Annotated in this window: 96 protein-coding genes, 1 pseudogene and 2 riboswitches (2 of these 99 running past the window's edge); of the genes and pseudogenes, 45 read left to right on the top strand and 52 right to left on the bottom strand. The window is 65.8% G+C overall.

What is annotated here, in order from left to right:
• From KR541_RS32120 to KR541_RS32105, 4 genes are all read left to right on the top strand, one after another.
• A protein-coding gene (locus tag KR541_RS32120; protein ID WP_124592795.1) for a MaoC family dehydratase crosses the window boundary here: on the top strand, positions 1–340 show its 3' portion. The gene continues 119 nt to the left of window position 1, outside the view; only the last 340 of its 459 coding nucleotides appear in the window; the start codon falls outside the window, past its left edge; its stop codon occupies positions 338–340.
• The gene (locus KR541_RS32115; RefSeq protein WP_050015382.1) at positions 340–1,563 is read left to right on the top strand and encodes a CaiB/BaiF CoA transferase family protein; all 1,224 of its coding nucleotides are present in this window, start codon (positions 340–342) and stop codon (positions 1,561–1,563) included. The genes KR541_RS32120 and KR541_RS32115 overlap by 1 nt, the downstream gene beginning before the upstream one ends.
• A complete protein-coding gene (gene aroE, locus KR541_RS32110; protein WP_050015384.1) occupies positions 1,560–2,393 on the top strand; it encodes a shikimate dehydrogenase in 834 nt (277 codons plus the stop codon). Before KR541_RS32115 ends, aroE begins: the two co-directional genes overlap by 4 nt.
• Before the next feature lie 173 nt (positions 2,394–2,566).
• Complete coding sequence (locus KR541_RS32105) at positions 2,567–3,799, top strand: MFS transporter (protein ID WP_050015386.1); 1,233 nt, start codon at positions 2,567–2,569, stop codon at positions 3,797–3,799.
• Between the two features lie 207 nt (positions 3,800–4,006).
• Here the strand turns inward: KR541_RS32105 and KR541_RS32100 are convergent, their stop codons facing one another.
• Positions 4,007–4,264, bottom strand: a complete 258-nt coding sequence (locus tag KR541_RS32100) for a thioredoxin domain-containing protein (RefSeq protein ID WP_204384786.1) — start codon at positions 4,262–4,264, stop codon at positions 4,007–4,009.
• A complete protein-coding gene (locus KR541_RS32095) occupies positions 4,261–4,878 on the bottom strand; it encodes an FMN-dependent NADH-azoreductase (RefSeq protein WP_176015903.1) in 618 nt (205 codons plus the stop codon). The genes KR541_RS32100 and KR541_RS32095 overlap by 4 nt, the downstream gene beginning before the upstream one ends.
• A 109-nt stretch (positions 4,879–4,987) precedes the next feature.
• Here KR541_RS32095 and KR541_RS32090 point away from each other — a divergent pair, with 109 nt between their 5' ends.
• Positions 4,988–5,422, top strand: a complete 435-nt coding sequence (locus tag KR541_RS32090; RefSeq protein WP_050015389.1) for a winged helix-turn-helix transcriptional regulator — start codon at positions 4,988–4,990, stop codon at positions 5,420–5,422.
• A gap of 373 nt (positions 5,423–5,795) precedes the next feature.
• On the opposite strand, the gene KR541_RS32085 is transcribed toward KR541_RS32090, so the two are convergent.
• Positions 5,796–6,662: an NmrA family NAD(P)-binding protein gene (locus KR541_RS32085; RefSeq protein WP_050015391.1), complete on the bottom strand. Its 867-nt coding sequence runs from the start codon at positions 6,660–6,662 to the stop codon at positions 5,796–5,798.
• 210 nt (positions 6,663–6,872) lie between these two features.
• Here KR541_RS32085 and KR541_RS32080 point away from each other — a divergent pair, with 210 nt between their 5' ends.
• On the top strand, positions 6,873–7,805 hold the full coding sequence (locus KR541_RS32080; RefSeq protein WP_216090218.1) for a LysR family transcriptional regulator: 933 nt from the start codon (positions 6,873–6,875) through the stop codon (positions 7,803–7,805).
• 154 nt (positions 7,806–7,959) lie between these two features.
• Here the strand turns inward: KR541_RS32080 and KR541_RS32075 are convergent, their stop codons facing one another.
• Complete coding sequence (locus KR541_RS32075; protein ID WP_089490057.1) at positions 7,960–8,724, bottom strand: SDR family NAD(P)-dependent oxidoreductase; 765 nt, start codon at positions 8,722–8,724, stop codon at positions 7,960–7,962.
• 139 nt (positions 8,725–8,863) lie between these two features.
• Here KR541_RS32075 and KR541_RS32070 point away from each other — a divergent pair, with 139 nt between their 5' ends.
• Positions 8,864–9,781 (top strand): LysR family transcriptional regulator, encoded by a 918-nt coding sequence (locus KR541_RS32070; RefSeq protein ID WP_089490058.1) that lies wholly within the window; start codon positions 8,864–8,866, stop codon positions 9,779–9,781.
• A gap of 122 nt (positions 9,782–9,903) precedes the next feature.
• Here KR541_RS32070 and KR541_RS32065 read toward each other — a convergent pair whose 3' ends face one another.
• From KR541_RS32065 to KR541_RS32035, 7 genes are all read right to left on the bottom strand, one after another.
• Positions 9,904–10,641: a transporter substrate-binding domain-containing protein gene (locus tag KR541_RS32065; RefSeq protein ID WP_089490059.1), complete on the bottom strand. Its 738-nt coding sequence runs from the start codon at positions 10,639–10,641 to the stop codon at positions 9,904–9,906.
• A gap of 208 nt (positions 10,642–10,849) precedes the next feature.
• Entirely contained in the window at positions 10,850–11,761 is a 912-nt protein-coding gene (locus KR541_RS32060; RefSeq protein ID WP_050015400.1) for an ABC transporter ATP-binding protein, read from the bottom strand.
• A 45-nt stretch (positions 11,762–11,806) separates the two neighbouring features.
• Positions 11,807–12,781 carry an ABC transporter permease gene (locus tag KR541_RS32055; RefSeq protein ID WP_050015417.1) on the bottom strand — a complete coding sequence of 325 codons (975 nt, stop codon included), beginning with the start codon at positions 12,779–12,781 and terminating at the stop codon, positions 11,807–11,809.
• 64 nt (positions 12,782–12,845) lie between these two features.
• Positions 12,846–14,717 carry an allophanate hydrolase gene (atzF, locus tag KR541_RS32050; RefSeq protein WP_124630110.1) on the bottom strand — a complete coding sequence of 624 codons (1,872 nt, stop codon included), beginning with the start codon at positions 14,715–14,717 and terminating at the stop codon, positions 12,846–12,848.
• Complete coding sequence (uca, locus tag KR541_RS32045; RefSeq protein ID WP_216090063.1) at positions 14,714–18,328, bottom strand: urea carboxylase; 3,615 nt, start codon at positions 18,326–18,328, stop codon at positions 14,714–14,716. The genes atzF and uca overlap by 4 nt, the downstream gene beginning before the upstream one ends.
• Positions 18,329–18,610: 282 nt before the next feature.
• Positions 18,611–19,267 (bottom strand): urea amidolyase associated protein UAAP2, encoded by a 657-nt coding sequence (locus KR541_RS32040; protein ID WP_050015406.1) that lies wholly within the window; start codon positions 19,265–19,267, stop codon positions 18,611–18,613.
• Positions 19,268–19,278: 11 nt separating this feature from the next.
• Positions 19,279–20,034 carry an urea amidolyase associated protein UAAP1 gene (locus KR541_RS32035; RefSeq protein ID WP_050015407.1) on the bottom strand — a complete coding sequence of 252 codons (756 nt, stop codon included), beginning with the start codon at positions 20,032–20,034 and terminating at the stop codon, positions 19,279–19,281.
• 57 nt (positions 20,035–20,091) lie between these two features.
• Positions 20,092–20,223: riboswitch (guanidine-I (ykkC/yxkD leader) on the bottom strand.
• A gap of 432 nt (positions 20,224–20,655) precedes the next feature.
• A riboswitch (guanidine-I (ykkC/yxkD leader) is annotated at positions 20,656–20,777 on the top strand.
• 140 nt (positions 20,778–20,917) lie between these two features.
• On the opposite strand from KR541_RS32035, the gene KR541_RS32030 reads away from it, so the two are divergent.
• The 8 genes from KR541_RS32030 to KR541_RS31995 all read left to right on the top strand — a co-directional run bounded on the left by KR541_RS32030 (position 20,918) and on the right by KR541_RS31995 (position 29,252).
• A complete protein-coding gene (locus KR541_RS32030) occupies positions 20,918–21,940 on the top strand; it encodes an ABC transporter substrate-binding protein (protein WP_089490062.1) in 1,023 nt (340 codons plus the stop codon).
• Between the two features lie 540 nt (positions 21,941–22,480).
• Positions 22,481–23,221 carry a phytanoyl-CoA dioxygenase family protein gene (locus KR541_RS32025; RefSeq protein ID WP_124637501.1) on the top strand — a complete coding sequence of 247 codons (741 nt, stop codon included), beginning with the start codon at positions 22,481–22,483 and terminating at the stop codon, positions 23,219–23,221.
• Positions 23,218–24,798, top strand: a complete 1,581-nt coding sequence (locus KR541_RS32020; RefSeq protein ID WP_124630107.1) for a B12-binding domain-containing radical SAM protein — start codon at positions 23,218–23,220, stop codon at positions 24,796–24,798. The genes KR541_RS32025 and KR541_RS32020 overlap by 4 nt, the downstream gene beginning before the upstream one ends.
• Positions 24,764–26,173, top strand: coding sequence for a phosphoenolpyruvate mutase (aepX, locus tag KR541_RS32015; RefSeq protein ID WP_124630106.1), 1,410 nt, complete (start codon positions 24,764–24,766; stop codon positions 26,171–26,173). The genes KR541_RS32020 and aepX overlap by 35 nt, the downstream gene beginning before the upstream one ends.
• Before the next feature lie 14 nt (positions 26,174–26,187).
• Positions 26,188–27,294 carry a phosphonoacetaldehyde reductase gene (locus KR541_RS32010; RefSeq protein WP_185722562.1) on the top strand — a complete coding sequence of 369 codons (1,107 nt, stop codon included), beginning with the start codon at positions 26,188–26,190 and terminating at the stop codon, positions 27,292–27,294.
• 107 nt (positions 27,295–27,401) lie between these two features.
• Positions 27,402–27,707, top strand: a complete 306-nt coding sequence (locus KR541_RS32005) for a hypothetical protein (protein WP_124630104.1) — start codon at positions 27,402–27,404, stop codon at positions 27,705–27,707.
• 50 nt (positions 27,708–27,757) lie between these two features.
• Positions 27,758–28,480, top strand: coding sequence for a CDP-alcohol phosphatidyltransferase family protein (locus KR541_RS32000; protein ID WP_124630103.1), 723 nt, complete (start codon positions 27,758–27,760; stop codon positions 28,478–28,480).
• Positions 28,481–28,544: 64 nt separating this feature from the next.
• Positions 28,545–29,252 (top strand): glycosyltransferase family 2 protein, encoded by a 708-nt coding sequence (locus KR541_RS31995; protein ID WP_185722560.1) that lies wholly within the window; start codon positions 28,545–28,547, stop codon positions 29,250–29,252.
• A 36-nt stretch (positions 29,253–29,288) separates the two neighbouring features.
• Here the strand turns inward: KR541_RS31995 and KR541_RS31990 are convergent, their stop codons facing one another.
• Genes KR541_RS31990 through KR541_RS31975 form a run of 4 tightly spaced genes read right to left on the bottom strand, consistent with a single transcriptional unit; the run spans position 29,289 to position 32,203 of the window.
• On the bottom strand, positions 29,289–30,476 hold the full coding sequence (locus KR541_RS31990; protein WP_204384783.1) for an aminotransferase class III-fold pyridoxal phosphate-dependent enzyme: 1,188 nt from the start codon (positions 30,474–30,476) through the stop codon (positions 29,289–29,291).
• A 25-nt stretch (positions 30,477–30,501) separates the two neighbouring features.
• Positions 30,502–31,326, bottom strand: coding sequence for a radical SAM protein (locus KR541_RS31985; protein ID WP_185722558.1), 825 nt, complete (start codon positions 31,324–31,326; stop codon positions 30,502–30,504).
• A gap of 32 nt (positions 31,327–31,358) precedes the next feature.
• Complete coding sequence (locus KR541_RS31980; protein ID WP_185722556.1) at positions 31,359–31,838, bottom strand: NlpC/P60 family protein; 480 nt, start codon at positions 31,836–31,838, stop codon at positions 31,359–31,361.
• The gene (locus tag KR541_RS31975) at positions 31,835–32,203 is read right to left on the bottom strand and encodes a hypothetical protein (RefSeq protein WP_204384782.1); all 369 of its coding nucleotides are present in this window, start codon (positions 32,201–32,203) and stop codon (positions 31,835–31,837) included. The genes KR541_RS31980 and KR541_RS31975 overlap by 4 nt, the downstream gene beginning before the upstream one ends.
• Before the next feature lie 206 nt (positions 32,204–32,409).
• Here KR541_RS31975 and KR541_RS31970 point away from each other — a divergent pair, with 206 nt between their 5' ends.
• Complete coding sequence (locus KR541_RS31970) at positions 32,410–33,276, top strand: hypothetical protein (RefSeq protein ID WP_124630098.1); 867 nt, start codon at positions 32,410–32,412, stop codon at positions 33,274–33,276.
• A gap of 313 nt (positions 33,277–33,589) precedes the next feature.
• On the opposite strand, the gene KR541_RS31965 is transcribed toward KR541_RS31970, so the two are convergent.
• The gene (locus KR541_RS31965) at positions 33,590–34,714 is read right to left on the bottom strand and encodes a sensor histidine kinase (protein ID WP_216090062.1); all 1,125 of its coding nucleotides are present in this window, start codon (positions 34,712–34,714) and stop codon (positions 33,590–33,592) included.
• A gap of 284 nt (positions 34,715–34,998) precedes the next feature.
• Between KR541_RS31965 and KR541_RS31960 the strand changes: the two genes are divergently transcribed.
• Complete coding sequence (locus KR541_RS31960; protein WP_216090061.1) at positions 34,999–36,105, top strand: extracellular catalytic domain type 1 short-chain-length polyhydroxyalkanoate depolymerase; 1,107 nt, start codon at positions 34,999–35,001, stop codon at positions 36,103–36,105.
• Positions 36,106–36,138: 33 nt separating this feature from the next.
• Here KR541_RS31960 and KR541_RS31955 read toward each other — a convergent pair whose 3' ends face one another.
• The 6 genes and pseudogenes from KR541_RS31955 to KR541_RS31930 all read right to left on the bottom strand — a co-directional run bounded on the left by KR541_RS31955 (position 36,139) and on the right by KR541_RS31930 (position 42,543).
• Complete coding sequence (locus KR541_RS31955; protein ID WP_216090217.1) at positions 36,139–37,908, bottom strand: histidine kinase; 1,770 nt, start codon at positions 37,906–37,908, stop codon at positions 36,139–36,141.
• A gap of 83 nt (positions 37,909–37,991) precedes the next feature.
• On the bottom strand, positions 37,992–39,404 hold the full coding sequence (gene nosR, locus KR541_RS31950) for a response regulator c-di-GMP phosphodiesterase, NosR family (RefSeq protein WP_216090060.1): 1,413 nt from the start codon (positions 39,402–39,404) through the stop codon (positions 37,992–37,994).
• Positions 39,405–39,525: 121 nt separating this feature from the next.
• A pseudogene (locus tag KR541_RS31945) lies at positions 39,526–39,741 on the bottom strand (GNAT family N-acetyltransferase); the annotation flags it as partial.
• Between the two features lie 343 nt (positions 39,742–40,084).
• Positions 40,085–40,489, bottom strand: a complete 405-nt coding sequence (locus KR541_RS31940) for a hypothetical protein (protein WP_216090059.1) — start codon at positions 40,487–40,489, stop codon at positions 40,085–40,087.
• Between the two features lie 169 nt (positions 40,490–40,658).
• Positions 40,659–41,897: a dicarboxylate/amino acid:cation symporter gene (locus KR541_RS31935; protein ID WP_216090058.1), complete on the bottom strand. Its 1,239-nt coding sequence runs from the start codon at positions 41,895–41,897 to the stop codon at positions 40,659–40,661.
• Positions 41,881–42,543, bottom strand: coding sequence for a GntR family transcriptional regulator (locus KR541_RS31930; protein WP_050013504.1), 663 nt, complete (start codon positions 42,541–42,543; stop codon positions 41,881–41,883). Before KR541_RS31930 ends, KR541_RS31935 begins: the two co-directional genes overlap by 17 nt.
• 149 nt (positions 42,544–42,692) lie before the next feature.
• Here KR541_RS31930 and KR541_RS31925 point away from each other — a divergent pair, with 149 nt between their 5' ends.
• The gene (locus KR541_RS31925) at positions 42,693–43,157 is read left to right on the top strand and encodes a GNAT family N-acetyltransferase (protein WP_050013505.1); all 465 of its coding nucleotides are present in this window, start codon (positions 42,693–42,695) and stop codon (positions 43,155–43,157) included.
• A 738-nt stretch (positions 43,158–43,895) separates the two neighbouring features.
• On the top strand, positions 43,896–45,062 hold the full coding sequence (locus KR541_RS31920) for a porin (protein WP_050013642.1): 1,167 nt from the start codon (positions 43,896–43,898) through the stop codon (positions 45,060–45,062).
• Between the two features lie 73 nt (positions 45,063–45,135).
• Here the strand turns inward: KR541_RS31920 and gcvA are convergent, their stop codons facing one another.
• Complete coding sequence (gene gcvA / locus KR541_RS31915) at positions 45,136–46,068, bottom strand: transcriptional regulator GcvA (RefSeq protein ID WP_050013506.1); 933 nt, start codon at positions 46,066–46,068, stop codon at positions 45,136–45,138.
• Positions 46,069–46,206: 138 nt separating this feature from the next.
• On the opposite strand from gcvA, the gene KR541_RS31910 reads away from it, so the two are divergent.
• The 3 genes from KR541_RS31910 (at position 46,207) to KR541_RS31900 (ending at position 49,820) form a co-directional block, all read left to right on the top strand.
• Entirely contained in the window at positions 46,207–47,436 is a 1,230-nt protein-coding gene (locus KR541_RS31910) for an MFS transporter (RefSeq protein ID WP_216090057.1), read from the top strand.
• Positions 47,423–48,319, top strand: coding sequence for an oxidoreductase (locus KR541_RS31905; protein ID WP_089490065.1), 897 nt, complete (start codon positions 47,423–47,425; stop codon positions 48,317–48,319). Before KR541_RS31910 ends, KR541_RS31905 begins: the two co-directional genes overlap by 14 nt.
• A 343-nt stretch (positions 48,320–48,662) precedes the next feature.
• Positions 48,663–49,820: a DUF4382 domain-containing protein gene (locus KR541_RS31900; RefSeq protein ID WP_050013509.1), complete on the top strand. Its 1,158-nt coding sequence runs from the start codon at positions 48,663–48,665 to the stop codon at positions 49,818–49,820.
• A gap of 281 nt (positions 49,821–50,101) precedes the next feature.
• Here the strand turns inward: KR541_RS31900 and KR541_RS31895 are convergent, their stop codons facing one another.
• From KR541_RS31895 to KR541_RS31885, 3 genes are read right to left on the bottom strand one after another with little or no spacing between them, the layout of a single operon-like run.
• Positions 50,102–50,563 (bottom strand): chromate resistance protein ChrB domain-containing protein, encoded by a 462-nt coding sequence (locus KR541_RS31895; protein WP_216090216.1) that lies wholly within the window; start codon positions 50,561–50,563, stop codon positions 50,102–50,104.
• A gap of 14 nt (positions 50,564–50,577) precedes the next feature.
• Entirely contained in the window at positions 50,578–51,750 is a 1,173-nt protein-coding gene (locus tag KR541_RS31890; protein WP_050013511.1) for a chromate transporter, read from the bottom strand.
• Between the two features lie 19 nt (positions 51,751–51,769).
• Entirely contained in the window at positions 51,770–52,732 is a 963-nt protein-coding gene (locus KR541_RS31885) for a chromate resistance protein ChrB domain-containing protein (protein ID WP_089490070.1), read from the bottom strand.
• A gap of 297 nt (positions 52,733–53,029) precedes the next feature.
• On the opposite strand from KR541_RS31885, the gene KR541_RS31880 reads away from it, so the two are divergent.
• From KR541_RS31880 to KR541_RS31850, 7 genes are all read left to right on the top strand, one after another.
• Entirely contained in the window at positions 53,030–53,314 is a 285-nt protein-coding gene (locus tag KR541_RS31880) for a hypothetical protein (RefSeq protein WP_185731846.1), read from the top strand.
• Positions 53,315–53,573: 259 nt separating this feature from the next.
• The gene (locus KR541_RS31875; protein WP_050013644.1) at positions 53,574–53,858 is read left to right on the top strand and encodes a hypothetical protein; all 285 of its coding nucleotides are present in this window, start codon (positions 53,574–53,576) and stop codon (positions 53,856–53,858) included.
• 46 nt (positions 53,859–53,904) lie between these two features.
• Positions 53,905–54,114 carry a hypothetical protein gene (locus KR541_RS31870; RefSeq protein ID WP_050013513.1) on the top strand — a complete coding sequence of 70 codons (210 nt, stop codon included), beginning with the start codon at positions 53,905–53,907 and terminating at the stop codon, positions 54,112–54,114.
• Positions 54,115–54,149: 35 nt separating this feature from the next.
• Positions 54,150–54,362 (top strand): 30S ribosomal protein S21, encoded by a 213-nt coding sequence (rpsU, locus tag KR541_RS31865; RefSeq protein WP_050013514.1) that lies wholly within the window; start codon positions 54,150–54,152, stop codon positions 54,360–54,362.
• 285 nt (positions 54,363–54,647) lie between these two features.
• Complete coding sequence (locus KR541_RS31860) at positions 54,648–55,382, top strand: ABC transporter substrate-binding protein (RefSeq protein WP_124630086.1); 735 nt, start codon at positions 54,648–54,650, stop codon at positions 55,380–55,382.
• Between the two features lie 403 nt (positions 55,383–55,785).
• Positions 55,786–57,093 (top strand): dicarboxylate/amino acid:cation symporter, encoded by a 1,308-nt coding sequence (locus tag KR541_RS31855; protein ID WP_050013516.1) that lies wholly within the window; start codon positions 55,786–55,788, stop codon positions 57,091–57,093.
• 13 nt (positions 57,094–57,106) lie between these two features.
• Positions 57,107–58,048: an amino acid ABC transporter substrate-binding protein gene (locus KR541_RS31850; RefSeq protein WP_209924242.1), complete on the top strand. Its 942-nt coding sequence runs from the start codon at positions 57,107–57,109 to the stop codon at positions 58,046–58,048.
• Positions 58,049–58,137: 89 nt separating this feature from the next.
• Here the strand turns inward: KR541_RS31850 and uvrA are convergent, their stop codons facing one another.
• Positions 58,138–64,032 (bottom strand): excinuclease ABC subunit UvrA, encoded by a 5,895-nt coding sequence (gene uvrA / locus KR541_RS31845; RefSeq protein WP_216090056.1) that lies wholly within the window; start codon positions 64,030–64,032, stop codon positions 58,138–58,140.
• A gap of 449 nt (positions 64,033–64,481) precedes the next feature.
• Between uvrA and KR541_RS31840 the strand changes: the two genes are divergently transcribed.
• The 4 genes from KR541_RS31840 to KR541_RS31825 all read left to right on the top strand — a co-directional run bounded on the left by KR541_RS31840 (position 64,482) and on the right by KR541_RS31825 (position 71,741).
• On the top strand, positions 64,482–65,231 hold the full coding sequence (locus tag KR541_RS31840; protein ID WP_216090055.1) for a response regulator transcription factor: 750 nt from the start codon (positions 64,482–64,484) through the stop codon (positions 65,229–65,231).
• Positions 65,232–66,227: 996 nt separating this feature from the next.
• Positions 66,228–69,752 (top strand): YadA-like family protein, encoded by a 3,525-nt coding sequence (locus KR541_RS31835; protein WP_216090054.1) that lies wholly within the window; start codon positions 66,228–66,230, stop codon positions 69,750–69,752.
• A 107-nt stretch (positions 69,753–69,859) separates the two neighbouring features.
• Positions 69,860–70,654 carry an OmpA family protein gene (locus KR541_RS31830; RefSeq protein WP_124630200.1) on the top strand — a complete coding sequence of 265 codons (795 nt, stop codon included), beginning with the start codon at positions 69,860–69,862 and terminating at the stop codon, positions 70,652–70,654.
• A 277-nt stretch (positions 70,655–70,931) separates the two neighbouring features.
• The gene (locus KR541_RS31825; protein ID WP_160300510.1) at positions 70,932–71,741 is read left to right on the top strand and encodes a LabA-like NYN domain-containing protein; all 810 of its coding nucleotides are present in this window, start codon (positions 70,932–70,934) and stop codon (positions 71,739–71,741) included.
• 37 nt (positions 71,742–71,778) lie between these two features.
• Here KR541_RS31825 and KR541_RS31820 read toward each other — a convergent pair whose 3' ends face one another.
• On the bottom strand, positions 71,779–73,917 hold the full coding sequence (locus tag KR541_RS31820) for a sensor histidine kinase (RefSeq protein ID WP_252996703.1): 2,139 nt from the start codon (positions 73,915–73,917) through the stop codon (positions 71,779–71,781).
• A 664-nt stretch (positions 73,918–74,581) separates the two neighbouring features.
• On the opposite strand from KR541_RS31820, the gene KR541_RS31815 reads away from it, so the two are divergent.
• Entirely contained in the window at positions 74,582–75,382 is an 801-nt protein-coding gene (locus tag KR541_RS31815) for an EAL domain-containing protein (RefSeq protein ID WP_209924239.1), read from the top strand.
• A gap of 322 nt (positions 75,383–75,704) precedes the next feature.
• Here the strand turns inward: KR541_RS31815 and KR541_RS31810 are convergent, their stop codons facing one another.
• The 5 genes from KR541_RS31810 to KR541_RS31790 all read right to left on the bottom strand — a co-directional run bounded on the left by KR541_RS31810 (position 75,705) and on the right by KR541_RS31790 (position 83,196).
• Positions 75,705–76,697 carry a beta-ketoacyl-ACP synthase III gene (locus KR541_RS31810; protein ID WP_089490075.1) on the bottom strand — a complete coding sequence of 331 codons (993 nt, stop codon included), beginning with the start codon at positions 76,695–76,697 and terminating at the stop codon, positions 75,705–75,707.
• A 66-nt stretch (positions 76,698–76,763) separates the two neighbouring features.
• On the bottom strand, positions 76,764–77,093 hold the full coding sequence (locus tag KR541_RS31805) for an acyl carrier protein (protein WP_050013525.1): 330 nt from the start codon (positions 77,091–77,093) through the stop codon (positions 76,764–76,766).
• Positions 77,094–77,174: 81 nt separating this feature from the next.
• On the bottom strand, positions 77,175–81,053 hold the full coding sequence (locus KR541_RS31800; protein ID WP_216090053.1) for a type I polyketide synthase: 3,879 nt from the start codon (positions 81,051–81,053) through the stop codon (positions 77,175–77,177).
• Between the two features lie 32 nt (positions 81,054–81,085).
• Positions 81,086–82,363, bottom strand: coding sequence for a crotonyl-CoA carboxylase/reductase (ccrA, locus tag KR541_RS31795; RefSeq protein ID WP_050013527.1), 1,278 nt, complete (start codon positions 82,361–82,363; stop codon positions 81,086–81,088).
• Positions 82,364–82,437: 74 nt separating this feature from the next.
• Positions 82,438–83,196, bottom strand: a complete 759-nt coding sequence (locus KR541_RS31790; protein WP_176015979.1) for an SDR family NAD(P)-dependent oxidoreductase — start codon at positions 83,194–83,196, stop codon at positions 82,438–82,440.
• A 253-nt stretch (positions 83,197–83,449) separates the two neighbouring features.
• On the opposite strand from KR541_RS31790, the gene KR541_RS31785 reads away from it, so the two are divergent.
• Both KR541_RS31785 and KR541_RS31780 read left to right on the top strand, forming a co-directional pair.
• Positions 83,450–84,541 (top strand): carboxymuconolactone decarboxylase family protein, encoded by a 1,092-nt coding sequence (locus KR541_RS31785; RefSeq protein ID WP_216090052.1) that lies wholly within the window; start codon positions 83,450–83,452, stop codon positions 84,539–84,541.
• A 58-nt stretch (positions 84,542–84,599) separates the two neighbouring features.
• Positions 84,600–85,070 (top strand): MaoC family dehydratase, encoded by a 471-nt coding sequence (locus KR541_RS31780; protein ID WP_050013530.1) that lies wholly within the window; start codon positions 84,600–84,602, stop codon positions 85,068–85,070.
• 252 nt (positions 85,071–85,322) lie between these two features.
• Here the strand turns inward: KR541_RS31780 and KR541_RS31775 are convergent, their stop codons facing one another.
• The 9 genes from KR541_RS31775 to KR541_RS31735 all read right to left on the bottom strand — a co-directional run bounded on the left by KR541_RS31775 (position 85,323) and on the right by KR541_RS31735 (position 92,001).
• Entirely contained in the window at positions 85,323–85,643 is a 321-nt protein-coding gene (locus KR541_RS31775; RefSeq protein WP_050013646.1) for a high-potential iron-sulfur protein, read from the bottom strand.
• Positions 85,644–85,699: 56 nt separating this feature from the next.
• The gene (locus KR541_RS31770) at positions 85,700–86,041 is read right to left on the bottom strand and encodes a cytochrome C oxidase subunit IV family protein (protein WP_050013531.1); all 342 of its coding nucleotides are present in this window, start codon (positions 86,039–86,041) and stop codon (positions 85,700–85,702) included.
• Between the two features lie 8 nt (positions 86,042–86,049).
• Positions 86,050–86,769, bottom strand: coding sequence for a heme-copper oxidase subunit III family protein (locus tag KR541_RS31765; protein ID WP_050013532.1), 720 nt, complete (start codon positions 86,767–86,769; stop codon positions 86,050–86,052).
• On the bottom strand, positions 86,766–87,377 hold the full coding sequence (locus KR541_RS31760; RefSeq protein WP_124637479.1) for a cytochrome c oxidase subunit 3: 612 nt from the start codon (positions 87,375–87,377) through the stop codon (positions 86,766–86,768). Before KR541_RS31760 ends, KR541_RS31765 begins: the two co-directional genes overlap by 4 nt.
• Positions 87,374–89,128, bottom strand: coding sequence for a cytochrome c oxidase subunit I (gene ctaD / locus KR541_RS31755; protein WP_216090051.1), 1,755 nt, complete (start codon positions 89,126–89,128; stop codon positions 87,374–87,376). Before ctaD ends, KR541_RS31760 begins: the two co-directional genes overlap by 4 nt.
• 13 nt (positions 89,129–89,141) lie before the next feature.
• Positions 89,142–90,293: a c-type cytochrome gene (locus KR541_RS31750; RefSeq protein ID WP_050013535.1), complete on the bottom strand. Its 1,152-nt coding sequence runs from the start codon at positions 90,291–90,293 to the stop codon at positions 89,142–89,144.
• A 104-nt stretch (positions 90,294–90,397) separates the two neighbouring features.
• Positions 90,398–90,913 carry a hypothetical protein gene (locus KR541_RS31745; RefSeq protein ID WP_089490082.1) on the bottom strand — a complete coding sequence of 172 codons (516 nt, stop codon included), beginning with the start codon at positions 90,911–90,913 and terminating at the stop codon, positions 90,398–90,400.
• Positions 90,914–91,127: 214 nt separating this feature from the next.
• Positions 91,128–91,637: a hypothetical protein gene (locus KR541_RS31740; protein ID WP_050013537.1), complete on the bottom strand. Its 510-nt coding sequence runs from the start codon at positions 91,635–91,637 to the stop codon at positions 91,128–91,130.
• 148 nt (positions 91,638–91,785) lie between these two features.
• Complete coding sequence (locus KR541_RS31735) at positions 91,786–92,001, bottom strand: DUF3820 family protein (protein WP_050013538.1); 216 nt, start codon at positions 91,999–92,001, stop codon at positions 91,786–91,788.
• A 311-nt stretch (positions 92,002–92,312) separates the two neighbouring features.
• On the opposite strand from KR541_RS31735, the gene KR541_RS31730 reads away from it, so the two are divergent.
• Positions 92,313–92,501 carry a hypothetical protein gene (locus KR541_RS31730; protein WP_050013539.1) on the top strand — a complete coding sequence of 63 codons (189 nt, stop codon included), beginning with the start codon at positions 92,313–92,315 and terminating at the stop codon, positions 92,499–92,501.
• Positions 92,502–92,767: 266 nt separating this feature from the next.
• Here KR541_RS31730 and KR541_RS31725 read toward each other — a convergent pair whose 3' ends face one another.
• The 4 genes from KR541_RS31725 to KR541_RS31710 form a co-directional block, all read right to left on the bottom strand.
• Positions 92,768–93,085 carry a hypothetical protein gene (locus KR541_RS31725; RefSeq protein ID WP_204384759.1) on the bottom strand — a complete coding sequence of 106 codons (318 nt, stop codon included), beginning with the start codon at positions 93,083–93,085 and terminating at the stop codon, positions 92,768–92,770.
• A 316-nt stretch (positions 93,086–93,401) separates the two neighbouring features.
• A complete protein-coding gene (locus KR541_RS31720; protein ID WP_050013647.1) occupies positions 93,402–94,064 on the bottom strand; it encodes an OmpA family protein in 663 nt (220 codons plus the stop codon).
• Between the two features lie 131 nt (positions 94,065–94,195).
• Positions 94,196–98,422 (bottom strand): YadA-like family protein, encoded by a 4,227-nt coding sequence (locus KR541_RS31715; RefSeq protein WP_216090050.1) that lies wholly within the window; start codon positions 98,420–98,422, stop codon positions 94,196–94,198.
• Between the two features lie 410 nt (positions 98,423–98,832).
• A complete protein-coding gene (locus KR541_RS31710; RefSeq protein ID WP_160300511.1) occupies positions 98,833–99,288 on the bottom strand; it encodes a hypothetical protein in 456 nt (151 codons plus the stop codon).
• A gap of 603 nt (positions 99,289–99,891) precedes the next feature.
• On the opposite strand from KR541_RS31710, the gene KR541_RS31705 reads away from it, so the two are divergent.
• Together KR541_RS31705 and KR541_RS31700 are read left to right on the top strand one after the other, a co-directional pair.
• A complete protein-coding gene (locus KR541_RS31705) occupies positions 99,892–100,725 on the top strand; it encodes a response regulator transcription factor (protein WP_050013542.1) in 834 nt (277 codons plus the stop codon).
• Complete coding sequence (locus tag KR541_RS31700) at positions 100,718–103,069, top strand: sensor histidine kinase (protein ID WP_204384755.1); 2,352 nt, start codon at positions 100,718–100,720, stop codon at positions 103,067–103,069. The genes KR541_RS31705 and KR541_RS31700 overlap by 8 nt, the downstream gene beginning before the upstream one ends.
• Positions 103,070–103,103: 34 nt before the next feature.
• Here KR541_RS31700 and KR541_RS31695 read toward each other — a convergent pair whose 3' ends face one another.
• Genes KR541_RS31695 through KR541_RS31675 form a run of 5 tightly spaced genes read right to left on the bottom strand, consistent with a single transcriptional unit; the run spans position 103,104 to position 108,087 of the window.
• Positions 103,104–103,409: a hypothetical protein gene (locus KR541_RS31695; protein WP_235356196.1), complete on the bottom strand. Its 306-nt coding sequence runs from the start codon at positions 103,407–103,409 to the stop codon at positions 103,104–103,106.
• A 15-nt stretch (positions 103,410–103,424) separates the two neighbouring features.
• Complete coding sequence (gene yjfF, locus KR541_RS31690) at positions 103,425–104,513, bottom strand: galactofuranose ABC transporter, permease protein YjfF (RefSeq protein WP_050013544.1); 1,089 nt, start codon at positions 104,511–104,513, stop codon at positions 103,425–103,427.
• Entirely contained in the window at positions 104,510–105,553 is a 1,044-nt protein-coding gene (locus KR541_RS31685) for an ABC transporter permease (protein ID WP_050013545.1), read from the bottom strand. Before KR541_RS31685 ends, yjfF begins: the two co-directional genes overlap by 4 nt.
• Positions 105,550–107,064 carry a sugar ABC transporter ATP-binding protein gene (locus KR541_RS31680; RefSeq protein WP_089490087.1) on the bottom strand — a complete coding sequence of 505 codons (1,515 nt, stop codon included), beginning with the start codon at positions 107,062–107,064 and terminating at the stop codon, positions 105,550–105,552. Before KR541_RS31680 ends, KR541_RS31685 begins: the two co-directional genes overlap by 4 nt.
• 60 nt (positions 107,065–107,124) lie before the next feature.
• Positions 107,125–108,087 (bottom strand): ABC transporter substrate-binding protein, encoded by a 963-nt coding sequence (locus KR541_RS31675; RefSeq protein WP_006481192.1) that lies wholly within the window; start codon positions 108,085–108,087, stop codon positions 107,125–107,127.
• Positions 108,088–108,460: 373 nt separating this feature from the next.
• On the opposite strand from KR541_RS31675, the gene KR541_RS31670 reads away from it, so the two are divergent.
• Both KR541_RS31670 and proP read left to right on the top strand, forming a co-directional pair.
• Positions 108,461–109,489: a DNA topoisomerase IB gene (locus KR541_RS31670; RefSeq protein ID WP_089490088.1), complete on the top strand. Its 1,029-nt coding sequence runs from the start codon at positions 108,461–108,463 to the stop codon at positions 109,487–109,489.
• 277 nt (positions 109,490–109,766) lie between these two features.
• On the top strand, positions 109,767–111,236 hold the full coding sequence (gene proP / locus KR541_RS31665; RefSeq protein ID WP_216090049.1) for a glycine betaine/L-proline transporter ProP: 1,470 nt from the start codon (positions 109,767–109,769) through the stop codon (positions 111,234–111,236).
• A gap of 148 nt (positions 111,237–111,384) precedes the next feature.
• Here the strand turns inward: proP and KR541_RS31660 are convergent, their stop codons facing one another.
• On the bottom strand, positions 111,385–111,618 hold the full coding sequence (locus KR541_RS31660; RefSeq protein ID WP_050013549.1) for a flagellar transcriptional regulator FlhD: 234 nt from the start codon (positions 111,616–111,618) through the stop codon (positions 111,385–111,387).
• Positions 111,619–111,985: 367 nt separating this feature from the next.
• On the opposite strand from KR541_RS31660, the gene galU reads away from it, so the two are divergent.
• The 4 genes from galU to KR541_RS31640 form a co-directional block, all read left to right on the top strand.
• A complete protein-coding gene (gene galU, locus KR541_RS31655; protein WP_050013550.1) occupies positions 111,986–112,870 on the top strand; it encodes a UTP--glucose-1-phosphate uridylyltransferase GalU in 885 nt (294 codons plus the stop codon).
• Positions 112,871–112,893: 23 nt separating this feature from the next.
• Positions 112,894–113,481: a phosphatase PAP2 family protein gene (locus KR541_RS31650; RefSeq protein ID WP_050013551.1), complete on the top strand. Its 588-nt coding sequence runs from the start codon at positions 112,894–112,896 to the stop codon at positions 113,479–113,481.
• A gap of 325 nt (positions 113,482–113,806) precedes the next feature.
• Positions 113,807–115,000: a hypothetical protein gene (locus KR541_RS31645; RefSeq protein WP_089490090.1), complete on the top strand. Its 1,194-nt coding sequence runs from the start codon at positions 113,807–113,809 to the stop codon at positions 114,998–115,000.
• A gap of 62 nt (positions 115,001–115,062) precedes the next feature.
• A protein-coding gene (locus KR541_RS31640; RefSeq protein ID WP_252996723.1) for a sialidase family protein crosses the window boundary here: on the top strand, positions 115,063–115,343 show its 5' end (the start). 856 nt of this gene lie beyond the right edge of the window; the window shows 281 of its 1,137 coding nt (coding positions 1–281); its start codon is at positions 115,063–115,065; the stop codon falls past the right edge of the window.

Here is a 115,343-nt window from a genome sequence, read left to right as displayed (position 1 = left end):
GCCCGTTCACGTGGACGAGGCATACGCGAACGCCAGCCATTTCGGCTGCCTCGTCGCGCACGGGCTGTTCGGCCTGTCCGTGGCCGACGGCCTGAAGACGCAGAGCGACTATCGCTTCCTGCCGGGCATGTCGCTCGGCTGGACCTGGGATTTCCTGCTGCCGATCAAGGTCGGCGACGTGCTGCACGTGACGTTCCGCGTCGGGTCGATGCGGGCCAGCAAGAGCCGTCCGGACTGGGGCATCGTCGTGCTGCCGTCGGAACTGATCAATCAGGACGGGCAGGTCGTTCAACGCGGCGAACATCGACTGATGGTGCCGCGCCGTCCGGAGGCACTGTGATGCAGGCTCGTCCCCTCGAAGGCATTCGCGTCGTCGACTACAGCCATTTCCTCGCCGGCCCGTATGTCGGGCGCTGTCTCGCGGCGCTCGGCGCCGAAGTCATCAAGGTCGAGCGTCCCGGCGCCGGCGACGCCGGACGCCAGCACGCGACCGTGCTCGACGACCAGCAAAGCGGCTATTTCCTGCAGCTCAACATGGGCAAGCGCGGCGTGAGCGTCAACATGAAGGACCCGCGCGGCAAGGCGTTCATGCAGCGGCTGTGCGACTCCGCCGACGTCTTCATCGAGAACTATCGGCCGGGCGCACTGGACAAGCTCGGGCTCGGCTATGAAGCACTGTCGGCGCGCAATCCGGGCCTCGTCTATTGCTCGATTTCGGCGTACGGTCACACCGGCCCCGATGCGCATCGCGCAGGTTTCGGGCTGATCGCCGAAGCGAAGAGCGGGATCATGCAGATGGTCGGCACGCCGGGCGAGCGCCCGCCGCTGCTGCGCATTTCGCTCGGCGACATGTACACGGGCATTCATGCGGTCGCGGCGATCAACGCCGCGCTGCTGGGACGCGTGAAGAGCGGTCGCGGGCAGCACGTCGACATGGCGCTGTACGACACGCTGGTATCGATGCACGAATACGCGGTGCAGTGCTACACGCTGAAGGGCGTGCTGCCCGAGCAGACCGGGCACGACATGCCGACGTCGACGCTCTATGGCGTGTTCCGCGCCGCGGACGGCGATCTTGTGATCGCCGCGCAGGTGGACGACGCGTGGAAGCGCTTCGCCGCGCTGATCGCGGCACACGGTGGCCCGGCGGGTTTCGGCGCCGACACGCGGTTTCACGACAGCACCGGACGCAACGCGCACCGTACGGAGATTCTGTCGGTGGTCGAGCCGTGGGTGGCCGCGCGTTCCGTCGCGTCGGTACTGGACCTGCTGGACGGCATCGACGTTCCGTGCGCGAAGGTGCAGCGCATCGACGAAGTGTTGAACGATCCGCAGATCCAGGCCAGAGGCATGGTCGTCGAGCAGCAGCATCCGCGCTACGGCACGCTGCGCCTGCCCAACCTGCCGTTCCGGTTCTCCGATTGCGATACGACGATTCGCGACGTCGCGCCCGATCTCGGGCAGCACAACGCGGAAGTCGCCCGTTCTCTCGGGTTCGATTCGGCCGAAATCGATGCGATGCAGGCCGACGGTGTCCTCTACTCGAAAGCGAGCCAACGATGACTGATCAATACGCGGTGATCGGCAATCCGATCGGACATACGAAATCCCCGCTGATTCACGGCCTCTTCGCGCAAGAGACGAAGCAGGACCTCCGCTATACGGCGATCGAGGGCCCGCTCGAGCCGGCAGGCGCTTTCGCTGCCGCGGTGCGCGCGTTTTTCGATGGCGGCGGCAAGGGCATCAACGTCACCGCGCCGTTCAAGCTCGACGCGTTCGCGATGTCGGATGAACGCAGCGAGCGTGCGCAACTCGCGGGCGCGGCCAACGCACTCAAGTTCGACGGCGGCCGCATCCTGGCGGACAACTTCGACGGCATCGGGCTGGTTCGCGATATCGAGGCGAACCTCCATCTGCCGATGGCCGGCAAGCGTGTGCTGGTGCTCGGTGCGGGCGGCGCGGCACGCGGCGCGCTGTTGCCGTTCCTCGAAGCCGGCCCGGCGGAACTCGTGATCGCGAATCGCGACGTCGACAAGGCGCGCGCACTGGCCGCGCAGGTCGCCGGGCGCGGCCCGCTCGTGGCCGGCAGCTACGCGGACCTCGCGCGGATGGGACGTTTCGACCTGGTCGTCAACGCGACGTCGGCCAGTTTGACCGGCGACCTGCCGCCTGTCCCGCCGAGCGTGTTCAGTCCGAAGGGAACTGCTTACGAGCTCGCCTATGGCAAGCGACTCACGCCGTTTCTCCGGCTCGCGAAAAATGCCGGCGTGCACGGGATCGCGGATGGCGTCGGCATGCTGGTCGAGCAGGCGGCCGAGGCGTTCGCATGGTGGCGCGGTGTGCGCCCCGCGACCAGTTCGGTGATCGATCGGCTGGCCGTGCCGTTCGACTGAACACGCGATGGGGATCGGCATGCAGGCGATCCCGATGCGCGATGCCATCGATCGCGACAGAGGCGGCAGGCGCGATCGGGTAGACTCGGCGCGTCCATACGAACGCGCTGCACCGAGCAACGCTGCCTTGCCGCGGCCCTCCTCCCACGCCCGAGACCGTGCCGAACACCGTCATGCCGGACACCACGCGCCCCGCTCGCCTGAACTTCGCGCTCATGTTGCCGCTGCTGCTGGCGGCCCAGCCGGTGGCGACCGACAGTTACCTGCCGGCACTGCCCGAAATCGCCGCGACGCTGGGCTCCGCCAGCGTCAGCCTCACGGTTTTCGCACTGATATTCGGTATCGGACAGTTGCCGATGGGCAGTCTTTCCGACCGATTCGGCCGTCGTCCCGTCTTGCTGACCGGCCTTGCGCTCTATGCGCTGAGTGCATTGGCGGCGGCGATCGCGTCGACCGCCGCGATGCTGGTGGCCGCGCGTGCGATGCAGGGCTTTGCCATGGCCGCGATCCTGGTATGCGCCCGTGCGACGGTGCGCGACCGGTATTCGGCGGGCGACGGCCCGTACGTGATGGCGCGCGGTTTCATGGGAATGGGAATGATGGCGTTCCTCGCCCCGCTTGTCGGTGCGTATGTCACGCAGCACGCCGGCTGGCGATGGGTACTCGCGGGGATGAGCCTGTATGCGTTCGGCTTGCTCGTCATGTGCTGGTACGGCTTCGAGGAAAGCGCCGCCAGAATCGCGCCGCGTAGGAACTCGACCGGGGACGTGCGCGAGATATTCGGCAATGCCCCGTTCAGGGTATGGACGCTGCTGGCCGCGTCGACGTACACCGGCATGTTCTGTTTTCTGCTGCTTTCTCCGACGATCTACATCCGGCAGTTCGGCATCTCGCCGCAGCGATACGGCTGGATCCCCGCGAGCGGGACGCTCGTCTATGTGCTGAGTACCTTTGGCTGCCGGCAGTTGCTGCGACGTCAAAGCATGCTGCGAACGGTACGCCAAGGGGCGACGTTGAGCCTCTCCGGTGCCGTGATCCAGGCATTGGGGTGCGCGCTGCTTCCCGGCAGCATCTGGCCGCTGCTCGTCGGGCATGGCGTGTATTGCCTCGGCCACGGGATCCATCAGCCGTGCGGGCAGGCAGGCGCGGTCAGCGGGCTGCCTCATCTTGCCGGCCGCGCGGTCTCGTGGTCCGGCTTCATCATGATGTTCTTCGCTTTCAGCGTGGGGCAGACGGCGGCGGCTTTCACCGATCCGCGCTATCCGTCCGGCGCGTGGCCGATGGTGGTGCCGATGCTTGGCGTGGGCGTCACGCTGGTTACGATTGCGTTTGCGTGGTTGCCGAGAATGGGTGGCGCGAATTTGGGGGTGGCAGTCGTTCCCGCGCGGGCGGGGAATGGTCGGTGAGTTGCGGCGGGAAATCGGTGGGAGAAGGCGGTATGGGTTTTCAGCGCGTCGTCAGCTGTCGACCCATTGCGATCGGTCGTAAGATCACGGTCCCTTCGTCGCTTCTTGAAGTACTTCGGTCATCCGACGGCCGGTCTTTTGGTCGGGCATCGGCCAACACGGTCGACACCTCCGCAGAACCTTATCGGGCGTACGCCGACTTCCGAGTCATTGGATTTGAGGAAGCCGCGTCAGAGAGCGATCGCGCCGGAAGCTGCTTGTATTGCCAGCAATCTCGTCTTCGCTGCGCCCCTCATTGATGGCAATGCTTTCCCCAAAGACAAAATGAGGAACCGAACGCACACCGGCATTGGCCGACTTGAACGCTTCCGCTTCGACGCGATGGTGCCGTTCAGGATCAAGAGCGATGGCACGCGCCTGATCGCGGTTAAAACCGTAGTCGGCGGCAATGTCAGCCAGCGTCACGCAGCCTTCGCCAACAAGGCTTTGATAGCCGTTTCGGTGTGGGCGATTGCGGCCTTCGCCGCATCGGGGCCGAAAACCGTGCCTTCGACACGCACCACTTCAACGTCGGTCAGGCCGATGAAACCGAGCAGATGCAGCAAATAGCTGGTCTGGAAGTCGAACGGCGCCCAGGCACCTTCCGAGAACACGCCACCGGCAGCGGCAAGGAGATAGACTTTCTTGCCAGTCAGCAGTCCCTTCGGCCCAGTATCGCCGTAACTGAAGGTGACGCCCGGCCAGGTGACGTGATCGAACCACGCCTTTAGCTGCGAGGACAGACTGAAGTTGATCATGCCCGAACCGAGCACGATCACATCGGCGACCTTCAACTCATCGACCAACTCTTGCGCGACCTTCACCGCCTCGACCTGTTCCGGCGTGCGATCTTCGGGCGACGTGATCCGGCCCTGGATGTAGGCCGGTGCGATATGGGGCGGAGGATTCGCGGCAAGGTCACGCACGGTCAGCGGGCCGCCCGCGCGCGCCTGGATGCCCTCTGCGATTTCGGTGGCAAATCGGGTGGAAAGGCTGTCAGCCCCGCGCGGGCTGGACGTGACAAGTAGGGTGTGGCTCACGGCGGCTCCAAGGTATAAAAAGAGAACTAAGTAAGATATCGATCCTTACTTACCAATTCATACAAAGGATGGTATGGTTCCTGCCGTTTTCCCACAAGAAGGCACACGCATGTCACTTAGTCACTCCGAACTACCTGCCGATATGCCTGCACCTGACGCTGGCGGCTGCCTGGCAACTCGTGAAATCCTGGATCGCATCGGCGACAAGTGGAGCCTCTACATTGTCGCCATGCTGGCCAATGGCTCGCGGCGCTTCAACGAATTGAAGCGCGGCATCGACGGCATTTCGCAGCGGATGCTGACACTGACCTTGCGCGGACTGGAACGCGACGGACTGGTAACGCGAACGATGTATCCAACGATTCCTCCTCGCGTCGATTACCAACTCACTGACATGGGAAGAACGCTGTTGAAGCCTGTCATGGCGTTGGTCAACTGGGCGAACGAGAATCAAGTCGCCATTGCCGAAGCGCATAAACGTTTTGACGAGGAGCCGGAGCCGGATCAGGTCTTGATTCAGGGCGTTGTCTACCAGCGTCGATAAACGGATCGAGGCCGTGGCTTGTGCAAACACAGCGGCGAAATCCAAGTGCCGGCTCGCGTCGGGACCTGTCCCGACGCGGATCTTTCTTGGGGTGCGAAAGCGCTGCATTTTCCGATCTATCCAGCAGGTGAAGTTCCGGCGAAAATGTCATCCGATTGGCCTCCATCGGGCTGAGCCGCAGGAGACACCGGCGGATGCCCGAAATGCTGCGCAGTCCAGACTCCGGACGAGGCCGTTCGCCATAGTCATCAATGACGTCAATAGCGACATTTACCCCCCCCCCTTCGGCATGGAAGCCACTATCTGCCTGACCGGAAATCCGATGCATGGGCGGGCGTAGCGCAAGCACGCCACGCCCCGCCACCGCACTCAATCAGACCGCACGCGACACCAACTCGCCCAGCACCGTGTCCAGCGCGACATGGCCTCGCAAGATTTCGTCAGGACCGCTTTCGAAATCGATCCAGCCTTCGTTGAAGCCGTCCAGCATGCGCGTGCGCGGGCGCGGATGCTTCATGCCCTGCGCGCGAAACAACGCGTCCCACGTTCGCCTGTCGACGGCTTCCGCTCGCACGTCCCGGCCCAGAACGCGAGCGAAGGCCAGCGCGAGATCGTTGGGGCTCACCCGGCGCGAGCCTTCGAGCTCGACGACACGCACCCCGCTCCACGTCTGCCGAAGCAATTCCGCCGCGACGCGGCCCACGTCCGCGGTGGCGACCATCGGCACGGGCTTGTCGAGCGGCTGCAGATAACTGGCGACGACGCCCCCGTCGCGCGCGGAGGCAACGTCCCACGCGGCGTTCTCGATGAACCAGCCGGGCCGCAGGAACGTCACCGGCATCGGCATCTCGCGCAGCGCCTGCTCCATCAGCGTGAGTTGCGTGAGCAGATTGGTCTCGTCGGCCTGCGCGCCGATCGTCGACAGGCAAACGACCTTTTCGGGGCGCGCCTTCAGCAGCGCGGCGGATACGGCTTCGATCACCTTCCGCGCTTCGGGAAACCCGGGCGCCGGATCGAACACCGGCGGCAGCAGGATGAACACGCCCCTCGCGCCGGTGAATGCGGCGGCGAGCGACGAAGGGTCTTCCATGAACGCGGTCGCGACCTCGCACCCGCGCGCCGCCCATGCCGCTGCCCGCGTCGTGTCGCGTACGACCGCGCGCACCGCGTCGCCCGAGGCCAGCAGTTCGCGCGCCAGTGCGCCACCGACCTGACCGGTGATTCCAGTGATTGCATACATTGCTCGTTCTCCATGTGCGAATACGTGGGTCGCATTCTGGACAAACGCCGACCAAAACAAAATGACATGGATGGCATCAGATAAGTGACAACAGGTCATCAATTCGGCATGATCGACACCGACGCCCGGCATGGCTACGCTGTGCGGCGTTGGCGTGTCGGCCTTCAGTGGGTCGCGCGCGATCGGCCAACCGTACTCAGTCGAACAACCATGAGATCCAGTAGCGAGAAACTGTCCGGCAGCATCAGCGTGTTCGCTGCCGTGGTCGATGCGGGGACGTTTTCGGCCGCCGCCGACGTCATCGGCATGACGCCGCCGGGCGTCAGTCGAGCGATTGCGCGGCTGGAGAGAAGGCTGAACATCCGGCTGTTCAACCGAACGACGCGGTCGGTGTCGCTGACCGAAGAGGGCCGCCGCTTTTACGAACAGGTCATGCCCCATCTCGCCGGGCTGGAGGAAGCCGCGGCAGCAGCGGCGGGCAGCGTCTCCGCGGTGCGCGGAAGGCTGCGAATCAATCTGGATCCGGTCGTCTACCGGGCCATTCTCGGGCCACGGCTCGATGCGTTCATGGACGCGCATCCCGAGCTCGAAATCGAGCTCATCGCGCGCGACAGCCTGGGCGACCTCGTCATGGACGGCTTCGACCTCGCCGTGCGATTCGGCGAACCGCGGCCATCCAGCCTGATCGCGAGAAAGCTGCTCGATACCGGCGTCGTGACGGTCGCGGCGCCCTCGTACATCGCACGCCGGGGACGACCGGCCAAACCCCAGGACCTCGAAAACCGCAGCCACCGCTGCCTGGAATTCCGCAATCCGGAGACAGGCAGGCCGTTCGCGTGGGAATTCCATCGCCAGCGCAAACGCATCGTGGTCGACACCCGCGGACGCCTGACGGTCAACGATCCCGGCGCGCTGCTCAACGCATGCCTCGCCGGTTCCGGCATTGCGCAGATGTTGCTGCTCGGCGCCGAGCCGCTGATCGCCGACGGCCGGTTGATCAATCTTTTTCCCGAATGGGCCGACGAGCGGTACCCGTTATACGCGTACTACCCATCCCGGCATCACGTGCCGGCGAAGACTCGCGCGTTCCTGGATTTCATGGTCGAACTGACGGGCATTCACGGCGGCGTCGGCGCCCGTTAGTGCTGTTCCGGCGGAACCCGTTAGCGAGCTTCGACAGGATGCCGGGCAGGTATCCGGCAATTGAATGCGACGGGGGCGTCGATATCGTGATTGCTTACCTCGATAAAGACGATCGACGCGACCGCCTGCACCCCGTCGCGTCGATCAGTCCCACTCAAATCTGCTGCTGGCCGCCATCGACGAACAATTCGATGCCGTTCACGAAGCTCGCGTCGTCCGACGCCAGGAACAGCGCCGCGCTGGCGATCTCGCCCGGCTCGCCGAGTCGCCCCATCGGAATCTGCGCCGCCAGATAATCGGCAAGCCCCTGCCGCTGAGCCGCATCGTCACCGGCGAGATCCAGCAGGCCGGGCGTGCGGGTCGCGCCCGGGCTGATCGTGTTCACGCGGATGCGGCGGTCCTTGAGGTCGAGAATCCAGCTGCGCGCGAACGCACGCACGGCCGCCTTCGACGCCGAGTACACGCTGAACGCAGCGGTGCCCGCACTACCCGCCGTCGAGCCGGTCAGAATCACCGATGCGCCATCGGCGAGCAGCGGCAGCGCCTTCTGCACGGTGAACAGCACGGCCTTCACGTTGCGATCGAAGGTTTCGTCGTAGTGCGCTTCGGTGATGCTGCCCAGCGGCAGCATCGAACCGCCGCCGGCGTTCACGAACAGCACGTCCAGGCGCCCCTGTTCTTCCTTGATTTGCGCATACAGCGCGTCGAGTTCATCGAGCTTCGTGGAATCCGAACGCACGCCGGTCGCGTTGCCGCCGGCTGCGCGAATCCCTTCCACGGCGGCATCGAGTTCGGCCTGCCGGCGGCCCGTGAGATAGACGTGCGCACCGTCAGCCGCGAAGCGTTGGGCGGTGGCCAGGCCGATGCCGCTGGTTGCGCCGGTGACGAGTGCGATCTTGTTGTCGAGTTTGCGTGCCATGGTATTGCTCCTTTCGTTCGATCAATGTGTTTCGGTTGGGTGTGACGTGCTGCGATGTGAAGAGAATATCGACGGCCCAATCTTTTCGAAATAGAATCAATCGCAAACAAACGTTGCATAAATGCAAAGATGAGGAGAAATGGCGCAGCTACCTGATTTCGAAGGGCTCGCGATGTTCGCGAAGGTGGCGGAGCACGGATCGTTCGCCGCCGCGGCGCGCGCGACCGGCGTGTCGGTCGCCACTGTCTCGCGCGGTGTGGCGCGTCTGGAGGACCGGCTCGGTGCGCGGCTGTTCAACCGCACGTCGCGCCAGCTGTCGCTGACCGAGTTCGGCCGGACGATCAGCGAGCAAGCCGGCGAGATCTACCGCCAGGCGGAGGAGGCGGAAAGCTCGGCGCGCGAAATGTCGGTGCAGCCGCGCGGACTGGTGCGTCTGGCCGTGCCGATGTCGTTCGGGCTGCGCTGGGTCGCGCCGCTGCTGCCGGGCTTCTTTCGCGCGTATCCGGCGGTATCGATCGACCTGCATTTATCGGATGCGTCGGTCGATCTGATTGCCGATGGATTCGACGCCGCGTTGCGCATCGCCGCGCTGCCGGATTCGTCGCTGGTCGCGCGTCGGCTGTGCGCGGTCACCCAATTCGTGGTGGCGTCGCCGGAATATTTGCGGCGCGAAGGGCGACCCACGCATCCGAGCGAGCTGGCGGATCGCCCGTGCCTGTCGTACGCGTATCGCGCGCGCAGTGCCGTATGGCGCTTCACGAACGACGCGGGCGACGAGGAATCGGTGATGCCGACGGGCCCGCTACGCGTGACCAACGCCGATGCGCTGTTGCCGACGCTGCTCGATGGTCTTGCTATCGCCGAGTTGCCGGAGTTCATTGCGTACGAATATCTGGCCGATGGCCGTCTCGAAGCGATCCTCACCGACTGGTCGCTGACGAAGGGCGGTCTTTATTTCGTTACGCCGTCGGCACGGGCGCGACCGGCCAAGGTGACGGCATTGTCCGACTACTTCGCCGAACATCTCGGCAATCCCGTGTGGCGATGGCCAAAGTGACGTGCTGGTGGGTGGTCGAGTCGAGCACCGCTGCCCCATCACTACCCTGTCACCTGATGCCGGGCACGTCCGACGCCCGAACGGCAACGCGCGGGCATGCCCCCTCGCGGCCGGGCGCCGACCTATCCTGCCTGCGAGACGGCCGGATCGATCTCGCGCGCCGTCAGCCCGAACCTCGCCATGCGAGCGCGATGGTCGGGCGAGCCGAGATAGCGACGAAGTTGCCGATCAAACGCGTCGAGAAGACCGCGGTTTTCCCGGCTGAACGAAAACGCGCCGAGCGGCGGTGTCCGCTGTCTGCCGTCGACATCCGGCTCGTGCGCGACGGCCTCGATCAGCGCGCTGCCTATCCGGCCCGCCACGATTCGATTCCCCAACGCGGTGCTCGCATAGGCGTCGATCACGCCGGAGAGCACGGCCGCGATCGCGTCGGCCTGCTGCTCGAAGACGACGATTTGCCGCCGGCTCACGCCCGACGCCATCGCGGAATCGTGCTGGACCTGCCCGGCAATGATGCCGAGGCGCGCATCGGGACGTTGGGCGATCGACGCATAACTCGTGAGCGCCTTCGGGTTGCCGGGCCGAACCAGAAAACCGTCTTCGATGCCCCACACCGGTGCGCTGAACGCAACGGTATCGGCCCGCTGCGGCGTCACGAAGAGCGGCACGTTCATGTCCCAGTGACCTGATGCGACGCCGGGCAGCAATTCGCTGAACGTCGTCGCGCAATACTCGATCCGGGTGACGCCAATCTGCCGGAGGATCATCGCCGCGAGTTCGAGATCGGCGCCGGTAGCGGTGCCCTCCGCTTCGGTCCAGCCGAATGGCGGTTCTTCGATGTACGCAATGCTCACCTTCATCGCTTTCTCTCGCAAGCCGAAGAATCGATCAGGAATTCATCAGCTTACCGTGGGAAGTCGACGTTCACTAAGCGTGGACAAAATTAATCCGGGTGTAAGCCAGTCGACGTCATCATTTGGGTGCAAGCGTCAGTGAAGTCGTCAATTTGAGCCCCGATATCCGGCACGAGACATGGATCGACGCGTGACGGCATGAATTGGCTCCGCGCTATTCGACGTTATCCGCAACATCCGTCATCCGGATCATGTGCGGCTTGATGCCGTCGTCTTCCGCCGTCGCGGCTTCCTTCGGATGAATCAGCGCTTCGAGCCGCGCCTTCGTCGCGATGAACGCGGGCGTATTGACCTGCGAATAATCGCGCGGCCGCGGCACCGGCACCTCGATCAGCTCCTGCACCCCGCCCGGATTCGCCTTCAGCACCAGGATCCGGTCAGCCAGAAAAATCGCCTCGTCGAGGTCGTGCGTGATGAACAGGATCGTCACGTCGATGTTGCGCCAGATGTCGAGCAGGTGCGTCTGCATCCTCGCACGCGTCTGCGCGTCCAGCGCGCCGAACGGTTCGTCCATCAGCAGGATGCGCGGACGGTTCGCGAGCGCGCGCGCAATCGCCACGCGCTGCTTCATGCCGCCCGACAGCTGGTGCGGATACACGTCGGCGAAACGCGTCAGCCCGACGAGATCGAGCCACTGCAGCGCCTCGCGCTCGGCCACGCCGCTGCTGCTGCCGTTCATTCGCAGACCGAACATCACGTTCTTCTTCACCGTGAGCCACGGAAACAGCGTGTATCCCTGGAACACCATCCCGCGATCGGCGCCCGGCCCGTCGACCGGTTTGCCGTCCAGCAGCACCTCGCCGCTCGTCTGCGCGTCGAGCCCGGCGAGGATACGGATCAACGTCGACTTGCCGCAGCCGGACGGACCAATCACGCACACGAACTCGCGCCGGTGCGTACGGAAACTGATGTCGTCGAGCGCGACGCAGTCGCCCTGCGGCGTCGCGAAACGCTTGCCGACGTGTCGTACGTCGAGTATCACGTCGCGGGCCTTCAGCCGCGCGAAGCGCTCGCGCACCGCGTCGGATTGGACCAGGTAATCGGGAACGGCTTGCGGATTCTGCATGATGCCCTCTGCGGAAATCGGTCGATGGGTACGGGCGGGCAGCGCTCACGCTTTCAGCGTGCGGTCCCACGGAAAGAGCCGGCGGCCGAGCAACCCGAGCACGATGTCGGTGCCGAGGCCGATGATCCCGATCATCAGGATCGCCGCATACACGTTGTCGAAATGCTGGTAGCGCGCCTGCTGGCTGATGTACCACGTGATGCCCGAACTCGTGCCGACCAGCTCGGCGACGATCAGGTAAGTCCATGCCCAGCCGAGCAGGATCCGCTGATCGCGATACAGGTCCGGCAGCACGCCCGGAATCACGACGTGCGTGAGCAGCTTCAGCTTCTTCGTGCCGAGCGTCATCGCGGCCTCGAACAGCCCGTATTCGAGCTTGCGCGTGGTGTTCGCGACGATCAGCACCTGCTGGAATAGCGTGCCGATCACGATGATCGCGATCTTCGGTGCGTCGTAGATGCCGAGAATCGCGACCATCAGCGCGCCGAACGCGGGCGCCGGCAGATAGCGGAAGAACTCCAGGAACGGCTCCTGCAGCCGCGCGAGCGCGCTGAAGGTGCCGCAGACGATGCCGAGCGGCACGCCGATCGCGGACGAAATCACGAAGCCCCAGAAGATGATGCGGATGCTGTGCCACAGGCTTTCGTGCAGCCACACGCCGTCGCGCGACGCGGGCGGCGTCGTGAACGCCGTATAGAACGCGCGCAAGACCTGGTGCGGCGCCGGCAGGTAGACCGGATTCGCGCGCACGCCTTCGGGCACCGCCGCGTGCGTCGCGCGTGCATGCGCGAGCTCGTCGTCGAACACGTCGCGGTCGATCTGCATGCCGGTCTGGAAATAATCGACGCTGCCCGGGTTCGTGATGCGCATCTGCGGATGCCAGACGAACGGGACATAGCTGATCAGGCACCAGACGGCGAACGGCAGCAGGAAGGACGCCAGCCCGAGCGTCCATTTGCCGCGCGTGGTGAGCTCGCGGCGCACCGCGAGCCAGCCGGTCGTGTTGCGGGTCGTTGTCATCGGAATCTCCGTCTCGTTTCGGGTGCCGGTCGCGCGGATGCCGCGGCATCGCGCGACCGTGCGTTCATTGCGGTGCGCCGCGCGCCGCCTGCGCGCGGTAAGCGCGCCAGCCGCCGAAGCGCGTGATGTCCTGCGCATCGTCGAGCGCTGCGCTTTCGCACAGGAAGCCCTGCACGCGCGCACCGTCGGCGAGTGTCAGCGTGCCGATGCCGAGCGGCGCCGCGATGCCGGCGACGAAACTGCCGTACGCGTCGACCGGCATCTCCCAGACCTCGACCGCGATCGGCGCGCCGCCGTCCGGCACGCGCACGAGGCCCGGTTTGGCGACACCGCCGCTTGCATCGGCGGACAGCGCATAGAGGCGATAGGCCGGCGCGGTCGTGGTCGCGGCGACGAAGCGCGCGCCACGCTGCGTGAGCTGCCCGTTCAACGGTTCGCCGCGAAGATGCGCGCCGACGACGGCCACCCGCACGACACCCGCGGCTGCGGCACGCGCCGACATCGCGGCCGCAGGCGGCCGAACGTCGTCGACGGCGGCAGCGCCATCGCCCCACGCGTGCGCGAGATCGAGCAGCCGCGCGTCGTCGTGCGCACGGCCGACGAACGTGATCCCGAACGGCAAGCCCGCATGCGGCCCGGTCGCGCACGTGCCCGCCGGCACCGCGATCGCCGACAGGTCGAGCAGGTTCACGAAGTTCGTGTAGTAGCCGAAGCGCGAATTGATCGCGATCGGATCGGCTTCGAGCGCGTCGACGGTCGCGGTCGTCGCCGAGGTCGGCATCACGATCGCGTCGAGGCCGTCCCACGCGCGGGCCGCATCGACGCGCAGCGCCGCGAGCCGGTCGAAGGCGGCGAACGCATCGGCGGCGCTGAAGCGCGCCGCGCCGCCAACGATTTCGCGGATCACCGGATGCAGCGCGTCGGGCTCGCGCGCGGCGAACGCGCCGATCGCGGCGAGCCGCTCGGCGACCCACGGGCCGTCGTACAGCAGCCGCGCGGCGGCCAGGAACGGTGCGAAGTCGATCTCGACGATCCACGCGCCGCTCGCGCGCAGCCGGTCGAGCGCCGCGCCCCACGCCGCGCGATACGATGCATCGCCGAAGAATTCGAGCTGATCGGCGCGCGGCGTGCCGAACCGCAATTGTGCGAGCGGCCGCGCCGGGTCCGCGCGCAATCCGTCCGCGCCCAACAGCGGCTGCCATGCGCGCCCGTACGGGTCGCCTTCCGTCACGCCGTGCGCGGCGGCGAACACGGTGCGCGCGTCGTCCGCCGAACGCGCGAACACCGACACGCAATCGAGCGACCGGCAGGCCGGCACCACGCCGAGCGTGCTCAGCACGCCCCGTGTCGGCTTGAGCCCGACGAGCCCGTGGAAGGCGGCCGGCACGCGCCCGGAGCCGGCCGTATCGGTGCCGAGCGAGAACGTCGCGACGCCGAGCGCGACCGCCACCGCCGACCCGGAACTCGAGCCGCCCGACGCATAGCGCGGATCGAGCGCATTGCGGCACGCGCCGTAAGGCGAGCGCTGCCCGGAGAGCCCGGTCGCGAACTGGTCGAGATTGGTTTTGCCGACGGGAATCGCACCGGCCGCGATCAATCGCTCGACCACCGGCGCGCTGCGTGCCGGCGTGTACGCATAGGCCGGGCAACCGGCTGTCGTCGGTATGCCGGCGAGGTCGATGTTGTCCTTGATCGCGAACGGCACGCCGTACAACGGCAACGACGCGATGTCGCGCCCCGCCAGCGCGTCGGCGTACGACATCATCTCGTCGCGCGTCAGCGGCCGGATCCACGCATGGTGCGGGTCGCCCGCGTCGAAGTGCGCGGCGATCGCGTCGACGAGCGCATGCGGCGTCAGGCCGCCCGCCGCGTAGCGCGCGCGCAGCGCGGCAATCGAGTGCAGCCCGGGCAGAACCGGGCGTTCCGTCGTGCTCATGCGACCTCCTCGGCGGCGCCCGTCTTCATCACCATCAGCCGCTGGCCGGCCACCACTGCCGCGCCAGGCGCGCAATCGATCGTCTCGATCGTGCCGTCTTCCGTTGCCGTCACCGCCACCTCCATCTTCATCGACTCGACGATCGCGACGACCTGCCCTTCGGTCACGCGCTCGCCGGCTTCGACCAGCACTTTCCACACGCTGCCCGATACGTCCGCGGCGATCGCGCGCTGCGTGTCGTCGAGCGCGCCCGCTACGCGGTCCGCTTGCGCATCGCCCAGTTCCCCGTCGCCGACGTATTCCGCGTGGCCCGCCGCGCGCCACCGCTCGCGCTCCGCGTCGAACGCGGCCTGCTGCGTCGCCTTGAACGCGGCGATCGACTCCGCCTCGTCGTGCAGGAAACGGTTGTAGGCGCGCAGATCGAACACGGATTCCTCGATCTTCAGCGTCGCGCGGCCCGCGATGAAATCCGCGCGCAGCGCAGCCAGTTCGGCCTCGCTGACTTCGTAGAAGCGGATCTCGTCGAAGAAGCGCAGCAGCCACGGCTTGCCGGCTTCGAATTCGCGCGTGGTGCGGTGGCGATTCCACATCTGCACGGTGCGGCCGACGAACTGATAGCCGCCCGGCCCTTCCATCCCGTACACGCACAGATACGCGCCGCCGATGCCGACCGCGTTCTCCGGCGTCCAGGTGCGCGCGGGGTTGTACTTCGTCGTCACGAGCCGGTGCCGCGGATCGAGTGGCGTCGCGACGGGCGCACCGAGGTAGACGTCGCCGAGGCCCATCACCAGATAGCGCGCGTCGAACACGATCCGCTTCACGTCGTCGATGCTCGCCAGGCCGTTGATGCGCCGGATGAACTCGATATTGCTCGGGCACCACGGCGCGTCGGGCCGCACCGACTGCATGTAGCGCTCGATCGCGACGCGCGTCGACGGGTCGTCCCACGACAGCGGCAGATGCACGATGCGGTTCGGCACGCGCAGGTCGGCCACGTCGGCCAGTTCGCGCTCGGCGGCCTGCAGATGCGCGAGCAGCGCGTCCAGCGGCAGCGTCCGTGAATCGAACTGCACCTGGAGCGAGCGGATACCCGGCGTCAGGTCGAGCATGCCGGGCAGCCGGTGCGCGTCGAGCCAGCCCATCAGCGCGTGCACGCGAAAGCGCAGGTTCAGGTCGAGCACGGGCGGCCCGTATTCGACCAGCACGTTGCGGTCGCCCGAGCGCCGGTAGACGACGCCGATACCGCCGCCGGCCGACGGGTCGCGGTGCAGCACGCAATCGTCGGATGAGGCGGATGCAGCAGCAACAGCAGCAACGTCATCCGTCGCATTCACGATCGCCGCAGCCGATATCCCGACCGACACGTTCGCCCGCACGAACTGCACGGTATCGCCCGGCCGCAACTGCCCGAGCTTCCACAGCTCGTCGCGCACGACCGTCACCGGACACACGAAGCCGCCGAGGCTCGGCCCGTCCGGGCCGAGAATCACCGGCATGTCGCCGGTGAAATCGACGGCGCCGATCGCATACGCGTTGTCGTGAATATTCGACGGATGCAGCCCCGCCTCGCCACCGTCCGCGCGCGCCCATTGCGGCTTCGGGCCGATCAGCCGCACGCCGGTGCGGCTGGAGTTGTAATGGACGGTCCACTGCGTGCCGTAGAGCATCGCGATGTCGTCCGGCGTGAAGAAATCCGGCGCGCCATGCGGACCGTCGAGCACGCCGAGCGTCCACGCATGCGTCAGCGCGGGAATATCGGCCGCGGCCAGCGTCGCACCGGCGTCACCGCGCCCGGCGTCCGCGTGCAGATGCAGCACGTCGCCCTTGCGCAGCGCGCGGCCCGCATGGCCGCCGAACTGGCCGAGCGTGAAGGTCGCCTTGCTGCCGAGATAGTCGGGCACCTGCAGCCCGCCCTTGACGGCGAGACACGCGCGCACGCCCGCGCCGGTCACGCCGCCGAGCTTGAGCACCGCACCCGGTCGTGCGCGCACGACCTGCCAGAACGGCACCGCTTCGCCGTCGAGCGTGGCCGCGAACGGCGCGCCGCCGAGCACGAACAGCGTCGCAGTATTGAAGCGCAGCGTCGCGCCGACCATCGTGAATTCCAGCCCGGCCGCGTCGCGCGCGTTGCCGAGCAGCGCGTTCGCGAGGTCGAACGCGCGATCGTCCATCGGCCCCGACGGCGGCACGCCGATGCTCCAGTAGCCGACCCGCCCGGGCGCCTGCTGCACGGTGGTCTGCACGCCGCCGTCGAGCACGTCGATCGTGTGCGGCGCGAACGCGAAGCGCGACAGGAAGGCGGTCGTCGGCGCGCCGCGCGCGAACGTGTCGGACCCGACGACGGCGCGCAGGTAGTCGAGGTTGGTCTCGATCCCGTACAACTCGGTCCGGTCGAGCGCGGCGCGCAGCGCGGCCAGCGCGTCGCGCCGCGTGTCGCCATGCACGATCAGCTTCGCGAGCAGCGGATCGTAATGCGCGCTGATCTCCGTGCCTGCGTCGATCCAGCCGTCGACCCGCACGTCGTCGGGAAACGCGACGTACGTGAGCAGCCCGGCGCTCGGCTGAAACTGCTTGTTCGGATCCTCCGCATAGAGCCGCACCTGGATGCTCGCGCCGCGCGGCGCGACGGCGAGCGTATCGAGCGGCGGCAGGTCGCCTTCGGCCTGCAGGATCATCCATTCGACGAGATCGACACCCGTCACGGCCTCGGTCACGCAATGTTCGACCTGCAGCCGCGTGTTCACCTCGAGGAAATAGAACTGCCGCGTGCTCGCGTCGAACACGAATTCGACCGTGCCGGCCGATGCGTAGCCCACCGCGCGCGCGAGCCGCACCGCGCTCGCGTGCAGCGCGTCGCGCTCGGCGTCGGTCAGGTCGGGCGCGGGCGTTTCCTCGATCACCTTCTGGTTGCGCCGCTGCACCGAGCAATCGCGTTCGCCGAGCGCGATCGCACCGCCGCGGCCGTCGCCGAAGATCTGCACTTCGATGTGCCGCGCGTGTTCGACGAACTTCTCGAGATAGACGCCCGCATGCGCGAAGTTCGCGGCGCCGAGCCGCACGACCGATTCGAACGCCGCGCCGAGCTGCCCGGCATCGCGGCACAGCGACATGCCGATGCCGCCGCCGCCCGCGGTGCTTTTCAGCATCACCGGATAGCCGATCGCGTCGGCTTCGGCGAGCGCTGTCGTTACATCGCCAAGCAATCCGGTGCCGGGCAGCAGCGCGACGCCGTGCGCCGCCGCGAGTTCGCGCGCGGTGTGCTTGAGGCCGAACGCGCGCATGTGATCGCCGCGCGGCCCGATGAAGCGCAGGCCCGCCGCTTCGCAGGCATCGGCAAAGCCCGCGTGCTCGGACAGGAAGCCGTAGCCGGGGTGCACGGCCTGCGCGCCGGTCTCGCGTGCGGCGTCGAGGATCGCCGCGACATTCAGATAGCTGTCGGCCGCCGGTGCAGGCCCGACACGCACGGCTTCGTCGGCAAGCGCCACGTGGCGCGCGTCGCGATCGGCATCCGAATAGATCGCGACCGATGTGATGCCGAGGCGCTTCAGCGTGCGGATCACGCGGCACGCAATTTCGCCGCGGTTCGCGACGAGGACTTTGGCGAATCTCATGTTGCCTCCTGCCGGGCCGCCCCAAAGGAGGCAACCGCCCCCTTGGGGGGCAGCGAACGATAGTGAGCGTGGGGGTAGTTCATTCCGCCTCCTGCCGGGCCGCCCCAAGGGGCGTAGCGGGGAATTCGCGGAGCGTCGCTCCGCGCCCGCGCAGCCGGCCGGCTTTGCAAAGCCGGCCGTGGACGGCAACCGCCCTCTTGGGGGGCAGCGAACGTGTCGGCCCGGAGTAGCGCTTCAGCGCGTACTCCGGCCCCATGCAAAGCAAGTGAGCGTGGGGGCAGTTCATTGCGCCTCCCAGATCATGAGGCGCACGGGCGTCGGGTTGTAACCGTTGCACGGATTGTTGAGTTGCGGGCAGTTCGAGATCAGCACCGTGACGTCCATCTCCGCGCGCATCTCGACGTACTTGCCAGGCGCGGAGATGCCGTCCTCGAACGTGAGGCCGCCGAGCGGCGTGACCGGAACGTTCATGAAGAAGTTGACGTTGCCGACCAGGTCGCGCTTGGTCAGCCGCGCGCCGGCGCCGCACGTGCAGTGCGCGATCGCGTTGAGGAAGCTGTCGCGGCAGTTGTGCATGTAACGCTTGTCGAGCGCATAGCGCACCGTGTTGCTCTCGGCCGCGCACGCGCCGCCGAGCGTATCGTGACGGCCGCACGTGTCCGCGACGATCGTCGCCATCGGGTTGCCACGGCTCGACACGAGCACGCTGCCCGCGCTCAGGTACAGGTTGCGCTGCGCGCGGATCGTGTCCTGCGCGCTGTAGCGTTCCTCGGGATCGTCGGTGCTATAGAACAGCGTGTCGACGGCCTGGTTGCCTTCGAGATCGAGAATGCGGAAGGTCTGCCCGCGCTTCAGGTCGTGCAGCCACGGGTCCCCCGCGTTCAGCGTGGTGTCGTGGATCGCGTCGCGCGGGTCGAGTCGGCTTTCGATGATCGGCATGGTCTCGCTCCTCATGCGAACAGACGGTCGGTGTTGGCGAAGCCGCGCGTGTTCTCCGCGCATGCGCGCCGGCAAGGGTCATCCTCGGGCGCCGCGCCATCAACCGGATACGCGCGGTACGCGATCAGCTTCACGGCCTTCGGCGCGTAGTCCGGGCGCGGATCGAGCGGATGCGGCGCGGTCGAGAACGCCGCGAGCGTATTCATCTCGAAGCGCAGGTCGAACGCGCTGCCGGCCGGCGAATGGCCGGCGACGAAATCGAGCGCGCCGTCGTCGCGCGTGTCCAGCTTGCTGAAGAAGTTGACGTTCGCGGCGAGGTCGCGCGCCGACAGGCCGTATTTCGCGAGCTCGAGCACGAGGCTGTCGCGGCCGTTGCGGATCATCGCGTTGCGATCGATCTGATACGACGACGCGCCGTACTTGTGCGCGAACAGCCGCGCATCGCCGACGCCGCCGAGCGGGTCGTGCCAGCCGAGCGTGTCGGCCGTGATCGATGCGATCACGCGCCCCATGTCCGTATACAGCGCATGGCCGCGCGTGAGATGCGCGGTGTGCTGCGCCTTCAGCGTATCGGCCATGTTGTAGCGTTCGAGCGGGTCTTCCTGACGATGAAACACGGCGGACAGGTTCGCGCCGCCGTCGATATCGACGATGCGCAGCGCGAGACCGCGGCGCAGGATGCCGGACCAGTGGGTTCCGGCGGGAATCAGCGTTTCCCACGCGACGTGTGGCGGCGGGGCAAGGACGGCTTGGGGGCTCGGCGACATGGCGGCTCCGGGGTCGGTTGGACAAAAGGCGTGAGAGGGCGACCGAACGACATCGCGACCTCCCGGGCTTTTATCCCTCCGTGGAGCCTCGCCGTTTCCTCTCATCGAGGCGAAGGCAAGACCGGATTGCTCTCGGACCAGGCATCGCGCGGCGCACGCCGCACGACCGGAACCCTAGCGATCCTGAAGATGATGCAAATTGCTTCGCACCTCTCGGGTATCGAATAAGCGAGTTGCATGCCAGCCGCAGCCCGTCGGCCGTACGACGCGGCCCGGCGGCGCGATGGCGCGCGGCAAGCGAATGGCGCACGCATGAGCTTGCCCTCGCGGCGGGCGTGCGGCGCACCATGCGCACGCAACCGCGCACCGGTGCAGTGCGCGTCGCGTGCTCTCGCACCGAACGATCCGCGATGGCATGGGCATTGCTGAACTCACGCACCGCCACCTCATCCCCGCTCCTTCATGAACAAGCTCGACCTGCTCCGACGCGCGCTGCACGTGCTGTTCGCCGCCCGCTTCATCGAACTTCAGCGCACCCTGCGCCGCCGTTGAATCGCATTGCCGCGCGCCGTTGGCACGCTTCTCGCTCGGCATGACGCCGAGAGGTGCGGCGGCGTCGCATCTTAGGGGTGCTAGGGTTCCGGTTCATCGAACGTCTGGTCCGAGAGCAGCCCGGCGCGGGTTCATCCGATCGCGAGACCGGATGAACGCGTGCTACACGGCGGGACAAAAGCCCGGGAGATCGGCGATGGCAACGGCCGTCGCGCCTCTCCGTGGCCGCTTCGTTCGTTCCGCATCCGCAGGAACCGGTCACGTAGCCGGAACGTGTGTACGCGCACGGTCCGTATCGACGATCCCGATCCCGGTCTCCTGGAGAACAACGATGACCCGTCCCGCCCCGGCGTTCCGCCGCCTGCCGTCCTTCCGTTTCCTCCGTCATGCATTGGGCGCCGCCGCCGCGGCCGCCGCGCTATGGGTGGCGCCTACCGCTCACGCTGCCGCACCGCTGAAGATCGGCTACAGCGACTGGCCCGGCTGGGTCGCGTTCCAGGTCGCGCTCGACAAGGGCTGGTTCAAGGAGGCCGGCGTCGACGTCGATTTCGAGTGGTTCGATTATTCGGCGTCGCTCGACGCGTTTTCCGCAGGCAAGCTGGACGCGGTCGCGGCGACCAACGGCGATGCGCTCGTGACGGGCGCATCCGGCGCGAAGAACGTGATGATCCTGCTGACCGACTATTCGGCCGGCAACGACATGATCGTCGCGAAGCCGCCGCTGCGCACCGTCGAGGCGCTGAAAGGCAAGAAGGTCGGCGTCGAGCTCGGCCTCGTCGACCACCTGCTGCTCGAAACCGCACTGCAGAAGCATGGGCTCAAGGACAGCGACGTCACGCTCGTGAATGCGAAAACCAACGAGCTGCCGCAGGTGCTCGGTTCGTCGGCCGACATCGCGGCGGTAGCGGCGTGGCAACCGAATGCCGGCGAGGCGTTGAAGCGCGCGCCGGGCGCACGCGCGATCTTCACGTCGGCGGATGCGCCGGGGCTGATCTACGATGCGATCACGGTCGCGCCGGCGAGCCTCGCCGCGCGCCGCGCCGATTGGGCGAAGGTGGTCAAGGTCTGGTATCGCTGCGTCGCGTACATCAACGATCCGAAGACGCAAGCCGATGCGGTCAAGATCATGTCGGCGCGCGTCGGGCTCGCACCGGCGCAATACCTTCCGTTGCTGAAGGGCACGCACCTGCTCGACGAAGCGGCCGCGAAGCGTGCGTTCCGCAAGGGAGACGGGCTCGATTCGATCTACGGCTCGACGCGAAATGCGAATGCATTCAACGTGCGTAACGCCGTGTACAAGCAGTCGCAGGACGTCGATGCGTATATCGATTCGCGGTTTATTGACGTGCATTGACGGCAGCATGCCCGCCGGCGCGGCGATGTACCGCGTCACGTCGGTGGGCAACGCGCGTCGGCCGCATGCTTCGTACAGGAGTGACGTTCCGCCATGTGCCCGGTTGAATCCGCAACCCGAAGCGGACTTTCGCATTGCCGCTAGTGCAACGACTGCTTTCACGATGAAACTGCCGTCCGCACCATCAAGCGGGTAGGCGAGTCATCGATGCTTTTCGACCATTCGCTTTTAGCGAAACAGTCACTTAAAAACTCCCGATTCATCGGTTGACAATCCTGTTTGTCTACCTAATATGAATCGAGCGCGGCACGCTCGTGATCGCTGATTCGATAAAGACTCAGATTGTCGATTGGCCAACTGAGTCGTGTGAACCGAAGACTTCGATCAATTATCCGAAGTAGATTGCGAATTGCTCGGGATGCGCATTCAATGTGCGTATCGAGTGAAGCGACACGATGTGCATTGAAAGGACGGGGGCGTTTGAGTCGTTCGCAAACGCATAGTCAACGAAGCGTGGCCTACTGATGTCGGCGAAGAAAAATGAATACGCCTGGTCAGCCGTGGACGTTGGTGAAACACATTCTCGTTGGTGATCGAGAGCTCGGCGCCGCGCGTGCATATTGCCAGTCTCTGCTCGACGCGCCCGTGCATCGCCTGCCGCTGATCGCGTATCGGGAGGATAGTGCCCAAGGCCGGCGTCTCGTACGTATCGAGCGCTTTGTGGAAGATTTCGCCGAGCGGACCGGGATCGATCTGCATGCGCGCTGCAATGCGCTCGCGCGAGCGCTGTTCGAGCGTCCCTGCCTGCTATTCAAGGACAAGATCAATTTCCGCTACCCGGCCTCGCCAGGCTTTAGGGCGCATCAGGACGCCGCCGCGGGCTGGAATCGCTATGCGTCGCACTACGCGACCGTTGCTGTGCTGATTGAGGCGTCGCAGCCTGACAGCGGTGGCTTTGAATTCGCGACCGGGGCGTCGCCCGGCTTTCTTTATCCGAATCTGAACGGTCAACTCGACGACGCATTCTTCGCGTCGCTTTGCCCGCAATCACTCGATGTAGACGCAGGCGACGGACTGCTATTTGACGGCTATGCGGCGCATCGGACATATGCAAACCGAACGGGACATGTTGTCCCACATCTTTTTCTCACGTTCAATTGCGCCGACGAGGGCGATTTTCGCGACCGCTATTACGCGGAAAAGATCGCGGGCATGGCATCGCACGGCGACGGCTACGCGTTCCGACTGTTCGATTTCGGTCCCGAAGGAGCCATGCGATGACACGCTTCGTCGGCAACATCAGGGTCGAGTTTCTTGACCCCGCGCAACGGTCGGACGTTGTCTACCGGGGCCTCGAAACCGCGCTGTCGGCGAAGGATTCCCGACGTTTTCAGCGTGTGATGCTGGTGTCCCCCGGGGCGATCCTGTACCGTGGCGACCTGCCTCGCTGCACCTATCCATTGGGACTGGGCTATCTCGGCGCGATGCTCGAGCGCAATGGCTATGACGTACGGCTGCTAGACTGCCTGGTTGAGGGCTACGATCAGATTGAACCCGTCGACAACGCGGGCGAGTTCGTTCGCTACGGTCTCGGTGCCCGGTCGATCCGCGACGCGTTGCGCCGGTGGGAGCCGGACGTGATCGGCGTGTCCAGCATTTTCTCGAACCAGTCCGACATCATCGAGGAAATCTTCCGTATCGCGCGCGATACGGTTCCCGACGCGCTTCTGATCACGGGGGGTGCCCACGCACGGTATTTTCCGGAGCAGTATCTCGAGTCGCTTGACGCCGACGCGGTTTTTCTCGGCGAATCGGAAAACACGATCGTGGAATTCCTCGACTGGGCGAACGGCGCACGACCACTCGAGAGCCTGCAAGGCATCGTCGTGCGGCAGCGCAGCGTCAACCGGATCTTCTCGAACAAGTCGATGCCGCTCATCAAGGTTGCGCGAGCATGTTCGACCGACCCGATCGCCGACCTCGACGTCATTCCCTATCCGGCCTGGCACCTATACAACATGGAGCGTTACTTCGAAATCGGCGCCTATCAGTCGCCCTATACGGTCGGATCGCGTGTGGCTCAGCTCTACACTAGCCGAGGATGTACCGCGAAATGCTCGTTCTGCACGACGACCAACTTCTGGGGCGGCAAGCTGCGCCGTCGCAGTCCGGAGAACGTGACGAATGAAATCCGTTCGCTCGTCGAGCACTACGGAATTGACGAATATCACATACAGGACGACAACATCACGAACGACAAAGAGCATGCGCGCATGTTGTTTCGTGCGCTGGCCGACATCAAGCTTCCGTGGTGCACGCCGCAAGGAACCGCGCTTTGGCGCATGGATGAAGGCCTGCTCGATCTGATGCGCGACGCGGGATGTTACCAAATCACGTTCGCGATCGAAAGCGGCGTGCAGCGCGTGCTGACCGAGCTGATCCGTAAGCCGCTCGATCTCGCGCGCACGCGTCATCTCGTGAGATACGCACGAGATATCGGGCTCGACGTACATGGCTTCTTCATCATCGGCATGCCGCCGATGTTCGGTTGCGATGGCGAAACGATCGACGAAATGCGCGAAACCTATCGCTTCGCATGCAACGCGGGCTTCACCAGCGCATCGTTTTTCACGGCAACGCCGATAGTCGGTTCGGAACTGCTGACGGAATGCTTGCGCCAAGGATTCGTTGCCCCGGACACACCGCTTTATAGAATGTCGTACAAGCAGGGGTTGATCGAAGTTCCCGGACTTTGGACCGGCACCGAGATCGCCGCACTCGCACACGAATTCAACACGTTGTTCAACAGAGGGAGTGTCAAGCATGGACGCCGATTCTGGAGCGAGCAGCAATACTGAATGTAATGGCGAAGGTACGCGGCCGCGGCCGGTCGTCTATGTCGCGATGTGCGCGGACGTGTTCCATGATGGTCACGTGAACGTGCTGCATCATGCGTCGACTTACGGCGACGTGATCGTGGGATTGATGACCGACGAGGCAATTGCGAGCTACAAGCGGATGCCGCTCTTCTCGTTCGAGCAGCGGCGTGCGGTCGTCGCGAGCAGTGTCTGGGTCAAGGATGTCGTGCCGCAGACGACACTCGACTTCCGCCCCAATCTACGCGAGCTTCGGCCCGAATTCGTTGTACATGGCGATGACTGGCGAGAAGGCGCACAGCGCGATACGCGTGCACAAGTTGTCGAGGTGTTGCGTGAGTGGAGCGGCACACTGATCGAAATACCCTATACGCACGGCGTATCGTCGACCTATGCCCAGCAACGCATCCGCCGAAACGGTATTGCACCGAGCGCGCGGCAAGCGCGTTTGCGCCACGCACTGCGCGTACGCCCGTTGATTCGCGTGCTCGAGGCCCATAGTCCGCTCGCTGCGCTGATCGTCGAGCGCGCGCAGGTTCGAGACGGTGGAGGCGTTCGCGAATTCGACGCGATCTGGTCGAGTAGCCTGACGGACTCGACAGTGCGCGGCAAGCCGGACATCGAAGTCGTGGATCTGTCGATGCGGTTGCAAACGATCAACGAAATGTTTGACGTGACGACGAAGCCACTCGTTTATGATGCGGACAGCGGAGGTCTGCCCGAGCATTTCGTGTTCACGGTGCGTGCGCTCGAGCGTGTCGGCGTGTCGGCCGTCGTGATCGAAGACAAGGTTGGCCTCAAGCGCAATTCCTTGTCGTCCGGCGTATCCGCCCAGAGCCAGAGCGACATCGCGGAATTTTGCGAGAAGATTGCCGCCGGCAAGGATGCGCAGGTTGACGACGCGTTCATGATCGTGGCACGGATCGAAAGCTTCATCCTGGGCGCGGGGATTGATGATGCACTTCAACGCGCGCATGCGTATGCGCAGGCGGGCGCCGACGCGGTATTGATCCACAGCCGCAACCACCAACCCGTCGAGGTACTGGACTTCTGTCGTGCGTTCCGGCTCGCCGATGCGCGGACGCCGATCTTTGCGATCCCGTCAACTTATGACATCGTCAGCGAGCACGACCTCGAGGTTGCCGGCGTAAACGGCGTGATTTACGCCAATCACCTGCTGCGCGCTGCGTATCCAGCAATGACGGCCGCCGCCGAGTCCATATTGCGCCATGGACGCGCGCACGAATGCGCGCGTGCGGGCGCGAGCCTGCACGACATTTTGTCCGTGGTGGCCGGCAATGTGGCCGATGCCGGCGCGCGGGCCGATGCGACGCCAAGAACCGGCGAAACCGTGTAAAGAGGTGGAACGACATGTCCGTACACCTGTCGCTCGTATTCCCGGGCGCCGCCGCGCACGTTCCGCAGCTTGTTCGCGAACTTGTCGCACGGCGGATCGCGGTGCTTCGCGGCCCTCGCTCGTTCGATCTGAGCGATGCGCAGGCATTGCTGCATCTCGGGGCCATGACGTGCGATCGCGTCGACTACGTCGTCGCCGACGCTTCCCCCACGCTGGAATCGATCGAGATGGCCGGCGCGTTCTTTGCGGCGAGCGGCGCGGACGCGATTCTTGCGATAGGCGGCGGGGCTGTCATCGATACGGCGAAAGGTGTCAGACGGATCGCCGCATGTCCGCACTTGTGCGCCGCCGATGCGCTACGTATGCGCGGCGGGTCTACCCGACGGCTTCCTGCTTGCATCGCGGTGCCAACCACGGCCGGGACGGGAAGCGAAGTCACGCCATTCGCGACGTTCTATGTCGGAGGCATCAAGCATTCGGTCGACCATCAGGACGCCATGCCGGACCGCGCCGTGGTCGATGCGCGATTGACGGGAAGCCTCGACGCACGCCAGACGGCCTGCTCCGGTGTCGACGCAATCTGCCACGGCATCGAGTCGATGTGGTCGAACGCGGCGACGGCGGAAAGCATCACGTATGCGAGCGATGCGCTGACGCTCTGTGGCAGGCATCTAGGCGACGCGATTCGCAAGGGAGACGCCAACGCACGTGCCGCCGTCATGTACGCTGCGCATCTGTCCGGCCGCGCGATCGCGATCACCCGCACAACCGCGGCACATGCGTTGTCGTACGCTCTGACGGCGCGGTTCGGTATCCCCCACGGTCATGCGGTCGGCCTGTTCATGGGGCCGGTGCTCGCCGAACACGCGCGTGCGGTTCATCGCGGCAAGGGCATTGCCGAATATCAGGAGACGATCCTGGCACGCCTCGCGTTGCCGAATGCACGCACGCCACGGCAGCGATGGGAGGCGCAGTTGCGTGAATGGGCGCTGCCCGCGACGCTCGCAGAGGCCGGCGTCCCGCGCTCGGCATACGCGGAACTCGTTGCGGAGGTGAATCTCGAACGGCTCGCCAATCATCCGGTACGCCTCGATCTGCAACATTTGCTCGATGCGTTGTAAGTACGGACCGCTGATCGATTTCAATCCAGATAATCGGCCCGCAACGCGGCATTTGCCCCCGACGCGTTGATCAGCGGACCACTTTACGGGGGCATGGAGAGCAAGTGATGAGCAAGCAACCCGAAGTGGTACATGCGAATTTCGATTTGTTCCAGAAGGAGGCGTCGACCCTGATCGGATCGTTCTCGGAGGCGATCGCGCGCGTCGGCAGGGGGCCCGCGCCCAATCAGGCAGTACTCAAGCAGGTGCTCGAGGCCTCGCTCGCGAACACACTGGCGTCACTCGCGGCGTCATTGGCGACGTCGATCTCCCACGTGTCGCGTGCCGATTCGTTCGCGAACAACGTAGGCCGTTTGCGTGAGCGTGTGCAGTCGCAAAGCAATTTGTTGATCAAGGCAAGCGAGATCAAGTGAAAGATGCGGCCTGGTTGAAACTAGGCCGCACTTGTGAGAGCACGCTCATCATGACCTCCGATTCGGGCACTTTTCAGGCGTTCTTGCGTCAGCAGATCGAACGGGAGCAGGCGCCCGTCTACAAGCCGATTCGCAGGCTGTCGACGCGCCTGTCGTGGCGCCTCGCGAAAGCGAACGTCCACCCCAACCTGCTGACGTTTCTCGGGGCGCTCGCGGCGCTCGCCGCCGCGACCCTGATGTCGTACGGGCAGCGTGGCGCGATGATGGCGGCAGCGGCGCTTATCGCGGTCGCGTATCTGTTCGACTGCATGGATGGTGAGGTTGCGCGAGCCGGCGGCCGGGCGTCCGCGTTCGGCGGACAGCTCGATCAGCTTTCGAATTGGGTGACGCTCGTCGCACTGCAGATCGGGCTGGCACTCGGCGCCTCCGTGCAGTCCGGCAACCCGTCGATGGCGACGTGGGGAATGTTTGCCTTGGCCGGCTGGTGCACGTTCTACTACCTGTACCTGCAACTCGCGAGCTGGGTGCCAGGCGACGGCCCGTTTGCGCTGCTGCGCAAGTTGTCGCGCATTCTCTTCGCGGCGATGCCGCTCGACGAGAATCTCGTGCTGCTTGCGGCGATCACGGGCCATGCGAAGATCGGTATCGTGGTATCGGCGATGCTGTCGCTGGCGCTGTCGGCGGTAGTTTGCGCGACTTACATCGCAGGCATGATCGCATCGATGCGCGAGACGCGCCAGGCGGATGCGGCATCAACGGCCCCCCCCTCCTGACGCGGCAATCCGGGCGACAGAAGGGATTTCCGGGATCGGCATCGACGTGGCAGGTTCACCGCACATGATTACCCGCATCTTGTGCCTACTACCCGTTCGCAACGGCGCGGAGCACCTGCAGGCATACTTCGATAACGTGCGGCGCTTCGCGTCCGGCATCGTCGCGCTGGACGATGGAAGTACGGACCAGACGCTCGACCTGCTGCGCCGGGAGGCACTTGTTCTTCAGGTGCTGCGCAATCCGCGACGATGGTCTTGTGCAGGATGGAACGACGCAGAGAACCGTCAAAGGTTGCTAGACGCTAGCGCCGTCCACGCACCCGACTGGATCGTCTGGCTCGACGCCGATGAACTCATCGCGGAACCCGACCTGCCTCTTCTGCGAACGCTGATCTCCGAAATCGCAAATCCGGGGCACGCTTATGCGTTCGAGGTTCTCAGAATGATCGGGGACTTGGCTCATTTCGACCAGCACCGACTTTGGGTGTATCGAATGTTCGGCTTCCGGGCCGGACAGCGTTTGCCTGCGGCGCGCCTGCACTTCCAGCCGATTCCAGACGACATCTCCCGGGAGCACATGCACCGGACCATCATTCGCATTCTGCACAAGGGCGGCATGACCCCGCAGGCAAGGCGCGCCAGATTTCTGAAATATCGAGAGGCCGATCCCGGGAAACTCTGGCAGGCGACGTATGCCAATCTCCTAGCAGGTCCGGGACATCTGTGGAGCCTGCGCGCGCATCCGAAAGACGCAGACATCGTCATCGAATGATCCCGCCTCTGGATTGCATCGATTTCCGTGACGGACCTAGCGAACGCTGCGGGACGCGACGATCGTTTCCGCGACCACATCCAGCGTATCCATCAACGGCTCCAGTTCTGCCGTCAACGCCGGGGTAATCATCAGTTGCTGTCCATCGGGTGAAAGCACAGCGAAGATACCTCGCTCGAGCAGTGACTGGATGATTTTTTTTGGTCGGGACGCGTGCGCAAATTCGGGATCGCCTCCCCCGATGTTGACCGCCATCGATAGCCCTACGCCATGGATGTCGAAGTGGCCCCCCAATTTTCGGCCGTTGGATTCGAATATCGCGGTCACGGCACTCGCCAGTTCGAGCGCACGGCTACCCAGGTCGGCGGCCTGGTGGAATGCAAGGGTCGACAACGCCGCTGCACAGCCCGCCGGCGACCCACCGTAAGTGGAAGCGAAAGAAGCTTCGTCCAAAAAGGATCGCAAATCGTTTGCCACGAGCGCGAGAGATAACGGGTAGAGCCCGTTTGTGAGTGCCTTTCCGCAAGTAATGACGTGCGGGCGAATGGGGCGGCCTTGGAATGACCATGGATGCCCCGTTCTGTTCATACCCGTCCCGATTTCATCACAGACCAACAGAAAGCCAAATTCGTCCGAAAGGCGCTGAAGCAGATTCAGGAATGCGTCCGGTACGACACGGCACCCGGCGTTGGTGAGGACGGTTTCGAACACGACCGCTCCTATGCTGTCTTCTCGCGTGAGTAACGCTTCGATCGTTGCAAGGTCCGCGTCCGAAACAGGAGCGGGCAGCGCGAAACGTCGATTATCGAGCCCCAGCGCATCAATGTGGTCGACAGGATATCCCGCGGCGAGCGCCGCGCCGAGCGTGCTTCCGTGATAGGCGTCGCCGACGCACGCGACTCCCCCTCTGCCGGTTGTGACGCGGGCGACCTTGAGCGCGTTGTCGATCGCCTCACTGCCGCTGCATGACAGGATCGGAATGTATCCGGGAAAGATGCTGCCGAGCTGTTCCTTGAACCGCTCCTGGTTCGGATCCGTGCACCATGAGGGTCTGAAAGGGAGGGCTCTGGCGGCCTCGATCCAGTCCGTGAAGATCGCTTCGTTGTTCCAGCCGGCATTGGTGACGTTCCAACCGGAAGTCAGGTCGTAGTAGACACGCCCGTCGATGCCGATCAGTCGATCGTTCTTCGCGCCATGGAGCGCCAGCAGTTGTTCTCGGCCCATCTTTCGTCCTCGCTCACCATCGCCATTAGTCGTCTATCGCGCCCTCGGTCTTGTAGCAGTTGCGGCAGTGCGGCACGACCCGGCGCCCTGACGAGACGAGACTGGACCGGAACGCCTGACCTCGGCGCAGGATGTCGTCGACCTCTTCGCTGAAAATGTTTCCAATGACGCCACTCCGATCGAACGAGAGCATGCAGACATGCACATCGCCGGTTACCGTGATGCACATCGCGTTGCCTGCCCAGAAACAGGCTCCTTGAGGAAGGACGTCGGCCGCAAAGGGTATTTCCCGTCCTTCTCTGTCAATAGGGCAGACTCTGGTCCATGCGTCGCACCTGCGGGACAGGACGACAAGCTCACGATCGTAGATCGCGCCGCGCAGATAGGTGATCTCGTAGATTCCGACGCTCAAATGCGGCTCGCCTGCGGCATCTCGCGCATCCAGCAGCCTTTCCAAGCCGCGCAGCGTTGGTAACCACGTGCCGGGCCCCCGGTTGGCTTCGTGCAGGACTCGTCCACCCCCGTCTATGGACACGTATGCGAGATCTCCTTCGCGTGTTTGCCGAACAATCTCGGCACACGTGTCGTGCGAAAGCAGGAGCCCGTTAGTGTGGAACTCGAGTGGAACGCCAGGAGCGGTCGTATTGCGGATGCGAAGAAATTCGCCAAATCGCTTGTTTGTCAGCGGTTCACCGCGCCAGTTCAGATGGAGTTTCTCGATCGTGACGCCGGCGGCATTCAATTTTTCGAGCACGAGCGCGAAGTGATCCGTCGAGAGCAGGCGCGATGTATGGACATGCTTGGTATAGCAGTCGCGGCACGCCAGATTGCATGCCGCGGACAGATCCATCCAGATCCATAGGGGAACGGATCCTCGTTCCATTATCGGATTGCCCCCAAGGCACGCCAGTCGACCATGCGCAGGGTGCTTCGCCGCCCGTCCAGCGCCCCCTCAATTTCACGCCATTGACGGTCCCAAATCGAAGTCGATCGAGGATCGACCCGGATGACCTTGCCTGCCGACGTAGACGCCCAGATCCACGATCCGTCCGGCAGGCACGCCGCGGCATGTTCGTGGATTCCGTCTTCGTCCCAGTCGAAAAAAGCCAACAGGCAGCGCTGCGCCGATACCATCTCCGTGGCTTGTACAGTAACGCCTTGACGGCCTCTCGCCATTTGATCCGCAGTCATCCATGGAAGCTGCGCAACCGTGAGCCGCAGGCTCTTGCGAATGGCACGCATCAACAGACTCGAACAATCGATGCCGGTCGGCCCGCGGCCGCCGAACTTGTACGGGGCGCCAACCGAAGCCGCCAACCAGTGAGCGAGTCGAATCTCGTACCTGGCAATCGAGGCGATCATTCGAACGGCTGAACGCCCGAAACAAGAATGATTTTGTGGGCGAGCCGTGGGCTTCTGAGCGACGACGACGCCCCCACGACCATCGTTCCTGTAATGAGATCGTGCTGGTATTTGACGCTCGGCCACCATGGCGGGATATAAAGGATGGCTTCCACGCCGTCCTGGACAAGCAACCCGTCAGCGCCGGCTTCGGTAATGCTGACGACAGCCGGACTGCCGGGCTTGATCTTGCCAGCAACCGCCAGGCTTTCGCCCCCGATGTGCAGCTCGCCGCCAATGCCGGTCCGATTAGCCGTTTGCACCACTAATTGTGCGTCGCCGACCCGTAGCGGCGTTGATTTGATGTCGTCGGTGTGAACCGACAATGACAGATACCACGTTCCCCGGATTCGGACTGCCGCCATCGTTGCCCCCTTATGCGATAAGTGTGGTGGCTACTCGATAGAAACACGCAAAGAGCGTATCCATGTAGCGTTGCGTTGTCTACTATTAGATGCACCATCAACTCCGACCTGAGCAGGTGATGCATGGCACCGCGACCCTGCGACTTGCGTCGACAGGAGTGCGTTCGATGAAATCCGTCTCACCTGGCCAGACCCCAAACGAGTTACATCGATTCACCGGGACGCCCTCCCACCCCCTCCTCTGGGCCGTTCGTTGCTCTGGCGAAGTCTTCCATGTCACGGCGACGGGAAAAATCACCGAGTCGTCCCTTCCGAAGGGATGGCATGCCGAGGAGGTCACGGTTGCCGCGCAGGGTAGGACCTGGGTCATGGCACGAAACGAATGTCACGCGAGATGGGGAGTCTGGCTGCGCGTTGCTGGCGGGGCTTCCTGGAAGCTGGTGATCGAGTTGGAACAGCATGCTGCGATTGCTGCAGCAAGGTCAGGCGTATGGGTGCTGGCAGGACACCGGCTGGACTTGATTGGCGACGACGGTCGTATTCTGCAATCCAATGGTCTCGAATTCGACGCGGTTGGCGTCTGTGAAGGTCCCGATGAGTCGCTGTGGTTGTTGGGGGGCCTTGCACGCTTGGGGGGAAAGCCGATTCGGAGACGAGGCGCAGGGGCGACGTGTTGGCACGAGATGCCAGAACCCATCGCGGCGACACAAATTGCTTGCGCACCGGACGGATGCGCGTGGACGGTCAACTCGCGAGGAGACCTTTGGCGACTTCACCCGGACGGCCCCGGTCACTTCGCCGAGTGCCGTCAATCGGCAAACTGCCGCAACTGCCTGAAATCGCCTCGCGCCGGCATGGTCATCCGCGTCTGTGTCGGAACCGACGGTCAGGTCTGGTGTTTGACCCCAAAAACGGTACCAGGAGGATATTGCATCGCCAGACTGGCGCCCGGAAGCCGCCGCATGACTGAACTTCCCGGCCAGGTTGGCGCGATCAGCATCGCCGCTGCCACCGGTTGGCCTGACGGCGAGTAAGTGTCCAAAGCAGCATATCGGCGTCGGGCCGATGTTCCGCACCAATGTCAGCCCGGAAGCAATTCAGCCGATGGCGCTCTAGTGAAGCGGACATGCGACCTGGTCGATTTTTGGCGGAGACGAGTTAATCCGCTTTGGGCGACCGCACGACGCGCATCATTGGTACGCGAGCGGCCGGTAAGTCCTTGAAAAGCCGACACCCGAATGTCAGATCCCCTTACGCGAAGAATGGCGCTTCCTCGCCGATAGCGGCCTCTCGCCACACCGCCAACCGCAAGCCCGGCGAATCATTCCCCTGCCCGCGCTCCCCGCCTCATATGCCCCTCGGCAACCGCACCGTAAAAACGGTTTCCGTCTGATCCGACCGCGCATCAATCCGGCCGCGATGCGCCTTGGCGATTTCGTTGGCGATAAACAACCCGAGCCCTAGACCGGCATCATCCCCCGTCCGTCGCGAACGATCAGCCTCCCCGCGCTCGAGCGGATCGAAAATACGGTCGAGCGTGCGCGGATCGATCGCCGGCCCGCTGTTGCCGACCTCGACGACCACGTCGGCGCCCGTCGTCGCGGCCACCACCCGCACCGGTCTATCGCGCGCACCGTACTTGACGGCATTGCTCACCAGATTGCTCAGCAACTGCTGCATGCGCTGGTCGTCCCACTCGCCCCGGAGATCCCCACGCATATCGACGGTGATTTCGCGATCCGGATGACCTGCCCGCAGCTCGTCCACCACATTGACGAGCACATGCGCGAGGTCGATAGGACGGGGAACGACGTTGATGCCCAGCCCGAGCTGGGTTCGATTGAAATCGCAGAGATCATCGAGAAGGCCCTGCATGCGACCACCGCTTCTGATCAGCCGAGCGGCGGCCTCCGATACCTCCTCACCCGCATTGAGCGCGGCAAGATACGACGCCGTGAGCTGGATCGTCTGCAGCGGCGTGCGCATGTCATGGCTCAGCATGCCGAGAAACAAGTTACGAGCCTGTTCGACCTGTTCGGTAAAAAACGAGACGGATTCCGCCAGCGCCTGATCGATCGCTTCGTTGAAGCGAATCATGTCGTCCATGTCGACCGGGCCCGGCTGACACGCGTCGATCCACAGGCGCAGCACGCTGGCACGCAGCGCCCGATACTCGGCCGCCAACTGGTTGATGTTGAAACCCCGCTGGGCGCGCAAAACGGCATGCGTCTGCGCGGCCGTCTCGCTGGCGTTCGCCGGCTCGGGTGCGCGCCCCAGCGATTTTTCGTGTTGCGCTTCCCTCGTCTGCGGGGTCGCGATGTCCTTGGCGACGGCGATCAGAATCTCGCGCGCGTGGTCGCGTAGTCCGTGCGAGGTCATGTGCCTCGCGGCCGGTAACAGCGTGGCAGCAAACGCTTCCCACTGCACCAGGATCGGTTCCATGTTCCGTACGATGAAATCGGAAAGACGCATGTCGCCCCTCACAACGGAATGAACGGTGGACGCTTCTGTCGAACCGCAAGATATCACGTGAATGACGGCGAGGCCCGCAGCGGGCTTCGATTCGCACGCCCGTCACGTCGGGCGGCCACTATCGTCGATAATCGATCCGCGTCATTCCAGTTCCGCAGGGCGCCACCTTTCAATTGCCGCGACACCGGCAGCACGAACCTTGCTTCGCGCCCGTTCGACCTCCATCCGACGGTGGGATCGGCCGCCGCTTCCTGTCACGGCCGGCCGCCGGCACGAGATTGCACATGCCCAGGAAAAAATCCAGCCTCTGGTTGCGACATCTTGAACTGTTTTCCGCGGCGGCCGGTGCACGTCCGAAGAAGCGCGCCGGCAAGGCGCGGCCGGCCGCCCAAAAAACCGCCACCAGGCTCGCTCAACGGCCCGCCAAGCCGGCCGCCCCCGCCCGCGCCGCCAAACGGACGGGTACCGCACGCGCGCCGTCGGCCCGGCCGCCCGGCACCTGGCTCCGGTCGTTTCATTCGGCCGGCCCGAGCGCCGGCCGGCTCGTGAACCATCTCGCTTACGCGCTGTATCTTCCCGCCGCACCGGCTGCAACCGCGGGCATGCCGGCCGTCGTCATGCTGCATGGCTGCAAGCAAACCGCCGAATCGTTCGCCGCGGGCACGCGCATCTGCCGCCTCGCGGAGCGCTCGGGGTTCGCCGTGCTGTTCCCCGAGCAGGCCAAGACGGCCCATGCGCACCGCTGCTGGCACTGGCATGACGACGCGACTCCGTCCGAAGCCGCGGCCGTCGCGTCGCTGGTCGACGCCATCGTCCAGCGCCACGGCTTCGATCGCGACCGGATCTACGTGGCCGGCCTATCCGCCGGCGCCGGGCTCGCCGCGGCGCTGGCGCTCCGGTATCCCGACCGCTTCGCGGCCGTCGGCCTGCACTCCGGCCCGGCCATCGCGCCGCCGTCGTCGACGATGGCCGCGATGAGCCTGATGCGTCGCGGCCTCCGCGACGATCCGATCCACGCGCTCGACGCGTGCGCCGACGTCGCGGCCTATCCCGGCATGCCGGCCTTGGTCATCCATGGTCGGCTCGATACGGTCGTGACCGACCGGAACGCGACGCAGCTCGGCATCGCGTTCGCGCGGCTCAACCGGCTCGTCGACGAACACGGTGCAATTCGCGTCGGCGAACAACGCAGCTACGCGCACGACGATGCGGACTACGTCGACTATCTGAAGGGTGGACGGCTGGTCGTCAGGGTGTGCATCGTCCGCGGGCTGCCGCATGCATGGAGCGGCGGCGATCCGGGCGAGCCGTTCCATTCCGCCACCGGCCCGGACGCGACCGCGATGCTCTGGCATTTCTTTCGTCGTCAGCGCCGCAAGCGACTGGCGTGACGCGCGACGCTCGCGCCCGTCGCCATCGCGTCGTCATGCCCGTTGCTCCAACGCCGCCGCGTTCGCACGATCGCCGGCACGCCGAACCGGCAACCGTATCCGGAAGGTCGTGCCGCGTCCCGGCTCGCTGGTCACGTCGATGGTGCCGCGATGACGCTCGACGATGCCGTGCGATACCGACAGCCCGAGCCCCGTGCCCTGCCCGACCGGTTTCGTGGTGAAGAACGGATCGAAGATCCGCCGGACGACGTCGGGCGTCATGCCGGCGCCGGTGTCGCTGATCGCGATCGATACCTGATCGCCGTCGCTCGACGTGCGGATCGTGATCACGCCGCGCTCCGGAATCGCCTGCGCCGCGTTGACCAGCAGGTTCATGAAGACCTGGTTCAACTGCGACGGCAAGCATTCGACGTGCGGGACGTCGCCGTAATCGCGCACGATGTCGGCCTTGTACTTGAGCTCGTTGTGGACGACGTTGAGCGTGCTCTCGAGGCCCGCATGCAGATCGACCACGCTCCATTCGTCGCTGGCCGGGCGCGAGAAATCGCGCAAATCCTGCACGATGCGCCGCACGCGCAGTGCGCCGTCGATCGATTCGTCGATCAGCATCGCGATCTCGTCGCGGACGTAGTCGAGATCCGCGGCACGGTGCACGGCCGTCAGCGCGTCACGGATGGCCGGATCGAGCTGCGGCAGCGTGGCCTCATGCGCCGCGACCACGTCGAGCAGGCTGCGCACCCACGTCTTCAACGTATTGAGGTTCGCGCTGACGAAGCCGATCGGATTGTTGATCTCGTGCGCGACACCGGCCGCGAGCTGCCCGATCGACGCGAGCTTTTCCGACTGCAGCAATTGCTCGTGCGTTTCCTCGAGCGCATGCAGCAGGCGCCGCTGTTCGTCCTTCTCCTGTTCGAGCAGCGCGTGCGCGGCCTTGCGTTCGTCGATCTCGGTCGCCATGTTCTCGCGCGTACGTTGCAGCATCTGCGTCGTCTGCTCGTAGCGATGCAGTGCGCGTTCAAGTTCGCCGGTTCGCAACCGCACGAGTCGCTCCAGCGTGTCGGTCATCCCGCGCAGGAACGTTGTGCGCGCATCGAAACGGCACACCAGCAGCGTGACGACCAGCGTCGCCATCGTGAACAACGCGACCGTCGTCGCGAGCCACGGTGCGTCGACGTCGTTCGCGGCGCCGCACCGCGCATCCGGCGCGAAATGCGCGGCCGCCATCGCCGTGTAGTGCATGCCGGTAATCGCGATGCCCATGATGACGGCCGCACCGATGCGCTGCACGGTCGCGTAGCGTGCCTGCTGCATGCGCAACGCCTGCGCGATCCACAGCGCGGCCGTCGACGCGATCACCGCGATGCCGATCGACGCGGCGAACAGCAACGCATCGTAGCGAATGCCGGGCTCCATATGCATCGCGGCCATCCCCGTGTAGTGCATGCCGGCGATCCCGCCGCCCATCAGCACGCCGCCCGCGCACAGCCGCCGCCAGCCCAGCCGTGCGCGCGTGACGACGTTCAGCGCGAAATACGACACGAGCACCGCGATCGCCAGCGAGGCGCCGGTTTCCTGCCATGCATAGCCGAGCGGCACCGGCAACGAAAACGCGAGCATGCCGACGAAATGCATCGACCAGATGCCGGTGCCCATCGCCGCCGCGCCACCGCCCAGCCACGCGCGCTTGAGCTTCGGATTGTCGAGCAGCGAAATGAACGCGGCGAGGTCGAGCGTCGTATAGGAGGCCAGCGTCGCGATCGCGAGCGACAGCAGGACGAGCGGAACGTTGTAGATGCCATGCATGATCGGACGCCCGTAACGGGTTGATTGCATCGCCGCGGTGCGGGCGCTCGCGCGCACCGCGGCCATCAGGCCGCCGTTCGACGTCAGGCCGGCGGCGCGCCTGCGTGGGGGGCGTGCGCGTGCCCCGCCGGACGGGCCAGCACGAGAATGTCGAACGGCGTGCCCTCTCGCGTTTCGAAGCGGCGCACAAGTTCGATCTGGTGCGCGGACATCACGCTGCCCTTCGTCATCAACAACACGCCGCGATGCGTGCGCAGATCGTCGGCGAGCTCCATCCCTTCGCGCAGTTGAGCCGACCGGATTTCCGCGACGGACGCCGCGATGCCGAGACTCTCAGGATCCCGCATCAACTCGACGAAGCGTGCGACCAGTTGCGGGTCGTAACGCACGCCTGCTTGCGAGTGCAACACGTCGATCGCCTGCTCGATCGAATGCGGCGCCCCGATTTCGCCGTGGCGCAGCCCTTCGAAATCGCGCGCGATCGCGACGATCCGCGACCCGATCGGGATCGCGTCGCCGACCAGCCCATCCGGCGTGCCGCGGCCGTTGAAGCGCTCGTACTGGTGCAGCACGATCGACGCGACCTTGTGCAGCTGGGCGACCGGCGTCAGCACCATCTGCGCGCGCAGCGGATGCTCCTGGAACACGCGGTGCTCGTCCGTCGTCATCCGCGTGAGCGGCTTGTGCAGCAATTCGTCCGGCAGCGACAGCTTGCCGATGCCGTGCAACAGCCCCGCGAAATAGACGTCCTGCGCATGCAGTTCGCTCATCTCCGACGCCAGCGCGAGCCGGCGCGCGATCTCGCCGACGCGCATCGCATGCCCGCTCGCGGCCCCGCAGCGCAGCTCGATCATGCTTGCGCACACCTGAACCATCGCCGTGAAGCTGCTTTTCAGGTCGCGCTGCGCCGCTTCGAGGAACATCACCGTCTGGCCGAGCTCCTCGGTGCGCGCGCGAACCTGCGTTTCGAGATCCGTGTTGAAACGGCGCAGCGCTTCGTTCTGCGCTTCCGTCAGCGCCGCCAGCCGGGCCGCTTCGCCGCGCAAACGGCGCTGCTCCAGCGCGTGCTCGATCGTCAGCAGCAGGTCGTGATCGTCCCACGGCTTGTTCAGGTAGCGATACACGCCGCCTTCGTTGACGGCCTGCATGACCGACGCGATCTCCGCATAGCCGGTGAGCAGAATGCGCATCGTGTCCGGGTACAGCGCCCGCGCGCGCGCCAGGAATTCCGCGCCGCTCATGTGCGGCATCCGCATGTCGGACACGATCAGGTCGATTTCCGTCGACGCCAAAATCCCGAGCGCGGCCTCGCCGCTGTCGGCGGTCACGATGTCGTAGCCGGTGGGCCGGAACACGCGCCTGAGCGCGGACAGCACGTTCGGTTCGTCGTCGACCAGCAGGATCGACGGTACGCGCGCCGCGTCGCCGGATGCCGCGGCGGTGTCGGACGTTTCGGGCGGCACGGCATTCACGCCGTTTGTTGCAGATGTCGTCATAATCGGCCTCGGATCCATTATTTACGCCCTCTCTGCAACATCGGCCGGTGCCGCGTTTTCCACATTGGTGAAAACGCTAATGCGTGCGTGTCGATTTCAACCGGAATGCATCACGCGAGTGCTACGTCGTTGCCGCGCCCGGTTCGCGGCGGTAGGTGATGTCCCATTCCGCTTCGTCGGTTCGCACGAAGCCGTGCCGTTCGTAGAAGCGGTTCGAATCGCTGCCGCGCAAAGCGCCGACGCGAACGGGCATTCGCTGTGCGTCGGCGTCGGCCAGGATCGCGCGCAGCACGGCGGCGCCGATGCCTTTGCGCTGATGCGCGGGCACGGGCCACCGGGCATCGAGGACGCGTGATCGCTTCAGCGCGCCTCGATGCCTTGCGCTTGCATGAACTGACTCCGGACATCTTCGCTCAACACGGACTTCGGCGGCACACCTCTCGTCGATCGGCGAGCGCGAAGCAAGCGAGCGAGCGAGCGAGCCGATGCGATCGGCTCAAGGAATAAAAAACGCTGGCCAGTAAGCTGGCCAGCAAAAGGTTCTGGCGATCCGAGGTTGAGTGTGCCAGAACCGCATACATTGACCGGCGTACGTGTACAAACGGACGGAGACGGCAAACGACCTGCCCCAAAGATCGGGACGCCCGGCCCGACCCCGCGCAACAATCTGTGATCGCAGTTTAGGCCAAGCTCACGGATGCTGCCAAGCGAGCGTTCACGCCCGCAAGCTCGAACGCATCGTCGGAATTCGGCCCTTCCCATGTCGCGATCATCGCATCGGTCGGCAGATAGTCGGGATCGGCCGACGCGACGCCGGCCCACAGTCCTTGAGACACCTGTCTGCCATGGAGATAAAAGTGCAGCTCCCGGCCAGCGCGCTCGCAAGTACACCGGATTCTCTCCACCGATTGGCCCAGCCCTCTGATCTGTGCGACCTGGTTGCGATCCAGCTCGAACATGGCGCTCACCACCCCGTCGCAATCGACAATGCCGATCATGTTGCTGTCATCGGTGAATGTCCACGACGGATGCGGCGTGCCCAAACGCAGCATGAAAAAATCTGCGGATTCTGAACCAATCATCATGTTTCTCCTGCAACGATACGCCGTCCTACTAACTGTAACTCGATAAAGACACGCGCTCATCCAATGCCCTCTCCTCGCCGTGCCTGGATGCGCGAGTGGCGGTACGCCAGCGCGTTGCAACAGGCGGGCGCAACATGGAAACGCGCACCGCCCGTCGCTTCCGGAGCCCCTACACGCTTGCCCGGCCCGCCACGGTTTCCGCGGCCGTACTCTCCGAACCGGAAAGCTTCACCGCCACGGCCGCGGCCGCCGTGCTCCCGTAGACGTTGAGCGCGGTTCTTCCCATGTCGAAAAACGCGTCGACGCCCAACAGCAGCAGCACCGCATCGGCCGGCAACCCGATCGACGTGAGAACGATGGTGATCGCGACGATCGCGCCGGACGGCACGTTGGCTGCTCCGTCGATGGTGACGATCGTCAAGATCAGAATCGTGATCACCAGCGGCCAGGACCAGACGAGGTGATAGGCGTCGGCCAGATACCCGACCGCGAGGGCCGTGTAGAGCACCGCGCCGTCGCGATTGAAAATATAGGCGAGCGGCAAGATCGTGGACGCCACGCCATAGGGCACGCCCAGTTCAACCAGCTTCTTCAGGTGCAACGGATAGGTAATTTCGGACGAACGCGTCGTGAACCCCAGGATCAGCGGCTCCTTCACCTTCCTGAGCACGGCGAGCGGCGACTGACCGGCGACGCGAATGACGATGGTCAGCACGACCGCCAGAATCGCCATGCCGAGATAGGCCACGCCCAGCAGCTCGATGAGCGAGTGCGCGCCCGTAAAGCCCTTGGCTGCCAACAACTGCGCGATCGCGGCGAAGATCGCGAGCGGCGACCATGCGATCACCCACTGGATCATCTTGAACAGCCCCGACAGCAGCGCCTCGAAAACGGCAATCGCAGGCTCGGCCCGCTCCGGGGCGGCCGACAATGCGGCGCCGAAAATGACGCCGAAAACGAGCACCGGGAGCGAATTCCCCGCAGCAAGCGCAGCGACGATGTTGGCGGGGATCAAATCGACGAGGAATTTCGTCCAGTCGATGCTGGAAGCAAGCGCGGCGGGCATCGATCCGGAGTGAGTCAGGCTCGCGCCGAGACCCGGTCGAAATGCAAAGTTGAGCAGCAGGCCGCACGATGCAGCCAGGCCCGTCATCAAAATGAAGAAGGCGATACTGGACAGGGCGACCTTGCCAAGCCGCTCGCGAAGCCGGCCCGCACGGAAGACCCCGACCGTGACCGACAGGAAGATCAACGGCATGACGACCATCTTGATCGCATGGCCGAACAGCGTGCTGAGAAAGCCCAGCTTCGCGGCGAAGCCCGGCGCAAACACGCCGCAAGCGACGCCCAGCACAAGTCCGCCAAACATTTGCATCGGAAGGGAAAGCCCTTTATTTTTCGTGTTCATGCCGTGCCTTTAGCAGTTTTATCCGTGCCGGCGTGCCGTCAACGATGTGATTCCACATATGCTGACGCGCGAGCTCGCCGTCGTTCGCTTCGATTGCGTGAAAGATGTGCAGGTGCTCGATCGTGCCGCGCCGAACGGTTTCCGCGTCGCCACGCGGGAGTTCGTTCAGGGCCAGGGTCTGGGCCCGCAATAAACCATACGCCGACGAGATCCGGACGTTCCGTGCGGCAGCAAACAACTCTTGATGAAACACCCAACCGATACGTTGCTCGAGCATGATGTCCGCGACGTCCCGGTCGATCAGTTCCCGCATTTTTGCCGCGGCCTCGCGAAGGCCTGCCGTTACGCCGGACTTCGCTGCGAGAAACGCTGCGGTACTCTCGAGGGCCAGCCGCATTTCAAAAATTTCGCGAAGATCGCTGGTCGTCGGCGACGCGACATAGGTGCCGCTCTTTTCGATCACGACGACCAGCCCTTCGGATTCGAGCAAATGCAATGCGCTGCGCACCGGCATCTGGCCGAAACCCAGTTCGTCCGACAGGCCTCGGTGAGATACTTTCTGCCCAGGCGCAAGACGGCCGTCAAAGATTCGCGATCGGATCTCGTCGTAGGCCAGTTCTGCATCTGTCGATACTTTCAACGTCATCTGTGATCGCAGTTAGCGTATGATTCAAAAAACAAAACAGGTAGGAAATTACCCTTACTCGCCATGCCCGGCAACTGCTAATTTTGCGAGTGGGTATGTCGAAAGAGAATTGGAAGAAAATCCGCGTTACGAAGAGAGCCGATAATTATATGATTTCACAAGATGTGCGCTTTACCATCTGTGCCGTCCGTGCGGAAGAAACCTATCCCCTCAGGGCCGCCATCCTGATGGCGGGAGATGAAGAGGGAAGCGCGCTACACGGAGATCACGCCCCAACGACGATGCACTTTGCCGTTCGTGACAACGACAGGATCGTTGCGGTGGCATCGGTGTGTAAAGAAGCACAATCCGGCGCTTTGAACACTGAAATGTGGCGCCTTCGCGGCATGGCCGTCGATCCGTCGGTACGCGGCCTGGGATTCGGACGCCTGCTGGTCAATCTGTCCATTCGCCATGTGCGCGAACAGCGTGGCGTGCTGCTCTGGTGCACGGCGCGCGAATCGGCATACCCGTTCTACGAAATGCTCGGCTTTGAGCGGGACCCGATACCGATTTCAATGCATGGCCGCGACGACATGAAATTCTATTTAATGCAACGCCGGATCGAATGCTGAGTTTCGTCCGAGATTGACGTTCGATTGGAATCGGACGCCGAGGTCAGGCGCTGGCTGCCGACCCGGAAAACCGGTTCGTCCGGCGTCCGCATGAGCCGGTTCGCCCGCGTAAAACTATCCGCCGCTCAGCGACACGCGGAAAACCCGCTTGCTGCCAATCGCACCGACATTCAACAATCACCTTCTCTGTTTCGATTATTGCAACCCGGGAATAAATAGAACGATTACAACCGGGACTGCATGAGCGTTGCCCGTCGTGCCAGCCCTTTAAGCCGATTATTCCCTCCCCCCCACCTGAATTCGCTTGCCGTGGTCGAGATCGTCAGCGTGATGGCGCGGATCGCGATAACCCGTCGCCTTCGTGCCGGTTCTTATAGGGGAAATCCCGTAAGGCGCCCGACGATCAGACGAGATTAACTTATATCAAACAAATTTTGACCGGCATTTATGTTCCTGATATGGTCCTTCCACTTGCAAAGTGCGGCCAGGCCGTATCGGCGCCCGTCGCCGGCGGCTGAACCGGACGCCTGGCCAGTCCGCAAGGACGACCGATGCGACAACCGAGCAAGGGAAATTGTAAGGATCACGAAGTGAGCCGATCCGGCATGCCGATGTGGCGAACATGACGCAGGCCGTCGCGACCGAAACGACGCGCAGGCCATGCGCCGCCCGCTGCATCCGGATACGACGAAAGCCGTTTCACCCCATCCCGAAACTACTCCTGACAGTGAAATGCAGATGAAAAACAAAAAAATCAACATCAGCGTTATCGCTGTTGCCGCCTTCGCAGCATCGTCGGCAGCAATGGCACAGTCGTCGATCACCCTGTACGGCATGCTCGATGCAGGTATCGGTTACACGTCGAACATCAATGGCCACAGTCGGTACGGCCTCGATGGCGGCGCCTCGGGTTCGAACAAGTGGGGCCTCAGGGGCCAGGAGGATCTCGGCGGCGGCCTGCAGGCGGTATTCAAGATCGAGAATGGTTTCAACATCGGGACGGGCGGCATCGGCGGCCAGGGGCCGATCGGTAACACGCGTTCGCTGTTCAACCGCCAGGCGTACGTGGGCCTCGCGTCCAATCAGTACGGCGCGTTGCGCATGGGGCGCCAGCTCGACGCCGTGACGGAAATGGTTCAGGTCCTGACGGGCGACGCCATTTCGGCTTCGACCTTCTCGACGCCGGGCGACGTCGACAACAACGACAACACGACGAACCAGAACAACGCGGTGAAGTACATTTCGCCGATCATCCACGGCTTCCAGGCCGAAGCCGCGTACTCGTTCGGCGGCGTGGCCGGTGCAACGGGTTCGGGGCAATCGTGGTCGGCGGCCGCGACCTACGCTCAAGGTGGCCTGACGGTCGCCGGCGGCTACTTCCGTGCGGCCAACCAGGGCGAGAACGGATGGGTGAACGCAACCGCCCAACCGAGTTTCGGCGGCGCGCTCGGCTATCCGAGTTCGGGCTACAACGGCGGCAATGCGTTCAAGAGCGCGGGCATCGCGCAAGTCGCCGCGCAATACGAGGTCGGTCCGTACACGGCCGGGCTGCGCTACTCGAACGCCCAGTACAAGGGCAACGATGGCCAGCCGTCAATCCACTTCAACGTGCTCGGTGCGCTGCTGCAGTACCGCGTCACGCCGGCGCTGTCGCTGGCGACCGGCTACACGTATGTCTACGGTTCCGCAGCCACGCCCACGCAAGCGGCCGAGGGTCGCACGATGGCCTCGATCAACCAGGTGTCGCTGGGTGCGACGTACTCGCTGTCGAAGAGTACCGCGCTGTATGCGATGGGCGCCTACGTGCATGCGAAGGGTGCGCAGGCTTCCGCTGCCGACTTCGGCAACACGTCGTCGGGCGGCAACCAGGTTCAGGTCAACATCGGCATGTTCCACGGCTTCTGATCGCCGACTCGCGACACCGGAGCAGTGGCGGCATGGCTCCGGTGTCGTACCTCGCCCGGCCTGATCGGCGAACCTAGCCGCCCTCCTGACTCGCCATGCCTTCCATCCACGCCTCGAACGCGGACACGGCCGCATCGTCGGCGCGATCGGCGTTCGTCACCAGCATGTAGTCGTCGGCACGCCAGACGGGCGATGCGATGGGACACACGAGGCGCCCTTCGGCAAGATCGCGCCCGATCAGCGGCAGCGATGCCAACGCCACGCCGAGTCCCTCGATCGCCGCGCCCAGCTGAAGATTCACGTGATCGAATTCGACGTGGCGCGCGGCGCGCAGATCGGGCGCACCCGCTTCCTTCAACCAGTGCGACCACGCGGAACGCGTCGTGGCCGAATGCAGCAGCGTGTGATGACGCAGGTCGGTCACGCTCTGTATCGGATGCTGGCGCAGCAAGGCGGGATTGCAAGCCGGCACACGCGGGTCGGGCATCAACGAACGCGAGACGACGCCCGCGCCTTGCTCGGGACCGGAGCGAACGCCGATATCGAACGCATCGGCGACATAGCGCAGCTTGCGCGACGTCGTCGACACCCTGACGTCGATGTCGGGGTACCGCGCATGGAAATCGGCGAGCCGCGGCAGCAGCCAGCACAGCGCAAAGCTCATCGGCACGTTCACCCGCACGACGCCTGATATCCGGTGCGCGAACGGATTGTGGCGCAGCCGCACCACCGCGGTGCCGAGGCGCTCGAACGCGTGGCTGACGTCGCTCAGCAACGCGGCCCCTTCGTCGGTGAGCACGACGCCACGCGGACGACGATCGAACAACGGCAGGCCGAACCAGTCCTCCAGCAACCGGATCTGTTTTCCGACAGCCCAATGGGTGACGTGCAGTTCCGCCGCGGCGCCGGCGAAGCTGCCGTGCCGCGCAACCGCATCGAAAGCGCGCAGCGCATTGAGCGGGGGGAGTTCGTCCCGGTGCGTCGAAGCACCTCGGCTTTCGTCCATGACGTGACTTTTTCTCTCTGTTGACGGGATTTTAGCTCAATTGAAATGCCTGACATCCCGGTCATAAAATTGCCACGTCGAGCCTGAAAACCACACCGCGAGCGCCTTCCATGCATCGCTCGTACGGAGAGAATGACAATGCGCTTGCCCGTTTTTTCCCCGCCCGTCGCGCGAGAGACTGCACCGTCGAGGCCGCGCGTGCTGTGGCTCTCCTGCGTTGCGCACGCCATACACGACGGCTATACGGACATGATCTACGCGCTGCTACCCGTGTGGCAGTCGGAATTCGGGCTCGACTTCGCGGCCCTGGCTATCCTGCGCGGCGTCTATGCGGGCACGATGGCAACGCTGCAGTTGTCCGCGGGGCGTGTCGCGCAACGTCTGGGCAGCGGCGCGACGCTCGCAATCGGTACGCTGCTCGCCGCGCTCGGCTATGCGATCGCGGGCATGTCCGGCGGCCTGCTCGGGCTGGGCGTCGCGCTCGCGATCTCGGGCGTCGGCTCCAGCACGCAGCATCCGATCGCGTCGGGCGCCGTCTCCCGCGTCTATGGGCGCGACGCGAGAGGTCCGCTGAGCATCTACAACTTTTCCGGCGATCTGGGGAAATCCGCGCTGCCGGCCGCCATTTCGCTGCTCGTCACCATGATGCCGTGGCGTCATGCGCTATGGATCGTCGCCGGGCTGGGCTGCGTCGTGGCCGCCGGCATCGCGCTCTGGTTTCCCGCCGTGCCGCGCGCCGCCGCGCAGACGACGGCAAAAGAGCAAGCGCACGCTCGACGCAGTGGCACAGGGAGAGGCGGATTCTCCGCGCTGTTTTCCATCGGCGTGCTCGATACGGCCGTACGCATGGGACTGCTTACCTTCCTGCCTTTCCTGCTGAAGGCAAAGGGCGTTTCGCCGCAACTGCTGGGAACGGCGCTTGCACTCGTTTTCATTGGCGGTGCGGCCGGCAAATTCATGTGCGGCTGGCTCGGCGCGCGGATGGGGACGGTGAGGACGGTGCTGCTCACCGAGGGCGGTACGGCCGCGTGCATCGTCGCGGTGATCTATCTTCCGTTGACGCTTACCATGGTGCTGCTGCCGATTCTGGGCATGATGCTCAACGGCACGTCGTCGGTGCTGTACGGAACCGTCCCGGAGATGTCCGCGCCCGAGCGCACCGAGCGCGCATTCGCGATTTTCTATACCGGGACGATCGCATCGGGCGCGTTATCGCCCGTCCTCTACGGTTTCCTCGGCGACCGGATCGGTGTGCACGGCGCCACGTATGCGACCGCGTTGACCGCGCTGGCGATTTTTCCGCTCGCTCTCGCACTGCGCCCGCATCTGACAGACCACTCACAGGATGAACGCCATGACGAAGCCTGACTATCCGCGCGTCGCTCTCGTCGGTCCCGGTGCAATCGGAACGACCGTCGCCGCGGCCCTTCACGAAGCCGGCCGCACGCCGGTGATCTGCGGCCGCTCGGCGCACGCGCAGTTGACGTTGCGCTTCGACGGCGGCGAGATCGTCGTGCCCGGGCCCGTGCTGACCGATCCGCAAGCGGTCGACCAACGGTTCGATCTCGTGTTCGTCGCGGTCAAGTCGACGCAGATACCGAGTGCGGCACCGTGGGTCTCCGCGCTATGCGATACGAATACCGTCGTCTGCGTGCTGCAAAACGGCGTCGAGCAGAAAGCCGCCTTCGCGCCGTATGCGGCCGGCGCCACGATCGTGCCGTCGATCGTCTGGTTTCCCGCGCAACGCGAATCGGGCACGTCGGTGTGGCTGCGCGGCAAGCCTCGGCTCACGCTGCCCGATACGCCCGCGAGCGACGTGGTGGTTTCGGCTTTGCGCGGCACGCGATGCTCGCCCGAGGTGGCGGACGATTTCATCTCGCTCGCGTGGCGCAAGCTGTTGCAGAACGCGGTGGCGGGGCTGATGGTACTGACCGGTCGCCGCGCCGGCATGTTCGCGCGAAGCGACATCACCGACCTGTCGCTCGCGTACTTGCGGGAATGTCTCGAGGTCGCGCGTGCGGAGGGGGCGAAGCTCGGCGATGAAGTGCCGCAGGAGATCGTCGATGGATTCCACGGCTTTCCGCCCGATTTGGGAACGTCGATTCTTGCCGACCGGCAAGGCAACCGTCCGCTCGAATGGGACTGCCGGAATGGCGTCGTGCAGCGATACGGACGCACGCACGGCATTCCGACGCCGATCAGCGATCTGGTCGTGCCGCTTCTCGCGGCCGCGAGCGATGGTCCGGGTTAATGCCTCGCCCATAGCGGGGAACGGGCGATCCAGCCGAGCCGCCCGACTCCGCGCTGGACGCGACGTCGATGGCACATGCCACTGCGGCTGCCGTCATGGTCAGCTTCATGGAATCCCGCGCCCAACTCGGCGCTGCTAACGTCTGACAAAAGAGCCGGCTCCCGCCTCCGCAGGAAGCAATCGCCCCTCGCCACCCCCGGCGCGCGCCGCTGCGACATCAATCCCGGAAAAAACTGACCGACCTAACAAATAGTTACCGTTCGTTTCAAAGTTACCCAGATAGTGAGCTACGGCCCGGCTATTCTTCCGTCACCCACAATAACGATCCCACTGGGGGTGACATATGAACAACATGATCAAGAGCGCCCTGTGCGCTGCCTTCGTACCATTCATTCTCGCCGGTTGCGGCGGCGGCGACGACGGTGGCGGCACGCAAACCGGTACGCTGCACGTCGCGATGACGGATGCGCCATCGTGCGGCTTCGACCACGTGTACGTCACCGTCTCGCAAGTCCGCGTCAACGCCAACGCGAACGCCAATGACAACGACGCCGGCTGGTCGACCGTTTCCCTCGCGACGCCGCAGAAGATCGACCTGCTGTCGCTGACCAACGGCGTGCTCGCCGATCTCGGCCAGACCGCACTGCCTGCAGGCCAGTATCAGCAAGTCAGGCTCGTGCTCGCGCAGAACCAAGGCAACACCCTCGCCAACTCCGTCGTCCCGACGGGCGGCACCGAACAGGCGCTCGCCACGCCGAGCGCGACGCAAAGCGGTTACAAGATCATCCAGCCGTTCACGGTCCAGCCCAACACCCTCGTCGATCTCGTGCTCGACTTCAACGCATGCAAGTCGATCGTCCAGCGCGGCAACGGCTCGTACGCACTGAAACCCGTCGTCACCGCGATCCCGACCGTCGTGAGCGGCGCGATCTCCGGTTACGTCGCCTCCGCCGAAGCCGGCGCGACCGTCTATGCCGAACAAGGCGGCAAGGTCGTCCGCGGCACGGTGGCCGACAGCTCCGGGAAGTTCGTGCTGTCGCCGCTGATCCAGAGCTCGACGCAGGGCAACTACGATGTCGTGATCGTGCAGAACAACTTCGCGTCGGGCATCGTCCGCTCGGTTCCGGTGGTCGTGAACACGACCACGGCGGTATCGGCGTCCGCCGCACCGATCACGCTGCCGGCCTCGACGATGAGCACCGTCAGCGGTACGGTCACCGCAAGCGCGAACGCCTTCGTGCGCGCGCTGCAGACGATCGACGCGAACGCGTACGAGATCACGTCGATCAACGCGAACATGGACACCGGCGCCTATGCGCTGTCCGTGCCCGTGGCTGCACCGATCGTCGGCACCTACTCGGGCTCGCTGCCGGTCACGCTGGCCGCGGCGCCGGCCGCCGCAGGCCAATACACGATCGAGGCCGACGCGGCATCGGGCGCGACCCAGTCGGCCAACGTGAACGCAACGACCAGTCAGTCCAACGTCAACTTCAGTTTCTGACGCGCTGACCGCATCATCGAAAGGGCCGAACGGCCCTTTCCTACCAACGGGAGAACGAAGTGAAAAAAGGGGTGATCGCAGTGCTCGCAGCGGCGAGCATGGTGGGCGCGCTCAGCGGGTGCGTCGCCTATGTTCCGGGCCCACCGGTCGTGGTCGCGCCGCAAGGCGGGCCGGGGAATGGATTCTGTCCGCCGGGACAGGCCAAGAAAGGCAACTGTTGACGAAATGCCCGCGCATCGCGGGCATTTTTTCATCCGTCGAATCCGCCATTCCCCGCGTCGTCACTCCGCCATCTTCGGCGGCCATGCATGGGCTTCGGCCTGACAATGCCTGCACCACGCATACAGCGCGTCGTACATGACGAGACCGTGCTCCAACATGGCGTGATCGTCGGCAAACATGTCCGACAGTCCGAGCGAAATCGCATAAAGGCCGCTCGACTGCGGCGTCAGGTCGAGCCGCGACGTATCCGCGCCGCGAATGATGCGGGCCATGTGCTGCAATGCCCGATCGTCGGTCAGACCATACTTGTCGAGAAACGCGTCGAAGCTGCATTGCTCGCCGACGTGCGTCAACTCCACGCCCGGAATGTCGTACGGAATCGCCCCGGTCTCGTCGGCGATCCGCAGCACGTCGCCCGGCGGGACGTACAGAAATTCGGGCGTCTCGTCGATAAAACGGGCAATGAGCCAGGGGCACGCCACCCGGTCGATTTTCGGACGTTGTCGCGTAATCCATTGCATGGCGGCCTCCACGATCAGTGATGCAACAGCGGGTACACGATCAGGCCGATCGCGGCGGCCCCGCCTACGACCATAGGCTCCGACAGCTTCCTGAACCTGACCAGCAGCACGATCGTCGCGAGCGCCATCAACGCGGTGGGCACGTCGACGATCGAACGCCGGGCGAGCACGATCACCGATCCCGTGATCGCGCCGACCGCCGCGGCCGTCACGCCGTCGACGAATGCCAGGATCGCCGGCAGCCTGCCGTACTTCTTGAAGTACGGCGCCGGCAACACCGTGAACAGATAGCACGGCAGGAACGTGCCGGCCGCCGCCACGCACGCGCCCGGCAGCCCCGCCACCAGATAGCCGATGAAGCCGACCGTGATGACGACCGGGCCCGGCGTGATCATCGCGACCGCCACGGCGTCGACGAACTGCTTCTCGTTGAGCCAATGGTGCTCGGTGACCACGCCGCCATAGAGGAACGGCACGATCGCGAGCCCCGAGCCGAACACGAACGCGCCCGCCTTCGCGAAGAAGACGGCGAGTTGCGCGAGCTGCGGCCAGTCGACGATACCGAGCCATGCGCCGGTGGCGGACACGGGCAACGCCACGGCCGCATTGACGCGCCGCTGGCGCAACCACCTCGGCGGCGCGCGCGTGAACCAGACGAGCACGCCGGCCGCGAGAAACAGCCACGCCACTTCGGATTCCGTGATTACCGTCACGGCGACCAGCGCGAGATAGATCGCCCAAAGGAGCTTGTCGCGACCGATGCTTTTCGCGGTCAGCTTGCGCGCGCTGATCGCGATGATGCCGATCACCGCCGCGCCGACGCCGTAGAACACCGACTGCATCCACGTCAGGCCGCCGAAGCGCGTGTACGCGTAGCCGAGCAGCACCACCATCAGAAACGACGGCAGCACGAACGCGATCCCGACCATCGTGGCGCCGACGATCCGGTAGTGCACGTAGCCGAGATAGATCGCCAGTTGCGCGGCAAGCGGGCCGGGAGCCAACTGCGCGAGCGCCAGGCCTTCCTTGAAGTCCGCGTCCGCGATCCAGCGGCGCGTGTCCACGAGGTCCCGATGCATGTAGCCGGCCAGCGCGACCGGCCCGCCGAAACCCGTCGCGCCGAGCCACGCGAAGTACAGGATCAGTTGCCCCAGCGTATAGGCCGGACGGTCGCGATGTGTATTCATGTCGAGGCGGGCAGCGAGGTCAGGGTTTGCGGTTGCCGCGCAAATGCACGTACAACGAATCGAGTACCGCGCCGATCTCCATCAGCAACGCATCGTCGTCGGCCAGACGCTTGCGGGCGCCCGCGAGAATGGCCTCGAATCCGGCGGCTTCCGGCACGGTGGCGCCGCCCACGTCCAGCGCATGCACCATGGCCCCCAGCCGGACGAGTCCGTCGTTGTCGCCAAGCCCGAAGCTCGCGACCAGGACCTCGAACGACACGCGATCGCCCACATGCGTGAACGGCGCGCCGTCGAAATCGAAGCCGAGCGCGTCAGCCGGACAATCGGCAAGGTTGTCCAGCCACACGAAGCGCGCATGCGGATCGATGAAACGCCGAATCAGCCACGCGCTGGCGACGCGATCGACCCACAGGTGACGGCGCGTCGCCCACACCCTGCCCTGATACTGCGCGGGGTCGCGACGGGGAATGCCGCGTTGGGCGGCATGCGGCTCGCCGGGCGAGCGCCGCGCTTCGATCGCGGCGGTGAAATCCCGCCATTGCGCCTGCGCGCGCAGCGACGTTTCGCCGGGAAAGAAATCGATGCTTCGAATGGCATCGTACGTGCGCGCGTGGCGGCGTTGCAGGCGATTGAGATCGGCTGCCGCCAGATCGGACAACGCCTTGCGCGCCTCCGAAAGCTCGGCAAGCCAGTCTGCGTAATCGCCCGCGCGATCGAACAGCGACTTGTATGCTTGTTCGTCCGCGGGATCGTCCGCATGGACGTCCAGCAGCCACGCGTGGCCGTCGCCGTTACGCGCGTCGTCGGCCAGCTCGCGCAACTGCGCCGCCTGCTCGGCATGCGCGGGCAACAGGTAGGCACCGTCGCGCAACGCGCCGCAGCCGAGCGCCTTGACGGTACGCCAGATGCGCATGCGCGCAGTCGCGCCGGAAGTCGGCAGACTGACGATCAGCAGGAGCCACGACGTCGGGGCAGGATTCATGACGGCAGCATAATGGGCCGTCACGAGCACTGCAATTCAGTAGATATCGCTACAACGCTTCGGTGGCAGGCAGTTCCGCTCGACGCGCGGAGCGAGCGCTCGGCCTGACGGCCGGATCGCGTCGTCGCCGGACCGACGCCGCGGGACATCGTGACGATATCCTGCGAATCGAGCGGTTCAACGCATAAACTGAAAGCACGCCACGGCGAACGCCCCTCGCTCCATCGCACGCTTTCGCCGACACCGCTCCGAATGCAGCCGGACGGCAAACGCAGGCCCACACATGAAACGGCCCCAATGACAATCGATCCCGGCTCCATTCCTTACTATCTCGTCCTTCGGGCCGGCTGGCCACCGTATGTGTTGAATGCGGATCGTCAAGTGCTGCGCCGCCAGGCGAGTCCGCTATTGCTGGCATTCGCGCGCACGCGCGGCGCGATCGCCCATGTCGACGACAGCGCGTGGAACGTCTTCTCCGACAGCGAGGGGTTCACGGTCGTCGAACGTCGCGAGACCGGGTTCTTTTCGCTGGTCGCGGGAAACGAGACCGAACGTCAGTTGCAGTTGCTGACGACGCTCTGACGTCGCCGCCGGGCGTGCCCGTGCGTGCGCCAACCCCGGAATAAATCGACCGCTCGGCAAACGATGCGCGTATGATGAGTTCATCCGCGCGATCAGCCGTCCTTTGACCGTTCGCCCCTCCACCCGCCCGCTTGCTGCATCGCCCCTCCTTCGCGCTGCAACGTTGTCCCCTTCACCCATCGGCCCGCCCCATAACGGGAATACCGGCCGGATGTGTTCGCCCATGCGACTCGTCGTGGCCGAACGCCAGGAGTTCGTCATGAGCATGCACGTCTATCGTGGATTCGAGATTTATCCACTCATTTATCCTCACGTTGCCGCGCTGAACGGCAGCCCGCATAACTACGATGCCGGGTTCGACGCGGCCGTCAAGATTTGCCTGCGCGGCACCACCGATACGCTGACGCAGAGCCAGACCTTCAGATTGCGCGACACGTCCCCGTTCGATAACGCCGGTGACGCACGTCGAGCGTCGGTGCGCTATGCCGAGAACATCATCGACGACAATCGTGGCAAACAGGGATTCTTCGCCAGCGCGTGCTGACGCGCTCGTCAACGCCACATAGTGTGTTGGTATTTTGGAGGTCGAAATGATCATCGACGAACTGCTCGGCTTGATCAGCCGGCGTGAAGTCACCCGGATCGACACCGCCGTGCCTGCCGGCCTCGCCGATTCGGCGATGTGCCATCAACCCGAGCTGCACATGTTCATGGCGGTACGTGCGCTATCGATCGGCGCAGGCTATTCGGAATTCGAATCCGACGAGATAGCCAGCGCCGTCATGACGCGGCTCGGCTAGCTTTCCGTTCCCACCTCTTTCCAGACAGAATCTACATGACGACAATCACGCCGAAGCTGAACGAACCGATCGATGTCACGCTGCGGCGATTCCGGCGCGACATCGAGAAAACCGGACTGATTCGCGAGCTGCGCAGTCGCACGAGCTACGAGAAGCCGACGACGGAGCGCAAGCGGAAAAAAGCCAGCGCCGTTGCCCGACAGCGCTTGCAGGCGAAGCGCCTGTTGCCGCCCCGAAAAATGTACTAGCACGCTGTTGAAAAGTGCCTCGTCGTCGTTGCCGATCATGCTGCGGCGCGGGTTGATCGCGTGTTGCTCGTCGTCCGGCGTCTAGCTGCGACTGCGCGGACGTGTGCAGCCCCGTGACAGGATGCAGCGACCGACCATGAAGGCCGCGGGCCGACTCGACCTCATCGTCTCCACGCAGGCACGCCCGCGACACGCGATGCGCGACGTCCGGTGATAAGCTCGACGTCGACGCGCCGTCGCGCATCCCGCCACCCGACCGACCCTACGCCTCCCGCGAGTCCGCCCATGCCCATCGCTCCAGCTGTCGTCTCCGCCTTCACCCCCACCGGCAAGCTCCGCGCCTCGATCAACCTCGGCAACCCGATCCTCGCGAACCGCGACCCGGCAACGGGCGAACCGTTCGGCGTATCGATCGACCTCGCCCGTGCATTCGCCGAGCGCCTGTCGGTCGACCTCGAACTCGTGGTGTTCGACGCCGCCGGCAAATCGGTGCAGGCGCTGACTGACGAGCGCGCCGATTTCGGCTTCTTCGCGGTCGATCCGTTGCGCGGCGAAACGATCGCGTTCACCGCGCCGTACGTGCTGATCGAAGGCTTCTATCTCGTGCCGGACGCATCGCCGATCCGCACCAACGCGGACGTCGACCAGCCGCACAACCGCGTGGCCGTCGGCAAGGGCAGCGCGTACGACCTGTTCCTCACCCGCGAACTGAAGGCCGCGACGATCATGCGCGCACCGACGTCGCAGGCCGTCGTGGCGACGTTCGTCGAGCAGCAACTGGAAGTGGCGGCCGGCGTGAAGCAGCAGCTCGAAACCGACGCCGCGAAAACGCCCGGCCTGCGCCTGCTCGACGAACGCTTCATGGTGATCCGGCAGGCGATGGGCGTGCCGAAGAGCCGTGGCGACGCCGCCGCCGCGGCGCTGAGCGCCTTCGTCGAGGAAATGAAGGCGTCGGGCTTCGTCGCCGATTCGCTGCGCCGGCACCGCATCACGGGCGCATCGGTCGCGCCGGCGGCCTGATCGAAAATCGCGTGCCGTCGCGCTGGCCGCCGGGATCGTCCGGTTCGCGGCGCAGGCGTGCGATTTCAGCACGCGCCTGCCCGATCCTCGCGCGCATGACGAGTGCAACGTCGCGGCAACGCAGCATCGCCCGCCTATAGGCACAGGACAGGCGCAAATGGCGCAGCGGCGCAGATCGTCCCGATCCGGCGACCGCCGAACAGGCGACGTGCTGCTCCGCACAAACCGGCAGCGGGTTGCGCCGGCGTCTGGTACGCAGCGCCACCGGCGCAGCCGCCGTCGCCCGATCGGCCGCGACCCGGCGCTAGCGCAAACCCGAACCCGGTTGCACTGTTCATCGCCATTCTGGTCCTGTATCGTCCTCCCATCCCCGATTGCGAAACCGCTGCATGGGAGGCTTACGATGCGAAAAAAGAATGCTGCAGCCGTCTGGATCCTGATCGCGATGGTGGCAGGCATCGCGATCGGCTACATGGTCTTCACGAGCTTTCCGGACAAGAAGGCCGCCGCTGAAATCGCCGGGTACATCTCGCTCGTCTCCGACGTGTTCCTGCGGCTGATCAAGATGGTGATCGGCCCGCTCGTCTTCTCCACGCTGGTGGTCGGCATCGCGCACATGGGCGACGCGGCCTCGGTCGGACGCGTGTTCGCGAAAGCGTTCGGCTGGTTCGTCACCGCGTCGCTGGTCTCGCTGCTGCTCGGGCTGCTGATGGCGAACCTGCTGCGGCCCGGCGACAATCTCGGCTTGCCGCTGCCGGACATCGGCGCATCGGCGAACCTCGCGACGTCCAAGTTCACGTTGAAGGATTTCGTCGGCCACATGGTGCCGAAGTCGTTCGCCGAGGCGATGGCGAACAACGAAATCCTGCAGATCGTCGTGTTCTCGATGTTCTTCGGCGTCGCGCTCGCCGCGCTCGGCGAGCGCGGGAAGATCCTCATCGCCGCGATCGACCAGTTGTCGCACGTGATGCTCAAGATCACCGGCTACGTGATGAAGCTCGCGCCGCTCGCGGTGATGGCCGCGATGGCCGCGACCGTCGCGGTCAACGGGCTGTCGGTACTGCTGAAGTTCGCGGTGTTCATGGGCGACTTCTACGTCAGCCTGTTCCTGCTCTGGGCATTGCTCGTGTGTGCCGGGCTGTTGTTCCTCGGCCGTCGCGTGTTCAAGCTGCTGCTGCTGATCAAGGAAGCATTCATGCTGTCGTTCGCGACGGCCAGCTCCGAAGCCGCGTATCCGAAGATCCTCGACGCGCTCGACCGCTTCGGCGTGAAGCGCAAGATTTCGAGCTTCGTGATGCCGATGGGGTACTCGTTCAATCTCGACGGCTCGATGATGTACTGCACGTTCGCGTCGCTGTTCATCGCACAGGCGTACAACATCCACCTGTCGCTCGGCACGCAGATCACGATGCTGCTGGTGCTGATGCTCACGTCGAAGGGGATGGCCGGCGTGCCGCGCGCGTCGCTCGTCGTGATCGCGGCCACGCTGCACCAGTTCGGGCTGCCGGAGGCCGGCCTGCTGCTGATTCTCGGCGTCGACACGTTCCTCGACATGGGCCGCTCGGCCACGAACGCGGTCGGCAACTCGATCGCGAGCGCGGTGGTCGCGAAATGGGAAGGCCAGCTGCTGTCGGAAGCGGAAGCCGAAGCCAACGCGGCGCGCATCGAAGCGGAACAGGAAGCGACGATCGCACATCCGACCGAAGTCTGACGGAGGCCCGGCGATGAAGATGCAGCGATTCTGGCGTGCGCTCGCGCTCGCGGGCCTGCTTGCCGCGGGCGCGACCACGCACGCGGAAGATGCACCGTCGACGCTGCCGCGCGTCGAACCGTTCGCGCCGGCCCAACTGACCGGCACGCTCGCGAAGGTGCGCGGCAGCGGCACGATCGCGCTCGGCTATCGCGACGCGTCGATCCCGTTCTCGTACCTGAACGCGCGCAACCAGCCGATCGGCTATTCGATCGAGCTGTGCAAGGCGCTCGTGTCGTCGATCGAGGATGCGATCAACAAGAGCCTGACGATCCGCTGGGTGCCGGTCACGTCCGACAACCGCATCGACGCGGTGGTCAGCGGCAAGGTCGATCTGGAATGCGGCTCCACGACCAGCAACCTCGAGCGCCAGAAGCGCGTGGCGTTCTCGCCGATCTTCTTCGTGGCCGGCACGAAGGTGATGGTGAAACGCGGCGCGCCGATCCGCTCGTTCCGCGATCTCGCAGGCAAGAAGGTCGCGGTGACGGCCGGTACGACCAACGAGAAGGCGCTGCGCGACCTGAACGAGCGGTTCAGGCTCGGGATCCAGCTCCAGGTGGTGCCCGATCATGCGCAGGGCTTCGCGCTCGTCGCGAACGGCGGCGCCGACGCGTTCGCGACGGACGACGTGCTGCTGTACGGCCTGATCGCCGAGAACGCGAGCAAGGGCGGCCAGTACGACGTGGTGGGCGATTTTCTGTCCTACGACCCGTACGGCATCATGTTCCGCAAGGACGATCCGCAGCTCGCGCAGGTCGTGAAAACCACGTTCCAGGAACTGGCCGCCGACGGCGAGATCGCGCGGCAGTACAAGCGCTGGTTCCTGCGCCCGCTTCCGTCGGGCTTGAGTCTCAACCTGCCGATGAGCCCGCAACTGGAGACGATCATCGAGGCGATCGGCGTCAACGGGAATTGAGCGCGGCGCCATCGTCGACATGAATGACGAAACGAGAGCGGCCCCGATGCCTCACCCGGCACCGGGGCCGCTTGCCGGATGCAACGCGCTCAGCCGACCCGCGCCGCGCCCTGCTGCGCCGCTTCCGCACCTTCGCTGGCCGTTCGCGCCAGCACCGGCTTCAGCGCCTGCCCGGTATGGCTCGCGCTCACCTTCGCGAGCGCTTCCGGCGGCGCCGCCGCGACGATCGTGCCGCCGCCCACGCCGCCCTCCGGGCCGAGATCGATGATCCAGTCGGCTTCCGCGATCACGTCGAGGTCGTGCTCGATCACGACGACGCTATGCCCCGCATCGACCAGCCGGTGCAGCACGCGAATCAGCTTCGCGACGTCGGCCATGTGCAGGCCGACCGTCGGCTCGTCGAGCACGTACAGCGTGTGCGGCGCCTTCTGGCCGCGCCGCGTGATGTCGTCGCGCACCTTCGTCAGTTCGGTGACGAGCTTGATGCGCTGCGCCTCGCCGCCGGACAGCGTCGGCGACGGCTGGCCGAGCGTCAGGTAGCCGAGCCCGACATCCTTCATCAGTTGCAACGGATGCGCGATGTTCGAGATCGGCGCGAAAAATTCCACCGCCTCGTCGATCTCCATCGTCAGCACGTCGCCGATGTTCCGGCCGCGCCACGTAACGGCGAGCGTTTCCGGATTGAAACGCTGCCCGTGGCACACGTCGCACGGCACCTTCACGTCGGGCAGGAAGCTCATGCCGATCGTGCGCACGCCTTGCCCTTCGCACGCGGGGCAACGCCCGTCGCCGGTATTGAAAGAGAAACGCGACGCCGTATAGCCGCGGGCGCGCGCTTCGAGCGTATCCGCGAACAGCTTGCGGATCGTGTCCCACACCCCGATGTAGGTGGCCGGGCACGAACGCGGCGTCTTGCCGATCGGCGTCTGGTCGACTTCGAGCACGCGATCGATCTGCTCCCAGCCGCTCAGCGACTCGCAGCCCTGCCACGCATGCGTGACGTTCAGCGACGGCCGCGGTGCGCTGCGCGCGAGCACGCTCGAACGGCGGTTGGTGGCCGGCGCGTCCTGCTGCGCGGCCTTGCGCGCACGCCGCGTGGCCGGCGACGACAGTACCGACCGGCCGACCGCGTCGAGCAGGTTCGTCATCAGCACGTCGCGCGCGAGCGTCGACTTGCCCGAGCCGCTGACGCCCGTCACCGCGACGAGCCGCGCGAGCGGAATGCCGACCGTGACGTCGCGCAGGTTGTGCAGTCTCGCGCCATGCACGGTCAGCCACGCTTCCGGCACGGCTTCACCGCCCTTCTTGCCCGGCAGGCTCACGCTACGGCGTGGCTGCAGCGGGTGCAGCATCGGCTGCGCGAGCAGGCGCCCCGTGACCGAATCCGGCTGCGCGGCCAGATCGCCCACCGCGCCTTCGGCGACCAGCTTGCCGCCGCGCTTGCCTGCGCCCGGGCCGATGTCGATGATGTGATCGGCACGGCGGATCGTGTCCTCGTCATGCTCGACGACGACCAGCGTATTGCCCTTGTCGCCGAGCTTGCGCAATGCGTCGAGCAGGATCTGGTTGTCGCGCGGATGCAGGCCGATCGTCGGCTCGTCGAGTACGTAGCAGACGCCCTGCAGGTTGCTGCCGAGCTGCGCGGCCAGCCGGATCCGCTGCGCTTCGCCGCCCGACAGGCTCGGCGCCGCGCGGTCGAGGCTCAGGTAGCCGAGCCCGACTTCCTCGAGAAACGCGAGGCGGCTGCCGATCTCGCTGACGATGTCGCGCGCGATCTGCGCGTCGCGCCCGGTGAGTTCGAGCGCGTCGATCCAGCGGCGCGTGTCCGACACCGTCCACTGCGCGACCTCGACGATCGGATGCGCGTCGAACGTGACCGCGCGCGCGGACGGGTTCAGCCGCGTGCCCTGGCAATCCGGACAGGGCTCGTTGCCGACGCCTTCCGGCTCCTGCTCGTCCGACGGCAAGGTTTGCTCGCGGCCGCGATCGTCGCCGGCGAGCACCGTGTCGTCGTATGCGGCGCGCTGTTCGCGCGTGAGCGTGACGCCGGTGCCGACGCAGGTCGTGCACCAGCCGTGCTTGCTGTTGTACGAGAACATCCGCGGGTCGAGCTCCGGATAGCTCGTGCCGCACACCGAGCACGCGCGCTTGACCGACAGCACCTTGACCGCGCCGACCTGCGCGGTCGAATGATCGTTCTGCATCGCGTGGTGCAACCCGTCGAGCGGCGCGAGCAGATGCATCACGCCCTTGCCGAGCTCGAGCGTCTCGTCGAGCCTGCGCCGCAACTCGGCCTCGTTGTCCGGCGACACGACGAGATCGGCCACCGGCAATTCGATCGTGTGCTCGCGGAAGCGGTCGAGCTTCGGCCACGGGTCGACCGTGACGAATTCGCCGTCGACGCGCAGATGCGTGCTGCCGCGCGCCTTCGCCCACTTCGCGAGATCCGTATATACGCCCTTGCGGTTGACGACGAGCGGCGCGAGCAGCCCCACGTGTTCGCCGCGATGATCGCGCAGCAGTTGCGCGGCGATCGATTCGACGGACTGCGACGTGACCGGCGTGCCGTCGTGGATGCAGTGCTGCAGGCCGAGCTTCACATACAGCAGCCGCAGGAAGTGCCATACCTCGGACGTGGTCGCGACCGTGCTCTTGCGGCCGCCGCGCGACAGCCGCTGCTCGATCGCGACGGTCGGCGGAATGCCGTACACCGCGTCGACCTCGGGGCGGCCGGCCGGCTGCACGATCGAGCGCGCATACGCGTTCAGCGATTCGAGATAGCGGCGCTGGCCTTCGTGGAACAGGATGTCGAACGCGAGCGTCGACTTGCCGGAACCCGACACGCCGGTGATCACGTTGAACTTGCCGTGCGGGATGTCGACGTCGAGCGCCTTCAGATTGTGCTCGCGCGCGTTGACGATGCGCACGACGTCCTCGCCTTCGATCGCCCGGCGCGCGCGCGCCGCGTTCAGCACGGCCTGCAGCGGTACACCTTCGTCGGCGCGCACTGCGTCGCCATCCATCTCGCGGTCGTACTGCAGCAGCGCCACGCCGGTATGCGATTCGGCGCACGCCTTCACGTCGTCGGGCGTGCCCGCGCACAGCACGAGGCCGCCGCCGTCGCCGCCTTCCGGGCCGAGATCGATCAGCCAGTCGGCCGCGCGGATCACGTCGAGGTTGTGCTCGATCACGATCAGCGAATGGCCGGCCGCGAGCAGCTTGCCGAACGCCTGCATCAGCTTCGCGATGTCGTCGAAGTGCAGGCCGGTGGTCGGCTCGTCGAACATGAACAGCTTCGCGCGTGCGATGCGCGCCTCTTCCGTCGCGACCCGGCGCCCGTTGGCCGCCGCCGCCGATTCGGCGAGGAAGCCGGCGAGCTTCAGGCGCTGCGCTTCGCCGCCCGACAGCGTCGGCACCGGCTGGCCGAGCTTCACGTATTCGAGGCCGACGTCGACGATCGGCTGCAACACGCGCAGCACCTCGGCATCGGTCGCGAAGAACGCGGCCGCTTCGCTGACGGTGAGATCGAGCACGTCGGCGATGTTCAGCGCACGGCTGTCGCGCTCGATGCGCACTTCGAGGATTTCGGCACGATAGCGGCTGCCGTCGCAATCCGGGCAGCGCAGGTAGACGTCGCTCAGGAACTGCATTTCGATATGTTCGAAGCCCGAGCCGCCGCAGGTCGGGCAACGGCCGTCGCCCGAGTTGAAGCTGAACGTGCCCGCGCCGTAGCCGCGCTGCAGCGCGAGCGGCGCCTTCGCGAACAGCTTGCGGATTTCGTCGAACGCGCCGACGTAGCTCGCCGGGTTCGAGCGCGTGGTCTTGCCGATCGGCGACTGGTCGACGAACACGACGTCGCCGACCTGGTCGGCGCCCGTGAGGCTGCGGAACGCGCCCGGCGATTCGGTCGCCTTGCCGTGGTGCCGCGCCATCGCCGGATACAGCACGTCCTGCAGCAGCGTGGATTTGCCGGAGCCGGACACGCCCGTCACGCACACGAGCCGCTGCAGCGGAATCTCGACCGTCACGTCGCGCAGGTTGTGCTCGGTCGCGCCTTCGAGCACGATGCGCGGCGTATTCGCGTCGACCGGGCGACGCGCCCAGTTCGACGCATGCGCGACCTGCTTGCGGCCGCCGAGATACTCGCCCGTCAGCGTGTGCGCGGAACGAATGTCGCCCGGCGTGCCGTCGTACACGATCGTGCCACCGCGCTCGCCCGGGCCGGGCCCCATGTCGATCAATCGATCGGCCGCGAGCATCACCGACGGATCGTGCTCGACCACGACCAACGTATTGCCCGCGTCGCGCAGCCGCTGCATCGCCTCGACGATCCGCGTGAGATCGCGCGGATGCAGCCCGATGCTCGGCTCGTCGAGCACGAACAGGGTTTTCGTGAGCGACGTGCCGAGCGCGGTCGTCAGGTTGATCCGCTGCACCTCGCCGCCCGACAGCGTGCGGCTCTGGCGATCGAGCGTCAGGTAGCCGAGCCCGACGTCGCACAGGTATTTCAGGCGCGTGCGCACTTCGGCGAGCAGCAGCTTCAGCGCATCGTCGAGCAGCGCGCTCGGCAGAACGATATCGTCGAAGAAGCGGCGGATGCGCTCGATCGGCAGCAGCATCAGGTCGTGCACGGTCAGGCCCGGCAGCGCTTCGAGCTGCGCGCGGCTCCAGTCGACGCCGCGCGGCATGAAGCGATCGGCCGGCGCGAGCACGCCGTCGGCATTCTCTTTCGAGCCGAGCCGCCATTGCAGCGATTCCGTCTTCAGGCGCGCGCCGCCGCACACGTCGCACGGCGTGTAGCTGCGGTATTTCGACAGCAGCACGCGGATGTGCATCTTGTACGCCTTCGATTCGAGGTAGCCGAAGAAGCGCTTCACGCCGTACCACTGGCTCTGCCACTTGCCGTTCCAGTCCGGCGAACCGTTGACGACCCAGTCGCGCTCGGCGTCCGTCAGCTCGGACCACGCGACGTCGCGCCGGATGCCGGCCTTCGCCGCGTAGCGCATCAGGTCGTCCTGGCACTCTTTCCACGCAGGCGTCTGCATCGGCTTGACTGCGCCGCCGCGCAGCGTCTTGCGCGCGTCGGGAATCACGAGGCCGAGATCGACGCCGATCACGCGGCCGAAGCCGCGGCACGTTTCGCACGCGCCGTATGCGGAGTTGAACGAGAACAGCGCGGCTTGCGGCTCCGCGTAGCGCAAGTCGCTGTCGGGATCGTGCAGCCCGGTGGAGAAACGCCAGATCACCGGCTCCGCCACTGCGTTTTCCGCTTCGGGCGCGAGCACATACACGTTCACGCGGCCACCGCCGCGCTTCAGCGACGCCTCGATCGCCTCGACCACGCGCACCTTGTCGGCCTGCTGCACGCGGAAGCGGTCGGCCACCACGTCGAGCAGCTTGCGCGGCCCGGTGGGCGACGCGACTTCGCGCTGCGCCTGCACGCGCGTGTAGCCGCTCGCCGACAGCCACTGCGCGATTTCCTCGTCGGACACCGCTTCCGGCAATTCGACCGGGAACGTGACGACGACGCGCGGATCGTCCGCCTGCGTACGCGCGACGAGTTCCGCGTAGATCGTTTCAGGCGTGTCGTGCCGCACCTGCCGCGCGGTCTTGCGGTCGAACAGCTCGGCCGCGCGCGCGTACAGCAGCTTCAGGTGATCGTTCAGCTCGGTCATCGTGCCGACGGTCGAGCGCGAACTGCGAACCGGGTTGGTCTGGTCGATCGCGATCGCGGGCGGCACGCCGTCGACGCGCTCGACCTGCGGGCGATCCATCCGGTCGAGGAACTGCCGCGCATACGCGCTGAAGGTTTCGACGTAGCGCCGCTGGCCTTCCGCGTACAGCGTGTCGAACACGAGACTCGACTTGCCGGAGCCGGACGGGCCGGTGACGACCGTCATTTCGCCGGTGCGCAGATCGAGATCGAGATTCTTGAGGTTGTGCTGACGTGCTCCGCGAATGCGGATCAGAGTGCTGGATGACAATTTGCCTGCCCGTCTGAATGAGTTAGCCGGAATTCACTGTGCCGCCGCGCCGCGGCGGATGCAGCACGGGTGATGCCCGCGCCGATCGAGTTCGACGAATACTATACTGTACATTCATACAGTTTTCCATTGACGGCTGCTGCCATCGGCACGACGGCCGTGTGGCCCCGACATGTTGCGTACCGGTGGCCCGAAATCGCGATTCGATCTATCGGCCCGTTGCACGGGCAAGTAAAAAATTCCTTCAAAAAAGATGGGTTCCGTCGCTTTTTACCGGGCGCGCAATTCATACGATGAATTCACAAAATGTCACAATCTTGTTCATTACCGATGACTTATATTCCTTAACCGTTTGTTTCAATCGCATCAAAAAGCAAACGTTTGCCTGCTCGCACAGCCATGTTTGTCGTTTCAGTCGGGCAGGCCGATCACGATACCCGGGGGCACGCATGCGCATATTGGTTGTGGAGGACGATCCCGTTCAGGCGGAGGAAGTGCAAAGCGCACTTTCCCCTTATTGCCACACGATCAAGGTCGTCGTCGATGGAGAGCAGGCGCTGCGCTACCTGCGATCCGAATCCGTCGACGCCGTCGTGCTCGATTGGCACTTGCCCAGCCTGACCGGCATCGAAGTCCTGAACTGGATCCGTACGCGTGCGGATGTCGAATACGGCGTGCTGTTCCTCACCAGCCGCGTCGAGGAACTCGATGTCGTCAGGGCGCTGGAGGCCGGCGCCGACGACTATCTGAGCAAACCGTTCCGCGCCGAAGAGCTCGCCGCGCGGGTCAACGCGCTGTTGCGCCGCGTCGCGCGCAACGTGAAGCGCGACGAGCCGATCCGGGCGGGCGCGTACGTGCTGGACCCGGTGGAGCGCGCGGTCCGGCTTCGCGATGCCAAGATCGAATTGACGACCAAGGAATTTCAGCTCGTCGCGTGCCTGTTTCAGAATCTCGGCAAGATCATGTCGCGCGAGTTGCTGGCAACCACGGCGTGGGGGCGCGAACTGGGAACAGAGTCGCGTTCGCTCGATACCCACATCTACAGGATTCGGCAAAAACTGAAGCTCGGGATCGAGAATGGCCTGCGCCTTTCCGCAATTTATACGCTCGGTTATCGACTGGATCAGATCAAGCCTTCCACCGAAGCTTCCGCCGACGTTCGCCGCGACGCGGGCATGCTGCTGGAAAGCCGCGTGTGAGTGTCGTTGCATGTGGGTGGCGCCTCCGGCAGGAGGCGCGGCTCCCGGCATGCTCCGACGTCATGCGCAGGCGCTTCGTTACGCGACAGAGCTGGCTTCCGAAGCGTTGGCAATCGCGTGGCGACGCCGCAACGGCATTGCCGATGCTGATCGTGCATTCACGCGCCACGACGAGTAGCGTGCGCCCGGAACCTGGTATCCGCTGACCGACGCCACCGATTCCGGTGCGCCGCTCGCCGACGCAAGAATCGCCCCGCATTCACTTCGCATTCCTATTCATTCGGAACACCGGCTGGCAACCGGCTCCCCGACGCCTTTCGACGTTTTTACACCGATTCGGGTCCGCGGCAGATCGGCCGTGCCATCTACGTGCGATCCCATGCAATCCATCGCAATGAGGCAGCGTCGTCACACGTTAACAATCCTTCAAAACGTGACAAATGTTTTCTTTTTGATTCGAAGGTCCTCTCCTAATATCTAGCATCACAAGGATCATGCAATTAAATACGCTTATATCATTTATCCGATCATCGCCCCGTTACCCATAAATCGATGATCTTCGATTAAAAAAATTCCATGCTGGATCGTACTGGCGACGCCATTAAAAAAACCTGATTTTCTCGCTTCAAGAATCGAGATCGAGCATTGAATTCTCAGATTGTTCTGCTTCCCCTATTACAGTAACGGCGGCCTGCCGCCGAGCAAGCACTTCTCACGCCGAGATATAGAAATGGAAAATCTCATGAAGCGATCCATGATCGACGCGGACGCGTGTCGTCGTCACGCGATCGACTTGCCCGGCCCGGCGACGCGCCGGATCCGCCCCGCCCCGACTCGTGCCCGGCCCGACACATTCTCGTGGTCGCACATGCTCATTTCATTCCCGCAATAAATATGGATCAGACGCGCATACCGTGAATTTTATTTTCACAACACATTTAGCACCACTACCAAATCAAGCCTGATAGATCTTCTTATTTTATAGGGGTTGTCACGATGAACAGAGTGCACAAGGTCATATGGAGCAAGGCGCGCGGGGCACTCGTCGCCGTGTCGGAAATCGATACGGGCGGCGGAAAAGGAAAACCGGGATCGTCGTCGGGCGCCGTTGACGAGCGCTGTGCGCCAGGTCGACCGAACCTGCGCGGCACGCGATGCGCAGCAGCAATCATGTCAGTGTTGCTCGGCGCAGCCACCCTACCCGAGCAGGCCATTGCGCAGTATCAGGCCGGACCGGGCGCGAGCGCCACCGGAACCGCAGCAACGGCGGTCGGCCCCAACACGGTCGCATCGGGCCCGGGAACCAGCGCATTCGGTCAAGCCGCGACGGCAACCAACAGCAGCTCGACAGCCATCGGCAGCAATAGCACGGCGAGCGGCATCGGTTCGAGCGCATTGGGACAACAGGCGCTGGCGACCGGCACCAACGCTTCCGCGATCGGTATCTGGTCAGCCGCGACTGCGGAAAACGCCAGTGCACTGGGCGATTTCTCGACGGCGTCCGGTGTCGGCAGCACGGCGTTAGGTGCGGGCGCCCGTTCGACCGCCGACAATGCCTTGGCCGCCGGACTGAATGCAACCGCGTCCGGCACGTCGTCGGTTTCCCTCGGCAACGCGTCGGTTGCCTCCAACAATTCCGCGACGACGCTCGGCGCCGGCGGTACCGCATCGGGCGACCACTCGACCGCGCTCGGGACGCTGGCGACCGCGGCCGGTAGCTACTCGATCGCCGCGGGCTTCGAATCGATCACCACCAACACCGCCGACGCCGGCCTCGCGCTGGGTTCCGGCGCGTCGGTCAGCGGCGCGTCCGGCGTCGCGATCGGCGTCAACAGCGGCGCGTCGGGCGTCAACGCGGTCGCGCTCGGCCCGGGCGGCACAGCGGGCGTGCCCGGTTCCGGCACGCAGGCGACGGGCGCCCAGGCCGTATCCATCGGCTACAACGCGCTCGCGAGCAACACCTACGCACAGGCGTTCGGCAGCCAGGCGACGGCGAGCGGCACGAGTTCGATCGCGATCGGCAACACGGCCACGGCGTCCACCCTGTTCGGCATTGCGCTCGGCAACCTGGCGACGGCTTCCGGCATTTCCGGCGTCGCGCTGGGCGCCGGCGCGACCGCAGGCGGCGACAACTCGGTGGCCCTTGGCGTGAATGCCGGGGTATCGGCATACGGCGGCGTCGCGATCGGCACCGGCTCGCAAGCGCTGGCCGGTTCTACCGTCGCGTTCGGCGACACCAGCACGGTGGCCGCGGCCGCAGGCGCGGGTTCCATTGCCGGCGGTCACAACTCGCAGGTAACCGGCGGCACCGGTGCGGTCGCACTCGGCGAAGGGCAGACCGCGAACGGTAACGGCGCGGTGGCGATCGGCGATCCGAACACGGCCACCGGCAACGGCGCGGTAGCCGTAGGCGCCAACAACACCGCGAACGGCAATGGCGCGATCGCGCTGGGCAATACGAACGTCGCGACCGGGCAGGGCTCCGTCGCGCTCGGCAACGCATCGCAGGCCAATGTCGCGGGCGCGATCGCGATCGGCGATTCGGCCAACGTCCAGGCCGCCGCAACCGGCGGCGTCGCGATCGGCACGGGCGCGATCGCGAGCGTGGCCAACAGCGTCGCGCTCGGCGCGAATTCGTCGACCGTCGCCGCCACGCCGACTTCGAGCGCCGTCATCGGCGGCGTGACCTACAACTTCGCGGGCGCGGCACCGGCCGGTGTCGTGAGCGTCGGCGCGCCGGGCGCGGAGCGCCAGATCCAGAACGTCGCGGCCGGCCAATTGAGCGGCGCCAGCACCGACGCGGTCAACGGTTCGCAGTTGTTCGCGACCAACCAGCAAGTAACGGCGAACACGACCGCGATATCGAACATCAACAATGGCGCAGGCATCAAGTACTTCCACGCGAACTCGACGCTGGCCGACAGTCAGGCGACCGGGACGGACAGCATCGCCGTCGGCCCTCAGGCAGTCGCGAGCGCAGCCAGCAGCCTGGCAGCCGGCACCGGCGCGCAGTCGAGCGCGGCGAACGGCGTGGCGCTCGGCGCGCAGACGGCCGTTTCGATAGCCGGCGGCGTCGCGATCGGCTCGGGCGCCGTATCGGATCGCGCCATCGCGGCCGGCAGCGGCACGATTCCGGCCGGCAGCCACACCGTCCCATTCAACACGTCCGACGCGACGCTGCTGGGCGCCGTGTCGTTCGGCAGCGCGTCGGGCAACACGTACCGCCAACTGATCAACGTCGCCGACGGGACCGACGCGCACGATGCGGTCACGGTCCGGCAGTTGACCGGTGCGCTGCAATCGTTCGCCGTCACGCCGACGATGTACTTCCATGCCAACTCGACCGCCGCCGATTCGCTCGCGGTAGGCGCCGAGTCGATCGCGGTGGGGCCGACCACCGTCGTCAACGGAGACAACGGCGTCGGGATCGGCAACGGTGCGATCGTCCAGCAAACGGCGCCCGGCGGCGTGGCCATCGGCCAGGCCGCGAACGCCGGGCAGGCCGATGCCATCGCGCTGGGCAGCGGCGCGAACGCGACCGGGCCGCAATCGATCGCGCAAGGCGCGAACGCGGTTGCCAGCACGTCCGGCGGTATCGCGATCGGCTCAGGCGCGAACAGCAGCGCAGCCGACGCCATCGCTCTGGGCTCGGGCGCCAGCGCGAGCTTCGCGAACAGCATCGCGCTCGGCGCCGGCTCCGTCACGACGGTGGGCGCGCAGTCCAACTACATTGCATACGGCTTGAGCAGCCCACAGTCGTCGGCCGGCGAAATCAACGTCGGCAACCGCAAGATCACCGGTCTCGCAGCCGGGTCGGCCGGGACCGACGCGGTCAACGTCAGCCAGCTCGACGCGGTCAACCAGAACCTGACGACGTTGATCCAGAACCTCAGCAATACCGGCGGTACCGGCGGCTTCCCGTCGACGCCGGGTTCGTCGACCCCGCCGGCATCGACGGGCTCGAACTCGTCGGCAGGCGGCAACGGCGCGGTCGCGTCCGGTTCGAACAGCACGGCGGTCGGCAACGGCTCGACCGCATCGGGCACCGGCTCGACGACGATCGGCGCGGGTTCGACGTCGTCCGGCAACGGCTCCGTGGCCATCGGCTCCGGCAGCAACGACGGCGGGCGCAACAACGTCGTGTCGATCGGCACGGCGACTTCGACGCGGCAGCTCACGAACGTCGCCGCCGGCACCGCCCCCACCGATGGCGTCAATGTCCAGCAACTGAATGCCGCGGTCGGCAACGCGAACGCGTACACCGACGCGAAGATCCAGTCGCTGCGACGCGACGCGGACGGCGGCACCGCGAGTGCGATGGCCGTCGCGGGCCTGCCGCAACCGTCCGGCCCCGGCAAAAGCATGGTCGCGATCGCCGGCAGCGTCTATCGCAGCCAGTCGGGACAGGCGATCGGCATCTCGACGATCTCCGAAAACAATCACTGGATCTATAAGGCCGCCATCACGACCAACACGCGCAACGACTACGGCGCCGTGATCGGCGCGGGTTATCAGTGGTGATGGCGGAATAAACGGCTGCACTGCAGCGATAGGCGGCGGCTGCGCGTAACGATCGATCGTTGCCGCAGCGCCTGATACGCGGCTCCTTATACGATGAGAGACTGATCATGAAAATCCAATGGGCACTTGCGCTGTCCGTCAGTGTGCTTTCCGTTGCATCCCTGGCAGGTTGTGCGGCCGACGGGCCGCCCCGCTTCCCGGATCCGCAATCCGCCAGCCCGAAGGGTGGCACGTTCGTGAACGCGGCGAACCTGCGTAACGTCGGGCCCGGCCTGAACAAGGACCAGATGTTCGATCTGCTCGGCCCTCCTCACTTCAACGAGTGGTTCGTCGGCAGCCACACGTGGAACTACCTGTTCGACTTCCGCCGCGGCAACGAAGTCGTCTCGTGCCAGTACCAGGTGCGCTACGACGAGCACATGAAGGTGAGCAACACCTACTGGCGCGACCCCGCGTGCGCGGACTTCGTGCGCACGCCATCCGCCGCACCGGTGGCCGCGGCAGAACCGCCGGCCGCGCCGATCGAGCAATTCACGCTGCAGAGCGATGCACTGTTCGCGTTCGGCCAATCGAGCCTCGAATCGATGCAGCCCGGCGGCCAGGCGCAGCTCGACGATGCGGTCGAGCGGATCAAGCGCCACAAGGCGATTACGCGGATCGTCGTGGTCGGGCACACCGACCGGATCGGTACCCCCGCGGTGAACGACCCGCTGTCGCGTGCACGGGCCCAAACAGTTCGCCGTTATCTGATCGCGCATGGCCTGGACGGCAACGCCATCGAGGCGGACGGCGTAGGATCGCGCGAGCCCGTCACGCATTGCCCACCCGGCCAGAGCCGCGCCGTGATCGCGTGCCTGCAACCCGATCGCCGGGTCACGATCGCGGTCAGCGGCCGCGACTGACGGGCCGCGACGCGGGCGGCGTCATTCACGTTTCACCCGCGTGGCGGGCGCCACCGTTGACCAACCGGCAACCTGCATCGCGCGCCGGCGGCCGGCAACGCGCGCGTCGTGCTCCCCGGCATCGCGCGCGGCATTCCGTTTCCCGCCACATCGGCGCCGGACCGGCACGGTCGTGCGCCCGCCCACCGCGTACCCGTGCAAAAAGCACGCGACGCGGCACGACGGCACTTGATTCGAACACCTGAGCGACGAGCTACCAGCAATCCGGATGACGACGATGAGAAGGGTCGGGGTGTACGTGGATGGAAGCAGCATGGACGCGAATGGCGGCCACCTGATGCGATACGACGTGCTGCGCGCGCTCGCCGGTCGAGCCGGCGCCACGATTCAGCGGCTGCATGCGTATCTGAGTTTCGACGCGCGCCGCGCCGCGCGCTCCGCCGATTACGATGCGCGGATCAAGGGTTATCAGGCGGCGCTGCGCGACAAGGGATTCCGCGTCACGGTCAAGCCGCTCAGGCACTTCGCCGACGAGGACGGCACCGAAACCGTCAAATCCAATTCGGATCTCGGCATGGCCATCGACGCGCTATCCGAATCGGACCGGCTCGACACCGTGCTCGTCGCCACCAGCGACGGCGATTTCGTCGAAGTCGTGCGAGCGCTGCAGAAGAAGGGATGCCGGGTCGAAGTCCTCGGTTTCGACAACGTGCCGCTCGAGTTGCGCGATGCGGCCGACCAGTTCATCAGCGGCTATCTGGTACCGGGCCTGCTGCCGGTCCGCGATGCGGCCGCCGGCTCGCCAGCCTGGGGCCAGGTCGGCTCACGCGTGCGCGGCGTCTGCAACCGGTTCGAGCCGGAAGACGGATACGGCTTCATCGCGTTCTGGGCCGCGTTGCCCGATACGCCGCTGCTTGCGGCAGCCGAGACCAGCCCTGCCTACTTTCGCGGCAGCAGTTTTCAGGATCCGTCGATCCTCGCCCGGCTGCCGTCCCGCAGCACGATCCTCGAATTCGATCTCGCAACGCCCGCGAAACACGCGGGCGCGCCGGAAGCGCGCCGGATCCAGGTCGTGTCCGCTGCATAGCCGGCGATCGGTCGGCGGCGGCCGAATCAGCGGCGCATCAGTGCCCCAGCGCCGCGTCGTGATCGTGCTTCGACAGCAACATGAGGAAGGTCGTCCCTTCGCCGAGCTTCGAGCGGACCTGCAGCTTTCCGCCGAGCGAATCGACGACCGTCTTGACGAACGCCAGGCCCAGACCATGCCCGGACATCGACGCGCCGCCGTCCAGTTGCGTGAATTCGCGAAACAGCTTTTCCTGATCGCGCTCGGATATGCCGGCGCCGTAATCGGTCACGGCGATCTTCACGTGCCGGTCCGTGGCCGACAGTTCCACGTCGACCGTGGAGGCTTCGCGACCGAACTTGATCGCGTTGCCGATCAGATTGACGAACGCCCGCCGCAGCAATTGCACGTCGGCGATCGTACTCAGCCCCGGCTCCGCCGTGAGATTGACGGTCGTCGATTTCGCACTCGCCTGCGGCAGCAGATCGTCGACGGCATCGCCGAGCACCAGCGCGGGATCGACCGCGGCCAGCTTCGGCGGCAGATTCTCGGCCCGGGCAAGAAAGAGAAAATCGTCGGACAGGCTGAGTGCGCGCGTCGCATACTGTGATACCAGTTCGGCGAAGCGCTGCGGCGTGTACCGCGACGGCTCCCGCTGAATCTGCGAAACGAGCGCGAGAATCGACGCCTGCGGAGACCGCATGTCATGCGACAGGAATCGCAGCGCCATGTCCCGCTGCCGCTCGGCCATCCGGACGGACGAGACGTCCGCGACATGAAAGACCAGCGCACGCTCGCCGTAGACGGACGGGCGGATCGGCGCGCACTTGATCAGCAGCGAACGACCGCACCGGGCATTGGCGATCTCGATCCCCTGATCGAGTTGGGATTTCGTCTGGGCCGACAGCGCGTCGCCGTCAGACCAGTGATCGAGCGACGTCAACGCCTGCGCGGCGAATTCATTCGCCCGATGCGAAGCGGTGATTTGAAACAGCACGTCCGAAACCGGACGCCCCACCGGTGCCCGCCCAGCCCCAGGATGCTCGTCGGGCTCCGCGCACCACGCGGCAATCCGCTGGTTCGCCAGCAGCACCACGCCGGCAGCCGACGCAATCAACGTCGCTTCCGGAAGACTGTCGACCCATGCGTCGATCAGCGCACGATAGCGACGTACCTGCGCATCCAGATTCGCAGTCCTCTCCAGTTGCCGCCGAACCGGGTCGATGTACGGCGCGGTGTTCGCCGATTCCGCATGCTGCGACGGATCGGCCGCCATCCGGTCGCCCAGGAGGCCGATGAAGCGCAACGACACTTCGGTACGCCGCCAGAACACCAGCAGGCAGGCGAGCACGCACATCAGCATGCCGATGGCGGGCGGCAGCGCCTCGCCGCCGACCGCGAACATCACATACGCGATCGCTGCAACCGCGCCTGTGACGGCGAACGACGCAGCGAGGCCGGCGCGGGGACCGAACCGGTAGAGCAACGCGCAGATCACGCAGACGACGATCTCGTTGAACAGCAACGTCCATGCGAAACCCGTCTGGTGAAGCGGTGCCGTCATGGCCAGCCCAGCCGATGCATTCGCTGTCGCGGCCCAGTCTCCGCTCGGCAGCGTGCCGGCCGACGACACGCCGGGCCGGCCCTGCCCGAGGTCGACCGCCGCGCGAATCAGGACCGCGCGGCCGCTCAGCCGGCTCGACGGCACCGCGCCGTCCAGCACATTGACGTACGAGTAGCGCTCGCAAGGCCCATTCCAGCGAAATGCAGCATCGCGCGCGCAGGCTTGGCCGGTATTGCCGACGTTGCCGGTCCCCGCCTCCATGCGTGCAGTGCCGTGGCTTGCCGTCTCGCCGGCTGCCCGGCACCCGGCGCGCGTGCGCGCGGCGTCCCGCAAACCGGTCAGGTCGATACTGACGACTGCGACGCCACTTCCGGCAAGCCGCTCCATCATCCGTTCGCGTGTTTCGATGCTGAACGGCCAGTTGCCCAGACGCGCGGTCGTGCGTTCGTCGACCACGATCATCGCCAGCGGCTTGACGGGCCCGCGGCGAACCGACTGCGAAACGAACTCGAACCACGCGCGGTCGACACGATGCAACGCCTCTGTCGCCGTGAGCACCGCGCAGACCAGCACCAGCGCAAACGTCAGGCGTATCCAGTCGGTCGCACAATGCGCGGACACGTTCCCGGCCATCTGTCTGCCCTCGTCACATGAACGGCGCCGCCACAGCCCCAAAAATCTTCCGAACATGTCGATCAGATGATGCTCCATCGATATCGCATTGATCGGCATCTGCAATGCCTGCATCAAACACCGCAACCTACTTCAGACAGCGTTGACGGGCGCCGCAGGCGTCGGCCCCCCTTCACCTGCCGATCGCCCGCCCTGCATACCCACGCTGACGTACCGGGCCGATCGGCCCGCCACAATGAACCGGAATTTAAGATGTAGAAATTATACTGCAATTTTTATATGAGTAATGTAAGGCATCTATTGTAATTGCACTTGCATTCATTTCGAATCCGAGCCCGTCTTTCTCACCAGAAAAAATTACCGCCTCAATGCCATTTCCGTCATTTATTCGGATGATTCGCACCCTCCAGCGGCTGGCATACCCGCGGCGCAAGACCGACATCACCGAAATGATTAATGATTTGGATTTTCCAATATGGAAATACAATAACTGGATACGATTTTCATGAAATAACCTCCAAAATAAATCTACAACCGATATACAAATAAATATACGAATTTACATTTGTTTGTTTTTCGCGAGTTGAAAATTTGCGTTCCGCTCAATAGAATCGATCAATCAGAGACATGCGGCCGACACTTCAATCGGCTTACCTGGACATTCATGAATTCCCCCTTTGCGTCCCCCGATCCGCTCGACGATGCCGAACGCGGACTTCGTCAGGACGAGTTCTTTTTCCTCCTGCAACCCAAGTTCGCACTCCGGGGAATTCGTCTGGCCGGGTTCGAATGTCTGATGCGCTGGCATCATCCGGCGCGCGGCATCCTGGAGCCGGCGTCGTTCATCAGCCTGATCGAGGATTCATGCCTGGCCACCCGCTTCACGGACCTGCTCACCCGGCGCGCGGCGCACCTGCTCGCGCAGTGGAAGGCAGCCGGTCGCGGCGAGTTGTCGCTCGCGATCAATCTGTCTCCGTCGGAGCTGGGCCACCCGGATTTTCCCGCGCAGCTTTCCGCGCTGCTGACGTCGCTCGCGCTCGAACCGGCTCGCGTCGAAATCGAGCTGACCGATGTCGTTCCGCCTGCCCGGCTCGACTGGCTCGTGGAGGCCATCCACGCGACGCAGGCAATCGGCGTGCGCGTCGCGCTGGACGACTTCGGCGCAGGCTTCAATTCGCTGACGCTGTTGCAGCAGTTGCCGGTGGATATCGTCAAGTTCGATCGCTCGCTGATCCGCGATGTCCTGCAGAACAGCGAATCCATGCGGGTCGTTGAAACCCTGGTGCAGATCGCGCAAGGTCATGGCAAGCATATCGTGATGACCGGCATCGAAACCGCCGAGCAGTTCGAGTGGGCTGGCACGCTGCCGGACGTCGACGGCCAAGGCTTCTACCTCGGCGAGCCGCTGCACGAAGCGGCGGTCGCGACGTTCATCACCGATTACCATGCGCGGATCCCCTCGTAGCCCTGCGTGCACCGGTCGCGCCATGGGCGACGGGTAGGCGCCATTCGTGCTTCAGGCTCGCGGCTGCATGCGTCATGCGCCGGGCCGGCATGCCGGACGCCGCAGCATCCCGGGATTCATCCAGAACATCGACGGCCATCTACGCTCCGATCGGGCTGTTTGTTCGCGCCGCCGTGTGCGACATGCAGCCAGCATAGAACGGCGGCCCGAGCGCTCAAAGTGAACTTTTGTCACTTTCGCGAGCATTTCCACAGCGCGCCCACATTTCGGGAAAGGCGCCGATCGGCCGCGCACCGGCGCGCGCCGGTGCGTCGCGCGTGAATCACCAGCGAATCAACGCCGAGCCCCACGTGAAGCCCGAGCCCATTGCGGGCGTCAGGACGAGGTCGTTCTCCTTGATGCGCCCGTCGGATACCGCTTCGCTGAGCGCGAGCGGAATCGACGCCGCCGACGTGTTGCCGTGTTTGCTGACGGTAAGCACGACCTTCTCCATCGGCAGATTCAACTTCGTGCCGACGGTTTGCACGATGCGCTGGTTCGCCTGATGCGGAACGATCCAGTCGACGTCGTCCCGGCTCAGGCCATTCGCCTCCAGCGCTTCCTGCGACGCGTCGGCGAGATTGACCACCGCATGCAGGAATACGTCGCGGCCCTCCAGATGCATCTTGCCGGCGCTCTGCGTCGACGATACCCCGCCGTCCGTGTGAATCTTGTCCCAGTACCGCCCGTCCGAATGCAGATGCGTGGAGAGCACGCCGCGCGGCTTGTCGCCTTCGCGCCGTTCGCCGCGCAACACCAGCGCGCCCGCACCGTCGCCGAACAGCACGCAGCTGTTGCGGTCCTGCCAGTCGACGATACGCGACATCGTTTCCGCGCCGATCACCAGCGCTGTGCGCGCCTGGCCGAGCCGGATCATGTTGTCGGCGACCGAAAGCGCGAAAACGAAACCGGAACAGACGGCCTGCACATCGAACGCGGCGCCGCGCGGCATGCCGATCGCCTCCTGAACACGCACGGCCGTCGCGGGCATCGTGCGGTCCGGCGTGCAGGTCGCGAGCACGATGAGATCGACGTCCGTCGCGGCGATCCCGGCGTGACTCAGTGCGGCGCGGGCCGCGCCGATCGCGAGATCGGACGTGTTCTCGCCGGGCGCCGCGATCCTGCGCTCCTTGATGCCGGTGCGCTGCGTGATCCACTCGTCCGTGGTGTCGACCCTGAGCGCGATGTCATGATTCGTCATGCGGTGTTCGGGCAACGCGGAACCGCAGCCGACGACGCGCGACGTCCAGTGGCCCGCGCGATTGATTTCCACCATCTTCGGTACTCCGATCAAAGTCGATGACGCGCCGGCCGCCCGATATCTCGAACCGGCGCCGTGGCGTTACCAGCTTCCGACGCTCGCGTCTTCGCCCGGCCTGGCGGCAGCGCTCGTGTCCTGCCGTTGCAGCGAGACGAGATGCTCGGCCAGCGCATTGAAGGTCGGATAGTCGTAAAGGACGGTATCGTCGATCTTGATGTTGAGCCGCTCTTCGAGGAAGAACGCGAGTTCGACGGAATGCATCGAATCGAAACCGGCGTCGGCGAAGGTCTGTTCGAGATCGGTCGGCACCTGCAGATTGTTCGCTTCGGTCCACTCCTGGATCCACGCGAGAATGGTTGCGGCGGTGACCGTCGGCGCGTTGACGGTGGCGGCTTGAATGTGATCGCTCATGGCATCGATTCCTTGAAGTCGGGTTGAGAACGATGAAGGCGCGGCGGCGACGCCGCACCGGGGAAAACGGCAAGGGAGCGTCTATGCGGGCGTCGCGCGCATCAGCGGTTCTGGCTCGGCATGCGGCTCATCGGTATCGCGTCCACCGAAAAGGTGCGCCAGGCGCCGCGCCGAAGGTTCACGCACGATGGAGTTGTGGTCGTCATCGAACACGCTGACCGTGACGCCGCCGTGCCCGAGACGGCCCAGTTGCTGCTCTGCCAGCGTGCTCGACATCCCGCGCTTGTCGCGTGCAGCGAGCGCGTATCCGATGCGCGTTTGCACCTGTTGCGGGTGATGGCGTGCGAGCGCCACCGCGCTCACGGCATGCAGCCGCGCGATGTGGTCGAACATCGCGGGCTGGGCCCGGCGGCGCACGTCGGCGAGATAGAAGTCCTGGTCGAGCATTGCATCGAAACGCGGGTCGGCCAGCCATCGCTCGACTGCCTGCGCGCCGTCGTCCGGCGCAAGATCAGCGGCCAGTGCGCGCAACCGCGTGGCGAATTCGCCGTCGTGGAGCGGGCTGTCGACGATCATCAACGGCGGGGCGCTCTCGCCCTCCGACTCCCACTGCGCGGCCATTTCGTGCGCGACGATCCCGCCGAACGACCAGCCGCCGAGCAGATCGGGCTGCCTGCCGTGCGTCGCGAGCAGCGCCGCGCGATAGCGCGACGCCAGTTGCGCGATCGAAAGATACGCTGGCGCATGGCCCTGGTCCGCGTACGGATGACGGATCGCGACGACCGTCGGATCCCCCGGCCATGAGGCGGCCAGTTCCTGATAACACAGCACGTTTCCACCGACCGGATGCACGAGCGCCACGAGCGGCCCGCCCCCCTCGCGCAGCGTCACGACGAGGCCGGCGTCACCGCCCGCTCCGGCCGGTCGTCGCGGATCGGTCGCGAGGACTTCGCGAGCAGGCGCGTCACCGTCCGTCGCGGCGAACCACGCCGCCAGCGTCTGGAGCGATGCGCCGCGCGCCAGCATGGCGATCGGCGGCATCTTGCCGAGCCGTTGATGCAGGCGGACCCGCAGCTCCGTCAGCGCCAGCGAGTCGAGCCCCTGGCCGACGAGCGAAAGCCCGTCGTCGAGCACGACGGTATCCGGGGCGACCGCTGCCGCGATCGTGCGCAGCGTCGCGACCATCTGCGCCGCGCCCGCCGGTGCCGCGTCGGCGCGATTGGCCGCACTCGAATGCGGCGGCCGGGCCGCCTCGCTCGATGCGACGCCGCTTCGTTGGCGCACCGGGCCGCGCCCCGCTTCGGCGAGATCGGGGAACGGCAGCTCGAAACGCTCGGTGTCGAACGCGTAACCCGGCGCTTCGGCCGGCTGCGGCGCATTGCCGTACAGCTTGTGCCATGCGATCTTCTGCCCTTCGCCGTAAAGACGTGCGCAGCCATGGGCAAAGCCGGTCGCTTCGGTTTCCTCATCGCCTTCCGGGCCGTCCGCGAGCGACGCGATCGCGCATTGCCATTCGCCGCCCGCGGCGGCGCGCGCGAGCTTCGACAGCGCCGCGCCGGGTCCCACTTCGACGAAGAGCGTCTTGCCGTCCGAGGCCGCGAGCAACGCATCATGAAAACGCACCGGCTGTTCGACGAGATCGAGCCAGTGCTCGACGCCGGCGATCGCATCGGTCGCGACGGCGCCCGTGAGGGTGGAGACGAGCGGAATCGACGGCGGCGCGAACGTCAGCGGTTCGAGCGCACGCCGGAACGCTTCGCGCATCGAACGCAGCATCGGCGAATGGCCCGGCGTGTCGTAGGTCTTCAGCAGCGACACGCGTTTGCCCGCCGCGACCATCGCGTCGTGCACGCGCGCCACCGCTTCCTGCGTACCGCTCACGACGGTCTGCCCCGGCCCGTTGATGCCGGCGATGAACAGATCCGTCCCGAACGCGAAGCGCGTGGAGAGTTCGTCGGCCGCGGCAGCCACCGCGAGCATCGCGCCGGCCGGCGTCGCGGTGTCGAACAGTCGGCCACGTGCCTCCACGGCGGCGAGGCCGTCGGCGAGCGACATCACGCCGCCGATCACGGCGGCCACGTGCTCGCCGAGCGAATGCCCGATCAGCAGGTCGGGCTGTACGCCGAGTCCCATCCAGGTACGCGCGAGCGCATAGCACACGACGAAGTGGGCCAATTGCCCCGGATGATGACGCACCGCTTGCGCGCTGCGGCCGACGATCGCATCGAGCACGTCGCGCGCCGTCTCGCCGCCCAGCAGGCGCAGGCACGCGTCCGCGTGTTTGCGGAACAGGCCGTTGCCGTGGTAGAGATTCCCGCCGGCGCCCGGCTGCCATGCGCCCTGACCGGGCACGAGAAACGCGACGCGGGGCTTGCGCGGCGGTTCGCCCGCATGCCAGTTCCCGGACGGATCGTCCGCGAGGAAGGCGTCGAGCGCGGCGATGAAATCCGCTTTCGTCGTGCCGACCAGCGCGACGCGATGATCGAAATGATCGCGCCGCACGTTCGACGTGTGACACGCATCGCGCAGCGGGACGGACGTGCCCGCAAGCCACGCCCGCCATGCCGCCGCGACACGCCGCCGCGCGTCCGGCGAGCGCCCGGAAAGCGTCAATACGCGTTCGCGCTCGATCGGCGCACCGGCGTCCGATACGAGCGCCGGCGCGGACAGAATCAGGTGGACGTTGGTCCCGGTGATGCCGAAACCGCTCACGCCGACCAGCGTCTCGCCTTCGCCGAGCGGCGTGCCTTCGCGCGGAATGGCGAGCTGCGCGCCTTCCCAGTGAAACCGCGGGTTCGGCGTCTCGAAGTTCACCTGCGCGGGCACGTGCCGGTGCCGCAGGATCAGCATCGCCTTGATGAAGCCGGCCATGCCCGCGGCGCCCTCCAGATGCCCGAGCTGCGACTTCACGGAGCCGACGAGGATCGGCTTGTCGCGTGCGACGGCACGCGCATAGACGTTACGCAGCGCGGAAAGCTCGATCGGATCGCCAAGCGCCGTGCCCGTACCATGCGCTTCCACGTACGCAACCGCTTCCGGCCGAACGCCCGCCCGCATCATCGCCCGGCGAATGACGGCTTCCTGGGCCGCGCCGTTCGGCGCGGTGAGACCGTTGCTCGCTCCGTCGCTGTTGACGGCCGACCCGATCAGCACCGCATCGATGCGGTCGCCATGCGCGAGCGCGTCGTCATGCCGCTTCATCACGATCACGCCGCCGCCTTCGCCGCGAATATAACCGTCGGCGCTCGCGTCGAACGGACGACATTGCCCGGAGATGGACATCGCCTGGAGCCGCGCGATGCCGATCGTTTCCTCCGGCCCGAGGATCAGGTTCACGCCGCCGGCGATCGCGACGTCGCATTCGCCGCCCTGCAGGCTCTGCGCGGCGAGATGGATCGCGACCAGCGACGACGAACAGGTCGTATCGACGAAGATCGCGGGCCCGCTCAAGCCCAGTATGTGCGCGACGCGCCCGGGGGCCATCGCGCGCAGGTTGCCGAGCTTCGAATAGGTGGTGATGCGCGATGGATCGCCGGACCAGACGGTGCGCCGGCCATAGTCGGCCTCGCCGATCGTCATGAAGACCCCGACGTTCCTGCCGCGCAGCCGGCCCGGCGCGATGCCCGCGTTCTCGAGCGCCGCCCATGCGAGTTCGAGCATCCAGCGCTGCTGCGGATCCATCTCCATCGCCTCGGCCGCCGAGGTGCGGAACAACTTACGGTCGAAGCGGAACGGATCGTCGACATAGCCGGCCACGCGCGAATACGTGGTGCCGGGCTCGTCCGTATCCGGCGAATAGAACGCATCGACATCGAAGCGTTCGCGCGGCGTTTCGCGGATCGCCGTGCGCCCGGAATTCAGCAGCGTCCAATAGCTCGACGCACAGGACGCGCCGCCCGGAAAACGGCACGACATGCCGATGATGGCGACCCGTTGCGCTTGCGTGTTTGACTGGTTCATACCGTCCTCTCGGCGGGAAGGGTTCATCCGGCCTAGTGGCCGCTCGCCGCGGCGAGATCGTCGCTGCTGCTCGCCTGGACGAGCACGGCCATGTTGCCGGGCAGGTGCCGGTTCTCGCGGATCTTCGCGTGCGCGTCCGGCAGGCGGCTCCACGGAAACACTTCCGACAGGCACGGGTCGATCTTGCCGCTCATCACGAGCCGGTTGGCCTGCGACGCTTCCTTGAGGTTCGCGAAGTGGCTGCCCTGAATGCGTTTCTGGCGCATCCACACGTAGCGCGCATCGCAGGTCAGGTCGTAGCCGCTCGTCGCCGCGCAGAACACGACCATGCCGCCACGTTTCACGACGTAGCAGGACGGGGCGAACGTATTGCGGCCCGGGTGCTCGAACACCATGTCGACGTCGCGCTTTTCGCCGAGTGCAACCCAGATCGCCTTTCCGAACTTCTTGACTTCATCGACATAGGCCGCGTACTCGGCCTTCGCATCGACGGGCGGCGGCGCGCCCCAGCACGAAAAATCCGAACGGTTGATCACGCCCACCGCGCCGAGCCGCTTGACGAACTCGGCCTTCGACGCATCGGAGACCACGGCGACGGGGCGTGCGCCTGCCAGCGCCGCGAGCTGGATCGCCATCGTTCCGAGCCCGCCCGCCGCGCCCCACACGAGCACCGATTGCCCCGCGGAAAGCACGTGCGGCTTGTGACCGAACAGCATCCGGTATGCAGTCGCGAGCGTGAGCGTATAGCAGGCGCTGGCGGCCCACGTGAGGTGTTTCGGGCGCGGCATCAGCTGCGTCGACTGCACGCGCGCGAACTGCGCGAACGAGCCATGCGAGGTTTCGTAACCCCAGATGCGTTGCGACGGGGACAGCATCGGATCGCCGCCGTTGCATTCCTCGTCGTCGCCATCGACCTGGGAGCAGTGCGCGACCACCTCGTCGCCCACCTTCCACTTCTTCACGTTCGACCCGACGGCCCATACGATGCCCGCCGCATCCGAGCCGGTGATGTGATACGGATCGTCATGCAGGTCCAGCACCGAGAACGGCTGGCCGAGCGCCGCCCACACGCCGTTGTAGTTGACGCCGGCCGCCATCACGAGCACCAGCACGTCGTTCGGGCCGAGCGACGGCACGTCGACGATTTCGTTCGTGAATGCGTGCTGCGGCTCCCCGTGGTTCTCACGGCGAATCGTCCACGCGTGCATTTTCTTCGGCACGACGCCCAGCGGAATCGCGCTGCCGATGTCGAACAGTTCCGGTGCGTTCCTTCTCGTTTCGACAACCAGATCTATCGTTTTGGTATCCATAACAATATTCATGAAAGAGTTGATCCGATAAGCGTTTTACTCGCGCTAGGCCGCCCGTGACGCGGTCGTGCGCATCACGTCGCGGCCATCCCGCCGTCCACCGACAGCGCGGTGCCGGTCATGAACGAGGACGCGTCGCTCGCGAGGAACGCGACCGCCTCCGCGATTTCCTGCTCGGTCCCCAGCCGGCCGACCGGATGAAACGCCTTGATCTGGTCGGTCATGCCGGTTTCATCGAGAAACTTCTCCACCATCGCCGTCGCCACGAACGCCGGGCAGATCGCGTTGACACGGATATTCTGCTTCGCATATTCGAGCGCGGCCGCTTTCGTCAGCCCGAGGATGCCGGCCTTCGACGCGTGATAACTGCAACCACCGAATGCCGATGCCACGAGGCCATACGTGGACGACATATTGACGATCGCGCCGCCGCCCGCTTTCAGCATTTCCGGAATTTCGTATTTCATCGAAAGGAACATCCCTTTCAGATTGATATCCATCACGTAATCCCAGCTCGCCTCGTCGGTATCGGCCACGGCTTTGCCGAATGCCTCCACGCCAGCGCTATTGAACGCGATATCGAGCCGGCCGAATTCACGTACGGTCTGCGCGACCATGTGCGCGCAATCCTCCGCGCTGGACACGTCGGTCTTCACGAACAGCGCCTCGCCGCCCGCGCGGCGGATCTCTTCGACAACGGCCAGACCTTCGTCGATGCGGCGCGACGCGATCGCGACCCGCGCGCCTTCGCCGGCGAACAGCAATGCCGTGGTCCGGCCGATACCCGAACTTCCCCCGGTCACGAGGGCAACCTTTTGATGAAGCTTCAGCATCGTATTCTCCAGTCGCGTTGATATGCAGGCCCCGTCATCACCACCCCAATCTTTTTCAGATCGAATCGCAAATGAATCGTCGGTTCTTGACGGGATGGATTCTAGACGGCGAAAACCCTGCGCCGATGAAAAGTGAAAAAAGTTCAAATTTGATTGTCGGACGGACGAATATCATCGCTGACGTCACGACACTTCACGTTCAACTCATCGGCCTCCTATGCGCGCGAATACGATCACCCGGCATGAACTCGGCATGTCCGTCATTCACGCGATCGGCGACGAAGGCTTCGTCGACCTGAGCGCGGCGCTCGAGCGTCTCGACCCCGATTTCAAGCGATTGCTCATCGAGGGCGCTTATGCCGACATCATCGCGCGCCCCGACCTCTCGCTGAAGCACCGGGAACTCGTCACGGTCGCGGTGCTCGCGACGATGGGCAATACGGATGGTGCTCTGAAATACCACGCGGGCGGCATGCTGAATACCGGCTGGGCGCCGCATGCGGTGCTCGACGCGGCGTTCGAGACGCTCCATTACGCAGGCGTGCCGGTGGCCATGGCCGCGATGCGCCACATCGTAGCGTTGTTGCGCGAGCGTGACATCGATATCGGCCTCGATGTCGATCTTTTCAAGGATTCCGAAGCGGCGATCGCCACGCTGTTGCAACGCCGGCCACGGCCATTCAATGCGCTGACGCCGAAGGAGCGCCGCCTCACCGCGCTCGCGATCGTCATCGCGTGCGAAAACCGGCACGACGCGGTTCGTGCACATGTGAACGCCTGTTTGCAGGCTGGCTGGACGCGCAGCGAGCTGACGGAGGTATTGATTCAACTGACCGGCTATATCGGCTGGCCGCTCATCCTGCCCGTGTCCCGCATCGTGCTCGACGTGTTCGATGCGTTCGGTGCGCTCAACGGCGCGCAGGACGGCTCGGCGGAGATCCAGGCGAACGCGCCGACCGAGCAGCATGCGCTGCAACGCGACCTGTGTCCGCCGCCAGCGGTAGGCGGCTTCGCGGACATGTCGTCCGCCATCGCGCGTGGCGTCGACCGGCTGGCCAGTGCGGCATCGGGCGACGAGCCGGTCGAGCATGCGAAAGCGCGCCACCTCACGTCAATCGCGTGCCTGACCTGCCTCGCGCGCAATGCCGATGCCCACTCGCTTACCACGCACATCGGCGACGCACGCCGGTCGGGCGCATCGCGGCACGAGATCGTCGAGACCATCGTCGGCGCACTGCCGCATGCCGGCGTGCTGGCCGTGCAATGGGCGCTCGCCGTGGCGCACCAGTCGTTCGCCTCGGCGGATCGGCACGCGGCGCGCGAGCACGGCAACGTGCTGGCCTGAAGACGAAGGCGCTCCGCCTCCCCCATACCATTCGGCACGAACGACACAGGAAACGACGATGAACGATGAAGGCGGATACGATCTCGAGGATCTCATGCCCGGCATGAACGCGTGCTTTTCGAAGACCCTTTCCGAGCACGACGTGCAGCTGTTCGCGAACGCGACTGGCGACCGGAACCCCGTGCATCTCGACGAGGCCTATGCGCAGCGAACGTTTTTCGGCGGCCGCATCGCGCACGGCATGTTGTCCGCCTCCGTGATATCGGCGGCGATCGCGACGCATCTGCCGGGGCCCGGCTCGATCTACCTGTCGCAGGATCTGCGATTCCGCCGCCCGGTCAAGCTGGGCGAAACGGTTCTCGCGACGGTGACGGTCAAGGAGATTCTCGCGAGCCGGCGTCGGGTCGTGCTGGAAACCCGTTGCGAAGTCGACGGCCTCGTCGTCGTGGAAGGCACGGCGGTGGTAATGCCCACGAATGCGGCGGCGCGCAGGAAGGACGCGGCGAGCGTGCAGGATCAGGCGGTTTGACGTCCGATCGAAGCGGGACTGCCGGCGTCGTCGCGCGCGCGACCCGCGATCACGCGAGCCCGCTTCGTCGCCGATGATCGACGCCTGACGTGCGACATGGGTACGGGCTCGGCAGGCCGCAGCGATCGCATGGGCGACGCACCGGCCGGGCCAGCACGTCGCTCGGCATCGTCGTCGACGGGACGATGTTCGCCGGCGCCCCCGTCGACCACGACGATTCAGCCGCACGGCCGCCACGCCGTCCCTGCCGTGCTACGCCTTTTTCGAATAGGCGCTGCACCAGCCTTTAGCATTGACCTGCTTGCCGCCGAAAATGGCGCACGGCCCCATCCCGGCGCCGGCCTTGCCCTGGAAGAACTGGCAGTTCGAGCAGGTCTCGCCCGCCTGGAGTTTCGGGAACTTCGCATGGTCGACCCGGCTGGCATCCGTCTTGTAGCCGAGCGTCTGGGCATTTGCATCGGACTCCTTCACGGCACCGGCACCGGCATCCGCCGCCGCCGCGCGGCGTCCCAAGGCCAGTGCGGATGCCAGAACGGTGGTGGTTGCGATAAAACGTCGGCGTGAAAACTTCATGGCGTCCTCCTCCATGTTTGCGTGAACGGATGTCCGCGAATCGGCCGTCGAATGAATCAGTGGAAGAACAGCGCCCGCATCCCGAACGTGTGATGCGCTTCCGCCGCCATCAGCACCATGAGCACCAGCAGGCACAACGGCGGTATCAGGATCGCATACACGAGTGCCAGCCGCTCCCACATCATGTGCATGAAGATCGACACGATCAGCCCGGCCTTCGCGATCATCAGCACGACGATCAGCACCCAGCGCGGCAAGCCCTGCACGTTGAAGTAGTCGACCAGGTACGACAACGTGCTCAGCACGAACAGCAGGCCCCAGATCTTCAGGTAGAGGCCGATCGGATGCTGCTGGCCGTGTGCGGCGTCGGGTCGATCGGCGGGATCGGTGTGCTCCATGGCCTGCCTCACCACAAATAGAACAGCGCGAAGATGAACACCCACACCAGGTCGACGAAGTGCCAGTACAGGCCGGCGATTTCGACGATCTGGAAGTTGCCGTGTTCGGCGAAACCCGGCTGCCGGATCTTGCGTGCGATCAGCAGCAGGTAGATCACGCCGCAGGTCACGTGAAAGCCGTGGAACCCGGTGATCGTGAAGAAGCACGCGCCAAACTGCGCCGCGCCCAGCGGGTTGCCCCAGGGCCGGATACCTTCGTGGACGATCAGCTTGGTCCATTCGAGGGCCTGCATCGACACGAAGCTCGCGCCCAGCAGCGCGGTCGCGAGCAGCAGCGCGCCGGCGCGCCTGGCGTTGCGCCGGTAGCCGAAGTTGACCGCCATCGCCATGGTGCCGCTGCTGGTGATCAGGATGAACGTCATGATGGCAATCAGCAGCAACGGCACATCCAGGCCGCCCACCGTGAGCCCGAACACCTTGGACGTGTCGGGCCACGGCGCCGTGGTCGACATGCGCACCGACATGTAGCCGATCAGGAAGCTGCTGAAGACGAACGTGTCCGACAGCAGGAAGATCCACATCATCGCCTTGCCCCACGGCACCTTGAAGGCTTCGCGGTCGGCCGACCAGTCGGTGACGATGCCACGCCAGCCGTCGGGCCGGGCGTCGGCGGGCCGGGCCGCCGGCGATTCGGCAGCGGATTCGGTGTGCACCGTGGGCGAGGTCATGGCGCGGCTCCATACAGCGGCCCGCAGATCGCGGCGACGATCCCGGGTGTAAGCCACCACATCGCCGCCAGCAGCACGAGCCAGACCGCAAGCAGGAAATGCCAGTAAAGCGCGCACAGCGCGATGGCGCGCCGGGCCCGGAATGGATCCGCGCGCCGGAGCTGCGCGATCGTCACGGCCCACGCCACGAGCCCGCCCAGCACATGCAACCCGTGCAGGCCCGTGAGCAGGTAAAGGAAGCTGTTGGACGGATTGACGGTGACGGTCTGCCCGGCCGCCGCCAGCATGTGCCAGGCGGTCAGTTGCCCGATCACGAACACGGCCGCCAGCACGCCGCCGCCCACCAGCCACGCCATGCGGTGCACGGCCGTTTGCCGGGCACGCTGCATCGCGACGCTTGCGAGCACCAACGCACCGGTGTTCCACCACAGCAGCGCCGGATGCGGGATCGGCTGCCAGTCGGGTTCGCGCATGCGCATCGCATAGGCGAGCAGCAGCAGCGAAAACAACGTCGTGGCGACCGCCATGAAGACGATCAGGCCGGTGCGGCCCGCATTCGGCAAGCCGGGCGGCGCGTCGGGAACGAAGGGGCGCGGCAGCGTGGTCATTCGCGTGCCTCGCCGGGGTGAAGCGTCGGATGGACCGGTTCAGGCACCTCCGCAGGCGGCTGGTTTTGCGGCACGAAGTCTTCCCCTTGTCCCGGCGGACTGTATTCGTATGCCCAGCGATAGACGACCGGCAGCGCAGCGCCCCAGTTGCCGTGCACGGGCGGCGTCTGCGGCGTCTGCCACTCCAGCGTGGTGGCGCGCCACGGATTGCCGTCGGCACGCCGGCCGTGCGCGAGGCTCCACGCGAGATTGAACAGGAACAGCAACTGCGCCGCCGCGACGATCAGCGCGACGACGGTGATGAACGTGTTGAGCGTCTGTGCCGAATGCGGAATGAAGCTGTAGCCCTGATAGGCGTAATACCGCCGCGGCATGCCAAGGATGCCGAGATAGTGCATCGGGAAGTAGATCGCATAGGTGCCGACGAAGGTGATCCAGAAATGCGCGCGCCCGAGCCTGTCGTCGAGCATGCGGCCCGTCACCTTCGGGTACCAGTGGTAAATGCCGCCGAACACCACCAGGATCGGCGACACGGCCATCACCATGTGGAAATGCGCGACCACGAAGTACGTGTTCGACAGCGGGATGTCGACGCTCACGTTGCCGAGGTAGAGCCCGGTCAGCCCGCCCAGCACGAAGGTGCTGACGAAGCCGATGGCGAACAGCATCGGCACGGTCAGGTGGATATCGCCGCGCCACAGCGTCAGCACCCAGTTGTAGACCTTGAGGGCGGTCGGGACGGCGATGACGAGCGTGGTCGTCGCGAAAAAGAAGCCGAAGTACGGATTCATGCCGGCGACGAACATGTGGTGCGCCCAGACCACGAAGCTCAGCGCGCCGATGACGACGATCGCCCACACCATCATCCGGTAGCCGAAGATGCTCTTGCGCGCGTGCGTGCTGATCAGGTCCGACGCGATGCCGAAGGCCGGCAGCGCGACGATGTAGACCTCCGGATGCCCGAAGAACCAGAACAGGTGCTGGAACAGCAGCGGGCTGCCGCCGGCATGCTTGAGCGTCTGCCCCATCGACACCACGGCCGGGATGAAGAAACTGGTGCCGAGCGTCCTGTCGAGCAGCATCATGACCGCCGACACGAACAGCGCCGGAAACGCCAGCAGCGCCATGACGGTCGCGATGAAGATGCCCCACACCGTGAGCGGCATGCGCATCAGCGTCATGCCGCGCGTGCGCGCCTGCAGCGTGGTGGTCACGTAGTTCAGGCCGCCCATCGTGGCCGCGACGATGAAGATCGCCAGCGACACGAGCATCAGCACGATGCCCCATTCGACGCCCGGCGTGCCCGGCAGGATGGCCTGCGGCGGATACAGCGTCCAGCCCGCGCCGGTCGGCCCGCCCGGCACGAAGAAGCTCGCCGCCAGCACCAGCACGGCCAGCAGGTAAACCCAGTAGCTCAGCATGTTGAGAAACGGGAACACCATGTCGCGCGCGCCCAGCATCAGCGGGATCAGATAGTTGCCGAAGCCGCCGAGAAACAATGCCGTCAGCAGGTAGATCACCATGATCATCCCGTGCATGGTGACGAACTGGTAGTAGTGGTTCGCGTCGATGAAAGCGAACTTGCCCGGAAAGCCGAGCTGCAGCCGCATCAGGTCCGACAGCACGAGGCCCACCAGGCCGATGGCGATGGCCGTCAGCGCGTACTGCACGGCGATGACCTTGTGGTCCTGGCTCCACACATAGCGGGTCCAGAAGCTGTGCGGGACATGGTCGAGGTGCGCGTGGGGCATGGCATCCGCTCCGTCAGGGTTGGGCTGCGCTGCTTGCGGGGGCCGGCCCGCCTTGCGCCTTGATATAGGCCACCAGCGCGGTCAGTTCCTGCTCGCTCAGGTCGAAGCGCGGCATGATCGGCGAGAAGCCCTTCACGACCCGGGCCGTCGGATCGCGGATAAACGCGCGCAGGTAGGCTTCGTCCACCTTCGCGGTGCTGCCGTCGGCCATCGTTTCGGTCTTGCCGTACAGGCCCTTCCACGTCGGGCCGACGCGCGGCGTGCCGTCCACGGTGTGACAGGCGACGCAGCCCTTGGCGGCCGCGAGCGTCTTGCCCAGGTCGGCAAGCGCCTGCGCGCTGCCGCCGGCCGCGGCGGGGGCGGCCTGCACGCGGGCCTGCTGCTGTTGCGCGAACGTGGTCTGCTGCGCCAGCCAGCGCGAGAACGCGGCTTCGTCTTCCACCACCACCACGCCGCGCATGGTCGAATGCCCGATCCCGCAGAGCTGCGCGCACAGGATGTCGTAACGCCCGGCCTTGGTCGGCGTGAACCAGAAGGTCGTCACCATGCCCGGCACCATGTTCATGCGCGCCCGGAACGGCGGGACGTAGAAGTCGTGCAGCACGTCGCGCGACCGTGTCAGGACCTGCACCGGCCGGTTGAGCGGCAGGTGCACCTCGGGTGTCTCGATCAGGTAGTTGTCGCGGCCGTTGGGGTCGGCGGGGTTCATGCCGAACGGGTTGTCGTTGCTGATGTAGCGCACGTCCGTCGTGCCCAGCTTGCCGCCGGGGCCGGCGAAGCGGAAGCGCCATTGCCATTGCTGGCCGAGCACTTCCATCTGCAGCACGTTGCGCGGCGGCCGGATGTAGTCGGCGTAGACGAACAGGCCCGGCGCCAGCAACGCCGCCACGCCGACGGCGGTCAGGCCGATCAGCCACCATTCCAGTGGCCGGTTGTGCGGCTCGTAGGTCGCGCGATGCCCGCTGCGGTGGCGATAGCGCACGAGCGCGACCACGATGAACAGGTTGATTGCGACGAAGAATGCGCCGGTGATGACGAGCGTGATCGTCAGCATGTCGTCCATGCGCACCCAGTTCGACGCGATGGGCGTGATCCACCACGGACTGGCAAAGTGAAACCCCACCGCCAGGATGACGATCAGGACCAGGGCAATCGCAAGGGTCATGGGCCACCTCGCTGCGTGTCGCTCTCCGGAGCCGCCGACACCGGGTTCCGCGTCTCCCGCGGGCGCCGCGTGTTCAAGGTCGGCGCGGCGGGAAACGCGATGCGTCAGTCGTCCACGTTCCGCTTGCGCAATCGTTCCAGCCTGCCGTAGGTGATGGCCGCAACCACGCCGAACAACAGGTTGGCCAGCAACGGCCCGGCCCCCCGCTCGGAGACGAACCACGGGAACACGGCCGTCATGACGTAGAAGTTCCACCCATACGCGACGATCCCGAACGCCAGCCCGATGGCGGCTTCCATGCCCACGCTCGAATCGAGGCGGAACGGCGCCATGACCGCGGCGAGCATCATCCCCATGATCGCGCCGAGCACGTAGTGCAGCAGCAGCGCCATCGCCACGATTTCAAGGTTGAATTGCGTCATCTGGCTGAGCGCGCTGCGGCCCATCACCATCGCCGCGATCTTGTGTGTCGGTTGCCAGGGGCTTGCGCCGAGCACGAGCGTCGACCAGACGAATTCCAGCGCGATCACCAGCGCACCGCCCGCGAGACCCGCCACGGCAGCGGCGACCCAGTCGGGCGTACGACGCGCCCAATGGTGCGATCGAATGTGCAGTTCCATACGACCTCCTTGTCGACGATTCGACGTCGACGCTTCGGTTCCGACGGCGTCACGCGCATCGGGCCGGCGCCCTGCGCGATTCGGCATGGCGGGCAGCGTTGCCGGCGCAACGTGCGAACGGCCCGCTCCGCGCGCGGCCCGCGGTGGCGGCCGTGCGTTCGACGCGACGCGTCGATGCACCCGCGTATCGGGCAGGCCGGCTTGCTGTCGCGCGTCAGGGAAAGATCGGTGTCGTCGGCTCGGCGCCTTCCAGGTCCGCGTTCGGAAAATGCCGCGCGACCATCTCTTCGATTTCCTGCTCTCGCGATGCCGGCACGTCGGCCATGATCAGGATCTGGCCTTCCTGAATGGCGTCGCGAAATCGCTGGAGTCGCGCATTCGGCTCGGAGATGCCGATCATCGCGGCGGTCCACGCCCCGAAACCCGCTCCTGCCAACGTCAACCCGACGACTGCGCCGCCCGCGATCACGAGCTCCGCCGGGGGAAATACCAGCGCGACGAGGCCGATCAGCGCACCGGCCGCACCGCCGAGCGCGACGCCGCGCTCGAGCGCATGCACGACATCGCTGCTTTGCAGCAACGATGCTTCGGGCAACTGATCGAGTGTGACGCTGTGATTCGCGAGGACGTGGATGTGGCGCCAGATGATGCGCGCGCGCAGCAAGTCATCGACGATCGCCTTCGCCGTCAGCGTATCGGGTACGAGGAAATAAAGGCGTCTCATGTTGACACCCCTTTTTGCAATCAATCGCACTTTCCATTCTATGTCAGCATCGGCGGCGCGCCAGGTGCGCGCGGGCCATACGGCGGCGATGCATGCGCGATGCGCCCGCGTGACATGCCAGGGCATGCGCCGCTGATTGAGAGGGGTGCTATCCGCGTTTGCGCAACGGCTCCAACAGGTGCCGCAGGCCGTTGTGATCGATTTCGTGCATCAACGCAAGCTGCCGGCCGATTTCGCCGTGCGGGAACCCTTCGCGGGCCAGCCAATTCAGGTAAGGCCCGGGCAGGTCGGCAATCGGCCGTCCCTTGTATTTTCCAAAGGGCATGGTGACGGTGACGAGTTGTTCAAGGTCTGGGGTTTGCATGCGGGTATTGTGCACGGCTTTCCGCTCGCGTCGGGGGCCGAGCGATCGAAGGCCTGATTCGACCCTTCACGGGAGGCCGAATCGTGACGCAGTTCCAGCGTGACGGCCATCGATCACCTCCGGCCGGCGGCGCCGGTTGCCCGTCGGATCAAGCCTCGGTGAATCCGGATGCGCCGGCCGGATTGACGCACGGACATTCGACGCGGCCGCCCTTTCGGCAACGACCTCACGGAAAGGCCGCTCCAAACCGCCCGCGCCCCGTTTCCGGCCTGCTAGACTGGAATTTCCCCCTGCAAACGATGGAGGGAATCATGTTGTCCGTCTACGTCGTGAAGACTGGCGAGCAATTCCTGTGTACCGCCGAGGATGGCGATATCGGCATGGCACCGGCGGTTGAAGATGCCACGTCGTTTCTTTCGTACGAAGAAGCGGAAAAGGCAGCGCACGCGCATGCCGATCCCGGATACGAAATCGTCGCCGTCTGCGTGCTCAGGCACTGACATGGCGCCCGCTTCCGGGCGCTCGGCGACGTGATGCGGCTGGCGGCTCCGCTGGCGCCATGTGACATCGGTGGCGCGATCGGCTGCGTACGAAATTCCCTGCGAACGGACGAATTGCGTGTCGTGATTCTCGCGATGGGGTCGCCCTGCGCATCAACAGTCCCACCGTGTACGGCGCACGCGCCTTTCCTGAAACGCCCGGCATCCGGCGCGCACGCCTCGTATGCGGCGCTGCCGGGAACCGGAGCGTCGTTGCTCCGATTTATCTATCGTCTGGGGCCTTTCATGCCCTCCGACTCCATGGCCGCATTCCACTCCTCATTCGCCTCGATCGGGTCCATCGCTTCGTCAACCGACGCCGTTGCGCGCTCGGCCGCCGCGATGGTTTCGCCTGCGTCGGAGGCGACATCGCTGTCGCCGTCGCCTGGGGGATGCAGCATGTCCTCGAGCATCGCGCTCAACTCCGACGTGTCCCATGGCAGCCCACGCCGGGTCCGATCCTTGATGTAGTGCCTCACTTCCGCGTCTTGCTCCACGGTCAGCGGCAGCCCTCGGAAGGTGCTTTGGGGGCCAGCGTCGATCATCGCATTCTCCTGTTTCTACGGCATCCTCAGTTTACTCGTCCATTGCGAACATGCGAGCCGCGATGGGTGCGCGCTTGCGGCGGATCAAACGTATGGGCTCGACAGGCGAACAGCGGCCTGGGCCGGTCATTCAGCGGCTCGGCCAGTTTGTCGGGGAGCCGCGAGCTGTTCATACCACTCATTTCCCTTGGGGAAAACACGTGTCGCTGAACTGGAGAGCGTCGGGACTCACCCGCCTGCGTCTCCGGACGGCGCCTGCCGCAAGCGAGCCGTCCGGTTTCGACGGCCACGCCCGCAGCCATTCGCTGACGACCTCTCACTTCCGCAGCGAAATTTCCACGCGACGATTGCGCGCGCGCCCCTCCGCGGTATCGTTCGACGCCGCCGGATTGGCTTCGCCGTGACCGGTTGCGGCGAACGCATCCGCTTTCAGCCCGTGCTCGCGCAGATACCCCGCGACCGCATCCGCCCGGCGCTTCGACAGCGCCTGGTTGTGCGCATCCGAACCGGTCGCGTCGGTATAGCCGTCCACTTCCACGCGCGAGAAATGCCGGTCGCCCTGCCGGTTCAGCAGCGTGTCGAGCGCGGCGGTGGCCGCGGGCGTCAGCACGGCCGAGTCGGTCGCGAAATACGCATCGCCGGTCAGGCTCACCTTCTCGGCCGACACGGGCGCCGGCGCAACGACCGCGGCGGCCGGCGCGAGCGCCGCACCGCACTGGAACACGATCGAATGCGGATCGGCGCCGTCGCGGTACGGCGTGGTGGTGTCGACCAGGCGCACGGGCTCGTTGCCGCACATGCGCGTCGCGACCTTCATGCAGGTCTTCGCGGTCGACAGGATGCCGTGACAGTCGACCTGGAACGTCCGGATGCCGTTTCGCGACTGCAGTTCGTACGCGTTGTACGTCGGCCCCGACGCACTCGAACAACCCGCGAGGGCAACGACGGACGTCAGCAGGGCAAGATGGATGTTTTTCACTTGATTACTCCGAGAATGCGATGGGCGCAGCGTGCGCGGCGCGATGACGCGACCGCACGCGCATGCATTTGCGTTTGCGTTCGGCGCGGCCCGATCCGGCAACGCGTGCCGGAACGAACCGCTGCGCGCGATCACTTCCACTGATACAGCACGCCCGCGCCGACCACGCGCTGGCTGCCGGCGAAACCGCCGTTCAGCGTCGCCTTCAGGTTCTCCGTGACGCGCGCCTGCACGCCGACCGCCATCGCCTTCTGGCCCTGGAACGTCGCCGTGCCGACCCCCATCGCGAAGTTCGAATCGCGGTCCATGTGCGGGATCGACGCCATCGCGGCGGTCGCGGCAATCCCCTCGCGGGCCATCGAGTCGGTCTGCTGGATCTGCTGCTGCATCTGCGTGAGCTGGTTGTTCACCGTGTTCAGCGACTGCGTGAACTGGTTCGATACCGCATTCAGCTGGTTCACGTTCACCGCGTCGGTGCCCTGCGTACCGGCCGCGACGTTCACGACTTGGCGCGCCGAATCCGCCGAGCCGACCGCGACCACGTTCGAGCGCCCGCCGTCGTTGCTGCCAGCGCCGAGCGCCGTCGAGTTGTTGCCCGATGCGGTCGACCCCACGCCGATCGCGGTCGAGCCGTTGCCGGACGCCGTCGAGCTGTTGCCGACCGCCGTGCTGTTCGAGCCCGACGCGACCGCCCCCGATCCGCCCGCCGACGAATTCGAACCGCTCGCCCCCGGCGGCACGTTGCCGCCGGGCGGGTTCGTCGTGTACTGCCCGCCGAGGTTGGTCGTGCGCTGGTCGATCAACGTCGTCAGCTGGTTCGCGACCGAATCGAGCTGCGACACGTTCACCGCGTCCGTGCCGTTCTTGCCGGCGGCCAGCCCGGTGATCTGCCGGTTGCCGACGTTCACTTCGCCGGCCGACGACTGCGGGCTGCTCAGCCCGTACGCGACGTAGTTCGTCAACGCGCCGACGGTGGTCAGCGAACCGGCGCCGAGCGCGACGCTGTTCGCGAACGTCGCCGAGGCCCCTGCGCCGAGCGCAAGCGCATCGGTCGCGCTGCCGCGCGCCCCCGAGCCGAGCGCGACGCTGCCCACGCTGACCGCCACCGCGTTGGCGCCTTGTGCGACCGACTGCGCGCCGGTCGCCGTCGCGCCGCTGCCCAGCGCGATCGCATCGGCCTGCGCGGCACTCGCCGCCTGCCCGATCGCGATGCCGCCCGGCGCGGTCTGGTCGACGATCGCGCCGTTGCCGATGCCCACGCCGTTGTCGCCGTTGACGACCGTCGTCGGCCCGACCGCGACCGATTCCGCGCCGACCGCGAGCGAATCGCCGGCCGTCGAATTCGCGTGGAAATACTTCTGGCCCGTGACCGCGAACGACTGCAGCGCACCGGTCAGCTGGCGCACCGTCACCGCATCCTGCTGGCCGGTGCCGTCGGCGACGTTGGTGATCTGGCGGTACGTCCGGTTCGTCGCATCGCCGACCGATACCGCGCCGAGCAGCGTCTGGTCGGTCGTGTCGAACGGGATCGACGCACTGCCGTTGCGGATGATGCCGGAGGCGGGCGCCGTCGCGCGGTCGGCCACCGAACCTGAGCCGAGCGCGATGCTGCCGTCCACGCGCGAGATCGCGCTCGGGCCGATCGCGACGCTGTCCAGGCCGCGCGCCTGGCTGTCCGGCGCGGTGGAGTTCGCGTGGAAGTACTTGATGCCGTTCGCGTTGATGTTGTCGATCGCCGAGCCGACGTTGTTGTTGATCGTGGTGGAGCCGTCGCTGTTGTACGTCACGTACGACGGCGCGGAGATGGTGCCGGTGGCCGGATCGTAGGTGGCGCCGCCGCCGATCGCGCCGGCCGTGCTGTTGCCGAGGTTCGTGTTGTTGTTCGTGATCGAGCTCAGGCTGGTCGACAGCGAACCGATGCCGGTCGACGTGGCGGTGGACAGCGAAGTCAGGTTGCTGTTGGTCGAACTCAAGCCGGTGGACAGCGAGCCGACGACGGTCGACGTCGACGTGGACAACGACGTGATCGTGCTGTTGGTCGAGCTCAGGCCGGTGGACAGCGAGCCGACGACGGTCGACGTCGACGTCGACAGCGACGTGATCGTGCTATTGGTCGAACTCAGGCCGGTCGACAGCGAGCCGACGACGGTCGACGTCGACGTGGACAACGACGTCAGGTTGCTGTTGGTCGAGCTCAGGCCGGTGGACAGCGAACTGATGCCCGTGGACGTCGACGTGGACAGCGATGTTACCGTGCTATTGGTCGAGCTCAGGCCGGTCGACAACGACGACACGCCGGTGGACAGCGACGTGATGCTCGATGCAGTCGACGTCGACAGCGAATCGAGCGCCGTGTTCGTCGCGGCGAGCTGCGACCCGTTGATCGCGTCCGTGCTCGACGCATCGACACGCCCGGCCGCGACGTTGGTGATCTGACGTTCGGCGTTCGGCGCGCCGACGCTGACGACGCTGGTCGGATTCGTGCCCTTGTAGTTGTAGATGACGCCGCCGAGCGTTCCGGTCGCAGTCGGATTCGGCGCGGCCGTCACCGACCCGGAGCCGAGCGCGACGTCGCCGGCACGGGTCGCCGCCGTCGCGCCGTCACCCAACGCGATATTGCCGGCCATCCCCGCCGCGCCCGCCGTCGAACCGTTGCCCAACGCGACGCTGCCCTGACCGATCGCCTTGTTGTTGTTGCCGATCGCCACCGCGCCATTGGCTTGATTGGTGACCGTCGCAGATGCGGTGCCGTCGCTATTGGCAATGTTGTTCGCACCACCCGTGAAAGCACCGGTGCCGCTGGCGTAGCTCGGATCGCCGATCGCTACCGCACCGTTGCCGACGGCAGTGTTGCCCGCGCCGATGGAAACCGCCGTGCCGCCCGTCGCGGTGGCGCCTGTGCCGATCGCGACGGCGTTGCCGGAATCAGCGGTGGCGCTGCTTCCCATGGCAATCGCGTTGGCGGCCGACGCACTGGCGGCATCGCCGATCGCCACGGCGGCAGTACCTGTCGCGACCGCGGTCGCGCCGAATGCGGACGAGAACTGACCTGTCGCCTGGCTGCCGGTACCGACTGCCGTAGCACGATAGGTTGGCGTGCCGGTGTTGTTGCCGGCGATCGACGAAGCGCCGATGGCAACACTGCCGTCGTCGATCGCGGAAGACGCAGCCCCCAAGGCGACCGTGTTCGTGGCGGCGGACGTGGCCTGCGTGCCCAAGGCGATCGCATTGGTGCCGGTCGCCGTGCTGGAGGTGCCGGCCGCGAACGCGTTGGTCTGCGATGCCGTCGCGCTGGAGCCCAGGGCGGTGCTCCCTACGCCGGTGGCGAGCGCGAGATTGCCCAACGCCAGGCCGAACTGCTGCGTCGCGCTCGATTGAATGCCCATCGCGATCGAACTGACGCCCGATCCAACAGTGTTCACACCGAACGCAAGCGCGTTGTTGGCGCTGGCCGTCGTATTCGAGCCCATCGCGATCGAATTGGTGCCGAGCGACTGCGTGCCCGAACCGGGCACGCCCGCCGTGCCGCCCCAGCCGATCGCGATCGACGCGGTGCCCTTCGCGCCGCTGTTGACGCCCATCGCCACACCCGAATTTCCGGCAGCCAGCGAGCCGCTGCCCACCGCGACGCCGGCCGCTCCCGAACTCGTCGACTGATTGCCGAGCGCAACCGAGCCCGTATTGATTGCATTCGACGCATAGCCGAGCGAGACGCTTTGTGCGCCTACCGCGCTCGCGCCGAGACCGAGCGCCGCGGCATACTGACCGGACGCCAGCGCATTGTTGCCGAGGCCGATGGCCGACACACCCGTCGCGACCGCACCGCTACCCATCGCCACCGATCCGCTTTGCGTCGCACTCGACAGGTTGCCGACGGCAACCGAAAAGGCGCCGCTGCCAATCGACTGCACGCCCATCGCCACACCGTTGAAGCCGGTGGCCTGCGAATTGATGCCGATGGCCGTCGCGCCGTCGGCCATCGCATGCGCGCCCGGGCCGATCGCCGTGGACGACTGACCAGCCGCCGTCGACAGATTGCCGTAAGAGGTAGCATTCACCTGCGACGCTACGGAACCGTTGCCGATCGCCGTCGAACTGGCGCCACCGGTCGCGGAGCCGCCACCTGCCGAATATTGCGCATGCGCACTGGCCTGGAACAGCCCGAGATACGCGGCCGCCATCATCACGACGAGCCGTCTGGGCGAAAGCGTCGGGTTCGTCCCGATGCCCGCGTCTGCCGCATGCGCGGATGCTCTTCTCGACGACGCAACCCGCTTTCCGCGCGCACGATCGAGCTCCGACGCCGCAACCCAGGCGCCCAGTGCTTCGTTCCAGATCGACTTGAACGACTTGTTCATCTTGTTTTCCCTCGGTTCACATGTGCTGGATGACGCAGCAGCGGGCGCGGTGCCAGGCGAAGTGCTGACCGCTTCGCTTTCGCCTGTATCGCGACGTCCCGCCACTTACTTTGTACGACTAATCAAAACAACGTACGGCGGTGCCCGACACGCGCGACCCACGTCGCGATTGCACGATCGACCGCCGCGCATGCCCGTTCGGCGCGCTGCGCGATCACGATCGTCAGTTATCGATTGATGGACATCGACATCGCCGGCCCGACGGCGACATGACGCACGACGCAGCGCGCATCCGCACGTGCGTACACCGTCGCGCCAAACGGAAGGCGACTTCGACTCTCACTGGAAATGCGTCGCTCGGACGCTGGACGAACGGATACCGACCCGCGCCGCGGGTGGCCCGTCGTGTTTCATTCAGGTGGCGTAAGGCGCCGTGCCGTCCCCGGATCTGAAGCATGCGCCGCCGGATCGCTGACGCTGACAGCCGGCACCGGATCGATCGACCCGGTGCGCTGACCTGCCATGCTTGTCGTATTCATATTGTTCGTATCCGCCTGATTCGAAGAGCGCCGCGCGTGGCCGCCGGCTCGGTCGAACCGCCCGGCCGCCGACGCGAAGTCGCCCACCCCTTTTTCGTCCGACCGGCGACGGCCGTTCCGGATTTCCCCGAACAACCGGCCACGCGCCGAACGACCCCGGCATCGAATTAATCGATCGAATTTGTTTGACGATTTCTTGTTGCCCGATGCCTCAAACACCCGGAAAACCCCACCGCTTCGCGACTCGCCTTTCACATCGAGCGATGGCGCGAATGATGACGTTTTCATTACCTCGTGCCCATTATTTTCGCTGCCTCGTCCCATCATGCGGGAATGCCATTCTTCAATGAAACGTTGAATACTGGATGCCCGGACGGCGATGACAACCGCAATCTTTACAGCAGCCGACGTCCGTGAAAGAACCGATTCCAGCCGCGTCAGGGCTAGTTTGCCGACATTCCCTCAAAAAAACCTTTTCTGCGGCGGACAAACCCTTTTCCAGAGCGGACTGCATTTACATTCATACATATTGGAAGGCAACCCGATTTTCACGACAACGCAGTATCGATCCCGAATCGGCCGGAAATTAATCGAACGATTCATGATTTAGCGAACGTCATTACACATCGCCATCGAATTTTCGATAATGCGAGTGCGAATTCATGATTCGGGCCATTTCAACTTCGACAATCATATAATCGGAAATAAAGACCGAAATCAACGAAGTCGACTCGGCATATTTTCCCTGCCCTTTTCCCGGAAAACGGACGACACCGCCGCATACTCGCGACGCCGTGCGACAAGCCCACACGCGCCGCACGGAATCCCGCCACCGGCGCTATTGTCGGCATATAATTTTTTGCAACAATCGTCCAGATAACGATGTTGACGATCTGATCGGCCCCCCTCCCTTCCAACGCGTTCGCAACCATGCCATCCCGCTTGCCCAGTCCGGCGCCGCCTCGCACCACGCCGGATCTCGCTGGCGCACATATTCTGATCGTCGACGATCGCCCGAACGACCTGCGGCTGTTGACGGAAATCCTGCGCGCCGCGCAATGCCGGATCAGCGTCGCGTTCGACGGGTTGCAGGCCTACCATCGCGCACAGGCCATCGCGCCCGACCTGATCCTGATGGACGTGCGCATGCCGCGCATGGACGGTTTCGCCGCGAGCCGGCTGCTGGCGTCGACGCCGTCGACGCAGTCCATTCCGGTGATCATCCTGACGGCCGCGGGCGATCTCGACGATCGCATCGCGGGGCTCGAAACGGGGGCGCTCGACTACATCGTCAAACCGTTCGAACCCGCGGAAGTCATCGCGCGCATCCGCAATCACCTGAAGCGCGTGCGGCGCAGCCAGCCGTTCGCGCACCTGCCCGAACTGCCCGACAGTCCCGACGCGGCCCTCGTGCGCGCGGCGAGCGACGTGCTGCTGCGCGACCTGCGCCATCCGCCGGCGCTGGAGGATCTCGCCAAACAGGTCGGCACGCACGAAAAGCGGCTGTCGCGCGTGTTCCGCGATCATCTCGGCCAGACCGTGTTCGAGTATCTGCGCGACACGCGGCTGCGCGCCGCGATGCACTTCCTGTCGGAAACGTCGATGGGGATCGGCGACATCGCGGAGGAAATCGGCTTCTCCACGCCCGGCAATTTCGCGACGGCGTTTCGCGAGCGCTTCGGCATCACGCCGTCCGACTGGCGACGCCAGCGCCACGCGCTCGACGCGCCGGCCGCACCGGGCGGGCGCCACGGCGATGCGTAGGCGCGGCGCGGCATGGGCGGCGGGTTGTCGCGCGGCGCTCCTGCTTCTGGCGGCGCTGGCCGCCACGTGCGTCACGTACGCCACGGCCCGTGCCGCAACGGCGCCGAATCCCGCGCAACTCGAAGCCGTATCGGTGTTCGAAGACGCCGGCGCGACGATGTCCGCCGCCGAGGTAGCCGCGCAGCTCGCCGAGCCGTCGCGACGCGCGGCCCCGACAACCGCGACCGCGTTCAACGTGTCGTTTTCGCGCTCGGCGTGGTGGGTTCGCGCGACGCTGGTCAACCGCGACAGCGAGACGCGCCCGCTGGTGCTCGCGATTCGCGACGCGCGCGTCGATCGCGCCGACTTCTATGTCGACCGGCACGGCCAATGGATGCTCGAGCGCAGCTTCCCGACCGACCGCGGCGACGCGAGCGGTGCGCCGGCGCGCTACCCGACCCTCGACGTCACGCTGCGCGCGGGCGAACGACTCCCCGTGCTGATCCGCATCACGTCGCGCAAGGAAATGCGGCTTGCGCCGGTCGCGTTCACCCGCGACGCGTGGATCGCGCAGGAATTGCACGCGTCGATGTGGAACTTCGGATTCTTCGGCGGGCTGCTCGCTCTCGTCTGGTGTGCGCTGCTGATCGGCTTCTTCTCGCGCAGCGGCGTGTTTCACGTGCTGGCCGCGCTCACCCTGAACACCGCGCTGTTCGAAGCGGCGTACCGCGGCTATCTCGCGATGCTCCTGTTGCCCGGCGCGCGCGAGTGGTCGACGCGCGGCGAAACGATCTTCGTGTACCTGTCCGTTGCGTGCTTCATCGCCTTCATCCTGATGGTCTCGCATCGCGAGAAGGCGAACATCCCGATGCGCGCGGTGTACATGGTGTTTCTCGCGCTCGAATGCGCGGGGATAATCGGTGCGGCGTTCGGCGATCTGGCGACCTTCGCCCGGTTCTGCCTGTGGCTGAACACCGTGCTCGCGCTCGTCAACATCAGTCTCGCACTGATGCTCGTGATCCGGCGCACCCCGACGGCCCGCGTGATGCTGATCGCGGTCGGGTTCGCGACCTTCAACATGCTGATCCGCATACTCGACGGCCGGGATGCGTTGCCGTCCGTGCTGTCATGGATCCACTCCGACGTCTTTCCGAACCCCGTCATCGCGATCATCGGGCTGGCGACGCACCTGCTGGTGCTGGCCGCGTGGATCCACCACGTGGGCCGGCAGCGCACCGAGGCACGCAAGCGGCTCGAACACTGGCAGCTCACCGAGCAGGACCGGCTGCGCGACGAGGTCGCGCGGCGCACGGTGGCGCTCAACGAAGCGTTGCAGCAATCGAAGACGCACATGCAGCAGAAGATCGAGACGCTCGGCTATGTCAGCCACGACCTGCGCGCGCCGCTGTCGACGATCAACGGTTACGCGAAGCTGCTGCTGCAAGGCGCGACGCGCGGGCAGGAGCGGCTGATCCGGTCGATCGACCGCAGCATCCGCTATCAGCTCGCGTTGATCGACGAATTGCTCGCGTTCACGAAGGCCGAACTCCAGCCGCTCGGCGTCGCGCCCGATCGCACCGACCTGCCCGGGCTGCTGGACGACATCGGCCACTACGCGGCCGCGCTGTGCGAGCAGCAGCACAACCGGTTCGTCTATCGGCCGGTCACGGCGCTGCCGCGCACGGTGCGGATCGACGGCATTCGCCTGCAACAGGTATTGCTGAACCTGCTGTCGAACGCATCGAAATTCACGCGCGACGGCACGGTCGCGCTGTCGGTTCACGCGTCGCGCGAAGGCGATGCATGGCGCCTGCTGTTCGAGGTCGCCGATACGGGCATCGGCATCGACATCGGCGCGACCGATGACATCTTCCGCGCGTACCAGCAGGTGCAGGCGGTGAACGGCGGCACCGGGCTCGGCCTGTTCATCGCGCAGCGCATCGTCGCCGCGATGGGCGGCGAGCTGGCCGTCGCGAGCCAGCCGGGCGTCGGCACGACGTTCTCGTTCGCGGTCGTCGCGCCGGCCCTCGGCCATGCGCTCGCGCCGGCGTCGGGGCTCGTCAGGCGGTTCGATCCCGCCGTCGAAGCGGAACCGGCCAGCGCCGCGCCCGCGATGCGCTGCCCGCCCGCCGACGCGCTCGCCGAGCTGATCGCGCTCGCCGGCGAGGGCCGGCTGACCGATATCGAGGAATGGCTCGGCCAGTATGCGGACGAGCCGGACCATGCGCCGTTCGCGCAGGAAGTGCGCGCGCACCTCGATGCGCTGGACTTGCCGGCGATCGAAAGACTGGCCGGCTCGCTGAAACGCACGCGCGTCGCGGATACGTCGTTCGACACCGAGGCGGACACGACCGGGCCGGCGTGACGGCGCGGACGCAGGCGGCATGCCGCCGCGCGCGTCACTCCACCGCGATTCCCGCGCGCCGCCGATCGGCCCGCTCGACCACGCGGGCCAGCCGAATGATGTCGGTCAAGCCGAATTCGCCGGCATCCGGGCGCGGCCGGCCATGCTCGTCGGCCACGCGCATCGCGAACGCCAGCGCTTCCGAGCGCTCGCGCAGCAGCACCCGCAGCGCGTCGGCCACGATCCGGCAGTCGCGCGCGTCGCCCAGGTCGAGCAGCGGCCGACGGCCATGCTCGACGGCCAGCGCATCGGCCATGCCCGTCGTCAGATCATCGCGCTTCATCGTGTTCTCCTCGCGCAAGGGTAGTCGGTCGCACTACGATCGCCGCATCGTCGATACCAGCCCGATGTCCTCCTTGGGCGGCGCCGGCCGCGCGGGCGCGGCAGCCTGCGTCGGCCGCCGCGCGCCGAGCCCCGTGCCGCCGGTGCGGCGCCGCGTCGCGTGCCGCTCGATGACCCGCTGCAGCACGCAGAACACGCACAGCAGCGCGCCGATCACGATCCGCGTCCACCACGAACTCAGCGTGCCGTCGAACGTGATCAGCACCTGGATCGTGCCGAGGATGCCGACGCCGAACACCGAGCCGATCACGTAGCCCACGCCGCCCGTCAGCAGCGTGCCGCCGATCACGGTCGCGGCGATCGCGTCAAGCTCCATCCCCTGCGCCTGCAGCCCGTAGCCCGACAGCACGTAGAGCGTGAACACCACGCCGCCGAGCGCCGAACAGAAGCCGCTCAGCGCATAGACGCCGACCTTCGTGCGCGCGACCGGCAAGCCCATCAGCAGCGCCGAGCGTTCGTTGCCGCCGACCGCATACACGTTGCGGCCGAAGCGCGTGAAATGCGCGACGTAGATCGCGACGGCGAGCGTCGCGAGCGCGATCAGCGCACCGGCGCTCAGCATGCCGCTGCCGAGCGGCACGCTGATGCCCGCGATCGCATGGAACGCCGGCGCATTGATCGTGATCGACTGCGTCGTGATCAGGAAGCACGCGCCGCGCGCGAGAAACATCCCGGCGAGCGTGACGATGAACGGCTGCAGCTTGAAGTAGTGGATCAGCGCGCCCATCGCCGCGCCGTACAGCGCGCCGAACGCGAGCACCAGCGGCACGATCACCCACACGGGCCAGTGCAGCCGTTCGGCGCCGACCGCGCAGAAGATCGTTGTCAGCGCAACGACCGAGCCGACCGACAGGTCGATGCCGCCCGACACGATCACGAACGTCATCCCGATCGCGACGATCAGCAGGAACGCATTGTCGACGAGCAGGCCGGTCAATACCTGCATCGAGAAAAAGCCCGTGTACATCACGGACCCGAAGCCGAACAGCGCGGCGAACAGCACGATCGTCACGACGATCGGCAGCGTGCGCGGATCGGCGAGGCGGCCAAGAAAACGGGTCATCGCGGCGTCGCTCCGGTGGTGGTGGCGCGCGATCGCGCGGAAGGCAGCAGCCGCGACGCATGCCGCACGAGCAGCGCGCGCGCCGCGTCCGACTGGATCAGCGTCACGACGATCACGACGACCGCCTTGACGACGAGCGTCGCCTCCGGCGGCACGCCGATCGAATAGGTCGTGTAGGTGAGCGTCTGGATGATCAGCGCGCCGAGCACCGAGCCCGCGAGGCTGAAGCGGCCGCCGAGCAGCGACGTGCCACCGAGCGTGACCGCGAGGATCGCGTCGAGTTCGAGCAGCAGCCCCGCGTTGTTGCCGTCGGCGCTGCGCACGTTCGAGCTCGCGAGGATGCCCGCGAGCGCGGACATCACGCCCGAGCACAGATACACGCCGAACACGATCGCACCCGAGCGCAGCCCGACGAGCCGCGTCGCGACCGGATTCACGCCGATCGCGCGAATGAACAGCCCGAGCGCCGTGCGGTTCACCAGCAGCGCGATCGCGCCGATCGTCGCCAGCGCGATCCACACCGCGCACGGCACGGTCGCGAGATAGCCGCCGCCGAGTGCGAGGTAGCCGGGCGCGCCGATCGGGATGATCTGGCCGCCCGTCAGCAGTTGCGCGATGCCGCGCCCGGCCACCATCAGGATCAGCGTCGCGATGATCGGCTGCATCCCGACGAAGGCGACGAGCAGCCCGTTCCACGCGCCGGCCAGCAGCCCGACGCCGAGCGCGGCGACCAGCGCCGTGCCGACTTGCGACGGGTCCGCCTCCAGCACGGTCGCGGCCGCCGCGCCGGCGATCGCGACGATCGCGCCGACCGAGATGTCGATCCCGCGCGTCGCGATCACGAGCGTCATGCCGAGCGACACGATCACGAGCGGCGCCGCGCGATTCAGGATGTCGATCGGCGCGCCGAACAGATGGCCGTCGAGCAGCGCGATCGACAGGAAACCGGGACGATGCGCGACGTCCAGCGCGAACAGCAGCACGAGCGTCAGCACCGGCCACGCGAGCGAATGACGAAACAGCGTGCGTAGCCACGTCATGACTGGCCTCCTGCGATCAACCGGTAAACCTGTTCCTCGGACGCATCGGCGCCGCTCAGCTCCGCGACCTTGCGCCGGTCGCGCAGCACCGCGATCCGGTGGCTCACGCGCACGACCTCGCCGATCTCCGACGAGATGAACAGGATCGCAAGCCCCTGCGCGCACAGCGCGAGCACGCGCTCCATGATGTCGAACTTCGCGGCGACGTCGATGCCGCGCGTCGGCTCGTCGAGAATCAGCAGCTTCGGGTCCGTCGCGAGCCAGCGCGCGAGCAGCACCTTCTGCTGGTTGCCGCCCGACAGCAGTCCGATCGGCTGTTCCGCGTCGCGCGCCTTGATGCCGAGCCGCGCGATATACGTGTCCGCGATCTCGCGCTGGCGCGCCCGACCGATCAGCCGCCACCAGCCGCGCCGCGCCTGCAGCGCGAGCACGATGTTCTCGCGGATCGACAGTGCGGCGACGATACCCTCCTTCTTGCGATCCTCCGGGCAGTACGCGATCCCGTTGCGCACCGCGTCGTGCGGCGACGCGAGCCGCTTGCGCGCGCCGTCGATCTCGATCGCGCCGGTATCGGGGCGCGCGGCGGCGAACGCCAGTTGCGCGGTCTCGGTGCGGCCCGAGCCGAGCAGTCCGGCCAGCCCGACGATCTCGCCGGGGCGCACGTCGAGATCGAGCGCGCTCATCATCCCGCGACGGCCGACCTGCTGCATCGACAGGAACGGCGCATCGGCCGCGGCGGTACGCTCGACCGCGGCGGCGCCGGCCTGCAACGTGTCGGACATGCGCTCGCGGCCGGTCATCTTCGCGACCAGCACGTCGACCGGCAGGTCGCGCGCGAGGTACTCGCCTTCGCGCTCGCCGTTGCGCATTACGGTGATCCGGTCGGACACCGCATAGGTCTGCTCGAGAAAATGCGTGACGAACAGGATCGCGATACCCGACGCCTTCAGCCGGCGCAGCACGTCGAACAGCCGCGCGACCTCGCCGTCGTCGAGGCTCGACGTCGGTTCGTCGAGAATCAGCACGCGCGCGTCGACCGACACCGCCCGCGCGATCGCGACCATCTGCTGCACCGCGATCGGATACGAATCGAGCGAACGCGTGACGTCGAGCGCGAGATCGAGTTCGGCGAGCGCGTCGCGCGCCCGTGCGTGGATCGTCTTCCAGTCGATCGCACCGCGCCGCATCGGCTGCCGGCCCGCGAAGATGTTCTCCGCGACCGACAGGTTCGCGCAGAGGTTCACTTCCTGATACAGCGTCTGGATCCCGGCCGCCTCCGCCTCGCGCGGCGCGGTGAAATTCACCGGCGCGCCGCCGACGCGAATCTCGCCCGCATCGTGCGCATGCACGCCGGTGAGCACGTTGATCAGCGTCGACTTGCCCGCGCCGTTCTGGCCCATCAGCGCGTGGATCTCGCCCGGAAACAGCCGGAAGTCCACGCGCTGCAGCGCGCTGACGCCCGGAAACGACTTGTCGATGCCGATCATCTCGACCACCGGCGGACTCTGCATGCATCCTCCCTCGAAGCGTCGCCGGACGGCGGCCGCGAGGCCGCCGCCCGGGCGGACAGGTCAGTACTTGCGGGTCGGCAGCACCTGCGCCGCGACGTTCATCGGGAACACCGTCTCGTTGGTCACGATGCGCTTGGGCAACTGCTTGCCGGCGACCACGTCCTTCACCGCGGTCATCAGTTGCGGGCCGAGCAGCGGGCTGCATTCGACGTCGACGTTGATCTTGCCCGCGACCATCGCCTGAAAGCCGCCCTTGGTCGCGTCGAACGACACGACGCTGACGTCCTTGCCGGGCTTGATGCCGGCCTCTTCCATCGCCTGGATCGCGCCGAGCGCCATGTCGTCGTTGTGCGCGTAGACGACGTTGATCTGCTTGCCGTAGGTCTTCGCGAACGCTTCCATCACCTGCTTGCCGCCGGCGAGCGTGAAGTCGCCGCTCTGCGATGCGATGACCTTGAATTTCGGATTGTTCTTGATCACTTCGAGCAGGCCCGCGCGGCGGTCGTTGGCCGGCGCGGAGCCGACCGTGCCCTGCAGCTCGACGATATTGATCGGGCCCGCATCGTTCTTGTAGCGCTCTTCGAGCCAGTGGCCGGCGCGCCGCCCTTCCTCGAGGAAGTCGGAGCCGATCATCGTCACGTACAGCGACGGGTCCTTCACGTCGACGCCGCGGTCGGTCAGGATCACCGGGATATGCGCGGCCTTCGCTTCGGTCAGCACCGGCTCCCAGCCCGATTCGACGACCGGCGAGAACGCGATCACGTCGACCTTCTGCGCGATGAACGAGCGGATCGCGCGAATCTGGTTCTCCTGTTTCTGCTGTGCGTCGGAAAACTTCAGGTTGATGCCGGCGTCCTTCGCCGCGCCCTTCACCGATACGGTGTTCGCGGTGCGCCACGCGCTTTCCGCGCCGACCTGCGAGAACCCGAGCGTGATCGGCTTTTGCTGCGCGTGCGCGCCGCCTGCCAGCACCGTCGCCGCGGCGACGATCGCGCCGGCCGCGAGCTTCCTGATGAATGTCATGGTCCGTCTCCGATGATGTCGTTGTGTGCCGCGGCGCTGTTGTGTTTCTGCGTGGCGCTGGCGCGGATCGGGCTGCCCCGGCCGGCGTGTCGTGCCGGCGCGGTATACAGACCCCGCATCAGTTTAGGAACAAGTCCGATAACCTTCCAATGAAATATTGGATTGGGGCGATGTCGGAATCGGCATGCGTATAAACACCTAACCACGCGAGCGAGGCCGGGCGCGGCGGCGCACGGTTCTTGCTCCGTCGCAATGGCTGTTCGCACCCCATGCCAGGCGAGCGCCCTTCACGCGAACCCAAGGAGACAAGCATGATCGCTGCCCGTGAGCGCGGGTCGCCGCGCACCGCCGCCGCCGGCCGGCGCGTCGCGACATGAAGCGGCCCGCTTCGAGCGCCGTCGCGGCGCTGCGCCATGTCGACGACCGCCAGCCCGGCTACACGCGCCGCCGGCTGCGCAACGGCTTCGCGTACTACGGGCCGGACGGCATGCGGATTCGCGATGCCGCGGAAATCGCCCGCATCGACGCGCTCGCGATCCCGCCCGCGTACACCGACGTGTGGATCTGCGCCGACCCGCTCGGCCACTTGCAGGCGACGGGCCGCGACGCGCGCGGCCGCAAGCAGTACCGCTATCACCCGCAATGGCGGGAAACCCGCGATGCGAACAAGTACGCGCGGATGGCCGCGTTCGCGCGGGCGCTGCCGCGCATCCGCGCCCGCGTCGCGCGCGATCTGGCGCTGCCGGGTATGCCGCGCGACAAGGTCGTCGCGACGATCGTCCGCTTGCTCGATACGACGCTCGCGCGGATCGGCAACGCGGAATATGCGCGCGAAAACGGCTCGTACGGGCTGACGACGCTGCGCAAGCGCCATTTGAAGATCCAGCCCGGCCAGGTGCGGCTGCGCTTTGCCGGCAAGAGCGGGATCGAGCACGACGTGACGGTCGACGACGCGCGGGTCGCGCGGATCGTCCGGCGCTGCGCGGAGTTGCCCGGGCACGAGCTGTTCCAGTATGTGGACGACGACGGCGTACGCCATCCGGTCGGGTCGTCCGACGTGAACGACTACCTGCGCGAGGCCGGCGGCGCCGATTTCACCGCGAAGGATTACCGGACCTGGGCCGGCAGCGTGCACGCGCTCGGATTGCTGCGGCGCATCGAGCATCGCGGCGTCACGCATGCGCGCAAGCAGATCGTCGAGACCGTGCGCGCGGTGGCCGACCTGCTGCGCAACACGCCGGCCGTGTGCCGGCGCTGCTACATCCATCCGGCTGTACTCGACGCGTTCGAGGCGGGCACGCTCGCCGCGCTCGCGGTCCGGCGTACGCCGCGCGGCCTGCGCGCGGACGAAGCGGCATTCGTCGCGTTGCTGGTCTCCGCGAGCCGGCGCCCGGCGAGATGACCGTCCACGCCGCGCCTGCGCCCATCGGGGCGCGATCGGCATCGCTTCTTCCCCGCGTGTCGTTTACCACCGGGTTCCGGGCGCATGACCGATAGCCGCTCGCGCCCGTTTCTCTAAACTGGTTCGCACAACACACCTGCCCGGTGTCGTCCGCCGCGCGCGTCACGCCACCGGCATCGAGGCATCCCCGAGACATCCGCCTTCGCTGTCCGTCGGCCCGCACGCCCCCGCTGCATTCCCGCCGGCCGCGCCGCCAAGGCCATTCCAGGAGAGATCATTGAGTTCATCGCAAGCGCGCCCCGCGAAAACCCGGTCTTCGCGCCAGTCCATCAAGCTGGATGACATCACGATCGTCGACCCGGCCGTCCTCAAGCGCGCGGTCGGCGCGATGGCGTTCGGCAATGCGATGGAATGGTTCGACTTCGGCGTCTACAGCTATATCGCCGTCACGCTCGGCAAGGTGTTCTTCCCGTCGAGCAGCCCGTCCGCGCAGTTGCTCGCGACCTTCGGCACGTTCGCGGCCGCGTTCCTCGTGCGTCCGCTCGGCGGCATGGTGTTCGGTCCGCTCGGCGACCGCATCGGCCGCCAGCGCGTGCTCGCCGCGACGATGATCATGATGGCCGTCGGCACCTTCGCGATCGGCCTGATCCCGAGTTATGCGTCGATCGGCATCCTGGCGCCGATCCTGCTGCTCGTCGCCCGCCTCGTGCAGGGCTTCTCGACCGGCGGCGAATACGGCGGCGCGGCGACCTTCATCGCCGAGTTCTCGACCGACAAGCGTCGCGGCTTCATGGGCAGCTTCCTCGAGTTCGGCACGCTGATCGGCTATACGCTCGGCGCGGCCACGGTCGCGCTGCTGACGGCCACGCTGTCGCAGGAAGCGCTGCTGTCATGGGGCTGGCGCGTGCCGTTCTTCATCGCCGGCCCGCTCGGCCTCGTGGGCCTCTACGTGCGGCTCAAGCTCGAGGAAACGCCGGCCTTCCAGAAGGAGGCCGAAGCACGCGAAGCGGACGAGCGCGCGCGGCCGAAGCAGCGCTTCGCGACGCTGCTCGTCGAACAGTGGAAGCCGCTGCTGCAATGCGTCGGCCTCGTGCTGATCTTCAACGTGACCGACTACATGGCGCTGTCGTACCTGCCGAGCTACCTGTCGGCGACGCTGCACGTGCGCGAATCGCACGGCCTCTTCATGGTGCTGCTCGTGATGGTGCTGATGATGCCGATGACGCTGTACGCCGGGCACCTGTCCGACAAGATCGGCCGCAAGCCGGTGATGATGGCCGGCTGCGTGGGCCTGCTCGCGCTGTCGGTGCCGGCGCTGATGCTGATCCGCACCGGCGGCATGCTGCCGATCTTCGGCGGGATGCTGATCTACGGGATCCTGCTGTCGACGTTCACGGGCGTGATGCCGTCGGCGCTGCCTGCCCTCTTCCCGACGCGGATCCGCTACGGCGCGCTCGCGATCGGTTTCAACGTGTCGGTGTCGCTGTTCGGCGGCACGACGCCGCTCGTCACCGCGTGGCTGGTCGATCGCACCGGCGACCTGATGATGCCCGCGTACTACCTGATGGGCGCGTCGTTCATCGGCATCGTGTCGGTGCTCGCGCTGCGCGAAACCGCGCGCCAGCCGCTGCCGGGCTCCGGGCCGTGCGTCGCGAGCCGCGCGGAAGCGTTGAGCCTCGTGCACGGCGGCGCCGACGAAGCGCGGGTGCGCGACCGCAAGTTCACGGCGATCAGCGAGCGCGCGTAACGCGGGCCTCTGCGGGCCGATGCGACGCCGCGCGGCTTGCGCGGGCGTCGCCGTTCGCGCGATCGTTCGAATGGGCAACGGGCTTGCCACGACGCCTCCGCTTCGCGGACGTGGGTCGGACGCCCATGCGCGAAAACCGGACGATGGATCACGCGCGCCCCGGCGCGTTTTCGGCGCGAAATTCGCAGACAAGTTCGCCGCCGACCGCGAGTTCGTCGATCTGATCGGCCGTCAGCGCGACGATCGTTGCGGCACTTTCATCCGAGATGCCCAATTGCCGCTTGCCCTGCTCGTAGTGGACACGCAGTATGCGTTGGGCCAGCACGAGATACGCGCGATTGAATTCCGCGATTGCATCGAAGATATCGCCCTGTTCGGTCATGACCGCTCCTGAGCCGACGGCGGGTCTTGCGGGGCCGCGCGCGGCGCCGCGACCGGCCGTGCAGTAATGAATCCCTGAATCTATGTCAGGCGACGCGCATCATGCGGACAATTCCCAGGTCTGATCCGACATACGCGAAATCGCCGCTTGCAAAGCGATGATTCGCGATTCGCCATGCGTCGCTGTCGGATTCGGCCTAGATTCGGTCACCCCCGGAAAGCGGAACACCCCTACGATTTTCGGACGGCGCGCGGGGCCGGTTGCGCGAGCGCGCACGGTACCGTGCCAACGACGATGGCATTCGCGCATCGTCGCCCTCTATCGGCATCGTCGATGCCTGAACCCGAACGAGTGGAATCCGAAAACCATGTTGAAAGTGACGAAAGCCGTCTTTCCGGTCGCCGGTCTCGGCACGCGATTTCTACCGGCGACCAAGGCCAGCCCGAAGGAAATGCTGCCGGTCGTGGACAAGCCGCTGATTCAATATGCGGTCGAGGAAGCGATCGACGCCGGCATCACCGAAATGATTTTCGTGACCGGCCGCAGCAAGCGCGCGATCGAAGACCACTTCGACAAATCCTACGAGATCGAAGCCGAGCTCGAGGCGCGCGGCAAGGAAAAGCTGCTGTCGCTGGTTCGCAGCATCAAGCCGAACCACGTGGACTGCTTCTACGTTCGCCAGGCCGAAGCACTGGGGCTCGGCCATGCCGTGCTGTGCGCGGAGAAGCTGGTCGGCGACCAGCCGTTCGCCGTGATCCTCGCGGACGACCTGCTCGACGGTCCGACGCCCGTGTTGCGCCAGATGATCGACGTGTTCGATCACTATCACGCGTCGGTGATCGGCGTGGAGGAAATCGCGCCCGAGGCATCGACGTCGTACGGCGTGATCGACGGCAAGCGCTGGGAGGACAACCTGTTCAAGGTGTCCGGCATCGTCGAGAAGCCGGCGCCGGCGAACGCGCCGTCGAATTTCGGCGTGGTGGGGCGTTACGTGTTGAAGCCGAAGGTGTTCGAGCATCTGCGCGCGCTGCGGCCGGGGGCCGGCGGCGAACTGCAACTGACGGACGCGATCCAGTCGCTGCTGACGGACGAACAGGTGCTCGCCCATCGCTACGACGGCACGCGCTTCGATTGCGGCAGCAAGCTCGGGTATCTGAAGGCGACGGTCGAGTTCGCGCTGCGGCACCCGGAGGTGGCCGCGGACTTCGAAAGCTATCTGGCCGCGCGCATGTCGACGCTGCTGGCCGCCTGACCGGCCACACGACGCACCCGGTCATGTGGACGGCCATCAGCGATCTCGGCGACGCGGCGATGACGTTGCCGCTTGCGCTCGTGTGCATCGGCTGGTTGACGTGCTCGGCGACCGGGCGACGTTACGCGGCGTCGTGGGCGCTAATGCTCGCGGCCGGCATGGCGCTGGTCGGCGCCACGAAGATGCTGTACGCCGGCTGCGGGGTCCAGATCCGCGCGATCGATTTCCGCGTGATCAGCGGACATACGATGCTCGCATCGGCGGTCTGGCCGATGACATGCGTGCTGGCACTGAGCAGCGGAACGTCATGGCGGGCGAACACGTCGCTGTCGCTCGGGCTCGCGCTCGGCGCGCTGATCGGCGTGGCGCGCGTGTTCGACGACGCGCACACGCCGGCGGAAGTCGTCGCCGGCTGGCTCGTCGGCTCGGCCGTCGCGCTGGCGTTCGTGCGGCGGCATGGCGCACCGCGTGTCGATGCGCGGTATCGCGCGCTCGTCGCCGGGTCGCTATTGGCCGTGTCGGCCGTCGCCTATGGTCGACACGCGCCGATTCAGGCGGCGATCGACAACTATTCGCCGTTTTTGTGCGGGCGGTTCGCGCTGCGGCCCTGACGGGCGCGGGTCGGACGACGCGGCGTGCGATGGCCGGCGCTGCCCCTCGCCAGCGCCGGCGCGCGCAGACCGCTTCGTCGACCCCGCCGGAAAAAGACGGAATGCCGCCCGGATCGGACAACGCCGCTCGCCCGCTCGTCCGACCGCCTATGCTTGATCGCCGGAATCGAGTCGTCCCGAACGACGACCCCGTATTCCTCGTGCGAACCGGCGAGCAAGCGAGCCCTGCCCGACAGGCACCTTGCCCGCGTCGCGACGCACCTCGCCGTACGGCGCCGGAACGGCCGGCGCGTGGCGAATCCGGAGTCTCCGATCGGGCGCACGCATGTCGACCTTGCTCTTTTCAGCCAGCGTACTGTTCTTCTCCCTCAACGCATTCAGCGTACGGGCAACCTTCGCCGCCTATTTCCTGCTCTGCGCGCTCGCCTTTCTTCGCGCGCCGACGCTGATGAACCGGCAGCGTCACCTGTTTCCGGTCTGCGCATACTGGCTGATCAGCATCAGCATCGCGTTCGTTCTGTCCGCGTTTGGCGACTTCTACGTGAACTTCTACGTCAAGTTCATGCTGATCCAGACGTATATCGCGCTGTGCTACTGGATGTTTGCCGGCGGCGTGCTCACGCGGGATACGCTCGACACCGCATGCCGGATGCTCATCTACGTCCACGCCGCGTTCTTCACGTTTCAGCTCGTCTATTACCTCGGCACCGGTACCTTCATCGATTTCGACAGCTACGTGCGCGAAGCCGACTCCGAAGCGCTCTACGCCACCAAGGCGCTGACCGACAGCCTGATTTCGATTCGTGCGCTCGGCCTGTATTCCGAGCCGTCGTTTTACGCGATGACGGTCGTGCCGAGCGCGGTGGTCCTGCTGCTGTCGCAGCGGCGCATGACGCTCGCGCCCGCGGTCGGGTTCGCGACGGCGCTGCTCAGCTTCTCGGTCGCGTCGATGGCCGTGTGCGCCGCGTTGTGCGGGCTGCACGTACTCATCGGGCGCGGTCGGCTGCGGACCCGGATCGCCGTCGTCGTCGTCGCGCTCGCCTGCGTGCCCTGGCTTTACAGCGTGTACGACCAGCGGGTGAACCAGTCCGTCGACTACGATGCGGTCGGCAGCCGTACGCTCGTGCTGACCGAGCTGACCGAGCGCGACGTCGTCGCGGGCGCGTTCGGCGACGGCCTCTTCTGGGACGAGCGCAACAACGTCGGCAAGACGCATCTGCGCGGCTATCAGGTGCGCGACAGCTCGTTCTACATCTACCTCGTATTCGCCGCGGGCGTCGCCGGTTTCATCGTGTTCTTCGGTACGCTGGTCATGCTGTTTCGCCGCAAGGGTCGACGCAAGTATCTGCTCTATCTGCTGCCGATCCTGCTGTTCAAATATCACGTGCTGTATGGCATGCTCTGGCTCACCATTCTGCTGTTCGTCGTGCTGGCCGACCAGGATGCGCCGCGGCGGCGCGCGGTCGTCCGCCCGCTTCCCAACCTGTCCGGCGACGAGCCCGTCGCGCATCCGACATGACATCACTCCGACATGCGTCGACGTTTCGCACGTTGAAACGATTGCTTATCGCGGCGCTGTGCATGACCTGCGCGATGACGGCAGCGAACGCCGACTCCGTACCCGCGCCGCCCGGCGAAGTCATCGCGCACAGTCCGGCCGCCACGCGCGTGTATCTCGGCTCCCCGTCGCTCGCCCTGCTGCCGAACGGCGACTATGTCGCGAGCTTCGACACGTTCGGCGCCGCAGCGGCACAGAACCGCGTGTCCGTGTTCGCGTCGCACGACAAGGGCGCGACCTGGTCGCGGCTCGCGGACGTGCCGGACCAGTACTGGTCGTCGCTGTTCGTGCTGAACGGCGCGCT

It is taken from the genome of Burkholderia sola, assembly GCF_905400185.1.
Classification (GTDB): domain Bacteria; phylum Pseudomonadota; class Gammaproteobacteria; order Burkholderiales; family Burkholderiaceae; genus Burkholderia; species Burkholderia sola.
The sequence above is the reverse complement of the archived record's forward strand: the minus strand, read 5'-3'. Positions and strand labels throughout refer to the sequence as shown.

What these genes read in the sequence shown, in the direction of transcription:
- aroE (WP_050015384.1), top strand. Translation starts at nt 1,560, where the DNA reads ATGACTGATCAATACGCGGTGATCGGCAATCCGATCGGACATACGAAA.
- KR541_RS31645 (WP_089490090.1), top strand. Translation starts at nt 113,807, where the DNA reads ATGTCGACCTTGCTCTTTTCAGCCAGCGTACTGTTCTTCTCCCTCAAC.
- KR541_RS31855 (WP_050013516.1), top strand. Translation starts at nt 55,786, where the DNA reads ATGCGAAAAAAGAATGCTGCAGCCGTCTGGATCCTGATCGCGATGGTG.
- ctaD (WP_216090051.1), bottom strand. Translation starts at nt 89,128, where the DNA reads ATGCCCCACGCGCACCTCGACCATGTCCCGCACAGCTTCTGGACCCGC.
- KR541_RS31900 (WP_050013509.1), top strand. Translation starts at nt 48,663, where the DNA reads ATGAACAACATGATCAAGAGCGCCCTGTGCGCTGCCTTCGTACCATTC.
- KR541_RS32040 (WP_050015406.1), bottom strand. Translation starts at nt 19,267, where the DNA reads ATGCCGATCATCGAAAGCCGACTCGACCCGCGCGACGCGATCCACGAC.
- KR541_RS32020 (WP_124630107.1), top strand. Translation starts at nt 23,218, where the DNA reads ATGACACGCTTCGTCGGCAACATCAGGGTCGAGTTTCTTGACCCCGCG.
- KR541_RS31870 (WP_050013513.1), top strand. Translation starts at nt 53,905, where the DNA reads ATGATCATCGACGAACTGCTCGGCTTGATCAGCCGGCGTGAAGTCACC.
- KR541_RS31705 (WP_050013542.1), top strand. Translation starts at nt 99,892, where the DNA reads ATGCCATCCCGCTTGCCCAGTCCGGCGCCGCCTCGCACCACGCCGGAT.
- KR541_RS31745 (WP_089490082.1), bottom strand. Translation starts at nt 90,913, where the DNA reads ATGGAACTGCACATTCGATCGCACCATTGGGCGCGTCGTACGCCCGAC.
- KR541_RS32075 (WP_089490057.1), bottom strand. Translation starts at nt 8,724, where the DNA reads ATGGCACGCAAACTCGACAACAAGATCGCACTCGTCACCGGCGCAACC.
- KR541_RS31735 (WP_050013538.1), bottom strand. Translation starts at nt 92,001, where the DNA reads ATGCAAACCCCAGACCTTGAACAACTCGTCACCGTCACCATGCCCTTT.
- KR541_RS31650 (WP_050013551.1), top strand. Translation starts at nt 112,894, where the DNA reads ATGTGGACGGCCATCAGCGATCTCGGCGACGCGGCGATGACGTTGCCG.
- KR541_RS31730 (WP_050013539.1), top strand. Translation starts at nt 92,313, where the DNA reads ATGTTGTCCGTCTACGTCGTGAAGACTGGCGAGCAATTCCTGTGTACC.
- KR541_RS31825 (WP_160300510.1), top strand. Translation starts at nt 70,932, where the DNA reads ATGAGAAGGGTCGGGGTGTACGTGGATGGAAGCAGCATGGACGCGAAT.
- KR541_RS31960 (WP_216090061.1), top strand. Translation starts at nt 34,999, where the DNA reads ATGCCCAGGAAAAAATCCAGCCTCTGGTTGCGACATCTTGAACTGTTT.
- KR541_RS31935 (WP_216090058.1), bottom strand. Translation starts at nt 41,897, where the DNA reads ATGAACACGAAAAATAAAGGGCTTTCCCTTCCGATGCAAATGTTTGGC.
- aepX (WP_124630106.1), top strand. Translation starts at nt 24,764, where the DNA reads ATGGACGCCGATTCTGGAGCGAGCAGCAATACTGAATGTAATGGCGAA.
- KR541_RS31780 (WP_050013530.1), top strand. Translation starts at nt 84,600, where the DNA reads ATGAACGATGAAGGCGGATACGATCTCGAGGATCTCATGCCCGGCATG.
- KR541_RS32065 (WP_089490059.1), bottom strand. Translation starts at nt 10,641, where the DNA reads ATGAAGGTGAGCATTGCGTACATCGAAGAACCGCCATTCGGCTGGACC.
- KR541_RS31905 (WP_089490065.1), top strand. Translation starts at nt 47,423, where the DNA reads ATGACGAAGCCTGACTATCCGCGCGTCGCTCTCGTCGGTCCCGGTGCA.
- yjfF (WP_050013544.1), bottom strand. Translation starts at nt 104,513, where the DNA reads ATGACCCGTTTTCTTGGCCGCCTCGCCGATCCGCGCACGCTGCCGATC.
- ccrA (WP_050013527.1), bottom strand. Translation starts at nt 82,363, where the DNA reads ATGGATACCAAAACGATAGATCTGGTTGTCGAAACGAGAAGGAACGCA.
- KR541_RS32025 (WP_124637501.1), top strand. Translation starts at nt 22,481, where the DNA reads ATGAATACGCCTGGTCAGCCGTGGACGTTGGTGAAACACATTCTCGTT.
- KR541_RS32115 (WP_050015382.1), top strand. Translation starts at nt 340, where the DNA reads ATGCAGGCTCGTCCCCTCGAAGGCATTCGCGTCGTCGACTACAGCCAT.
- KR541_RS32090 (WP_050015389.1), top strand. Translation starts at nt 4,988, where the DNA reads ATGTCACTTAGTCACTCCGAACTACCTGCCGATATGCCTGCACCTGAC.
- KR541_RS31925 (WP_050013505.1), top strand. Translation starts at nt 42,693, where the DNA reads ATGATTTCACAAGATGTGCGCTTTACCATCTGTGCCGTCCGTGCGGAA.
- gcvA (WP_050013506.1), bottom strand. Translation starts at nt 46,068, where the DNA reads ATGGACGAAAGCCGAGGTGCTTCGACGCACCGGGACGAACTCCCCCCG.
- KR541_RS31680 (WP_089490087.1), bottom strand. Translation starts at nt 107,064, where the DNA reads ATGCAGAGTCCGCCGGTGGTCGAGATGATCGGCATCGACAAGTCGTTT.
- KR541_RS31660 (WP_050013549.1), bottom strand. Translation starts at nt 111,618, where the DNA reads ATGACCGAACAGGGCGATATCTTCGATGCAATCGCGGAATTCAATCGC.
- KR541_RS31820 (WP_252996703.1), bottom strand. Translation starts at nt 73,917, where the DNA reads ATGGCCGGGAACGTGTCCGCGCATTGTGCGACCGACTGGATACGCCTG.
- KR541_RS32055 (WP_050015417.1), bottom strand. Translation starts at nt 12,781, where the DNA reads ATGACAACGACCCGCAACACGACCGGCTGGCTCGCGGTGCGCCGCGAG.
- KR541_RS32085 (WP_050015391.1), bottom strand. Translation starts at nt 6,662, where the DNA reads ATGTATGCAATCACTGGAATCACCGGTCAGGTCGGTGGCGCACTGGCG.
- KR541_RS31990 (WP_204384783.1), bottom strand. Translation starts at nt 30,476, where the DNA reads ATGGGCCGAGAACAACTGCTGGCGCTCCATGGCGCGAAGAACGATCGA.
- KR541_RS32035 (WP_050015407.1), bottom strand. Translation starts at nt 20,034, where the DNA reads ATGTCGCCGAGCCCCCAAGCCGTCCTTGCCCCGCCGCCACACGTCGCG.
- KR541_RS31830 (WP_124630200.1), top strand. Translation starts at nt 69,860, where the DNA reads ATGAAAATCCAATGGGCACTTGCGCTGTCCGTCAGTGTGCTTTCCGTT.
- KR541_RS31980 (WP_185722556.1), bottom strand. Translation starts at nt 31,838, where the DNA reads ATGATCGCCTCGATTGCCAGGTACGAGATTCGACTCGCTCACTGGTTG.
- galU (WP_050013550.1), top strand. Translation starts at nt 111,986, where the DNA reads ATGTTGAAAGTGACGAAAGCCGTCTTTCCGGTCGCCGGTCTCGGCACG.
- KR541_RS31725 (WP_204384759.1), bottom strand. Translation starts at nt 93,085, where the DNA reads ATGATCGACGCTGGCCCCCAAAGCACCTTCCGAGGGCTGCCGCTGACC.
- rpsU (WP_050013514.1), top strand. Translation starts at nt 54,150, where the DNA reads ATGACGACAATCACGCCGAAGCTGAACGAACCGATCGATGTCACGCTG.
- KR541_RS32030 (WP_089490062.1), top strand. Translation starts at nt 20,918, where the DNA reads ATGACCCGTCCCGCCCCGGCGTTCCGCCGCCTGCCGTCCTTCCGTTTC.
- KR541_RS32000 (WP_124630103.1), top strand. Translation starts at nt 27,758, where the DNA reads ATGACCTCCGATTCGGGCACTTTTCAGGCGTTCTTGCGTCAGCAGATC.
- KR541_RS31685 (WP_050013545.1), bottom strand. Translation starts at nt 105,553, where the DNA reads ATGACGTGGCTACGCACGCTGTTTCGTCATTCGCTCGCGTGGCCGGTG.
- KR541_RS31940 (WP_216090059.1), bottom strand. Translation starts at nt 40,489, where the DNA reads ATGATGATTGGTTCAGAATCCGCAGATTTTTTCATGCTGCGTTTGGGC.
- KR541_RS31775 (WP_050013646.1), bottom strand. Translation starts at nt 85,643, where the DNA reads ATGAAGTTTTCACGCCGACGTTTTATCGCAACCACCACCGTTCTGGCA.
- KR541_RS31675 (WP_006481192.1), bottom strand. Translation starts at nt 108,087, where the DNA reads ATGACATTCATCAGGAAGCTCGCGGCCGGCGCGATCGTCGCCGCGGCG.
- KR541_RS31970 (WP_124630098.1), top strand. Translation starts at nt 32,410, where the DNA reads ATGAAATCCGTCTCACCTGGCCAGACCCCAAACGAGTTACATCGATTC.
- KR541_RS31850 (WP_209924242.1), top strand. Translation starts at nt 57,107, where the DNA reads ATGAAGATGCAGCGATTCTGGCGTGCGCTCGCGCTCGCGGGCCTGCTT.
- KR541_RS32010 (WP_185722562.1), top strand. Translation starts at nt 26,188, where the DNA reads ATGTCCGTACACCTGTCGCTCGTATTCCCGGGCGCCGCCGCGCACGTT.
- KR541_RS31670 (WP_089490088.1), top strand. Translation starts at nt 108,461, where the DNA reads ATGAAGCGGCCCGCTTCGAGCGCCGTCGCGGCGCTGCGCCATGTCGAC.
- KR541_RS31805 (WP_050013525.1), bottom strand. Translation starts at nt 77,093, where the DNA reads ATGAGCGATCACATTCAAGCCGCCACCGTCAACGCGCCGACGGTCACC.
- KR541_RS31860 (WP_124630086.1), top strand. Translation starts at nt 54,648, where the DNA reads ATGCCCATCGCTCCAGCTGTCGTCTCCGCCTTCACCCCCACCGGCAAG.
- KR541_RS32060 (WP_050015400.1), bottom strand. Translation starts at nt 11,761, where the DNA reads ATGCAGAATCCGCAAGCCGTTCCCGATTACCTGGTCCAATCCGACGCG.
- KR541_RS31875 (WP_050013644.1), top strand. Translation starts at nt 53,574, where the DNA reads ATGAGCATGCACGTCTATCGTGGATTCGAGATTTATCCACTCATTTAT.
- KR541_RS32005 (WP_124630104.1), top strand. Translation starts at nt 27,402, where the DNA reads ATGAGCAAGCAACCCGAAGTGGTACATGCGAATTTCGATTTGTTCCAG.
- KR541_RS32080 (WP_216090218.1), top strand. Translation starts at nt 6,873, where the DNA reads ATGAGATCCAGTAGCGAGAAACTGTCCGGCAGCATCAGCGTGTTCGCT.
- KR541_RS31840 (WP_216090055.1), top strand. Translation starts at nt 64,482, where the DNA reads ATGCGCATATTGGTTGTGGAGGACGATCCCGTTCAGGCGGAGGAAGTG.
- nosR (WP_216090060.1), bottom strand. Translation starts at nt 39,404, where the DNA reads ATGACGACATCTGCAACAAACGGCGTGAATGCCGTGCCGCCCGAAACG.
- KR541_RS31955 (WP_216090217.1), bottom strand. Translation starts at nt 37,908, where the DNA reads ATGCATGGCATCTACAACGTTCCGCTCGTCCTGCTGTCGCTCGCGATC.
- KR541_RS31835 (WP_216090054.1), top strand. Translation starts at nt 66,228, where the DNA reads ATGAACAGAGTGCACAAGGTCATATGGAGCAAGGCGCGCGGGGCACTC.
- KR541_RS31885 (WP_089490070.1), bottom strand. Translation starts at nt 52,732, where the DNA reads ATGAATCCTGCCCCGACGTCGTGGCTCCTGCTGATCGTCAGTCTGCCG.
- KR541_RS31765 (WP_050013532.1), bottom strand. Translation starts at nt 86,769, where the DNA reads ATGACCTCGCCCACGGTGCACACCGAATCCGCTGCCGAATCGCCGGCG.
- KR541_RS31790 (WP_176015979.1), bottom strand. Translation starts at nt 83,196, where the DNA reads ATGCTGAAGCTTCATCAAAAGGTTGCCCTCGTGACCGGGGGAAGTTCG.
- KR541_RS31880 (WP_185731846.1), top strand. Translation starts at nt 53,030, where the DNA reads ATGACAATCGATCCCGGCTCCATTCCTTACTATCTCGTCCTTCGGGCC.
- KR541_RS31910 (WP_216090057.1), top strand. Translation starts at nt 46,207, where the DNA reads ATGCGCTTGCCCGTTTTTTCCCCGCCCGTCGCGCGAGAGACTGCACCG.
- KR541_RS31750 (WP_050013535.1), bottom strand. Translation starts at nt 90,293, where the DNA reads ATGACCCTTGCGATTGCCCTGGTCCTGATCGTCATCCTGGCGGTGGGG.
- KR541_RS32105 (WP_050015386.1), top strand. Translation starts at nt 2,567, where the DNA reads ATGCCGGACACCACGCGCCCCGCTCGCCTGAACTTCGCGCTCATGTTG.
- KR541_RS31930 (WP_050013504.1), bottom strand. Translation starts at nt 42,543, where the DNA reads ATGACGTTGAAAGTATCGACAGATGCAGAACTGGCCTACGACGAGATC.
- KR541_RS31895 (WP_216090216.1), bottom strand. Translation starts at nt 50,563, where the DNA reads ATGCAATGGATTACGCGACAACGTCCGAAAATCGACCGGGTGGCGTGC.
- KR541_RS31985 (WP_185722558.1), bottom strand. Translation starts at nt 31,326, where the DNA reads ATGGATCTGTCCGCGGCATGCAATCTGGCGTGCCGCGACTGCTATACC.
- KR541_RS31760 (WP_124637479.1), bottom strand. Translation starts at nt 87,377, where the DNA reads ATGACCACGCTGCCGCGCCCCTTCGTTCCCGACGCGCCGCCCGGCTTG.
- KR541_RS31965 (WP_216090062.1), bottom strand. Translation starts at nt 34,714, where the DNA reads ATGCGTCTTTCCGATTTCATCGTACGGAACATGGAACCGATCCTGGTG.
- KR541_RS31700 (WP_204384755.1), top strand. Translation starts at nt 100,718, where the DNA reads ATGCGTAGGCGCGGCGCGGCATGGGCGGCGGGTTGTCGCGCGGCGCTC.
- KR541_RS31710 (WP_160300511.1), bottom strand. Translation starts at nt 99,288, where the DNA reads ATGATGGGACGAGGCAGCGAAAATAATGGGCACGAGGTAATGAAAACG.
- uca (WP_216090063.1), bottom strand. Translation starts at nt 18,328, where the DNA reads ATGAGATTCGCCAAAGTCCTCGTCGCGAACCGCGGCGAAATTGCGTGC.
- atzF (WP_124630110.1), bottom strand. Translation starts at nt 14,717, where the DNA reads ATGAGCACGACGGAACGCCCGGTTCTGCCCGGGCTGCACTCGATTGCC.
- KR541_RS31810 (WP_089490075.1), bottom strand. Translation starts at nt 76,697, where the DNA reads ATGGTGGAAATCAATCGCGCGGGCCACTGGACGTCGCGCGTCGTCGGC.
- KR541_RS32070 (WP_089490058.1), top strand. Translation starts at nt 8,864, where the DNA reads ATGGCGCAGCTACCTGATTTCGAAGGGCTCGCGATGTTCGCGAAGGTG.
- KR541_RS31740 (WP_050013537.1), bottom strand. Translation starts at nt 91,637, where the DNA reads ATGAGACGCCTTTATTTCCTCGTACCCGATACGCTGACGGCGAAGGCG.
- KR541_RS31995 (WP_185722560.1), top strand. Translation starts at nt 28,545, where the DNA reads ATGATTACCCGCATCTTGTGCCTACTACCCGTTCGCAACGGCGCGGAG.
- KR541_RS31890 (WP_050013511.1), bottom strand. Translation starts at nt 51,750, where the DNA reads ATGAATACACATCGCGACCGTCCGGCCTATACGCTGGGGCAACTGATC.
- KR541_RS31920 (WP_050013642.1), top strand. Translation starts at nt 43,896, where the DNA reads ATGAAAAACAAAAAAATCAACATCAGCGTTATCGCTGTTGCCGCCTTC.
- KR541_RS31800 (WP_216090053.1), bottom strand. Translation starts at nt 81,053, where the DNA reads ATGAACCAGTCAAACACGCAAGCGCAACGGGTCGCCATCATCGGCATG.
- KR541_RS31785 (WP_216090052.1), top strand. Translation starts at nt 83,450, where the DNA reads ATGTCCGTCATTCACGCGATCGGCGACGAAGGCTTCGTCGACCTGAGC.
- KR541_RS31815 (WP_209924239.1), top strand. Translation starts at nt 74,582, where the DNA reads ATGAATTCCCCCTTTGCGTCCCCCGATCCGCTCGACGATGCCGAACGC.
- KR541_RS31770 (WP_050013531.1), bottom strand. Translation starts at nt 86,041, where the DNA reads ATGGAGCACACCGATCCCGCCGATCGACCCGACGCCGCACACGGCCAG.
- KR541_RS31715 (WP_216090050.1), bottom strand. Translation starts at nt 98,422, where the DNA reads ATGAACAAGTCGTTCAAGTCGATCTGGAACGAAGCACTGGGCGCCTGG.